Annotated in this window: 96 protein-coding genes, 3 tRNA genes, 1 pseudogene and 1 riboswitch; of the genes and pseudogenes, 67 read left to right on the top strand and 33 right to left on the bottom strand. The window is 71.9% G+C overall.

The window, feature by feature from the left end; genetic code table 11:
• The first annotated feature begins 121 nt into the window (after positions 1 to 121).
• The 5 genes from FFA01_RS06740 to FFA01_RS06760 all read left to right on the top strand — a co-directional run bounded on the left by FFA01_RS06740 (position 122) and on the right by FFA01_RS06760 (position 4,595).
• Positions 122 to 1,165 carry a glycosyltransferase family 2 protein gene (locus FFA01_RS06740; protein ID WP_146854291.1) on the top strand — a complete coding sequence of 348 codons (1,044 nt, stop codon included), beginning with the start codon at positions 122 to 124 and terminating at the stop codon, positions 1,163 to 1,165.
• Between the two features lie 8 nt (positions 1,166 to 1,173).
• The gene (locus FFA01_RS06745) at positions 1,174 to 1,980 is read left to right on the top strand and encodes a CDP-alcohol phosphatidyltransferase family protein (protein WP_146854293.1); all 807 of its coding nucleotides are present in this window, start codon (positions 1,174 to 1,176) and stop codon (positions 1,978 to 1,980) included.
• A 29-nt stretch (positions 1,981 to 2,009) separates the two neighbouring features.
• A complete protein-coding gene (locus tag FFA01_RS06750; RefSeq protein ID WP_244289730.1) occupies positions 2,010 to 2,855 on the top strand; it encodes a glycosyltransferase family 2 protein in 846 nt (281 codons plus the stop codon).
• A gap of 58 nt (positions 2,856 to 2,913) precedes the next feature.
• The gene (locus tag FFA01_RS06755; RefSeq protein WP_146854297.1) at positions 2,914 to 4,188 is read left to right on the top strand and encodes a CDP-glycerol glycerophosphotransferase family protein; all 1,275 of its coding nucleotides are present in this window, start codon (positions 2,914 to 2,916) and stop codon (positions 4,186 to 4,188) included.
• Between the two features lie 101 nt (positions 4,189 to 4,289).
• The gene (locus FFA01_RS06760; RefSeq protein WP_167627306.1) at positions 4,290 to 4,595 is read left to right on the top strand and encodes a helix-turn-helix domain-containing protein; all 306 of its coding nucleotides are present in this window, start codon (positions 4,290 to 4,292) and stop codon (positions 4,593 to 4,595) included.
• A 10-nt stretch (positions 4,596 to 4,605) separates the two neighbouring features.
• Here FFA01_RS06760 and FFA01_RS06765 read toward each other — a convergent pair whose 3' ends face one another.
• The 5 genes from FFA01_RS06765 to FFA01_RS06785 form a co-directional block, all read right to left on the bottom strand.
• Positions 4,606 to 4,887 carry a hypothetical protein gene (locus FFA01_RS06765; RefSeq protein ID WP_146854301.1) on the bottom strand — a complete coding sequence of 94 codons (282 nt, stop codon included), beginning with the start codon at positions 4,885 to 4,887 and terminating at the stop codon, positions 4,606 to 4,608.
• 101 nt (positions 4,888 to 4,988) lie between these two features.
• Positions 4,989 to 5,765, bottom strand: a complete 777-nt coding sequence (locus tag FFA01_RS06770) for a hypothetical protein (RefSeq protein ID WP_244289731.1) — start codon at positions 5,763 to 5,765, stop codon at positions 4,989 to 4,991.
• A gap of 9 nt (positions 5,766 to 5,774) precedes the next feature.
• Positions 5,775 to 6,551 (bottom strand): ABC transporter ATP-binding protein, encoded by a 777-nt coding sequence (locus tag FFA01_RS06775; RefSeq protein WP_146854303.1) that lies wholly within the window; start codon positions 6,549 to 6,551, stop codon positions 5,775 to 5,777.
• A 2-nt stretch (positions 6,552 to 6,553) separates the two neighbouring features.
• Positions 6,554 to 7,351 (bottom strand): ABC transporter permease, encoded by a 798-nt coding sequence (locus tag FFA01_RS06780; RefSeq protein WP_244289732.1) that lies wholly within the window; start codon positions 7,349 to 7,351, stop codon positions 6,554 to 6,556.
• 47 nt (positions 7,352 to 7,398) lie between these two features.
• Positions 7,399 to 8,112: a phosphocholine cytidylyltransferase family protein gene (locus FFA01_RS06785; protein ID WP_244289733.1), complete on the bottom strand. Its 714-nt coding sequence runs from the start codon at positions 8,110 to 8,112 to the stop codon at positions 7,399 to 7,401.
• A gap of 257 nt (positions 8,113 to 8,369) precedes the next feature.
• Between FFA01_RS06785 and FFA01_RS16250 the strand changes: the two genes are divergently transcribed.
• The 3 genes from FFA01_RS16250 to FFA01_RS06800 all read left to right on the top strand — a co-directional run bounded on the left by FFA01_RS16250 (position 8,370) and on the right by FFA01_RS06800 (position 11,828).
• The gene (locus FFA01_RS16250; RefSeq protein WP_244289734.1) at positions 8,370 to 9,959 is read left to right on the top strand and encodes an ABC transporter ATP-binding protein; all 1,590 of its coding nucleotides are present in this window, start codon (positions 8,370 to 8,372) and stop codon (positions 9,957 to 9,959) included.
• A complete protein-coding gene (locus FFA01_RS06795) occupies positions 9,935 to 11,500 on the top strand; it encodes a hypothetical protein (protein ID WP_146854305.1) in 1,566 nt (521 codons plus the stop codon). The genes FFA01_RS16250 and FFA01_RS06795 overlap by 25 nt, the downstream gene beginning before the upstream one ends.
• Positions 11,501 to 11,567: 67 nt before the next feature.
• Positions 11,568 to 11,828 carry a DUF3039 domain-containing protein gene (locus tag FFA01_RS06800; RefSeq protein ID WP_146854307.1) on the top strand — a complete coding sequence of 87 codons (261 nt, stop codon included), beginning with the start codon at positions 11,568 to 11,570 and terminating at the stop codon, positions 11,826 to 11,828.
• Between the two features lie 7 nt (positions 11,829 to 11,835).
• Here the strand turns inward: FFA01_RS06800 and FFA01_RS06805 are convergent, their stop codons facing one another.
• On the bottom strand, positions 11,836 to 13,125 hold the full coding sequence (locus FFA01_RS06805) for a nicotinate phosphoribosyltransferase (RefSeq protein WP_146854309.1): 1,290 nt from the start codon (positions 13,123 to 13,125) through the stop codon (positions 11,836 to 11,838).
• A gap of 111 nt (positions 13,126 to 13,236) precedes the next feature.
• Here FFA01_RS06805 and murI point away from each other — a divergent pair, with 111 nt between their 5' ends.
• From murI to FFA01_RS06820, 3 genes are all read left to right on the top strand, one after another.
• Positions 13,237 to 14,088 carry a glutamate racemase gene (gene murI, locus FFA01_RS06810; RefSeq protein WP_146854311.1) on the top strand — a complete coding sequence of 284 codons (852 nt, stop codon included), beginning with the start codon at positions 13,237 to 13,239 and terminating at the stop codon, positions 14,086 to 14,088.
• Between the two features lie 123 nt (positions 14,089 to 14,211).
• Positions 14,212 to 14,964 carry a ribonuclease PH gene (gene rph / locus FFA01_RS06815; protein WP_146854313.1) on the top strand — a complete coding sequence of 251 codons (753 nt, stop codon included), beginning with the start codon at positions 14,212 to 14,214 and terminating at the stop codon, positions 14,962 to 14,964.
• Positions 14,961 to 15,587: a non-canonical purine NTP pyrophosphatase gene (locus tag FFA01_RS06820; RefSeq protein WP_146854315.1), complete on the top strand. Its 627-nt coding sequence runs from the start codon at positions 14,961 to 14,963 to the stop codon at positions 15,585 to 15,587. The genes rph and FFA01_RS06820 overlap by 4 nt, the downstream gene beginning before the upstream one ends.
• Before the next feature lie 31 nt (positions 15,588 to 15,618).
• Here FFA01_RS06820 and FFA01_RS06825 read toward each other — a convergent pair whose 3' ends face one another.
• From FFA01_RS06825 to FFA01_RS06835, 3 genes are all read right to left on the bottom strand, one after another.
• Complete coding sequence (locus tag FFA01_RS06825) at positions 15,619 to 16,326, bottom strand: DedA family protein (protein ID WP_146854317.1); 708 nt, start codon at positions 16,324 to 16,326, stop codon at positions 15,619 to 15,621.
• A 115-nt stretch (positions 16,327 to 16,441) separates the two neighbouring features.
• Positions 16,442 to 16,526, bottom strand: a tRNA-Leu gene (locus FFA01_RS06830).
• 49 nt (positions 16,527 to 16,575) lie between these two features.
• Positions 16,576 to 17,859: an MFS transporter gene (locus FFA01_RS06835; RefSeq protein ID WP_146854319.1), complete on the bottom strand. Its 1,284-nt coding sequence runs from the start codon at positions 17,857 to 17,859 to the stop codon at positions 16,576 to 16,578.
• A gap of 58 nt (positions 17,860 to 17,917) precedes the next feature.
• On the opposite strand from FFA01_RS06835, the gene mnmA reads away from it, so the two are divergent.
• The 3 genes from mnmA to FFA01_RS06850 all read left to right on the top strand — a co-directional run bounded on the left by mnmA (position 17,918) and on the right by FFA01_RS06850 (position 22,920).
• On the top strand, positions 17,918 to 19,048 hold the full coding sequence (gene mnmA / locus FFA01_RS06840) for a tRNA 2-thiouridine(34) synthase MnmA (RefSeq protein WP_146854321.1): 1,131 nt from the start codon (positions 17,918 to 17,920) through the stop codon (positions 19,046 to 19,048).
• A gap of 10 nt (positions 19,049 to 19,058) precedes the next feature.
• A complete protein-coding gene (ligA, locus tag FFA01_RS06845; RefSeq protein ID WP_146854323.1) occupies positions 19,059 to 21,413 on the top strand; it encodes an NAD-dependent DNA ligase LigA in 2,355 nt (784 codons plus the stop codon).
• Between the two features lie 106 nt (positions 21,414 to 21,519).
• Positions 21,520 to 22,920, top strand: coding sequence for an alpha/beta hydrolase (locus tag FFA01_RS06850; RefSeq protein WP_146854325.1), 1,401 nt, complete (start codon positions 21,520 to 21,522; stop codon positions 22,918 to 22,920).
• Between the two features lie 39 nt (positions 22,921 to 22,959).
• Here the strand turns inward: FFA01_RS06850 and FFA01_RS06855 are convergent, their stop codons facing one another.
• Positions 22,960 to 23,943 (bottom strand): ArsR/SmtB family transcription factor, encoded by a 984-nt coding sequence (locus FFA01_RS06855; protein ID WP_146854327.1) that lies wholly within the window; start codon positions 23,941 to 23,943, stop codon positions 22,960 to 22,962.
• Between the two features lie 55 nt (positions 23,944 to 23,998).
• On the opposite strand from FFA01_RS06855, the gene FFA01_RS06860 reads away from it, so the two are divergent.
• The 8 genes from FFA01_RS06860 (at position 23,999) to FFA01_RS06895 (ending at position 31,535) form a co-directional block, all read left to right on the top strand.
• A complete protein-coding gene (locus tag FFA01_RS06860; RefSeq protein WP_146854329.1) occupies positions 23,999 to 25,243 on the top strand; it encodes an MFS transporter in 1,245 nt (414 codons plus the stop codon).
• Positions 25,244 to 25,297: 54 nt separating this feature from the next.
• Positions 25,298 to 25,597 carry an Asp-tRNA(Asn)/Glu-tRNA(Gln) amidotransferase subunit GatC gene (gene gatC, locus FFA01_RS06865; protein ID WP_146854331.1) on the top strand — a complete coding sequence of 100 codons (300 nt, stop codon included), beginning with the start codon at positions 25,298 to 25,300 and terminating at the stop codon, positions 25,595 to 25,597.
• A gap of 2 nt (positions 25,598 to 25,599) precedes the next feature.
• Positions 25,600 to 27,150 (top strand): Asp-tRNA(Asn)/Glu-tRNA(Gln) amidotransferase subunit GatA, encoded by a 1,551-nt coding sequence (gene gatA, locus FFA01_RS06870; protein WP_146854333.1) that lies wholly within the window; start codon positions 25,600 to 25,602, stop codon positions 27,148 to 27,150.
• On the top strand, positions 27,150 to 28,649 hold the full coding sequence (gene gatB, locus FFA01_RS06875) for an Asp-tRNA(Asn)/Glu-tRNA(Gln) amidotransferase subunit GatB (protein ID WP_146854335.1): 1,500 nt from the start codon (positions 27,150 to 27,152) through the stop codon (positions 28,647 to 28,649). Before gatA ends, gatB begins: the two co-directional genes overlap by 1 nt.
• Positions 28,650 to 28,701: 52 nt before the next feature.
• Complete coding sequence (locus FFA01_RS16110) at positions 28,702 to 29,505, top strand: hypothetical protein (protein ID WP_146854337.1); 804 nt, start codon at positions 28,702 to 28,704, stop codon at positions 29,503 to 29,505.
• A complete protein-coding gene (locus tag FFA01_RS06885) occupies positions 29,498 to 30,334 on the top strand; it encodes a DUF3097 domain-containing protein (RefSeq protein WP_146854339.1) in 837 nt (278 codons plus the stop codon). Before FFA01_RS16110 ends, FFA01_RS06885 begins: the two co-directional genes overlap by 8 nt.
• Before the next feature lie 134 nt (positions 30,335 to 30,468).
• A complete protein-coding gene (locus tag FFA01_RS06890; RefSeq protein WP_146854341.1) occupies positions 30,469 to 31,113 on the top strand; it encodes a spermidine/putrescine ABC transporter substrate-binding protein in 645 nt (214 codons plus the stop codon).
• A 26-nt stretch (positions 31,114 to 31,139) separates the two neighbouring features.
• Positions 31,140 to 31,535 carry a DUF3054 domain-containing protein gene (locus tag FFA01_RS06895; protein WP_146854343.1) on the top strand — a complete coding sequence of 132 codons (396 nt, stop codon included), beginning with the start codon at positions 31,140 to 31,142 and terminating at the stop codon, positions 31,533 to 31,535.
• 24 nt (positions 31,536 to 31,559) lie between these two features.
• Here the strand turns inward: FFA01_RS06895 and FFA01_RS06900 are convergent, their stop codons facing one another.
• A complete protein-coding gene (locus tag FFA01_RS06900; RefSeq protein WP_146854345.1) occupies positions 31,560 to 31,886 on the bottom strand; it encodes a DUF7882 family protein in 327 nt (108 codons plus the stop codon).
• 207 nt (positions 31,887 to 32,093) lie between these two features.
• On the opposite strand from FFA01_RS06900, the gene FFA01_RS06905 reads away from it, so the two are divergent.
• The 5 genes from FFA01_RS06905 to FFA01_RS06925 all read left to right on the top strand — a co-directional run bounded on the left by FFA01_RS06905 (position 32,094) and on the right by FFA01_RS06925 (position 36,658).
• Positions 32,094 to 32,795, top strand: a complete 702-nt coding sequence (locus FFA01_RS06905) for a DedA family protein (protein WP_146854347.1) — start codon at positions 32,094 to 32,096, stop codon at positions 32,793 to 32,795.
• 103 nt (positions 32,796 to 32,898) lie between these two features.
• Positions 32,899 to 33,615, top strand: coding sequence for a hypothetical protein (locus FFA01_RS06910; RefSeq protein WP_146854349.1), 717 nt, complete (start codon positions 32,899 to 32,901; stop codon positions 33,613 to 33,615).
• A gap of 126 nt (positions 33,616 to 33,741) precedes the next feature.
• On the top strand, positions 33,742 to 34,749 hold the full coding sequence (locus tag FFA01_RS06915) for an SDR family oxidoreductase (RefSeq protein WP_146854351.1): 1,008 nt from the start codon (positions 33,742 to 33,744) through the stop codon (positions 34,747 to 34,749).
• A complete protein-coding gene (locus FFA01_RS06920; protein ID WP_146854353.1) occupies positions 34,746 to 36,212 on the top strand; it encodes a phytoene desaturase family protein in 1,467 nt (488 codons plus the stop codon). The genes FFA01_RS06915 and FFA01_RS06920 overlap by 4 nt, the downstream gene beginning before the upstream one ends.
• Positions 36,209 to 36,658, top strand: coding sequence for an SRPBCC family protein (locus tag FFA01_RS06925; RefSeq protein ID WP_146854355.1), 450 nt, complete (start codon positions 36,209 to 36,211; stop codon positions 36,656 to 36,658). Before FFA01_RS06920 ends, FFA01_RS06925 begins: the two co-directional genes overlap by 4 nt.
• Before the next feature lie 59 nt (positions 36,659 to 36,717).
• On the opposite strand, the gene FFA01_RS06930 is transcribed toward FFA01_RS06925, so the two are convergent.
• Positions 36,718 to 38,400 carry a long-chain-fatty-acid--CoA ligase gene (locus FFA01_RS06930; RefSeq protein WP_146854357.1) on the bottom strand — a complete coding sequence of 561 codons (1,683 nt, stop codon included), beginning with the start codon at positions 38,398 to 38,400 and terminating at the stop codon, positions 36,718 to 36,720.
• A gap of 137 nt (positions 38,401 to 38,537) precedes the next feature.
• Between FFA01_RS06930 and FFA01_RS06935 the strand changes: the two genes are divergently transcribed.
• The 3 genes from FFA01_RS06935 (at position 38,538) to lepB (ending at position 41,023) form a co-directional block, all read left to right on the top strand.
• Positions 38,538 to 39,356 (top strand): SDR family oxidoreductase, encoded by an 819-nt coding sequence (locus FFA01_RS06935; RefSeq protein ID WP_146854359.1) that lies wholly within the window; start codon positions 38,538 to 38,540, stop codon positions 39,354 to 39,356.
• 131 nt (positions 39,357 to 39,487) lie between these two features.
• Complete coding sequence (locus FFA01_RS06940; RefSeq protein WP_146854361.1) at positions 39,488 to 40,405, top strand: oxygenase MpaB family protein; 918 nt, start codon at positions 39,488 to 39,490, stop codon at positions 40,403 to 40,405.
• Between the two features lie 30 nt (positions 40,406 to 40,435).
• Positions 40,436 to 41,023, top strand: coding sequence for a signal peptidase I (gene lepB / locus FFA01_RS06945; protein ID WP_146854363.1), 588 nt, complete (start codon positions 40,436 to 40,438; stop codon positions 41,021 to 41,023).
• A 4-nt stretch (positions 41,024 to 41,027) separates the two neighbouring features.
• Here lepB and FFA01_RS06950 read toward each other — a convergent pair whose 3' ends face one another.
• A complete protein-coding gene (locus tag FFA01_RS06950) occupies positions 41,028 to 42,722 on the bottom strand; it encodes a long-chain-fatty-acid--CoA ligase (RefSeq protein ID WP_146854365.1) in 1,695 nt (564 codons plus the stop codon).
• A gap of 52 nt (positions 42,723 to 42,774) precedes the next feature.
• The gene (locus FFA01_RS06955) at positions 42,775 to 43,332 is read right to left on the bottom strand and encodes a TIGR03086 family metal-binding protein (protein WP_146854367.1); all 558 of its coding nucleotides are present in this window, start codon (positions 43,330 to 43,332) and stop codon (positions 42,775 to 42,777) included.
• A gap of 99 nt (positions 43,333 to 43,431) precedes the next feature.
• On the opposite strand from FFA01_RS06955, the gene FFA01_RS06960 reads away from it, so the two are divergent.
• The gene (locus tag FFA01_RS06960) at positions 43,432 to 43,728 is read left to right on the top strand and encodes a DUF6412 domain-containing protein (RefSeq protein WP_146854369.1); all 297 of its coding nucleotides are present in this window, start codon (positions 43,432 to 43,434) and stop codon (positions 43,726 to 43,728) included.
• A 90-nt stretch (positions 43,729 to 43,818) separates the two neighbouring features.
• Complete coding sequence (gene yidC, locus FFA01_RS06965) at positions 43,819 to 44,565, top strand: membrane protein insertase YidC (protein WP_146854371.1); 747 nt, start codon at positions 43,819 to 43,821, stop codon at positions 44,563 to 44,565.
• A gap of 79 nt (positions 44,566 to 44,644) precedes the next feature.
• On the opposite strand, the gene FFA01_RS06970 is transcribed toward yidC, so the two are convergent.
• The gene (locus FFA01_RS06970; protein ID WP_146854373.1) at positions 44,645 to 45,196 is read right to left on the bottom strand and encodes a YceI family protein; all 552 of its coding nucleotides are present in this window, start codon (positions 45,194 to 45,196) and stop codon (positions 44,645 to 44,647) included.
• Positions 45,197 to 45,307: 111 nt separating this feature from the next.
• Positions 45,308 to 46,312, bottom strand: a complete 1,005-nt coding sequence (locus FFA01_RS06975) for an aldo/keto reductase family protein (protein ID WP_146854375.1) — start codon at positions 46,310 to 46,312, stop codon at positions 45,308 to 45,310.
• A gap of 173 nt (positions 46,313 to 46,485) precedes the next feature.
• Here FFA01_RS06975 and FFA01_RS06980 point away from each other — a divergent pair, with 173 nt between their 5' ends.
• The 7 genes from FFA01_RS06980 (at position 46,486) to FFA01_RS07010 (ending at position 54,370) form a co-directional block, all read left to right on the top strand.
• Entirely contained in the window at positions 46,486 to 46,998 is a 513-nt protein-coding gene (locus FFA01_RS06980; RefSeq protein ID WP_146854377.1) for a GtrA family protein, read from the top strand.
• 71 nt (positions 46,999 to 47,069) lie between these two features.
• Positions 47,070 to 48,602, top strand: a complete 1,533-nt coding sequence (locus tag FFA01_RS06985; protein ID WP_244289735.1) for a glycosyltransferase — start codon at positions 47,070 to 47,072, stop codon at positions 48,600 to 48,602.
• On the top strand, positions 48,599 to 50,596 hold the full coding sequence (locus FFA01_RS06990; protein WP_146854380.1) for a glycosyltransferase family 39 protein: 1,998 nt from the start codon (positions 48,599 to 48,601) through the stop codon (positions 50,594 to 50,596). Before FFA01_RS06985 ends, FFA01_RS06990 begins: the two co-directional genes overlap by 4 nt.
• Positions 50,597 to 50,689: 93 nt before the next feature.
• Complete coding sequence (locus tag FFA01_RS06995; RefSeq protein WP_146854382.1) at positions 50,690 to 51,556, top strand: DUF4397 domain-containing protein; 867 nt, start codon at positions 50,690 to 50,692, stop codon at positions 51,554 to 51,556.
• 100 nt (positions 51,557 to 51,656) lie between these two features.
• Positions 51,657 to 52,826, top strand: coding sequence for a glycosyl hydrolase family 8 (locus tag FFA01_RS07000; protein WP_146854384.1), 1,170 nt, complete (start codon positions 51,657 to 51,659; stop codon positions 52,824 to 52,826).
• A 1-nt stretch (position 52,827) separates the two neighbouring features.
• Positions 52,828 to 53,505: a class F sortase gene (locus FFA01_RS07005; RefSeq protein ID WP_146854386.1), complete on the top strand. Its 678-nt coding sequence runs from the start codon at positions 52,828 to 52,830 to the stop codon at positions 53,503 to 53,505.
• A 61-nt stretch (positions 53,506 to 53,566) separates the two neighbouring features.
• A complete protein-coding gene (locus tag FFA01_RS07010) occupies positions 53,567 to 54,370 on the top strand; it encodes a polyprenol monophosphomannose synthase (protein WP_244289736.1) in 804 nt (267 codons plus the stop codon).
• Positions 54,371 to 54,437: 67 nt separating this feature from the next.
• Here the strand turns inward: FFA01_RS07010 and treZ are convergent, their stop codons facing one another.
• The 3 genes from treZ to glgX all read right to left on the bottom strand — a co-directional run bounded on the left by treZ (position 54,438) and on the right by glgX (position 60,964).
• Complete coding sequence (gene treZ / locus FFA01_RS07015; RefSeq protein WP_146854388.1) at positions 54,438 to 56,210, bottom strand: malto-oligosyltrehalose trehalohydrolase; 1,773 nt, start codon at positions 56,208 to 56,210, stop codon at positions 54,438 to 54,440.
• A 135-nt stretch (positions 56,211 to 56,345) separates the two neighbouring features.
• On the bottom strand, positions 56,346 to 58,769 hold the full coding sequence (gene treY, locus FFA01_RS07020; RefSeq protein ID WP_146854390.1) for a malto-oligosyltrehalose synthase: 2,424 nt from the start codon (positions 58,767 to 58,769) through the stop codon (positions 56,346 to 56,348).
• Entirely contained in the window at positions 58,766 to 60,964 is a 2,199-nt protein-coding gene (gene glgX, locus FFA01_RS07025; protein WP_146854392.1) for a glycogen debranching protein GlgX, read from the bottom strand. The genes treY and glgX overlap by 4 nt, the downstream gene beginning before the upstream one ends.
• 155 nt (positions 60,965 to 61,119) lie before the next feature.
• On the opposite strand from glgX, the gene FFA01_RS07030 reads away from it, so the two are divergent.
• The gene (locus FFA01_RS07030) at positions 61,120 to 62,079 is read left to right on the top strand and encodes an NAD-dependent epimerase/dehydratase family protein (RefSeq protein ID WP_146854393.1); all 960 of its coding nucleotides are present in this window, start codon (positions 61,120 to 61,122) and stop codon (positions 62,077 to 62,079) included.
• On the opposite strand, the gene FFA01_RS07035 is transcribed toward FFA01_RS07030, so the two are convergent.
• Positions 62,066 to 62,953, bottom strand: coding sequence for a serine hydrolase domain-containing protein (locus tag FFA01_RS07035; RefSeq protein ID WP_146854395.1), 888 nt, complete (start codon positions 62,951 to 62,953; stop codon positions 62,066 to 62,068). The two genes, FFA01_RS07030 and FFA01_RS07035, sit on opposite strands and share 14 nt — an antisense overlap.
• A gap of 145 nt (positions 62,954 to 63,098) precedes the next feature.
• On the opposite strand from FFA01_RS07035, the gene FFA01_RS07040 reads away from it, so the two are divergent.
• The gene (locus FFA01_RS07040; protein WP_146854397.1) at positions 63,099 to 63,542 is read left to right on the top strand and encodes a hypothetical protein; all 444 of its coding nucleotides are present in this window, start codon (positions 63,099 to 63,101) and stop codon (positions 63,540 to 63,542) included.
• A 21-nt stretch (positions 63,543 to 63,563) separates the two neighbouring features.
• Here FFA01_RS07040 and FFA01_RS07045 read toward each other — a convergent pair whose 3' ends face one another.
• Positions 63,564 to 65,144 carry a S8 family serine peptidase gene (locus tag FFA01_RS07045; RefSeq protein ID WP_146854399.1) on the bottom strand — a complete coding sequence of 527 codons (1,581 nt, stop codon included), beginning with the start codon at positions 65,142 to 65,144 and terminating at the stop codon, positions 63,564 to 63,566.
• Positions 65,145 to 65,383: 239 nt separating this feature from the next.
• On the opposite strand from FFA01_RS07045, the gene FFA01_RS07050 reads away from it, so the two are divergent.
• The 7 genes from FFA01_RS07050 to FFA01_RS07080 all read left to right on the top strand — a co-directional run bounded on the left by FFA01_RS07050 (position 65,384) and on the right by FFA01_RS07080 (position 73,901).
• Positions 65,384 to 66,943 (top strand): SGNH hydrolase domain-containing protein, encoded by a 1,560-nt coding sequence (locus FFA01_RS07050; protein WP_146854401.1) that lies wholly within the window; start codon positions 65,384 to 65,386, stop codon positions 66,941 to 66,943.
• A complete protein-coding gene (locus tag FFA01_RS07055; protein ID WP_146854403.1) occupies positions 66,940 to 68,466 on the top strand; it encodes an SGNH hydrolase domain-containing protein in 1,527 nt (508 codons plus the stop codon). The genes FFA01_RS07050 and FFA01_RS07055 overlap by 4 nt, the downstream gene beginning before the upstream one ends.
• A gap of 27 nt (positions 68,467 to 68,493) precedes the next feature.
• Positions 68,494 to 68,602: riboswitch (TPP riboswitch) on the top strand.
• Positions 68,598 to 69,263 carry an ECF transporter S component gene (locus FFA01_RS07060; RefSeq protein WP_146854405.1) on the top strand — a complete coding sequence of 222 codons (666 nt, stop codon included), beginning with the start codon at positions 68,598 to 68,600 and terminating at the stop codon, positions 69,261 to 69,263. Its footprint overlaps the riboswitch before it by 5 nt.
• Positions 69,264 to 69,275: 12 nt before the next feature.
• Positions 69,276 to 70,832, top strand: a complete 1,557-nt coding sequence (locus tag FFA01_RS07065; RefSeq protein ID WP_146854407.1) for an ABC transporter ATP-binding protein — start codon at positions 69,276 to 69,278, stop codon at positions 70,830 to 70,832.
• On the top strand, positions 70,829 to 71,623 hold the full coding sequence (locus tag FFA01_RS07070; protein WP_146854409.1) for an energy-coupling factor transporter transmembrane component T family protein: 795 nt from the start codon (positions 70,829 to 70,831) through the stop codon (positions 71,621 to 71,623). Before FFA01_RS07065 ends, FFA01_RS07070 begins: the two co-directional genes overlap by 4 nt.
• Positions 71,616 to 72,191: a nucleoside/nucleotide kinase family protein gene (locus FFA01_RS07075; protein ID WP_220478242.1), complete on the top strand. Its 576-nt coding sequence runs from the start codon at positions 71,616 to 71,618 to the stop codon at positions 72,189 to 72,191. Before FFA01_RS07070 ends, FFA01_RS07075 begins: the two co-directional genes overlap by 8 nt.
• 135 nt (positions 72,192 to 72,326) lie before the next feature.
• On the top strand, positions 72,327 to 73,901 hold the full coding sequence (locus FFA01_RS07080) for a glycosyl hydrolase family 28-related protein (RefSeq protein WP_167627307.1): 1,575 nt from the start codon (positions 72,327 to 72,329) through the stop codon (positions 73,899 to 73,901).
• A gap of 95 nt (positions 73,902 to 73,996) precedes the next feature.
• On the opposite strand, the gene FFA01_RS07085 is transcribed toward FFA01_RS07080, so the two are convergent.
• The 5 genes from FFA01_RS07085 to FFA01_RS07105 all read right to left on the bottom strand — a co-directional run bounded on the left by FFA01_RS07085 (position 73,997) and on the right by FFA01_RS07105 (position 77,025).
• Entirely contained in the window at positions 73,997 to 74,314 is a 318-nt protein-coding gene (locus tag FFA01_RS07085; protein WP_146854479.1) for a metallopeptidase family protein, read from the bottom strand.
• Between the two features lie 276 nt (positions 74,315 to 74,590).
• Positions 74,591 to 74,663, bottom strand: a tRNA-His gene (locus FFA01_RS07090).
• A 40-nt stretch (positions 74,664 to 74,703) separates the two neighbouring features.
• Entirely contained in the window at positions 74,704 to 75,324 is a 621-nt protein-coding gene (gene orn / locus FFA01_RS07095; RefSeq protein WP_146854413.1) for an oligoribonuclease, read from the bottom strand.
• Positions 75,325 to 75,355: 31 nt separating this feature from the next.
• Positions 75,356 to 76,591, bottom strand: coding sequence for an MFS transporter (locus FFA01_RS07100; RefSeq protein WP_146854415.1), 1,236 nt, complete (start codon positions 76,589 to 76,591; stop codon positions 75,356 to 75,358).
• Positions 76,588 to 77,025: a MarR family winged helix-turn-helix transcriptional regulator gene (locus FFA01_RS07105; RefSeq protein WP_146854417.1), complete on the bottom strand. Its 438-nt coding sequence runs from the start codon at positions 77,023 to 77,025 to the stop codon at positions 76,588 to 76,590. The genes FFA01_RS07100 and FFA01_RS07105 overlap by 4 nt, the downstream gene beginning before the upstream one ends.
• Before the next feature lie 118 nt (positions 77,026 to 77,143).
• On the opposite strand from FFA01_RS07105, the gene FFA01_RS07110 reads away from it, so the two are divergent.
• The 5 genes from FFA01_RS07110 to FFA01_RS07130 all read left to right on the top strand — a co-directional run bounded on the left by FFA01_RS07110 (position 77,144) and on the right by FFA01_RS07130 (position 81,627).
• A complete protein-coding gene (locus tag FFA01_RS07110; RefSeq protein ID WP_146854419.1) occupies positions 77,144 to 77,428 on the top strand; it encodes an oligoribonuclease in 285 nt (94 codons plus the stop codon).
• 81 nt (positions 77,429 to 77,509) lie between these two features.
• Complete coding sequence (locus FFA01_RS07115; RefSeq protein WP_146854421.1) at positions 77,510 to 77,770, top strand: thioredoxin domain-containing protein; 261 nt, start codon at positions 77,510 to 77,512, stop codon at positions 77,768 to 77,770.
• 137 nt (positions 77,771 to 77,907) lie between these two features.
• Positions 77,908 to 79,263 carry a bifunctional glycosyltransferase family 2/GtrA family protein gene (locus tag FFA01_RS07120; RefSeq protein ID WP_146854423.1) on the top strand — a complete coding sequence of 452 codons (1,356 nt, stop codon included), beginning with the start codon at positions 77,908 to 77,910 and terminating at the stop codon, positions 79,261 to 79,263.
• Positions 79,260 to 81,404, top strand: a complete 2,145-nt coding sequence (locus FFA01_RS07125; RefSeq protein WP_146854425.1) for an ArnT family glycosyltransferase — start codon at positions 79,260 to 79,262, stop codon at positions 81,402 to 81,404. Before FFA01_RS07120 ends, FFA01_RS07125 begins: the two co-directional genes overlap by 4 nt.
• A gap of 150 nt (positions 81,405 to 81,554) precedes the next feature.
• Positions 81,555 to 81,627: transfer RNA gene (locus tag FFA01_RS07130), tRNA-Arg, on the top strand.
• A 249-nt stretch (positions 81,628 to 81,876) separates the two neighbouring features.
• Here FFA01_RS07130 and FFA01_RS07135 read toward each other — a convergent pair.
• From FFA01_RS07135 to FFA01_RS07145, 3 genes are all read right to left on the bottom strand, one after another.
• Entirely contained in the window at positions 81,877 to 82,905 is a 1,029-nt protein-coding gene (locus tag FFA01_RS07135; RefSeq protein WP_146854427.1) for a hypothetical protein, read from the bottom strand.
• Between the two features lie 114 nt (positions 82,906 to 83,019).
• A complete protein-coding gene (locus FFA01_RS07140; protein ID WP_244289738.1) occupies positions 83,020 to 83,310 on the bottom strand; it encodes a hypothetical protein in 291 nt (96 codons plus the stop codon).
• A 106-nt stretch (positions 83,311 to 83,416) separates the two neighbouring features.
• The gene (locus tag FFA01_RS07145) at positions 83,417 to 84,436 is read right to left on the bottom strand and encodes an aldo/keto reductase (RefSeq protein WP_146854429.1); all 1,020 of its coding nucleotides are present in this window, start codon (positions 84,434 to 84,436) and stop codon (positions 83,417 to 83,419) included.
• Positions 84,437 to 84,578: 142 nt separating this feature from the next.
• Here FFA01_RS07145 and msrA point away from each other — a divergent pair, with 142 nt between their 5' ends.
• The 6 genes from msrA (at position 84,579) to FFA01_RS07175 (ending at position 88,903) form a co-directional block, all read left to right on the top strand.
• Positions 84,579 to 85,106, top strand: a complete 528-nt coding sequence (gene msrA, locus FFA01_RS07150; RefSeq protein WP_146854431.1) for a peptide-methionine (S)-S-oxide reductase MsrA — start codon at positions 84,579 to 84,581, stop codon at positions 85,104 to 85,106.
• 51 nt (positions 85,107 to 85,157) lie between these two features.
• The gene (locus FFA01_RS07155) at positions 85,158 to 85,370 is read left to right on the top strand and encodes a methyltransferase (RefSeq protein WP_146854433.1); all 213 of its coding nucleotides are present in this window, start codon (positions 85,158 to 85,160) and stop codon (positions 85,368 to 85,370) included.
• Between the two features lie 98 nt (positions 85,371 to 85,468).
• Complete coding sequence (locus FFA01_RS07160) at positions 85,469 to 86,098, top strand: single-stranded DNA-binding protein (protein WP_146854435.1); 630 nt, start codon at positions 85,469 to 85,471, stop codon at positions 86,096 to 86,098.
• A gap of 86 nt (positions 86,099 to 86,184) precedes the next feature.
• Positions 86,185 to 86,643 carry a DUF6993 domain-containing protein gene (locus FFA01_RS07165; RefSeq protein ID WP_244289739.1) on the top strand — a complete coding sequence of 153 codons (459 nt, stop codon included), beginning with the start codon at positions 86,185 to 86,187 and terminating at the stop codon, positions 86,641 to 86,643.
• 84 nt (positions 86,644 to 86,727) lie between these two features.
• Positions 86,728 to 88,413, top strand: coding sequence for an energy-dependent translational throttle protein EttA (ettA, locus tag FFA01_RS07170; protein ID WP_146854439.1), 1,686 nt, complete (start codon positions 86,728 to 86,730; stop codon positions 88,411 to 88,413).
• 16 nt (positions 88,414 to 88,429) lie between these two features.
• The gene (locus tag FFA01_RS07175) at positions 88,430 to 88,903 is read left to right on the top strand and encodes an acyl-CoA thioesterase (RefSeq protein WP_146854441.1); all 474 of its coding nucleotides are present in this window, start codon (positions 88,430 to 88,432) and stop codon (positions 88,901 to 88,903) included.
• A gap of 3 nt (positions 88,904 to 88,906) precedes the next feature.
• On the opposite strand, the gene FFA01_RS07180 is transcribed toward FFA01_RS07175, so the two are convergent.
• Positions 88,907 to 89,776: an acyl-CoA thioesterase gene (locus FFA01_RS07180; RefSeq protein ID WP_146854442.1), complete on the bottom strand. Its 870-nt coding sequence runs from the start codon at positions 89,774 to 89,776 to the stop codon at positions 88,907 to 88,909.
• 21 nt (positions 89,777 to 89,797) lie between these two features.
• On the opposite strand from FFA01_RS07180, the gene FFA01_RS07185 reads away from it, so the two are divergent.
• Complete coding sequence (locus FFA01_RS07185; protein WP_146854444.1) at positions 89,798 to 90,475, top strand: DUF8185 domain-containing protein; 678 nt, start codon at positions 89,798 to 89,800, stop codon at positions 90,473 to 90,475.
• A gap of 6 nt (positions 90,476 to 90,481) precedes the next feature.
• Here FFA01_RS07185 and FFA01_RS07190 read toward each other — a convergent pair whose 3' ends face one another.
• From FFA01_RS07190 to pepN, 3 genes are all read right to left on the bottom strand, one after another.
• Positions 90,482 to 90,976, bottom strand: a complete 495-nt coding sequence (locus FFA01_RS07190) for a globin (RefSeq protein ID WP_146854446.1) — start codon at positions 90,974 to 90,976, stop codon at positions 90,482 to 90,484.
• The gene (locus FFA01_RS07195; RefSeq protein ID WP_244289740.1) at positions 90,973 to 91,989 is read right to left on the bottom strand and encodes a mechanosensitive ion channel family protein; all 1,017 of its coding nucleotides are present in this window, start codon (positions 91,987 to 91,989) and stop codon (positions 90,973 to 90,975) included. Before FFA01_RS07195 ends, FFA01_RS07190 begins: the two co-directional genes overlap by 4 nt.
• 133 nt (positions 91,990 to 92,122) lie before the next feature.
• A complete protein-coding gene (gene pepN / locus FFA01_RS07200; RefSeq protein ID WP_146854448.1) occupies positions 92,123 to 94,663 on the bottom strand; it encodes an aminopeptidase N in 2,541 nt (846 codons plus the stop codon).
• Positions 94,664 to 94,754: 91 nt separating this feature from the next.
• Here pepN and FFA01_RS07205 point away from each other — a divergent pair, with 91 nt between their 5' ends.
• The 7 genes and pseudogenes from FFA01_RS07205 to FFA01_RS07235 all read left to right on the top strand — a co-directional run.
• Complete coding sequence (locus FFA01_RS07205; RefSeq protein WP_146854450.1) at positions 94,755 to 95,399, top strand: mycothiol-dependent nitroreductase Rv2466c family protein; 645 nt, start codon at positions 94,755 to 94,757, stop codon at positions 95,397 to 95,399.
• Between the two features lie 92 nt (positions 95,400 to 95,491).
• Entirely contained in the window at positions 95,492 to 95,977 is a 486-nt protein-coding gene (locus tag FFA01_RS07210; RefSeq protein ID WP_146854452.1) for a ribose-5-phosphate isomerase, read from the top strand.
• A 100-nt stretch (positions 95,978 to 96,077) separates the two neighbouring features.
• Positions 96,078 to 97,052 carry an Fpg/Nei family DNA glycosylase gene (locus FFA01_RS07215; RefSeq protein WP_146854454.1) on the top strand — a complete coding sequence of 325 codons (975 nt, stop codon included), beginning with the start codon at positions 96,078 to 96,080 and terminating at the stop codon, positions 97,050 to 97,052.
• 68 nt (positions 97,053 to 97,120) lie between these two features.
• Positions 97,121 to 97,741 carry an FMN-binding negative transcriptional regulator gene (locus FFA01_RS07220; protein ID WP_146854456.1) on the top strand — a complete coding sequence of 207 codons (621 nt, stop codon included), beginning with the start codon at positions 97,121 to 97,123 and terminating at the stop codon, positions 97,739 to 97,741.
• Positions 97,738 to 99,258 carry an amidohydrolase gene (locus FFA01_RS07225; RefSeq protein ID WP_146854459.1) on the top strand — a complete coding sequence of 507 codons (1,521 nt, stop codon included), beginning with the start codon at positions 97,738 to 97,740 and terminating at the stop codon, positions 99,256 to 99,258. The genes FFA01_RS07220 and FFA01_RS07225 overlap by 4 nt, the downstream gene beginning before the upstream one ends.
• Positions 99,259 to 99,451: 193 nt before the next feature.
• Complete coding sequence (locus FFA01_RS07230) at positions 99,452 to 101,047, top strand: peptide ABC transporter substrate-binding protein (protein ID WP_146854461.1); 1,596 nt, start codon at positions 99,452 to 99,454, stop codon at positions 101,045 to 101,047.
• Positions 101,044 to 101,278, top strand: a pseudogene (locus tag FFA01_RS07235) (M14 family zinc carboxypeptidase); the annotation flags it as partial. The gene FFA01_RS07230 and the pseudogene FFA01_RS07235, both read left to right, overlap by 4 nt.

The raw sequence follows: 101,278 nt of genomic DNA on the forward strand, positions 1-101,278 counted from the left end.
GGTCGGGGCGCACGTCGCCCCGACCCGCCCGCCGCTGTTGATAGGCTCGCCTCGATCGTCGGCTGACCCGACACGTCCCCACCGCGCCCCGTGCGCCGCGAGAACCCGAGGCCCGACCGACATGGCACCGTTCGACACTCCGCTTCCGGGTGTCTCGTACGTCATGCCCGTGCTGAACGAGGAGCGCGAGATCCGTTCGGCCGTCGAGAGCCTGGTCGCGCAGGACTACGAGGGCCCGTTCGAGATCCTGCTCGCCCTCGGACCGAGCGTCGACCGCACCAACGACGTCGTCGCCGAGATGTCCGCAGCCGACCCGCGCATCCGCAGCCTGCCGAATCCGGTGGGCTCGACCCCGGCGGGGCTGAACGTCGCGATCCGGGCGTCCGAGCACCCCATCACGGTCCGTGTCGACGCGCACTCCGTGCTGCCGCCCGAGTACACGCGGCTCGCCGTCGACGCCCTCCGACGGAGCGGCGCGGACAACGTCGGCGGCATCATGTCGGCCGAGGGGCGGACGCCCTTCGAGAAGGCCGTCGCCCGCGCGTACGGCAGCCGAGTCGGCCTGGGAGGCACGCCCCACCACGTCGGCGGAGCCGAGGGCCCGACGGAGACCGCCTACCTCGGGGTCTTCCTGCGCTCGCGCCTGCTCGAGGTCGGCCTCTTCGACGAGGGCATCAAGCGGGGTCAGGACTGGGAGCTCAACCGCCGCCTCCGGGCCACCGGAGGCACGGTCTGGTTCACGCCCGATCTCGTCGTCACGTACCGGCCGCGACCGAGCCTGCGCACCCTGGCGCGGCAGTTCGTCGCGACCGGCCTCTGGCGGGGCGAGCTGGCCCGGCGGTTCCCGCGGGCGAACACGCTGCGGTACCTCGTCCCTCCGGCGATGGTGGTCGGGGTCGTCCTCGGTCTCGTCCTGGGCCTCGTGGGCGTGGCCGCGGCCCTGGTCGGGAGCCCGCTCGCGTGGGCCTCGCTCGGGTTCGTCGTCCCGGCGGTGTACCTGCTGTTCGTCGTGGCGTCCGCCCTGCTCGCCGCCCGCGGCGAGAGCGTCCGCACGCGGTTGTGGTTTCTCGTAGTCTTGCCTTCCATCCACTTCGGCTGGGGGTTCGGGTTCGTCTTCGGCTTCCTCAACCTGACGAAGAACATCACCGCACACACCGGGAGGTAGTCGATCCGATGACCGCGCTGCCCACGAGACCCACGTCGATCGCCGAACTCCGCCGCGTCGCCCAACCCCCCGAGGTGCGGAGCCGGGCGAACGCCGAGCACTGGACCGCCTCCCTCTACCTCCGTGATCTGTCGCCCTACCTGACCTGGATGCTGCTCAAGACGAGCGTCACCGCCAACGGCGTGACGGGTCTGATGATCCTGACCGGCTGGGCGACCGCGGCCGCGCTCCTGGTGCCCGGGGTGGGCGGCGCCATGCTCGCCCTCGTCCTCGGTCAGCTGCAGATGCTGGTGGACTGCTGCGACGGCGAGGTCGCCCGCTGGCGCGGCACGAGCTCGCCCGCCGGCGTGTTCCTCGACAAGGTCGGGCACTACTCGACCGAGGCGCTCATCCCCGTCGTCCTCGGCATCCGGGCCGCGGGATACCCCTTCGACGCGCCGGCCGACTTCGTCTGGACGACCCTCGGTTTCGCCTTGGCGCTCATCATCGTGCTGAACAAGGCCCTCAACGACATGGTCCACGTCGCGAGGGCTCATGCGGGTCTGAACCGGCTCGAAGACAAACGGGGCGGTGCCTCGGCGCCGAGCAGCCGGTTGCTGTCGCGCCTGCGCGACATCGCCCGGTTCGTCCCGTTCCATCGTCTCTACCACTCGGTCGAGCTCACCATCCTCGTCGTGCTGACCTCGTTCGTCGGGCTCGTCGTCGGGCAGCCCCTCGCCGACCGCGTGCTGCTCGGCCTGCTCGTCCCCCTCGCGCTCCTCGCGCTGGTCGGGCACTTCGTCGCGATCCTCGCCTCGAAGCGGGTCCGGTCCTGAACGGGGTCGACCGACCGCGGATCGGTGTCGTGAGCCTGACCCAGGGGCGTCGACCGGACGATCTGGCCGCAGGGCTCGCTAGCCTGCTCGCGCAGGTCGACGTCGACCTCGATATCGTCTGCGTGGGCAACGGCAGCGGTCCGGGCGTCGTGCCCGACGGCGTCCGCGTGCTCGAGCTGCCCGAGAACGTCGGGATCCCCGCAGGGCGCAATCGGGGCGCCGAGCTCGTCGGAGGCGACTACGTGTTCTTCCTCGACGACGACGCTCGGCTGCCGTCGTCGAGGTTCCTGGCCGACGCCGTCGCCGTGCTCGACCGCCTCGGCGACGTCGGCCTGCTGCAGCCCCGGGTCGTGGACCCCGACGGGGCGGAGAACCCCCGTCGCTGGATCCCGCGACTGCGCAAGGGAGACGCCCGAACGTCGAGCGACGTGTTCTCGGTCTGGGAGGGCGCCACGCTCCTGCCGCGCCCGGTGTTCGACGCGTGCGACGGGTGGGGCGAACCCTACTTCTACGCGCACGAGGGAATCGAGCTCGCCTGGCGGGTCTGGGCTCAGGGTCTCCGGGTCCGCTACGACGGGGAGCTCGTCGCGCATCATCCTGCGATCGATCCGGCTCGGCACGCCGAGTACTACCGGCTGAACGCCCGCAACCGCGTCTGGCTCGCCAAGCGCAACCTCCCGTGGCCGCTCGTCCCCGTCTACGTCGCGTCCTGGACCGCCGTGCAGCTGCTGCGCTGGGCACGGAGCCCGGCCAAGCTCCGTCCGTGGTTCGCGGGGTGGGCCGAGGGCTGGCGGACGACGCCGGGTGGCCGACGGTCCATCGGTTGGGTAACGGTCTGGCGCATGGCGAGGGCCGGCCGGCCTCCCGTCATCTAGCCTGGAACGGTCCGGGCGCGCTGCGCGCCCAGCCCCGAACCGAGCGGAGAACGACGCTGTGCCACTGACCCGCGATCTCTCGCTCGCCTGGGGCCTCGCCGGTCGGCTCGTGAAGTCGCGCCGCAGTCGCCGTGCCCTCGAGAGATCGGACCTCGCGCGTCGGGTGCCCGCCGACGGGACGGTCCGCGTCGCGGTCTACTTCGCCGACGCGAACGTCAACATGTACCAGATCCGTCAGTGGTACGGGCCGCTCGCGCACCTGAACGAGAGGTTCCCGGTCGCGATCATCGCGCGGTCGCCGGGCGCCATGGTCGAGCTGCTGGCCGAGTCTCCCGTCCCCGTGGTCTACGCGCGTCAGGTCGTCGACCTCGAGGCGTTCGTCGAGTCCCAGCCGCTCGCGGTGACGCTGTACGTCAATCAGAACGCCAAGAACTTCCAGATGATGCGGTACGGCCGCATGTGGCACGTCTTCGTCAATCACGGCGAGAGCGACAAGATGTACATGACCACCAACCAGTTCAAGGCGTACGACTACGCGTTCGTCGCGGGCGACGCGGCACGGGCGCGGCTCGAGTCCAAGCTGTGGGACTACGACCTCGACAAGCGGGCGGTGCCGATCGGCAGACCGCAGGCCGATCACGTGGCAGGCACGGTCCCCTTCGCCGACGACGGGCGGACGGTCGTGCTCTACGCGCCCACCTGGGAGGGCGACCGATCGTCGGCCGCGTACGGGTCGATCACCACGCACGGCGTGGCGCTCGTCTCCGCGCTGCTCGCCACGGGGCGGCACCGTGTCGTCTATCGGCCCCACCCGCGAAGCGGCGTCGTCGACCGCGATTACCGCCGGGCGCACGAGGCCATCGTCCGCTCGATCGACGAGGCCAACGCGGCGGACGCCACCGCGCACCACGTCTACGACTCCGGTTCCGAGCTCGGTTGGCAGCTCGTCGTGGCCGACGTGGCGGTGACCGACATCTCCGCGATGGTCTACGACCGGCTCGCCACGGGCAAGCCCCTCGTGGTCACCCGGCCGGCATCACCCGAGGCCGACGTCGATGAGACCGGATACCTCGGTGCCGCGGAGTGGTTGACGGCAGACGGCGCTCCCGACGTCGTGGCGGTGATCGATCGGGTGCAGGCCGACCCCGAGGCGCTCGACCGTCTCGGGCACTGGGTCCGGCACCACTTCGGCGACACGACGCCCGGTGCGGCGACGACCCGCTTCGAGGACGCCGTCGCGAGACTCGTGGCGCTCCGCGACGACTACGCCGCCGCGATGCCGCTCTCGGGCCCGTCCGCGGGCATCGAGCACGAGGACGACGGCGACGACTGATCGCCGCTCGTCGGACCCCGTCGTGCATTCGTCACTCATGTCTCCGTGAGCGAGTGATACGGCATCTGGAATCCGAACACTCCATGGCGTATTCATGGGGTATGCCTGAGCCGTCGTCTGCCGCCGCCCGACTCTTCGGAGACCGAGTCCGCGAGGAGAGGCAGCGCCTCGGTCTCAGCCAGGACGAAGTCGCCCACCTCGCCGGAATGAACGTCTCGAACTACGGCAAGATCGAGCGCGGCGTCGGCAACCCCGTGCTGCACACCATCATCCGACTCGCCGTGGTCGTCGGCGTGGACCCCGCCGTGCTCGTGACGGGGATGTCCGGCGAGCACCTGCCACCCGTGCTCGAGACGTTCACGGCCGCCGACTACGTCAAGGAGCGCAAGGCGCGCCGGACGAGCTGACCCCGGCTCCTCAGAAGCTGAATCGCCAGAGGTACTCCTCTCGCGAGGGGCGGAACCAGCGGACGACGGCGATCGCGTTCTGCGTGAGCTCCGACGCGATGACGCTGATCGAGAGGGCCTCGCCCGGCTCGAGTCGGTCCGTCGCGACCGGGACGAGCAGGCCGCACCCGAGCAGCGTCACGCGGATGGCGTGCACCGGCTCGTCGCCGACGTTGACGAGGCGGTGGACGCGGGGTGCCCGCGAGCGGTCGAGACGGAACGGGACGGCGTAGGCGATCGCAGTGCTGGTCATGCCGCGACCCTAGAGATCGCCCCCGACGTCCCGTCCTCGACGCCTGTGGACGAGGTGGCCTGGTGGAGGAGAGCCGTCCGTCGCCCGGGGGAGAGGCCGGGTCAGCCGTTCAGCTCGGCGACGAAGACGGCCGGAGGCGGTCCGAAGGCCGTCCGTGCGCTGGTCACGACCTTCCGACCGAGGAGATGGTTGCCCGTCCCGCCGACGACGGCTCCGATCCCGAAGGGCACGGCGCGCCCGATGATGGTCGCCGTCTGCGACGTGGCGAAGCGACGCACGAACGAGCGACGGACGGAGTCCGTCAGGCCCCCGATGGCCGCCTTGGGGAGCTTCTGCGTCACGAGCTCGCCCCAGAATGCGGAACGTGCCGGGGCGGTGCCCAGGGCCTCGCCCGCGAACTGGCGCACGAGGGTCGCCCCGGGCGCTCCGAGCATCATGGCCATGACCAGGGCGCGAGCGCGATCGGGTTCGGTGACCGAGATCCCGTGGACCTCGGTGACGGACTGCGCGAAGAGCGCGCTGGCCTCGAGGAACCCGGCGGTCTCGACGCCCGAGAGGGCGAGCGAGATGCCCCACCCGACGCCGGGGACGACGGCGCTCGCGCCGACGGCCGCTCCGCCTGTCGTGACGGCGGTCAGGTACTCGCGTTCGAGGATCCGGATCAGCTTCTCGGGGGTGGCCTTCTTGTGGCGCCGTCGGAGGGCCCGGACATGCCGCACGACGACCGGACGTTGCACGGAGAGCAGACGGTCGAGTCGACGCAACCAGGGGGATTCGGCGAAGACCTCGTGCGAACCGGAGGCGACGGGACTGATGTCGTGATCGTCATCTCGGGGGACGGGGCCGACGGGGGACGAGGAGTCGTACTGCTGGGGCATCGCCCGACCCTACGCCGCGGTCCGGGGAGGATGATCCGAGTCGTAGCGTGCGAGAGCCTCGTCGAGGGGGCCGTCGAACACGAGGGCGCCCTTGTCGAGGTAGAGGCCTCGACTGCAGAAGCGCTTGAGGTCGCGTTCGTTGTGCGAGACGAGGAACAGCGTCCGGCCCGCGGCCAGCATCTCCTCGATGCGTCCGTAGCACTTCTCGCGGAAGGCCTTGTCGCCGACGGCGAGCACCTCGTCGACGAGGATCACCGGCTCCTCGAGGCGGGAGATGACGGCGAACGCGATCCTGACCTTCATCCCGCTCGACAGGTGCTTGTAGGGGGTGTCGACGAAGGCGGCTATCTCGGCGAAGTCGATGATCTCGTCGAAGCGCGCGTCGATCTCCGCCTTCGTCATGCCGTGCAGCCCCGCCGTGAGGTAGACGTTGTCCCGGACGGTGAGATCGGCGACGAAACCGCCCGTGATCTCGATGAGGGGTGCGACGCCGCCGGCGACGTGCACCGAGCCCGTGTCCGGGAGGATCACCTCGGCGACGAGCTTGAGCAGCGTGGACTTCCCCTGCCCGTTCCGGCCGACCACTCCGATGGCCTCGCCTGCGCGCACGTCGAACGAGACGTCGTGCAGCGCCCAGAACTCGCCGGGTCGTGACCTGCGGCTGCTGCCGGCGAACAGGTCCTTGAAGGACCGGCGGCCGCGGCGATTGCGGCGGAAGCGGATGCCGACTCCGGCGACCCGGATGACCGGAGCCGAGAGAGGGTCGGTCGCGCTGCTGGCGGCCATGGCTAGATCTCCTTCAGGACGGCGCGCTCGCTCGAACGGAAGACGAGGAGTCCGACGACGAGCACGAGGAGGCTCATCCCCGCTCCGATCATCACCTCGAGCAGATCGAACTGGTCGGGGAAGAACGCGGAACGGTAGAGCCCGAAGATGCCGCTCAGGGGGTTGAAGGCCGCCAGCAGGTGCAGGCTCTCGGGGAGGTTCTGGGTGCCGTAGATGATGGGCGACGCATAGAAGAGGAACCGCAACGCGAGCTTCGTCGCACGCTCCAGGTCGCGGAAGAAGACGACGAGCGGGGCGACGATGAGGCCCACGCCGGTCACGAGGATCGCCTGCATGACGATCGCCAGAGGGAAGAACACCACCTGCCAGTGGAGCTCGGCTCCGGCGACGACGGCGAACAGCGCGAGGACCGGCAGGCTGAGGAGGAACTCGATCCCCTTGGAGGCGACGAGCCGGTTGACCCAGATGGTGCGGGGGATCTTGGTCGACCGGACGAGCTTCGACTCGCGGATGAACGCCCGCGTGCTGTCCGACACCGCTCCGTTGAACCACATCCAGGCCAGCAGCCCGCTGAGCAGGAACACGATGTAGGGGTCCTCGCCGACCGAGCGGTCGAAGACGACCGAGAAGACGAAGTAGTAGATGCCCGCCATGACGAGCGGGTCGAGGATCGACCACAGGTAGCCGAGGGCGGAGGTCGAGTAGCGGACCCGCAGATCACGGGCGGTCAGCAGCCACAGCGTCTGCCGGTAGCGCGCGAAGGCGGTGCGCCGGGGGCGTTCGGCCAGGGCTGTGCTCACGAGTGTCCTCTGTCGTACGGGACATCCGGTCGGCGGGAGCGCGTCGGTCAGACGAACAGGTTCGCGCGCTCCAGGTCTTCGGCGAAGTCGACCTCGACGGCGTAGAGGTCGGAGATGTCCACGGGCTCAAAGAGTAGCCCGTTCTGCTCGATCGCCAGTTCGATGCCACGCTCGAAGTAGTCCTGGTTGTCGACCTTGTTGAGCTGGCGCATCAGGACGGCCTTGTCGGCCTTGGAGACGTGGTTGATGCCCACGGCCTCGCCGAGTCCGCCGACGACCTGCTTCGAGAGCTGCGCGATGTAGCCCTCGGCGTTGGTCGTGTACTTGACCTCTTCGTCGGAGACCTTCGAGGTGTTGACGGCGACGAACGACTGGTCGTCCCGCACGAGGCGTGCGGCGCGGCGGAGCGCCTCGGGGTCGAAGACGACGTCGCCGTTCATCCAGACGACGCCCCCGGAGGTGCTGGCGCGCAGGGCGCGCAGGAGGCTCTTGGACGTGTTGGTCTGGTCGTACTGCTCGTTGTAGACGAACGACGCCGAGGGGAAGGCCTCGACGATGTGCTCGAACTTGTAGCCGACGACGACGGTGATGCGGGCGTCCGGACCGAAGGCCTCGTGGATGTTGTCGAACTGCTGGCGCATGATGGTGCGTCCGTCGCTGAGTTCGGTCAGCGCCTTGGGCAGCGAACGACCCAGTCGGCTGCCGAGGCCGGCGGCCAGGATCACGATCTGTTGCGGCGCGGTCGCGTCGGTTCTGCTCACGTCTTGTCTCCTCACAGGGGCGAGGCCGGTCGGAACCGGCTCTCTCGGGGGCTCGGCGGGAACCGGCCTTCTCTGGCGGGATCCGTCTCGTGTTCGAACGGTGTTCACCGCGGAGCCTCGATATGGACACGTCGTTGTGCGTCGCGAGTCTATCGCGGCGCTCGTTCAGGGGGTAGGGTCCGCGTCCTGTTCGTATCCGTTTCGTGATGCGTCATCATCCGGCCTCGGGTCGTCGTGGGCGTTGGTACGGTTGTCCGATGGCTGCGACGACCGACGACGAACAGGGTGCCGCGCACCCCGATCTCGCTGCGCGCGGGGCGGACTCCGGCGGACACACCGCCGAGGCGGCCACAGGTCACGAGCTCGACACGGCACTGCAGGGGGATGACATGGGCGACGACGCCGGCCGGACGGTCGACGAGACGACCGCTGACGACGAGACGACCGCCGACGACGAGACGGCCGACCGGACGACGTCGGCGAGACCGGCGGCGGCGTCGACGCCGCGTCCGCCCAGGTCGAAGAACGACGCGGCACGGCGGCCCGCCGCCACGAGGACGGCGGCCGACCGGTCTGCCGCCGCGAAGAAGGCCGCCGCCACCCGTGCGGCGAACGCACGAGCGCGCGCCGCGGCCGCGGCGGCCGAGGCCGCCGCGACGGCGGCTGCTGCGCGTGCCGCGGAGGAGGAAGCGGCCGCTCGCGCCGTCGCCGAGGAAGCGGCCGCGCAGTCGCCCGCCCCGGAGATCCCCGACGACGTCGCCCTCGCGATCGAGCCGGACGACGCGGCCTCGACCGACGGATCGTCGACCGGGGACGGCGAGGCCGAGGCTGCGGCCGACGAGGCCTCCTCGGGCGAGCTCGACGACGCGATGGACGACGAGGTCGACGGGTCGACCGATGACGCCGACGAGCAGCCCACCGGGCCGGCAGCCGACGCCGACTCCGTCGACGAGCCGATCGACGCGTCGGAGGGCACCCCCGCCGTCGCCGAGACCGGCACCGCGACCGTGTCCGATGCGGCTGCGACGACGGACGACGAGGTCGTCGTGTCCGAGTCCGCCCGCGCCTCCTCGGAGTCCGACGAGCCTCCCGTGGTCCTCTCCATCTCGGGGCTCGTGAAGCGCTACGGCGCCACGACCGCCGTCGACGGGATCGACCTGGAGGTGCGCGCCGGTTCGTTCTACGGCATCGTCGGCCCGAACGGCGCCGGCAAGACCACGACGCTGTCGATCGTCACGGGTCTGCTCCGTCCCGACGAGGGCAGCGTGAGCGTCCTCGGCTCGGACGTGTGGAGCGACCCCGCCGCCGCGAAGCGCGCCCTCGGCGTCCTGCCCGACCGCCTCCGACTGTTCGACCGGCTCACGGGCGCCCAGCTGCTCTACTACTCGGCGACCCTCCGCGGCCTCGACGGCGCTACCGCCCGCAAGCGGTCGTCCGACCTGGCCACCGCCTTCGGCCTGCACGACGCCCTCGGGCGCCTCGTCAGCGACTACTCCGTCGGCATGACGAAGAAGATCGCCCTCGCGGCCGCCATCATCCACTCGCCGCGGGTGCTCGTGCTCGATGAGCCCTTCGAGTCGGTCGACCCGGTCTCGGCGCAGACCGTGACGGACGTCCTGCAGCGCTACGTCGCCGGCGGCGGCACGGTGCTGCTCTCGAGCCACAGCATGGACCTGGTCGAGCGGATCTGCGACAGCGTCGCGGTGATCGTCGACGGGCACGTGCTCGCGAGCGGCACGGTCGACGAGGTCCGCGCCGGGCGCTCGCTCGAGCAGACGTTCGTCGAGCTGGCCGGCGGGCGAGCCGTCACGGAGGGCATGGAATGGTTGCAGAGCTTCTCCGACTGAGGCTCCAGACGATCGCCAACACCGTGCGCTTCGGGCCCCGCGCCCTGCTCACGGCGGTCGTCTCGGTCCTCCTCGTGCTGCTCGCCTCCTCCGCGGTGTCGGCTCTCGCCGGCGGGCTGCGGGGGGCGGCGCTCGACGACGTCCGCGCCCTCGTGGTGGGTGCGGGCTCGCTGATCCTCGTGGGGTACTTCGTCCTGCCGTTCGCCACCGTCCGGCCCCCGTGGGCCGATCCCCGGCGCCTCGCGGTGCTCGGGGCGTCCGAGTCGACCGCCGCGATCGGGCTGGCGGTGGGCGCCCTCGTCGGGCTGCCCGCCCTCGCGCTCGTCGTGCTGTCGCCCGGCTACGTGCGTTCGTGGGATCAGGGCCCCGGCATCGCCGCCGTCGCCGTGCTGGCGGCGATCGTCGCCGGACTCACGGCGTTCCTCCTGTCGCTGGTCGCCTCGACCCTGAACGCCGTCATGCTGACCTCACGCCGGTCGAGGCAGTTCCTGCTGGCCGGCGGCGTCGTCGTCGCCCTGCTCGTGATCCCCCTCGTCGTCGACCTGGTCCGCACGACCTGGGCGGGTGCGGCCCGGACGGGCGTCGTGGCCGACGCCCTCGCCTGGACCCCCTTCGGAGCGGCCCTCGCGCTGCCCGGGCACGCCGCCGGCGGCGACACGGGCCGCGTGGTGGCCGACGCCGTCGTCGCGACCCTCACGCTCGTCGGTCTGTGGCTCGCGTGGCGGGCGCTGGTCGCGCGGTCGTTCGTCGACCGGCCGGAGCCGGACCTGTCCGACGACCCCACCGGCCTCGGCTGGTTCGAGTTCGTCAGCGCGACGCCGGCGGGCGCCGTCGCCGGCCGCAGCCTCACCTACTGGATGCGCGACGCGCGGTACCGGATGTCGCTGGTCATCATCCCGATCCTCCCGCTCCTGGTCGTCCCGCTCGGCATCGCCGGGGTGAGCTGGCACTGGCTGGCGCTCGTGCCCGTGCCGCTCATGTGCCTCATCGTCGGATTCCTGCCGCACAACGACGTCGCCTACGACAGCACGGCGCTCTGGCTCCACGTGGCGACCGACACCCGGGGGCTGGCCGACCGGATCGGCCGGCTCGCGCCTCCTCTGCTGATCGGCGTCCCGCTGGTCGTCGTCGGGTCGACCGTCGCGGTCTGGGCGTTCGGCGACTGGCGCGCGCTCTGGTCCGAGGTCGGCATCAGCGCCGCCCTGCTGCTGAGCGGGCTGGGGCTGTCGAGCGTCATGTCCGCCGCGATGCCCTACGCGACCGTCCGTCCGCACGACGACCCGTTCCAGCAGCCGCAGTCGAACGGCTCGTCGGCCGTCGTCGCGCAGACCGTGATGATCGGCGGGGCGCTCGTGGCCGCGGTCCCGGCGCTGTACTTCGCCGGACGGGATCTGCTCGGCGGCGACACGGCGGCCGGACCGTGGTCGGCGATCAGCGGCGTCGCGGTCGGCCTGATCGTGCTCGTCGTGGGCGTGGTGGTCGGTTCGCGCGTCTTCGCGCGACGCGCGCCGGAGCTGCTCGCCTTCACGCTGCGGAGCTGACGCGGGACCCTGCGCAGCTGACGCGATGCTCCGCCGATCGGGCGCGACACGTCGTACCATGGTCGCCATGAGCAACACGGAAACCGGCGGTGGCCTCGACGTCCTGGATCGCGAGCTCGAGAAGCTCCTCAACGAGGAGAACATCGACCCCGGCGATCACGAGCGCTTCTCGCATTACGTCAAGAAGGACAAGATCATGGAGTCCGCCCTGAGCGGCAAGGCGGTCAAGGCTCTGTGCGGCAAGAAGTGGACTCCGGGTCGCGACCCCGAGAAGTTCCCCGTGTGCCCGACCTGCAAGGACATCTACGAGAAGATGAAATCCGAGTAGACGCCGCTCAGCGGTAGACCGTCGGGATGACCGGCTCGCCGCGTCCGAGGCGGAACGCCCCGGCCGGGAGCTCGGCCACCGCCTCGATCCGGTGGGCGCGGGCACGGGCGACGCCCTCGTGTCCGAGGAAGCGCTCGTCGACGCCGCCGCCGCGGACCAGGGGCACCAGCAGCGGCCGCTCGTGCTCAGCCGCCTGCTCGTCGCCGACGCGGATCAGCTCCGTCGTCGCGACTCCGTCGGAGAGCACCCGGACGGGCGCCTTGCGACCGCCCACGCTCGCCTTGTCGGCCGACTTCTTCGCCACCGAGACCCATTCGCCGGCGTCGTCGCGTCGGGCGACCAGCTTGAAGACCATGCCGGCGGCGGGGTGCCCCGACCCCGAGACGACCGAGGTGCCGACGCCGTAGCTGTCGACCGGCGCCGCGCGGAGGGCCGCGATCGTGTACTCGTCGAGGTCGTTGGTGACGGTGATGCGCGTCCCGGTGGCCCCGAGGTCGTCGAGCTGACGTCGGACCTGGCCGACGAGCGAGGGGAGGTCGCCGCTGTCGATGCGGACCGCGCCGAGGCCCGTGCCCGCCACCTCGACGGCGGTGCGCACGGCCGTCGGGATGTCGTACGTGTCGACCAGCAGCGTGGTGCCCGGCCCGAGGGTCGCGACCTGCGCGCGGAAGGCGTCCTCCTCGCTGTCGTGCAGCAGGGTGAACGCGTGGGCCGCCGTGCCCATCGTGGGGACGCCCCAGGTGCGTCCGGCCTCGAGGTTGCTCGTCGCGTCGAAGCCGGCGATGTAGGCCGCGCGGGCGGCCGCCACGGCGCTGCGCTCGCCCGTCCGGCGGGAACCCATCTCGGCGAGCGGGCGTCCGTCGGCGGCGGACACCATGCGGGCCGCCGCGCCGGCGACGGCGGAGTCGTAGTTGAAGACGCTGAGCGCGAGGGTCTCGAGCAGCACGCCCTCGGCGAAGGACGACTCGACGACCAGCAGCGGCGAGCCGGGCAGGTAGACCTCGCCCTCGGCGTAGCCGCTCACGTCGCCCGAGAACCGGTAGTCGGCGAGCCAGTCGATCGTCGCCGCGTCCACGATGCGCTCGTCGCTGAGCCACGCGAGCTCGGCGTCGCCGAATCGGAACCGCGACAGCTCGGCGAGGAACCGCCCGGTGCCGGCGACGATGCCGTACCGCCGCCCCTCGGGCAGCCGTCGGGCGAACACCTCGAAGACGCTGTCGCGGTGGGCGGTGCCCGCGCGGAGCGCGGCCTCGACCATCGTGAGCTCGTAGCGGTCGGTCAGCAGCGCACTGGTCACGGCACCACCCTAGGCCGCACGGCGCCGCGCTGCATGCGAGGTGGTCGGAGGGGCGACGGGTGCCGCGGGCCCCGGAGCCGGGGAGGCACGGGCCGGGTAGGATCGACGACCGTGACGGACGCACCCATCGGAGTCTTCGACAGCGGGGTCGGAGGGCTCACCGTGTCGCGGGCCATCATCGACCAGCTGCCTCGCGAGTCCATCCTCTACGTCGGCGACACCGTCCACTCGCCCTACGGGCCGAAGCCGATCGCGTCGGTGCGCGAGTACGCGCTGGCGGTGATGGACGACCTCGTCGAGCAGGGGGTCAAGCTCCTCGTCATCGCCTGCAACACGGCCTCCGCCGCGGTCCTGCGCGACGCCCGCGAGCGGTACACCATCGGTCGGGGGATCCCGGTGGTCGAGGTCATCCAGCCCGCGGTGCGTTCGGCGGTCAAGCAGACCCGGGCCAAGCGGATCGGGGTGATCGGCACCGAGGGGACGATCAACTCGCGGGCCTACGAGGACGCCTTCGCGGCGGCCGCCGACCTCGAGCTGTTCACGCGGGCGTGCCCCCGGTTCGTCGAGTTCGTCGAGGCCGGCGACACCTCGAGCCCGGAGCTCCGAGCCGTCGCCGAGGGGTACCTGGCCCCGCTGCGCGACGCCCGGGTCGACACGCTCGTGCTCGGCTGCACGCACTACCCGCTGATGTCCGCGGCGATCCAGTACGTGATGGGGCCCGACGTCCGTCTCGTCTCGAGCGCGGACGAGACGGCCGCCGACGTCTACCGCACCCTCGTCGACCACGACCTCGAGGCGCCGGCGGGCAGCAGGCCGCGCTACGAGTTCGAGGCGACCGGCGACGACCAGCTGTCGTTCCTCCGTCTGGCGAAGCGGTTCCTCGGCCCCGAGATCTCCCGCGTCGGCCACCTCGAGACGGGTGCGATCGAGCTTCCCGGCGGGTCGCGACCGACCCGCGGCTGACCGCCTCCTCCGACGGCGCGCCGACCCGCGCCTCCTGAACCATCGCCCGGCCACGGGCACGACCGCACCGCACGACGACCACGAACGAACGACCACGGCCGGCCACCGGCCCGAGGAGACACCATGAGCGAGAGCACCAGCACCAGCAGCACAGTCCGAGCCGACGGGCGACGTGTCGACGACCTGCGGAGGGTCACGATCGAGAAGGGCTGGAGCTCGCAGGCCGAGGGCAGCGCCCTCGTCTCGTTCGGCGACACGAAGGTGCTCTGCACGGCGTCGTTCACCAACGGCGTGCCGCGCTGGCTGACCGGCAAGGGCAAGGGCTGGGTCACGGCCGAGTACTCGATGCTGCCCCGTGCGACCAACTCGCGGAACGACCGCGAGAGCGTCAAGGGCAGGATCGGTGGACGCACCCACGAGATCTCGCGCCTGATCGGGCGCAGCCTCCGCGCCGTCGTCGACACCAAGGCGCTGGGCGAGAACACGATCGTGCTCGACTGCGACGTGCTGCAGGCCGACGGGGGGACCCGCACCGCGGCGATCACGGGCGCCTACGTCGCGCTCGCGCAGGCGATCGAGTGGGGTCGCGAGAGGAAGTTCATCGCCCAGAAGGCCGCGCCCCTGCTCGACAGCGTGTCGGCGGTGTCCGTCGGCATCATCGACGGCGAGCCGATGCTCGACCTGGCCTACGTGGAGGACGTCCGAGCCGAGACCGACATGAACGTCGTGGTCACGGGCCGGGGTCTCTTCGTCGAGGTGCAGGGCACCGCCGAGGGCGCCCCGTTCGACCGACGCGAGCTCGGCGACCTGCTCGATCTCGCCGTCGCCGGCGCCGCCGACCTGACCCGGATCCAGACCGAGGTCCTCGGCTCGTGACGCGCGTCGTCATCGCCACGCACAACCAGGGCAAGGTGGCCGAGCTGCGGCGGATCCTCGCCGAGACGGCTCCGGGCGTGGAGCTCGTCGCCTACGACGGACCCGAGCCCGTCGAGGACGGCGACAGCTTCGCGGCCAACGCGCTGATCAAGGCGCGCGCCGCGGCGCGGCACACCGGCCTGCCGGCGCTCGCCGACGACAGCGGCATCTCGGCGGCGGCCCTCGGGGGAGCGCCGGGTATCCACTCGGCCCGGTACGCCGGAACGCGCGACGACGACGACAACATCGACAAGCTGCTCGCCGAGCTGGCCGGGGCGGACGACCGCTCGGCGTGGTTCTCGTGCGCCGCGGCGCTCGTGGTTCCGCCGGCGGCCGGCACGGCGAGGCCGGACGGGCCCGCCTCGGCCGGCGAGTGGAGCGAGCACGTCGAGTACGGCGAGTGGCACGGAACCGTGCTGGAGGCGCGGGTCGGGTCGAACGGACACGGCTACGACCCGGTCTTCCGCCCCGAGGGCGGGACGCGCAGCTCGGCCGAGCTGACGGCCGACGAGAAGAACGCGGTGAGCCACCGCTCTCGGGCGTTCCGCGCGATCGCGCCCTACGTGGCGGCGCTCGCCGGCTGAGCCGGCCGGCGGCGCATCCCCCGCGGGCGGCTCAGGCGTCGTGCGGAGCGGCGCTCACGTCGGGTCTCTCGGCGCCCGGCCCCTGCTCGGCCTTCTTCGCCTGGTGGACGCCGTGGAGGTAGTGGATGGCGATCGGGATGACGGTCGCCAGCACCGCGGCCAGCAGGATGAGGTCGATGTACGAGCTGACGAAGTCGGCGATCGGCGGGATGTGCCCGATGCCGAAGCCGAGCAGGGTGATGCCCATTCCCCAGACCAGGGCGCCGATGGCGTTGAACAGCGAGTAGCGGCGGTAGCTCATGTGGCCCACGCCGGCCATGATGGGCGCGAAGGTGCGGATCACGGGGACGAACCGCGCGATGATGACCGCCATCGGTCCGAAGCGCTCGAAGAAGGCGTTCGTGCGGTTGACGTTCGCGACGCTGAACAGCCCGCTCTCCCGGCGCTCGAAGATGCGCGGACCGACCTTGTGACCGATCAGGTAGCCGAGCTCGCCGCCGGCGAAGGCCGCGACGCTGATGAGGATCGCGATCAACCAGATGGGGAGTCCGAGCGCTCCGGGGTTGGTGGCCGCGAGGATGCCCGTGATGATCAGCAGGGTGTCGCCGGGGAACAGGAACCCGACGAGGAGGCCCGTCTCGGCGAACACGAGCAGGCAGACGCCGAGGACGGCCCAGGGGCCGAACGCCGAGAGGAGGTACTCGGGGTCGAGCCAGGGGATGGAGACGAGGGGCAGCATCGGGTGGTTCTCCGGTCGTGATAGCCGGACGTGCCGGACGCAGTCAGATTAGTGGAGAGAACCTCGACGTCAGCCTGAACATCCGCTGTGCCGATGCTGCGTGCTGCGTGCTGCGTGGTGCGGGAGAAGGGACTTGAACCCTCACGCTCGAAAGCACAGGAACCTAAATCCTGCGTGTCTGCCAATTCCACCACTCCCGCGGCAGCACGAGTGTACCGAGGCGCGAGGTCCCGGTCGATCAGGAGGCGGTCATCGCTCCGAGCGCGGGACGTGCGGTGAATAGCGGGGCACGTACCGGACCAGGATGACGGCCCCGACGAGTCCGAGGACGCCCATCACGCCGCTGGCCACCGAGATCGACACGAGCGCCGTCACGCCCGAGATGAGGAGGGGCGCCCCGGCGCTGCCGGCGTCGCCCGTGAATCGCCAGGCGCCGAGGAACGGCGCGGGATCGCTCTTGTCGGCGAGGTCGGCCCCGAGGGTCATGAGGATGCCGCTCCCGATGCCGTTGGCCAACGACATGAACACGGCCACGGCGATGAACCAGCCGACCCGCGCGTCGAGGTCGTGGGTGACCGAGAGGGCGAGGTACGCGATGCCGAGGCCGACCATGCACGGGACCGCGCTCCACAGGCGGCCGAAGCGGTCCATGATCTGTCCGCTCGTGTAGAAGAGCGCGAAGTCGACCGCCCCGGCGACCCCGATGATGATCGCGGTCTCGGAGGCCCCGAGGCCGATGCTGACCGCCCAGAGAGGGAGCATCACCTGACGGCCCGAGCGCATGGCTCCGATCAGGGCGGCCCCGCTGCCGAGCTTCACGAGCACGCCGCGGTGCCGCCAGAGCGTGGCGAAGAGGCCCTGCGCCTGGACCGCGACGAGACCCTCGGCCTCGTCGACGATCTCACCGCCGTCGTCGGCTCGTCGGCGTCGGCGCTCCGCGGGGCGCTGGCCGAAGGCGGCCGCGGGGTCGCGGAGCACCAGGAGGGAGACGGCGGCCCCCAGGCATCCCGCGATGTGCACGAAGAACGCGGACTGGACCGAGCCGGTCAGCTCGATGACGCCCGCCGAGAGGAACGGACCCACGAAGTAGCCGAGGCGGAACACCCCGCCGAGACTCGACAGGGCGCGCGCGCGGATCTCGACGGGCACGAAGCTCGTCATGAAGGCGTGCCGAGCCAGGGCGAACACGGCCGTCGCGAGACCGATCACGAGCACGCCGACGGCGAGCACGATCTCGTTGGGGGCGAGCAGGCAGGTGACGAGACCGGCGATGCTCACGAGGGACGCCCCGATCATGCTCGTCCGCTCGCCGATGCGCGACACGAGCCACCCGCTCGGGATGTCGCCGATCAGCTCGCCGACCAGGATGAGCGCGGCGACGAAGGCCGCGAACGGCAGCGAGGCTCCGAGCCCGCTCGCCACGACGGGGATGATCGGGATGATCGCGCCCTCGCCGATGGCGAAGAGCGCGGCCGGGAGGAACGCCGCGAGGGCCACCGACCGCATGCTGAAGGCGGGGGAGGAGGAGGTCATGACGGTGCCAGACTATGCCCGCCTCGGCTCGGGGCCCGCGCCTGCGTACACTTGTCGGATGAAGGTCTTGGCAGCGATGAGTGGCGGCGTCGACTCGGCGGTCGCCGCGGCGAGGGCGGTCGAGGCGGGCCACGACGTGGTGGGCGTGCACCTGGCCCTGAGTCGCATGCCCGGCACGCTGCGGACGGGCAGTCGCGGCTGCTGCACCATCGAGGACTCGATGGACGCCCAGCGCGCCGCCAACAAGATCGGCATCCCGTACTACGTGTGGGACTTCTCCGAGCGTTTCAAGCTCGACGTCGTCGACGACTTCGTGGCCGAGTACACCGCGGGCCGCACACCCAACCCCTGCATGCGCTGCAACGAGCGCATCAAGTTCGCCGCCCTGCTCGAGAAGGCCCTGGCCCTCGGCTTCGACGCCGTCTGCACCGGGCACTACGCGACCATCCTCACCGACGACCAGGGCAACCGCGAGCTGCACCGCGCCTCCGCGTGGGCCAAAGACCAGTCGTACGTCCTGGGCGTGCTCACCGCCGAGCAGCTCGCGCACTCGATGTTCCCGCTCGGGGCGACGCCCTCCAAGGCCGAGGTGCGGGCCGAGGCGGCCGAGCGCGGCTTCAGCGTGGCGTCGAAGCCCGACAGCCACGACATCTGCTTCATCCCCGACGGCGACACCCGCGGGTGGCTCGCCGAACGCGTCGGTGCCGAGACGGGCGAGATCCTCGACCGCAGCGGCGCCGTCGTCGGCTCGCACGAGGGCGCGCACGCCTTCACGGTCGGCCAGCGCAAGGGCCTCAACATCGGGTTCCCCTCGGACGACGGCAAGCCGCGCTTCGTGCTCGAGGTGCGGCCGGTCGACAACACGGTGGTCGTCGGCCCGAAGGAGGCTCTCGACATCGCCGAGATCGCCGGCGGCTCGTACACCTGGGCCGGGCTCGCCCCGGTCGACCCGACGGTCGCGTTCGACTGCGACGTGCAGATCCGTGCCCACGCCGACCCCGTCCCCGCCGTCGCGCGGGTGTCGGTGGTCGAGGGTAAGAAAGAACTCGTGATCACACCTCGCGAACCCCTCAACGGCGTCGCCCCCGGGCAGACCGCCGTCGTCTACGTCGGCACCCGCGTCCTCGGGCAGTGCACCATCGACCGCACGGTCAGCGCCGTGCCGGTCCCCGCCGCCGCGACCGTCTGACCCGACGACGATGAGCGACACCCACGCCGCCTCTCCGCCCGAGTCGCCGACGACGCAGGCCCCGGATGACGTCCCGACCGACCAGGCCGAGGCCCGCGACGAGGCCGAGCACCTCACCACCCGCATCCTCGAGCTGCGAGACCAGTACTACGAGGGCAACGGCTCGACGGTCGCCGACGCCGACTACGACGCCCTCGTGCGTCGGCTCGACGCGATCGAGCGGACCCACCCCGAGCTGCAGAAGGCCGACAGCCCGACGCAGACGGTCGGGGGTCGCGCCGAGACGACGCAGTTCGCCCCGGTGGAGCACGCCGAACGCATGCTCAGCCTCGACAACGTCTTCAGCGACGACGAGCTCGCCGAGTGGGCGGGCAAGGTGCAGCGCGACGCCGGGTCCGAGCGCGTGCGGTTCCTCAGCGAGCTCAAGATCGACGGGCTGGCGATCAACCTCCGTTACGAGAACGGTCTGCTCGTCACGGCGGCCACCCGAGGAGACGGGGTCGTCGGCGAAGACGTCACGGGCAACGTGCTCGCCATGGGCACGATCCCCGAGCGGCTGACGGGCAGCGGCCATCCGCCCCTCGTCGAGGTCCGGGGCGAGATCTTCTTCCCGGTCAGCGAGTTCGACGAGCTCAACGCCCAGCAGCGGGAGGCGGGCGAGCGCGTCTTCGCGAACCCGCGCAACGCCGCGGCCGGCTCTCTGCGTCAGAAGGAGGAGGGCAAGAGCCCCGCCAAGCGCGATCTGATGCACGCCCGCCTCCGTCGTCTCCGCATGCTGGTGCACGGCATCGGCGCCTGGCCGGTGCGCGAGCTCGAACGGGCGACCGAGGTCCGGGCGCAGTCCGAGGTCTACGACCTGCTGGGCTCGTGGGGGCTGCCGATCTCGACCCACTACCGCGTGTTCGACACCGTCGGCGAGGTCGAGGCGTTCATCCACGACTACGGCGTGCGTCGGGCGTCGGTGGAGCACCAGATCGACGGCATCGTCGTCAAGGTCGACGACCTCGCCCTGCACGAGGAGCTGGGCTCGACCAGCCGCGCCCCTCGTTGGGCGACCGCCTTCAAGTACCCGCCGGAAGAGGTCAACACGACCCTGCTCGACATCGTGGTCAGCGTGGGGCGGACCGGTCGGGCGACCCCCTTCGCCGTCATGGAGAAGGTCGAGGTGGCCGGCAGCGAGGTGCGTCAGGCCACTCTCCACAACCAGCAGGTGGTGAAGGCCAAGGGCGTCCTGATCGGCGACACCGTCGTGCTGCGCAAGGCCGGCGACGTCATCCCCGAGGTGCTCGGCCCGGTGATCGAGCTCCGCGACGGCAGCGAGCGGGAGTTCGTCATGCCGAGCGACTGCCCCGAGTGCGGCACTCCGCTCAAGCCCGCGAAAGAGGGCGACATCGACCTGCGCTGTCCCAACGCCGAGAGCTGCCCGGCCCAGGTGCGCGGGCGCGTCGAGCACATCGCCTCGCGCGGATCGCTCGACGTCGAGGGCCTCGGCGAGGTCGCGGCGGCCGCGCTGACCCAACCCGTCGAACCGGCCACGCCCCCGCTGCAGACCGAGGCGGGGCTCTTCAGCCTGACCATGGCCGACATCTTCCCCGTTCGCGTGGTCGTCCGCGACTCCGAGACCGGCATGGAGCGACTCGAGGCCGACGGCGAGCCCAAGCTCGTCACGCCGTTCCGTCGCCGGCGAGCCAAGCGGGACGGCCCCTTCGATCCCGATGCGGCCGAGTTCACCGGCGACGAGAGCTCCGTGCCCTCGAAGACCGCCCTCGAGATGCTGGCGAACCTCGAGAAGGCCAAGACGAGCCCGCTCTGGCGGATCCTCGTCGGTCTGAGCATCCGTCACGTCGGGCCGGTCGCGGCCCGGGCGCTCGCGAACCACTTCGGATCCCTCGACGCGATCCGGGCCGCGACCCGCGACGACCTGGCGGCCGTCGACGGGGTCGGCGGCATCATCGCCGATGCGCTGCTGGCCTGGTTCGAGGTCGACTGGCACATCGACATCATCGACCGGTGGACGGCCGCCGGCGTGCAGTTCAGCACCCCCGGCCACCCCGGCCCCGGCGCGGCCGCCGAGGTCGGCGGTGTCCTGGCGGGTCTCACGGTGGTGGCCACCGGGAGCCTCGAGGGCTTCAGCCGGGAAGGCGCCCAGGAGGCGATCATCGCCGCGGGCGGCAAGGCCGGGAACTCGGTCAGCAAGAAGACCGACTTCGTCGCGGCCGGGCCGGGCGCCGGCTCGAAGCTGACCAAGGCGGAGGCTCTCGGGGTACGGATCATCGATGCGGCCGAATTCCACGTCCTCCTTAAGGAGGGCCCGGCGGGGCTCGCGTCCCCCAATCCGGGGGACGATCCCGCCGTCGAGGCCTGATTCCCCTGGTGACGCGTCGACGGTCGCCCCTACGATGACAGCACGCACCGTGTTCGGGCTGTAGGGGGCTCGGGGTACAGGTGCGTGCCGAGAGGGAAGACCCGACGTGCTGTTCCTCGCCGCAGCGATCCTGTCTGCATCGGTCCACCTCTCCGGTGTGATCGAGGTCCCCGGCGTGCCGGTCGAGGCCACGGGATCCACCGTCCTCACGTCGGAGATCGCCGACTCCCGGCCCGCCGCGGACGACGCCCTCACCGCGTGCTCGGTCGATGCGGACGGCGCCCTCGACGGGGCGCGCTGCCTCGGCCAGCTGACCCGTGCCTCCTCGGCGTCGATCGCGGCGTTCGGCGCCGGTCTCGATCCGACCGGCGGCGACGTCGGCGTGGTGTCCGCCGCGGTGACGGCCGACGTCGACGCCGACATCGTGGCCGACTGGTGGGGATCGCTCGACCGGTCGCGGCAGCGCGAACTCGCGGCGACGGTCCCCGGGCTGGTCGGCAACCTCGAGGGGGTGCCCTACGGCGTGCGGGACCACGCGAACCGCGCCTTCCTGAGCGAGGCGATCGAGGCCGTCGACGCCCGTCTCGCGAGCGACCGGGCCCAGCCCGACGACGTCGGTCGGGCGGCGATGCTCCGGGCCGTCGGCGAGGCCCTCGACGACCGCACGAGCGGTGCCGCGGAACGTCGGCTCCTCGCGCTCGACACGGTGGTGCCGGGGCGCGCCGCGATCTCGATCGGGGACCTCGACACGGCCGACGACGTCAGCGTGCTCGTGCCGGGCATGTTCTTCACCGTGAGCGGTCAGATCGTCGACTGGTCGGACACGGCCGGCGACCTCTACGACGAGCAGTCGACCTGGGCCGCCCTCGTCCCCGGGGCGGGCTCCGTCGACGCGCCCTCCACGGCGGTCGTGGCGTGGATGGGCTACCGGACCCCCGACCTGACCAACGTCTACAGCCTCGACCTCGCCCGGACCGGTGCCGTGCACCTGGAGGACGCGATCGCCGGGCTCGATGCCGTCCGCGCGGCGGACCCGGCCCGGGTGACGGTCGTCGCGCACTCGTACGGCTCGACCACGGCCACCCTCGCGCTGTCGTCGGGGCGGGTGACCGTCGACTCGCTCGTGCTGCTCGGATCGCCCGGGAGCGTCGTCGACACCGCGACGCAGCTCGCGGTCCACGGCAGCGAGGTCTACGCCGCTGCGGGCAGCTTCGATCCCGTCGCCGGCAGCGCGGTCTTCGGCGTCGACCCCGGGTCATCCGCCTTCGGCGCGGTGCTCATGCACACCGGGGGAGGAGCGGACGGCGTGACCGGGCAGACCCTGTCGGCGGCCCTCGGTCACAACGACTACCTGCGCGCCGGCACCGAGTCGCTCCGCAGCATCGCGCTGATCGGCCTCGGGCGAGGCGACCTCGTCGCCGCCGACGACCGCACCCCCGGCCCCGGGGGGCCTGAGATGCCCGACATCACGCTGGTGCGACCCCAGGACCTCTACGCCCGGGACTGACCGCTGACCGTCGACCGTCGACCGCCGACCGCCGGGCCGTCAGCCCGGCGCCGTGAGGGCCGCCTGCGACACGAGGGCGTCGCCGAGGTCGGTCCGTTCGTATAGCACGCTCCGCCCGGCCCTGCTCGACGTGAGCAGGCCCGCCTCGCGGAGGGCGCGCAGGTGCTGCCCGGCGGCCGAGGCGGTGACACCCGAGCGGCGCGCCAGCCCCGTCGTGGAGTCGGGCTCGTCGAGGGCGAGCAGCACGGCGGTCCGCGCCGATCCGATCAGCTCGACCAGGGCGCGGGGCGACGCCGGGCGCGCGCGTCCCCAGAGGGCGCCGACCCCGCGGCACGGGTACATGATCATCGGCGGGGCGTCGTCCTCGATCGGCACCGAGCCGCCCTTGGTGAAGAACGACGGCACCATGGTCAGACCGGCGCCGCGGGTCTCGATCCGGCGGTCGGTCGTGGCGGCGGTCAGCCTCACGGTCACCACCGACCCCTCCAGGCGGATCCTGTCGCTGATCCCCGCGAACATGCCCGCCAGGCCCGACGTCGACATCTCCCGCGCACGGTGGACCACGTCCGCCTCGAGGCGCTCGCGCATCCGCGGCCAGAAGGGGGCGAAGCAGAGGTCCCAGTAGCCGGTCAGCGCGGCCACGATGCGATCGCGTGCCGCGCCGGGGTCGCCGGTCAGGGCCTCCGGCGGGTGATCGCCGTGCAGGGCGGCGATGTCGCGGGCGACGATCGCGGCGTCGAGCGAGCGCAGCGCCCCGAGCTCCCGGCCGATGTCGCCGACCGGCGAGGTGGGCGTCGGCGAGAGGAAGTCGAGCGTCCACAGGCGGGCGTCGACGCAGGCTCGGAGCGCCTCCTCGTCGAGCCGCGAGCGGACCGAGGCGGTGTGGCGCAGCCACGGCAGGTGGAACGGGAACCGTCCCGGGTCGACGAACGAGCGCAGGCTCAGGGTCATCTCGACCAACGGGCTGATCCCGAACCGGATGTACGACAGGTCCGTCTCATCGAGCACGTAGCGCAGGGGCATGTAGCAGAACGCTACATCGTGGGAGGTGCGGGTCGATGTCCGGCAGGGTCGTCCCGTGACCACGACCCGCTTCCTCACCCGACCGGCGCAGCGTCTGCGCGAGACCGACCCGATCCTCCGCGGCCTGCTGGCGTCCACCCTCGTGGGGACGGTCGGGCGCGGTCTCTTCTTCACCCTGTCGGTCATCTACTTCACGCGGGTCGTCGGGATCGACGCGCTGACGGTCGGCCTCGGGCTCACCGTCGCCGGCGGCGTCGGGGTGGTCGCGTCGTTCGCCGGGGGATACCTGGCCGACGCGATCGGGGCCAGGCGGCTCCTCGTCGCGGGGACGGTCGTGATGGGACTCGGGCTGGTCGGCTACGCGTTCGTCGGGACCGTCGCCTGGTACGTCGGGGTCGCCTGCATCGTGGTGGGCAGTCAGAACGCGGCGAGCTCGGCTCGGTCGGCGCTCCTCGCGCGCGCGTTCGTCGGCCCGGCCCGGGTCTCGGCACGGGCGACCATGCGGGTCGTGACGAACGTCGGCATCGCGCTCGGCACGGCGGTCGGAGGCGTGGCCCTGCTGGTCGACTCGGGTCCGTTCTACCGAGGCGCGCTGATCGTCGGCGGTCTGCTCTATCTGAGCAGCGTGATCGCCCTTCTGCGCCTGCCCTACGTCGACCCGCCACGCGCGCCGCGGCGGCGAGGCGAGGTCGTGCCGGGGCGCTCGCCGCTGCGCGACCGGCGCTATCTCGCGGTGACGGTGCTCGGCGCCGTGACGACGATGCAGTTCGGGCTCTTCGAGGTCGGGGTGCCGGTCTGGGTGTCGCAGCGCACCGAGGCGCCCACGGCCGTGGTGTCCGTCCTGCTGCTGACGAACACGGCGATCGTGATCGCCCTGCAGATCCCGCTCTCGCGGGGCGCGAGGGACGTGGGAGGCGCGGGGAGGGCCAGCCTCGTCGGCGGCGGTCTGATGGTGGTCGCCTGCGCCCTCTGGGCCGCCGCCGCCGTCGGGACCCCGGTCGTCGCGGTGCTCGTGCTGCTCGCCGCCGCCGCGGCCCATTCGCTCGCCGAGGTGTACCTCGCGGCCGGCGGCTGGGGGCTCGGGTTCGAGCTGGCGGACCCCGAACGGGCGGGCGCGTACCAGGGGGTCTTCGGAACCGGCGGAGCCATCGGCGCGATGCTGGCGCCCCTCGTCGTGACCCAGACCGCCATCGGCCTCGGCACGCCGGGATGGGTGATCCTCGCCTCCCTGTTCGCCGCCTCGGGACTGGGGCTGTGGATCGTCGCCCGCCGCGCCTCCTCGATCGGTGCCGCCCCGTAGAATCGTCGGCGACCCCCATGCCGTACCCCCACACGATCCCTGTGACGGAGCACCATGTCTGACATCACGCGCGAGCAGGTCGAGCACCTCGCCGGTCTCGCCCGCATCGCCCTCACCCCCGACGAGATCGACACCATGACCCGCGAGCTCGGGCAGATCGTCGACAACGTGGCCAAGGTGGCCGAGGTCGCCACGGCCGACGTGCCGGCGACCAGCCACCCGATCCCGCTCCAGAACGTGTTCCGCCCCGACGTCGTCGGCGAGACGCTGACCGCCGAGCAGGCGTTGTCCGGCGCCCCCGACCACGACGGCTCGCGCTTCAAGGTGAGCGCCATCCTCGGAGAAGAGCAGTAGAGATGACCGACACCGCAGCCCTCATCCGCCTCAGCGCGGCCGACCTGTCCACGAAGCTCGCCTCGGGCGAGGTCTCGTCCGTCGAGGCGACGCAGGCGCACCTCGATCGCATCGCCGCCGTCGACGGAGACGTCCACGCGTTCCTCCACGTGAGCGACTCGGCTCTGGCCACCGCGGCCGACGTCGACCGTCGTCGGGCCGCCGGAGACGCGCTCGGCCCCCTGGCCGGCGTGCCGATCGCCGTCAAAGACGTCCTGTGCACCATCGACATGCCCTCGACGTCGGGCAGCCGCATCCTCGAGGGCTGGGTGCCGCCCTACGACGCCACCGTCGTCGCGAAGCTCCGCGCCGCCGACCTGATCCCGCTCGGCAAGACCAACATGGACGAGTTCGCCATGGGGTCGTCGACCGAGTTCTCGGCCTACGGCCCGACCCACAACCCCTGGTCGCTCGACCGCATCCCCGGCGGATCGGGCGGCGGGTCGGCCGCCGCCGTCGCGGCCTTCGAGGCCCCGCTGGCCCTGGGCAGCGACACCGGCGGATCGATCCGTCAGCCCGGTGCCGTGACGGGCACCGTCGGCGTCAAGCCCACCTACGGCTCGGTCAGCCGGTACGGCGCGATCGCGCTCGCCAGCTCGCTCGACCAGGTGGGTCCGGTCAGCCGCACGGTGCTCGACTCGGCCCTGCTGCACGACGTCATCAAGGGGCACGACCCCCGCGACTCCACGTCCTTGCGCGACGCCTGGCCCTCGTTCACCGAGGCGGCCCGCGCGGGTCTCGCCGGCGGCGCCCTCCAGGGCGTGCGCATCGGCGTCGTGAAGGAGCTCAACGGGGACGGGTTCCAGGGCGGAGTCAAGACGCGCTTCGCCGAGGCCCTCGAGCTGCTGTCGAACGCCGGCGCCGAGATCGTCGAGGTGTCCGCACCGAGCTTCGAGTACGCGATCAGCGCCTACTACCTGATCCTCCCCGCGGAGGCGTCGAGCAACCTCGCCAAGTTCGACTCGGTCCGATTCGGCATGCGCGTCGTCCCCGAGGGCGGCGGCACCGTCGAGGACGTGATGGCCGCGACCCGCGAGGCGGGCTTCGGTCCCGAGGTCAAGCGTCGGATCATCCTCGGCACCTATGCGCTCAGCGCCGGCTACTACGAGGCGTACTACGGCAGCGCGCAGAAGGTCCGGACCCTGGTGCAGCGCGACTTCGCGGCCGCGTTCGCCGACGTCGACGTGCTCGTCTCGCCGTCCGCCCCCACGACGGCGTTCCCGCTCGGATCGAAGATCGACGACCCGCTGGCGATGTACCTGAACGACATCACGACGATCCCGGCGAACCTCGCCGGCATCCCCGGCATCACGATCCCCATGGGCCTCGCCGACGAGGACGGCCTGCCGGTCGGCCTGCAGTTCATGGCGCCCGCCCGAGAGGACGCTCGCCTCTACACCTACGGCGCGGCTCTCGAGCAGCTGCTCGAGCAGAGCTGGGGTCGCACCCTCATCTCGCGCGCGCCCGATCTCAGCAGCACCGAACAGACCGCCGCCACCGAGGGAGTCATCTGATGGCCAAAGCAGACCTGATGGACTACGACGAGGCCCTCGAGCGGTTCGAGGTCGTGCTCGGCTTCGAGGTGCACGTCGAGCTCGCGACCAAGACCAAGATGTTCTCCGACGCCCCGAACTTCTTCGGCGGCGCCCCCAACACCAACGTCACCCCGGTCGACCTGGGCCTGCCCGGCTCGCTGCCCGTCGTCAACGAGCAGGCCGTGCGCTACTCGATCAGCCTGGGCCTGGCCCTCGGCTGCTCGATCGCCGAGAGCTCCCGGTTCGCCCGCAAGAACTACTTCTACCCCGACAACCCCAAGAACTACCAGGTCAGCCAGTTCGACGAGCCCATCGCGTTCGAGGGCGAGGTCGAGGTCGAGCTGCCCGACGGCACCGTCTTCCGGATCCCGATCGAGCGGGCCCACATGGAGGAGGACGCGGGCAAGCTGACGCACGTCGGCGGGTCCACCGGTCGCATCCAAGGGGCCGAGTACTCGCTCGTCGACTACAACCGCGCCGGCATCCCCCTCGTCGAGATCGTCACGAAGCCGATCATCGGCGCCGGAGCCCTCGGGCCGGAGCTGGGCGCGGCCTACGTGTCGACCATCCGCGACATCGTCCGGTCGCTCGGCGTCAGCGAGGCCCGCATGGAGCGCGGCAACCTCCGCTGCGACGCGAACGTGTCGCTGCGTCCGCACGGCCAGGAGAAGCTCGGCACGCGCACCGAGACCAAGAACGTCAACTCGTTCCGCTCGGTCGAGCGGGCCGTGCGCTACGAGATCCAGCGACAGGCCGCGATCCTCGCGGCCGGCGGCACGATCACGCAGGAGACCCGCCACTGGCATGAGGACACCGGTCGCACCTCGGCCGGCCGCCCGAAGAGCGACGCGGACGACTACCGCTACTTCCCCGAGCCCGACCTGCTGCCCGTCGTCCCGCCGCGCGAGCTGGTGGAGGAGCTCCGTCTCGCCCTGCCCGAGGCGCCGGTCGCCCTCCGCCGACGCCTCAAGGCCGAATGGGGCTTCGCCGACCTCGAGTTCCAGGACGTCGTGAACTCCGGTCTGCTCACCGAGCTGGTCGAGACGGTGCAGGCCGGAGCCGCGCCCCAGGCGGCGCGCAAGTGGTGGACGGGCGAGATCGCCCGCCTGGCCAACGCCCGCGGCGTCGAGCCGTCGAGCCTGGTCTCGCCGCTGCACGTCAGCGAGCTGATCGCGCTCGTCGAGAACGGCGACCTGACGGACCGGCTCGCCCGACAGGTGCTCGAAGGCGTCGTCGCCGGCGAGGGCAGCCCCGCCGAGGTCGTCGAGTCGCGGGGGCTGAAGGTCGTCTCCGACGACGGCGCCCTGATCGCGGCCATCGACGAGGCGCTCGCGGGCCAGCCCGACGTCCTCGCGAAGATCCGCGACGGCAAGGTGCAGGCGGCCGGTGCCGTGATCGGTGCCGTGATGAAGGCCATGAAGGGCCAGGCCGACGCGGCCCGGGTCCGCGAGCTCGTGCTCGAACGAGCACAGGCCTGACCGGCGTCGTCGTGAGCGACTCCGACGTCGAGCGCGAGGGCCACCCGGTCCGATGAGCATCCTCGGGTGGCTCCGGCCCGCCGCGCCCATGGGGGTGGCGGTCGTCGTGCTCGCGGGCGTCCTCGGCGCGGGCGGGCTGCTGCTGCCGTCGCGGGTCACCCTCGTGCACACGATCGACGGGGCGGGGGCGGTCTTCGCCAGCCGGTCCGACCTCCTGCTGGTCACGACCGTGCTGGCCCTCGTGATCGTCGTCGCGTACCTCGTGTCCGCGGCGGCCCTCGCCTGGACGCCGGTGCGCCACCTGTGGGTGCCGCGCCCCGCGTACTGGAAGACCCCCGCCCGCCGGCGGGAGCTCCGGCGGCGCCTCGCGACCTACCTGGCCCGGGGCACGGCGGCCGGGCTGCTCCTCCTCGCCGCGCTGGTCGTCGTGGCCCTGATCGCCCAGGACGGCGGCCCCGGCGCGCTCTGGTGGATACCCCTCGCCGTGTCCCTCGGCTACGTCGTGGCCATGATCGTCTGGCTGGTCTGGGTGGTCACGGCCGGGTTCGCCCCTGATCGCGCCGTCGAGGCCGCGTCCCCGATCTCCGCCGCCCGAGACGGCGCCCGCACCGGGGCGAGGCCCGGACGACCGGCCCCCGACCGCTCGAGCCCCCGAGGCGGCGACACCTGGACGGCGGGCGACGACGCCGGCCGTGCGGCGGCGACGCCGCGGACCGGGGCGGCGACGGCGCCCGCACCGCCCTCGGCCCGTCCGACCGCGGCGAAGCCGGGCGGCAGCGGCGACAGAGCGTCCACGAGCCCGCCCCGCCCCTACCAACCCCGACCCCCGCACCGAGGAGGCCCGCCCCGTGGATGACGACCGCTACGGTCACGACGTGTTGAGCGGCGACTGGAAGAAGTCCACGCGACCCGTCGCGACCCCCACCGACGCCGTCCGCGACCTCGTCGTCGAGGAGGTCGCGAGCGGCTTCACCGGCGCCGTCGTGCGGGTGTCCGCCGGTCTGGTCGAGCTCGAGGACTGGAAGGGCCGCGTCCGCGCGTTCCCTCTCGGCGGCTCGTTCCTGATCGACGGGTCGCCGGTCGCTCTGCGGGTGCCGCGCGCCGCGCCGGTCGGGCGCGCCCGGACGGCCTCCGGCTCGTTCGCGGTCGACGGAGCCCGCGCCCGGGTGGCCCGCGAGAGCCGGATCTTCGTCGAGGGCCGTCACGACGCCGAGCTGGTCGAGAAGGTCTGGGGCTCCGACCTGCGGATCGAGGGTGTCGTCGTCGAGTACCTCGAGGGCGTCGACCACCTCGCCGACGTGCTGGCCGAGTTCCGTCCGTCGGCCACCCGCCGCGTGGGCGTCCTCGTCGACCACCTGGTGGCCGGCTCGAAGGAGAGCCGGATCGCCGAGTCGATCGCCCGCGGCCCGGCCGGGCGGCACGTGCTCGTGGTCGGTCACCCGTTCGTCGACGTCTGGCAGTCGGTCAAGCCGGCCCGGCTCGGGCTCGCCGAGTGGCCCGCCGTCCCGCGGTCGATCGAGTGGAAGCACGGCATCTGCGACGCCCTCGGCTGGCCGCACGACGACCAGGCCGACATCGCCGCCGCCTGGCAGCGCATCCTCGCCCGGGTGCGCACCTTCGCCGACCTCGAGCCGGCCCTGCTGGGGCCCGTCGAGCGGCTGATCGACTTCGTGACGGTCGACTGAGCATCGCTCCGGAGCCGTCCGCGCTCGTCGTGGCGCGCGCCGCACACGTCCTCCCCACCGCCCCCCGCCGTCCGGGGCGGGGAATCGCCCGGGGGTGACGGGCGATCGACGCCCCCGGGCCCTAAGTTCGTGACATGGCCGATTCGATCGAAGGGCGCGTCCAGGGCGCCGTCGACGCGTGGCTCCGCTGGCTGCCGCGCTGGCGGATCGGCACGGCCCGGGGGCGGACCCGGGTCTGTCGACTCTGCCTCGGATCTCCGGTGGCGGCGGCCGCCGGATTCGACCACGACGTGCCGCATGCGGTGCAGCACGCCCTGCTCAACCGGCTCCGTCACATCGTCGACGACGAGGTCGACGTCTACACGACCCGCAATCTGCCTCTCGTGGACAGGGAGCTGCGGCGCGACGCCGCCGAGCCCGATCCGGCCGCCTACCGACCCGGCGAGGGCCTCGACCCGGAGTTCGAGGGCCTCGACGTCGACCCCGAGCCCGACCCGACCCAGCCGTTCCTGTTCACGCTGGCCGGACTCGCCGAGGAGGACGCGCCTCCCCGGGACCGCTCCTCGGGCGATCCGGTCGAGTACTCGGACGAGGCCAAGGAGGCGCTCCGCCGCGAGCTCGCCCTCGCCGACGACCAGGCGCAGGCCATCGGCACCACCGTCTGCTTCGCCCTGATCGCCCACCGCGACCGCATCGGCGACGCCGTCGAGCGGCTGGTGGACCCGCAGATCGACGAGCTGCTGTCCGAGCTGTCGCGCACCCTCGAACAGCCCAGCTGACCCCGCTCCCGCCCCGAAAGGCCGCCATGTCCGGTTCCGCCCCCGCTCGCCGCCGCGCCCCCTGGTGGGCGTTCGTCGCCGACGTCGCTCTCGTCGTCGCCTTCGTGCTCATCGGCCGGAGCAGTCATGCCGAGGCTCTCGATCCGACCGGAGCGGCGACCACGGCGTGGCCGTTCCTCGTCGGGCTGGTCGTGGGGTGGCTGAGCGTGCTCGGGGTGAGGTGGCCGCTGCCGGCCCTCACGTCGGGACTCGTCGTCTGGGTGGCCACGGTGGTGGTCGGCGTGCTGCTGCGGGTCGCCAGCGGTCAGGGCGTCCAGGTGAGCTTCGTCGTGGTCACCGTCATCGTGCTGGGGGTCTTCACGCTCGGCTGGCGCGCGCTCGCGGCGCTGATCGGGCGTCGGCGGCGATCCGCCCTCCGGTGACGCCCGCCCGTCGCGCCGTCGGGGTCAGCTCCGGCGCTTGACGCTGTTGTCGAGGCTGGGTTCGTCGGTGAGCACCAGGCCGGACGAGCTGTTCGACGAGGCCGTGAGCTCGGTCAGCCACTCGCGGCTGATCGACGGGACGCGGCCGCCCACGTACTTGAAGTAGAGGGGGATGCCGGGGTCGAGCCAGATGCTGCTGCGGCCGTCGCCGACCTTCTGCGTGTCGCGCCACGAGAAGAAGAACGACTCGCGACGACGCAGCTTGGTGGCGATGACGATCTGCAGGTGTTCGAGGGTGCGGTCCTCGAACTCGATCTCGATTCCCGAGGTGCCGTAGATGAGCGATCCCATGAGGTCCTGTTCCGTCGAGGAGTTACCGAGACGGACCCGGGTCGCGGGTGCGTGCTCGATGGTCAATCTACCCGGTCGGGAGCGGTTCCACGGGCTCGCCCCGACGAGTCGTCCGCGCGACCCGGGCGGTCGTCCAGCCTGGCCCGGCATACTCGAAGCGCCGATCCGAGCCCGACCCGAGCGGGCCCCGAACCGACCCAGGGATCCATGACCTCCATCGACGCCTCGAGCGCTGTCCTGTCCGCCTCCTCCGCCCCCGGCTCGCTGACCGAGAGCGGAGGCATCGTGGGCATCGCCTCGCGGGTGATCGACGCGCTCGGCGAGTGGGGCGTGGGGCTGCTCACCTTCATCGAGACGATCTTCCCGCCCATCCCCAGCGAGCTGATCCTCCCCCTGGCCGGAGCCCTCGCGGGCAGCGGCGACATGAACCTCGTGCTGCTCGTGGCCGTGACGACCCTGGGCGCGTACGTCGGGGCGCTCGTGCTGTACCTCCTCGGCGCCAAGCTGGGCCTCGAGCGCAGCATCCGCTGGCTGTCGAAGCTGCCGCTCGTCGATCGCGAGGACTTCGACAAGGCGGCGGGCTGGTTCCACCGGCACGGGCGCTCCGCCGTCTTCTTCGGCCGGTTCATCCCCGGCGTCCGCAGCCTCATCTCGCTCCCCGCCGGTGCCGACCGGATGCCCCTCGCGACGTTCTCGCTCTTCACCATCGTCGGCAGCGCGATCTGGAACACGCTCCTCATCGCCCTCGGCGCCGCCCTCGGCACGCAGTACGAGCTCATCGACGAGTACGCCAAGTACCTCGACTACGTCGTGTACGCGGCCATCGTCGGCGTGATCGTCTGGCTGATCGTCCGCGCCGTGCTGCGCCGCCGCCGTCGCGACGCCGCCGTCGACGACGTTCGCGGCTGATCCGCACCGCGCGCTCAGGCGCCGCGGGGCGGACGCCCGTACCGTCGGACACCCCGCCGGTGCCGCCGGCATCGGACCCGAACTCGAACGGAACGGAACGCTCATGGGATTCCTCGACAGGCTCCTCGGCCGAGACGACAGCACGCCGAGGCCGCGACAGCAGCAGACCGTCTACGACCAGCGGCCCTACGGCCAGCAGTCGTACGATCAGGCCCCTCCCTCCCGCCCGGCGGCCCCCGCCCCGGCCGCACCGCGCAGCGACGACGAGATCGCCGTCGAGCGCTACCGCTACCTGCTCCGCACGGCCCCTCCCGAGACGATCGAGCAGGTGCACGCCGAGGCCTTCCAGAAGCTCACGCCCGAGCAGCGGAGGCTCGTCTTCGACGAGCTGAGCGCGCAGTCGGCCTCGGGCGAGCAGCCGCGGGGCGACGACCCGCAGTCGCTGGCGCAGGCGGCGACGCGCTCCGAGCTCCGACAGCCCGGCACCCTCGAGCGGACGTTGGGCGGCGGCCGGCAGGGAGCAGCCGGCGCCCCGGGTCGCGGCGGTCCCGGCATCGGCTCGATGATCGGCGGATCCCTGCTCGGCACCGTGGCGGGCTTCGTGATCGGCTCGGCGCTGGTGAGCGCGTTCCTGCCCGACGCCGACGCGACGGCGGACGGCGGCGAGGGCGACGGCGGTGACGCGGGTGCCGACTCCGGCGACGCGGGTGCCGACGCGACGACCGCCGACGCCGGCGGCGACGCGGGAGGCGACTTCGGCGGCGGCGACGCGTTCGGCGGGGGCGACTTCGGCGGCGGCTTCGGGGACTTCGACATCTGACCCGGGCGCACCCGCGCGACGCCGGGCACGACCGAGGAGGCGCGATCGGGCCGGGACGCGCCTCCTCGGCTCCGAGGCGACTACCGTCGGAGGTCCTGCGACCGCAGGCCGCATTCGAGGAGAGTCATGACAACCAGCAGGATCGCCGTCGTCACCGGAGGCAGCGCAGGCCTCGGCCGCGCCACCGTCCGTGAGCTCGCCGCGCGGGGCTGGGACGTCGCCGTCCTCGCCCGGGGACAGGACGGCCTCGACGGCGCCACCGCCGACATCCGGGCCGCCGGACGCCGGGCGCTCGGGATCCCGACCGACGTGGCCGACCGCGCTCAGGTCGAGGCGGCCGCCGATCGGGTCGAGGCCGAATGGGGCCCCATCGACCTCTGGGTGAACGACGCCATGGTCGGCGTCTTCGGCGAGTTCCTCGAGACCGATCCCGACGACTTCGAACGCGCCACGGCCGTCAACTACTTCGGCTTCGTGAACGGCACGCGAGCCGCGCTGTCGCGCATGGTGCCGCGTGACCACGGCCACGTCGTCCAGGTCGGATCGGCGCTGGCCCACCGGGGCATCCCCCTCCAGGCGGCGTACTGCGCGGCCAAGCACGCCGTGCAGGGGTTCACGGAGTCGGTGACCACCGAGCTGCTGCACAACAAGAGCGCGGTGCGGATCTCGACCGTGGACATGCCGGCGCTCAACACGATCCAGTTCAACTGGGTGCGGACCACCCTGCCCGACCACCCGCAGCCGGTCGCGCCGATCTTCGAGCCCGAGGTCGGGGCCCGGGCCATCGCCGACGTCGCCGACCGGCCGCGCCGCCGATCGTGGATCGGAGAGCCCACGCTCGGGACCGTGCTCGGCAACCGCTTCGTGGCCGGCTGGCTCGACGTCTTCATGGCGAAGACCGGCTACTCGGGGCAGCAGGCGCCCGACAAGTCCGAGCCCATGCTGCCCGACAACCTCTACGAGCCGACGGCCGGCGACCACGGGGCCCGCGGCATCTTCAGCGATCGCGCCCACAGCTCGAGCCCGCAGATCTGGTACACCCGGAACCGACGGCTGAGCTACGGACTGGCCGTCGCCGCGGCCCTCGGAGCCGGGGCGGCGACGGTCCGGGCGGTGGCCGGGAGGCGCGGATGAGTCGCGCCTTCGACGCGTCCGTCGTCGGAGCCGGGCCGAACGGCCTCGCCGCCGCGGTCGTCCTGGCCCGGGCCGGTCTGCGGGTCCAGGTGCTCGAACGGGCGGCGACCATCGGCGGAGGCACGCGGACGGCCGAGCTCACGCTCCCCGGCTTCCGGCACGACATCTGCTCGGCGGTGCACCCGATGGCCATGGCCTCGGGCTTCTTCCGCCGATGGGGTCTCGAGCAGCGGGTCGAGATGATCGTCCCCGAGGTCTCGTACGCGCACCCCGTCGACGGCGGGACCGCCGGCGTGGCCTACCGCGACCTCGACCGCACGGTCGAGGGGCTCGGCGTCGACGGAGCCACCTGGCGACGGATGTTCGGCCGCCTCGTCGAGCTCGAGGACGAGATCTCGCAGTTCACGCTCTCGCCGATCCTCCAGGTGCCGCGCCACCCCGGCGCCGTGGTCGAGTTCGGACTCCGGATCCTGGCGCAGGGCGGACCCTGGTGGGACGCCGGCCTCGAGACCCGCGAGGCGAGGGCGCTGCTCGCCGGGGTGATGGCGCACGCCATCCGGCCGATGCCGAGCCTGTCGGCGTCCGCCGCCGGCCTCACGCTGGCCGTCCACGGTCACGGCCGGGGTTGGGCGCTGCCCCGGGGCGGCAGCCAGTCGATCGCCGATGCGCTGGCGGCCGACCTGGTCGCACACGGGGGAGTCATCGAGACGGACAGCGAGGTGACCGATCTCGGTCAGCTCGACGCCGACGTGGCCCTGCTCGACGTGACTCCCCGTCAGCTGATCTCGATCGCCGGCGACCGGCTCCCCGCCGGGTACCGACGGCGACTCGAGCGGTTCCGGTACGGCGGGGGAGCCTCCAAGGTCGACTTCGCGCTCAGCGGCCCCGTCCCGTGGTCGGTGCAGGAGCTCGCCGCCTCGCCGACCGTGCACCTCGGCGGTGACCGGGCCGACGTGGCGCGCGCCGAGCACGACGTGGCCAGGGGACGGCACTCCGACGACCCGTTCGTGCTCGTCGTGCAGCCCAGCGTGGTCGACGACACCCGGGCACCCGCCGGACAGCACTCGCTCTGGGCCTACGCCCACGTGCCCTCGGGCAGCACCCGCGACATGACCGAGGTGATCACGGCCCAGATCGAGCGGTTCGCCCCCGGGTTCCGCGAGCTGGTGCTCGCCTCGCACTCGTTCTCCGCCGACGAGCTCGAGGAGCACGACCCGAACTACATCGGCGGCGACATCGCGTCGGGAGCGCCGAGCCTCACGCAGCTCGTGGCGCGTCCGGTGCTCTCCACCGACCCGTGGCGCACGCCGGCGAAGGGCGTCTACCTGGCGTCGTCGTCGGTGCCCCCCGGACCGAGCGTGCACGGCATGGGAGGCGCCTACGCGGCGCGCAGCGCCCTCCGCCACGAGTTCGGCATCACCACCCTGCCCGCACTGGGCCCCGACCGGAAGGCGACGGCATGAGCACCGACCAGCGTTTCATCGAGGCGTCGCCCGACGACGTCTTCGCCGTCTTCGCCGACGGCTGGTCGTTCCCCAGCTGGGTCGTCGGGTCGTCGCGGATCCGCGACGTCGACGAGTCGTGGCCGTCCCTCGAAGCCAGGATCAGCCACTCGTTCGGGGTCTGGCCCGCCGTCATCGACGACACCACGAGCATCGTCGAATGGGACCCTCCGCGTCGTGTCGTGCTCCTCGCGCGGGGATGGCCGATGGGGGAGGCGCGGGTCGCCTTCACCGTGCGGCCGCGCACGGGAGGATGCCACGTCACGATGGTCGAGGACGCCGTCTCCGGGCCGGGCGCCGTCGTGCCCCGCCCGCTGATGGACATCCCCCTCGGCATCCGCAACCGCGAGACGCTGCAGCGCCTGGCCTGGCTGGCCGAAGGACGCCGCGGCGACACCGTGGGGTGAGTCCGCACGAGAGGACGCCCCGCCCCGGACCGGGGCGGGGCGTCCTGTCGTGCGGGGCGTCAGTGACCGAGCAGCTCGTCGCGCACCTTGCGGCGCAGCACCTTGCCGATCAGCGACGTCGGGAGGGCGTCGACGACGACGATGCGACGCGGCACCTTGTAGGGCGTGAGGTTCTGCCGTGCGAAGGCGCGCAGCGCGGCGGTGTCGACCTCGACGCCGGGCGCCACGACGATGGCGGCCGCCACCTGCTCGCCGCCGGGGCTCGGCATCCCGACGACGGCCGCGTCGAGGACGCCCTCGAAGCGCGTGAGGACCTCCTCGACCTCGGACGGCGACACGTTGAACCCGCCCGTGATGATGAGCTCCTTGATGCGATCGACCACGCGGACGAACCCGTCGGGGTCGAGGGTGACGATGTCGCCGGTGCGGAACCAGTCGCCGTCGACGAACACCTCGCCGGTCGCCTGCGGCTTGCGGTAGTACCCGGTGAACACCTGCGGGCCGCGGACGATCAGCTCGCCCGGCTCGCCGGCGGGCACGTCGACGGTGGGGTCGTCGGGGTCGACCACCCTGACCTCGGTGCTCGGCAGGGGCAGACCGACGGTGCCGGCCCGACGGGTCGGCCCCACGGGGTTGGCCATCAGCACGGGCGAGCACTCGGAGAGCCCGTACCCCTCGACCAGCCAGCCGCCCGACTCGGCCTCCCACGGCTCGACGACGTCGGCCGAGAGCGGCATGGCGCCCGAGATCGCGACCTCGACGCCCTGCAGGGAGACGCCGGCCTCGTCGGCCGCCTTGCGCAGACGCGTGTAGATCGGCGGGACGGCGGGCAGGAAGGTCGGCGGACGCTTCTTCATGACCTTGAGCACGAGCGCCGGGTCGAAGGCGGGGAACAGCACGAGACGGGCGCCCATGCTCATCGCGAAGGTGAGGCACAGCGTCAGCCCGTAGGCGTGGAACATGGGCAGCACGGCGTAGACCGTGCAGGCGCCCTGCTCGATCGTGGGCACCCAGGCCCGCGACTGCGCCGCGTTCGACAGGAGGTTGCGGTGGGTCAGCTGGGCGCCCTTCGGCGTGCCCGTGGTGCCGCTGGTGTACTGGATGACGGCGAGGTCGTCGGTGTCCGGACGGGGGTGCTTGGCCCGGATCGGGCGCGAGGAGACGATGGACTCCCAGGGGGTGGTGCCGTGCACGGGAGCGAACAGGCGGTCACGGGACTGGCGAGCCTTGGGCACCGGCAGTCGGAGGGCCGCCCGGGTGGCGAAGGGCATCGCCCGCGTGACGTCGACCGAGACGACGTGGTCGACCGCGACGTCGGACGGGAACGCCTGGATGGTGTCGACGACCTTGTTCCAGGCGATGGCGACCTTGGCCCCGTGGTCCTCGAACTGGTGGCGGAGCTCGCGGGGAGTGTAGAGCGGGTTGTGCTCGACGACCACGGCGCCGAGGCGCAGCACCGCGTAGAACGCGACGACGTGCTGGGGTCCGTTCGGGAGCACGAGGGCGACCGTGTCGCCGTGCTCGACTCCGAGCCTGCGGAGGCCCTCGGCGGCACGGGCGATCTGCTCGACGAGCTCGCGGTACGTGGTCGTCGCGCCGAAGTACTCGAGGGCCACGGCCTTCGGGTAGCGCCGCGCGCTCTCGTCGACGAGGTCGAGGAGCGAGCCCGTCACGGGCTCGATGTCGTGGGGGACGTCGGGAGCGTACGAGTCAAGCCAGGGACGAGGGGTGTCGATGGTCACCCCCACACTCTAGGCGGATCGCGCGCGGCGCCCTGTCCGATTCGCGAACACTCGGCGGTCACGGTCCCCTCCTGGGAAGTCGCCCCCGGCGACGGGCGTTGGATCGGAGAGCATCGCACCCCGACGAGAGGAACACTGTGAGCAAGGTCTGGTTCATCACCGGAGCATCCAAGGGATTCGGCCGCGAGTGGGCGGAAGCCGCCCTCGAACGCGGCGACCGGGTCGCCGGCACCGCCCGGAAGCTCGACGACGTGGCGCCGCTCATCGAGCGGTACGGCGACGCCTTCCTGCCGATCCAGCTCGACGTCACCGATCGCGCCGCCGACATCGCCGCGGTCCAGGAGGCCGCCGAGACCTTCGGGCGCCTCGACGTCGTCGTCAACAACGCCGGCTACGGCCACTTCGGCATGGTGGAGGAGATCACCGAGGACGAGGCGCGCGGCCAGCTCGAGACGAACCTGTTCGGCGCGCTCTGGATCTCGCAGGCCGCGCTGCCCATCATGCGCGAGCAGGGTTCGGGTCACATCATCCAGGTCTCGAGCATCGGCGGCATCAGCGCCTTCCCGACCGTGGGCATCTACCACGCGTCGAAGTGGGCGCTCGAGGGATTCAGCCAGTCGCTCGCCCAGGAGGTCGCGGGCTTCGGCATCTCGGTCACCCTGGTCGAGCCCGGCGGGTTCAGCACCGACTGGTCCGGCCCGTCCGCCTCGCGCAGCGAGGAGATCGAGGCCTACGCCGACGTCCGCGAGGCCGCCTCGAAGCGTCCGTCGGCCGCCGACCCGGGCGACCCCACCGCCACGCGCGGGGCGATCCTGAAGGTCGTCGACGCCGACGAGCCGCCGCTGCGGATCTTCTTCGGCAAGGCGCCCCTCGAGATCGCCACGAAGGACTACGAGTCGCGCCTGAGGACCTGGAACGAGTGGCAGCCCGTCTCCATCGAGGCGCACGGGAACTGACGTCCGCGGTCCGTCCGACGCCGCGCCTCCTCGGGTGGATCCCCGGGAGGCGCGGCGTCGGTCCGTCTCCGCCGGACGCCCCCGCGGCGGCCCGGCCCGGGCGCTCAGCTGGCGAGGCGCATGATCGGGACATGGCCGCATTGACAGAACCGCTGCGCGCCCGGCTGCAGTACACCTTCAACGGGCAGTACACCGGGACCCCCCAATGGATCACCGACCTCGAGAAGGGCGACGACGAGGGGTTCTTCCTGCCGGGGTCGGCCGTCTGGGCCGTGCACGGCGCCATGTCGACCATCGCCGCCGGCGTCAGAGCCCTGCTCGTGCAGGCGCTGCACCCGGGCGCTCTCGCCGGGGTCCACGACCACTCCCGGTTCCGCGAGGACCCGCTCGGGCGACTCGCCGGCACCATCCGGTGGATCTACACCGTCACCTACGGCAGCCGGGACGCGGCGACCCAGGCGTCGAACTGGGTCTCCCGCCTGCACACCAGGGTCGTCGGGCAGTACGACGACCGGCACGGCGTCCGACACGACTACGCCGCGAACGATCCCGAGCTGCTCAGCTGGGTGCACATGGCCTTCGCGGACTCGTTCCTCGCCGCCTTCCAGGAGTGGGGCTCGGGGGAGATCCCCGGCGGTCCCGACGCCTACGTGCGCGAGTGGGCCGTCGCCGGCGAGCTCATGGGCGTGCCGAACCCGCCCCGGACGGCCGCCGAGATGCAGAGTCAGCTGATGGACTTCGACCGCCGTGGCATCCTCGAGCGCACCGACCGCACCGCCGACGTCGTGCGGTTCATCCGCCGCCCGCCGCTGTTCCCGGTGCTGCGGCTCGGATACCCGCTGCTGTTCAACGGCGCGGTCGCCACGCTCCAGCCGCGGTTCCGCGAGCTGCTCGACCTCCGTCCGCCGCACGTCGGGCCGGTGCCGCTGCCCGCGTCCGGGCCGGCCGGGGCCACCCTGCGGGGGATCGGCGCCGTCCTCGGGCCCCGACCCGTCGCCGAGAGCCACGCCCGCGCTCGACTCGAACGACTCGGATGGGCGTCGGTCTGATCGTCGGCCTCGGGCTGAGAGGATGAGGCCGTGACCGACACCGCGCCTCCTCGCCGCCACCGGCCGTTCCGCCTCCTGCGCGACGTCGTCGTGGTGGTGCTCATCGCCCTGCTCGTCTCGTGGGGCGTGCGCACGTACCTCGTGCGATCGTTCTACATCCCGTCGGCCTCGATGGAGACGACGCTGATGATCGGCGACCGGCTGGTCGTGAACGTGCTCGCGTCGAGCGTCATGCCGCTGCACCACGGCGACATCGTGGTCTTCAGCGACCCGGGCGGCTGGTTGCCGGGAGCGCCGGACCAGGACCTCGTGAAGCGCGTGATCGGGCTTCCGGGCGACACCGTCTCGTGCTGCGACGCCGAGGGACGCGTCCTGGTGAACGGCGAGCCGATCGACGAGCCCTACATCACGGTGCCCGACGGCGACCCGGCCTCGCTCACCCCGTTCGACGTCACCGTGCCGGAGGGCGCCCTGTGGGTGCTCGGGGACAACCGCGAGGACTCGGCCGACTCGAGGGCCCACCAGAGCGGGCCCTACGACGGGTTCGTGCCCGAGGACAACGTGATCGGCCGGGCGTTCGTGATCTTCTGGCCCTTCGACCGGATCCGCTGGCTCTAGCGGATCAGCCCGCGGCGATCAGCGCGTCGCGCACCTGGCGCCGCAGCACCTTGCCGATCAGCGACTTGGGCAGCTCGTCGACGACGACCACGCGGCGGGGCACCTTGTAGGCCGCCAGCCGTCCGCGGCACCAGTCGCGGACGGCGTCCTCGTCGAGCGCGGCGCCCCGCGCGAGCACCACGGCGGCCACGACGTCCTCGCCGCCCTCGGCCCGCGGGACGCCGACGACGGCGGCCTCGGCGATGCCGTCGGCGCCGAGCACGGCCTCCTCGACCTCCGACGGGGCGACGTTGAAGCCGCCCGTGACGATGAGCTCCTTGATGCGGTCGACGATCGTCACGTAGCCGTCGGCGCTCATGCTGACGATGTCGCCGGTGCGGAACCAGCCGCCCTCGAGGAACGCCTCGGCGGTCTCGTCCGGACGGTTCCAGTAGCCGCGGAACACCTGGGGACCCCGCAGCAGCAGTTCGCCGGCCGCCCCGGGAGGCACGGGCCGGGTCGGGTCGGGATCGTCGCGATCCACGACCATCGCCTCGGTCGACGGGAACGGCACGCCGACGGTGCCGACCCGCCTGGTCGGCCCGATGGGGTTGCCGAGCGCCACGGGCGACGTCTCGGTGAGGCCGAACCCCTCGACGAGCATGCCGCCCGTGACACCCTCCCAGGCGGAGACCACCGGGGTGGGCAGGTTCATCGCGCCCGAGATGGCGAACCGGGCGGCGGACAGGTCGACGCCGCGCTCGCGGGCCGCGTCGGCCAGGCGCTGGTAGATGGGAGGCACGGCCGGCAGGAAGGTCGGCGGGTGCTTCCTGGCCGCCTTGAGCACGAGGTCGACGTCGAACTTCGGGAACAGCACGAGCCGCGCCCCGATGCTCATCGCGAAGGTGAGGCAGAGGGTCAGCCCGTAGGCGTGGAAGAACGGCAGCACGCCGTAGACGGTCTCCTCGCCGTCGACGAGCCCGGGCACCCAGGCGCGCCCCTGGGCGGCGTTGCTGCGGAGATTGCGGTGCGTCAGGATCGCGCCCTTCGGCGAGCCGGTCGTGCCGCTGGTGTACTGCAGCAGGGCGACGTCGTCGACGTCGGGGCGCGGGTGCTTCCTCCGGATCGGCCTGTTCGCCAGGAGGTCCTCCCAGGTGGCGTCGCCGGTGGCGCCGTCGGTCAGGGCGGCCCGCGACGACTTCGCCGCCGGGACGGGGAGCTTGAGCGCGAGGCGGGTGCCGAGCGGCATGCCGCGGGTCACGTCGACCGAGACGATCGTGCGGAGCCCCAGGTCGGCGGGCAGGGCGCGGAGCCGGTCGACGAGCTTGTCCCAGGCGATCGCGATCGTCGCGGTGTGGTCCTCGAAGAGGTGGCGGAGCTCGCGGTCCGTGTAGAGCGGGTTGTGCTCGACCACGACGGCGCCGAGCCGCAGCACGGCGTAGAACGCGATCACGTGCTGCGGGCTGTTGGGGACGATCAGGGCGACGCGGTCGCCGGGGCCGACGCCGAGCCTCCTCAGGCCCTCCGCCGCGCGCGCGATCCGATCGCCCAGATCGCGGTAGCTGGTCTCGCGTCCGAAGAACTCGAGCGCCGGCCGGGTGCGGTACGCGGCGACGGCGTCGTCGATGAGGTCGACGAGACTGCCCGTGACGGGCTCGATGTCGGCGGGGACGTCGGGGGCGTAGCTGTGCAGCCAAGGGCGATCGATCGGGACGGTCATGCCATGAGCATGCCAGGGCAGGGTGATGAACCCCCGGGAGGCGCGGGTCGGCTCAGCGGGCGTCGCGACCGGTCAGCGCCAGCAGCCGGACGCGCAGGGGCGCGTCGTCGTCGACCGGCACCGGCGAGGCGAAGAGGCCCGAGGCCTCGAGAGCGTCCTTCTGGGGCTCGAACACGCCCCACACGGCCTCGACCAGCTCGTCGTCGAGCTCCTCGTCGGTGCCGACGGCGCGGGCGAGGTCCCAGGTGTGGATCGTGACGTCGGCGACCTGCTCGGCGAGGTACTCGGTGACCGAGACGACGTCGGCGCTCAGGCGGACCTCGGCGTCGGGGTCGGCCTCGCGCCAGGCCGCGGTCGCCGCGCCCGACCAGCGGTGCCAGGCCTCGAGGAGGTCGTCGCCGAGGGGCTCGATCGCGTTCTCGGCCTCGGCCGGGTCGCCGCCCTCGAGCAGGATCGGCACCCACTGCTGCTCGCGCGTGACGTGGCGGACGAGGTCGCGGACCTTCCACTCGGTGTCGGGGGTGGGGGCGTCCCAGTCCGCGACCGCCTCGACGCGGCGGGCGAACTCGTCGTGGGCGGTCTTCTGCAGCGTGATCCAGTCGACGGTCATGGGAGTCCTCTCGGGATGGGGCGGTGACACTCGGCGACAACCCCGACGGGACGCGCATTGTTCCTGAGGCTAGCGCGGCGGGTCGGCTAGGGTCGTGGCATGACCCTCGGCCTCGCTCCGCTGGCGCCCCTCGTGGCGTTCGTCGAGGCCGTGCTCGCGGGCGGCGGCGGGCCGCTCTCCGCGGTCGTGCTCGTCGGCCTCCTCGGCGCCGCCACGGCCCTCGTGGCGATCGGCGTCGCGCAGGTCGTGCTGACCCTCTGCGGGCTGGCCGGGGCGGTGCCCGAGGTGCCCCTCCGCGAAGAGGCCGGCACGCGCCTCCTCGTCTGGCGTCGCGACCCCGACGCACGCGGACACGTGCGCTCGCGGGCGCCGGGGCGGGCCCCCTCGGCCGCCTGAGCGATCCGGCCGACTCCGGCTCGCTCGCGTCGACCCGTCGGTCGACCGCGGCCAGAAGACACCCACCGTCTCTCTGACCGAGGAGTCCTCATGGACCTGTCCACCTTCCCGCCCATCGCCGTCGTGCTCGACGGCCTCTATTCGATCGTCACCGCGCTCGGCGAGCTCGTCTCGCCGTTCGCGGGGGAGGCCGGCGCCGCACTCGGCGTCGTGCTCTTCACCCTCCTCGTCCGGCTGGTGCTCGTGCCCGTCGGGGTGTCGCAGGTGCGTGCGGAGGTGGGTCGCCGTCGCCTCGCTCCCGCGATCGCCGACCTGAACCGACGCATCACCGACCCCCCGGCGCGCAGTCGGGCCCTGATGGCGCTCTACTCGTCCGAGAAGGTGTCGCCGCTCGCCGGGTGCCTGCCGACCCTGGCGCAGGCGCCCGTGCTGACGGCCGTCTACTCGCTGTTCGTCCACGCCGACATCGCCGGCCACGCCAACGCGTTGCTGACCCACACGCTCGGGGGAGCGGCTCTCGGCGCCAACCTCTTCGCGACGCTCGGCGCGGGGCTCGCCGCGGTCTGGCCGTACGCCGTGCTGCTGGTGCTGCTCGCGATCGTGGTCGAGCTCAGCCGACGCGCCACCCTGCGGTTCACCGGGCCGGCCGCCACGCCGGCCGCCGGCCCCGGAAAGGAGGCGCTGCCCGGCATGACGGGGCTGCTGCGCTGGCTGCCCTTCCTCAGCGTCGCCTTCGCGGCGTTCGCCCCGCTCGCCGCCGGTCTCTACCTCGTGACGAGCGCCGCCTGGACGCTCGGGGAGCGCGCGGTGCTGCGGCGGGTGCTCACGCGAGCCTGAGCGGGACGCCGGCGGCGGCCGGCACGACGGAGGGCCCGCACTCGACTGGCGAGTGCGGGCCCTCCGGGGGTGCTGCTGCTTACGCGGCGAGCGTGAACTGGATCTCGAGCGTGACGGTGACGTCGTTGCCGAGGGTGAAGCCGCCGGCCTCGAGGGCGGCGTTCCAGGTGACGCCGAACTCGGTGCGGTCGATCTTGGTCGTGGCCGAGAAGCCGAGCTTGGTCTGGCCGTAGCCGTCGACGACGAGGCCGCCGAACTCGCTCTTCAGGGTGACGGGCTTGGTGACGCCGCGCAGGGTCAGGTCGCCGTGCACGAGGAACGCGTCGTCGCCCTTCTCCTCGATGCTGGTCGACACGAAGGTCATCTTGGGGTGCTCGCCGGCGAGGAAGAAGTCGCCGCTCTGCAGGTGACCGTCGCGGTCCTTCTGGTTGGTGTTGACCGAGGCCACGTCGATCGACGCGGTGACCTTGGAGGCCGTGTGGTCCTCGGCGGTGACGAGCGAGGCGTCGAAGGACTCGAACGAGCCCTTGACCTTGCTGATGGCCAGGTGACGGACGCTGAACGAGACCTCGCTGTGCGTGGGGTCGAGGTTCCAGGTGCCGGCGGGGATCTTCTCTGCGGTGATGCTCATGGTGTTCTCCTGTCGTGAAGGTCAGAGGTTCGGTGACGTGTCACCGAAGGTGGTACGAGTATATGCAAGCGCATCCACCGATGGGTAATTCCCGTGACGGGATGTGACGGCTCAGGCGGGACGCTCGTCGGGCGAGACCGTCTTGGCCGGATCGGTCTCGGCGAGGTCGCCGAGGGCGTCGTCGATCGCCGTCATGACCTCGGCCGGCAGGCGGACGCCGGCGGCCTTGACGTTGTCGGCCACCTGCTCGGGACGCGAGGCGCCGATGATCGCCGACGAGACGTTGTCGTTCTGCAGCACCCACGCGATGGCGAGCTGGGCCATCGAGAGGCCGAGATCGGCCGCGATCGGCTCGAGCTTCGCGACGCCGGTGAGCACCTCGTCGGTGAGGAAGCGCTTGATCGTGCTCGCGCCTCCCTTGTCGTCCGTGGCGCGGCTGCCCGCGGGCAGCTCGGCGCCGGGCTTGTACTTGCCCGTCAGCACGCCCTGGGCGACCGGCGACCAGACGATCTGGCCGAGGCCGTGCTGCTTGCTGGTGGGGACGACCTCCTGCTCGATGACGCGCCAGAGCATGGAGTACTGGGGCTGGTTCGAGATCAGCTGGACGCCGTGCTTCACCGCGAGCTCGTGACCCGCGCGGATCTGATCGGCGTTCCACTCGCTGACGCCGATGTAGAGGGCCTTGCCCTGGCGGACGACGTCGGCGAAGGCCTGCATGGTCTCCTCCAGCGGCGTCTCGCTGTCGTAGCGGTGCGCCTGGTAGAGGTCGACGTAGTCGGTTCCGAGGCGCTGCAGCGACCCGTCGATCGACTCCAGGATGTGCTTGCGACTGAGCCCGACGTCGTTGTGGCCGCGGGGCCCGGTGGGCCAGTAGACCTTCGTGAAGATCTCGAGCGACTCGCGACGCTCACCCTTGAGCGCGTCGCCGAGCACCTGCTCCGCCGCCGTGTTGGCGTAGGCGTCGGCGGTGTCGAACGTCGAGATGCCGGCGTCGAGGGCGGCGCGGACGCACTGCGTCGCGACGTCGTTCTCGACCTGGGAGGCGTGGGTCAACCAGTTGCCGTAGGTGATCTCGGAGATCTTGAGGCCGCTGTTGCCGAGGTATCTGAATTCCATGTCGCCACGGTACGCGGTACGGCTTTCCGCCGTCTGTTCCGCCCGCGTCGCCGAGGTGAACGGATCCGGCCCCTGTTCGGGGGACGTTAACGGCAGATGACGGGAACCTGGCAATCGGAGAGAAACCGCGTACCCCGACCAAACCGCCCCCGCGTGTCCCCCGAACCGGTGCCATGCCCGACGTGAACACCCTCGAACGAGGGGTGGCCCCGACAGCCGTCCCCACCTCGACCCGACCCCGCCGTCCGACCCGATCCGTTCGGCTCGCCGCCCGCTTCCGCGAGCTCGCGACCTTCGGCATGGTCGGCGGCATCGCCTTCGTCGTCGACGTCGGCGTCTACAACCTGCTCCGTCTGACCCTGCTCGACGACAAGCCCATCGGCGCGAAGGTCGTCTCGGTGATCATCGCCACCGCCGTGGCCTGGGTCGGCAACCGCTACCTCACCTTCCGTGAGGACCGCAGCGGCGCCGTCGTGAAGGAGGCCGTGACCTTCGGCCTCGTGAACGTCGGGGGCCTGGCCATCGCCTCGCTCTGCCTGTTCGTCTCGCACTACCTGCTGGGCTTCACGACCCAGCTCGCCGACAACATCGCCGCGAACGTGGTGGGACTCGTGCTCGGCACGGCGTTCCGCTACGTCGCCTACCGCTGGTTCGTGTTCCGCCCCCAGGCCACGACGACCCCGTGACGCGGGCCACGGCCCGCACCCGTACGACGACCCGAACGATCAACCCGACCCTCCTGATAGGAGAGTGACCCGTGTCGACTGACCCGACGCCCATCACCCCGCACCTCTTCGCAGCCGGCGAACCCGCGCCACTGCTCACGCCCGAGGCCCCCGCCTCTCCCGAGACGTTCGTCCCCAACCGAGGAGGCGCGTCGACAGCCGGCGACGCCCTGTCCGGCTTCCAGCTCCCGGACTGGACTCCTCTGGAATGGATCGGCTACTCGTCGCTGATCGTCGTCTCGCTGCTGCTGACCGGCGTCGCGGTGTCCACCCTCTGGTGGATGCTGCACGCCTGGCGCTCGAAGGACAACCTCGAGGGCAGCCAGTTCAGCGAGAACCCGCTCGACGCCGCCCACTCCTTCACCCTCCTCGTCCCCGGCCGACACGAGGAGGAGGTGATGGGCCAGACCCTCGACCGTCTCGCCCTGCAGGACCACCCGGACTTCGAGATCATCGCCATCGTCGGCCACGACGACCCGGGCACCGAGCGCGTCGCCCGGGAGGCGGCGGCCCGTCACCCCGAGCTGATCCGCGTGATCGTCGACTCGAGCGTGCCGAAGAACAAGCCCAAGGCGCTGAACCTGGCGCTGCAGACGTCGAGGGGCGAGATCGTCGGCGTCTTCGACGCGGAGGACGAGGTCCACCCGCGCCTCCTGACGCTCGTCGACTCGCGCTTCAGCGAGACCGACGCCGACGTCGTGCAGGGCGGCGTCCAGCTGATGAACTTCCAGAGCAGCTGGTGGAGCCTGCGCAACGTGCTCGAGTACTACTTCTGGTTCCGCTCGCGTCTGCACTTCCACGCCAAGGAGAAGTTCATCCCGCTCGGCGGCAACACCGTCTTCGTGCGCAAGGAGTGGCTGGACTGGTCCGAGGGCTGGGACGCCGAGTGCCTCGCCGAGGACTGCGAGCTCGGGGTCCGCCTCTCGAGCGCCGGAGCCAAGGTCGTCGTCGCCTACAGCCCCGAGGTGGTCACCCGCGAGGAGACCCCGGGCACCTTCGTCTCGCTGCTGAAGCAGCGCACCCGCTGGAACCAGGGCTTCATGCAGGTCTACGGCAAGGGCGAGTGGAAGAAGCTGCCCCGGCTGCGTCAGCGCCTGATGGCGCGCTACCTGTTGACGATGCCGTTCATCCAGGCCGCGACGGGTCTGATGATCCCCATCTCGATCCTGCTGATCCTCACGGTCAAGGTGCCCACAGCGATCGCGCTCGTGTCATTCATCCCGCTGGCGCCGACCCTGGTTCTGCTGGCCGTCGAGTTCACGGGTCTGCGCGAGTTCGGCCGCACCTACGGGCAGAAGGTCCGCGCCCGCGACTACTTCCGTCTCGTCTGGGGCCTCCTGCCGTACCAGATCTTCCTCGCGCTGGCCGCCGTCCGCTCCGTCTGGCGTCAGCTCCGCAAGATGAACGCCTGGGAGAAGACCGAGCACACGGGCGCCCACCGCCCGGCCGAGGCCTCGCCCGTCGGAGCCTCTCAGCCCGCCCCGACGTCACCGCCCCTCGGTGCCGTCGCCCCCGCCGCCCGTTCCACCGACGACTACGCCCTGACGGGAGGTGGAGATCGATGACCAGCACGCTGAACCGACCGCGCGTGACGGACGCCGTCGCCCCCGACGCCCCCGTCCGCACCCCGCGGCAGGACCCGCCACGCGTCGCCCGCGCCTCCTGGCTGCGCCGTCACGGCGCGTCGCTCGCCTGGCTGCTGCCCGTGCTCGCCGTCGCCGCCGTGGTGCAGAGCCTCAACATGGCCGGCTCGCCGCAGCGGATCGACGACGAGGGGACCTACGTCGCCCAGGCCTGGGCCGTCCAGAACCTCGGCGAGCTCGCCCACTACACCTACTGGTACGACCACCCACCCGTGGGCTGGCTGCAGATCTCGGCGTACACGGCCCTGACCGGAGCCTTCTCGCGTTACTCGATCGCCGTCCTGGCCGGCCGTGAGGCCATGGTGTTCTTCACCGTCGTCGCCGTCGCCCTGCTCTGGATGCTGGCTCGCAAGGTCGGTCTCGGTCGCGTCGCCGCCTCGGCTGCCGCCCTGGTCTTCGCCGTCTCGCCGCTGGCGGTGCAGTTCCACCGCACCGTCTACCTCGACAACGTCGCGACCCCGTGGCTCCTCGCCGCGTTCCTCTTCGCCCTGAGCCGGCGCCACCAGCTGGCCGGCTACGCCGCGGCGTCCGCGTCGTTCGGCATCGCCGTGCTCTCGAAGGAGACGTACCTGCTGGCTCTGCCGTTCCTCGCCTGGACGATGTTCCGCGGGGCCGACAAGTCGACCCGTCGGTACACCCTGTCGATCGCCGCCAGCCTGCTCGTGCTCATCGGGCTCTCGTACGTGGCGCTCGCCGCGGTCAAGGGCGAGCTGCTGCCGGGCGCCGGCCGGGTGAGCCTGCTGGAGGGCATCACGTTCCAGCTCGGCACACGTGAGTCGAGCGGCTCGGTCTTCGACACGGGGAGCCTCTTCTTCGCGACGGTGTCGCAGTGGTGGCAGCTCGACCAGGTGCTCATCGTGCTCGGCGCCGCCGCCTCCGTCGTGGGGCTGTTCCTCAAGCGCGTGCGTCCGATCGCGGCGATGATGGTCTTCCTGATCGCCTTCATGTTCCGTCCCGGCGGCTACCTGCCGGTGCCCTACGTGATCATGCTGCTGCCGTTCGCCGCCCTGCTGGTGGCCGCGGTGTCCGAGTCCGCGGTGACGACCTGGCGGGCCCGGCACGCGTCCCGCGGCACCACCGCCGTGCGTCGCACCGGCTCGGTCGCCTGGATCGCCGTCTCGGTCGCCGCCGTGATCGCGATCGTGCCCCTCTGGAGCACGCAGCTGCGCGGGTTCTTCCTCTCCGACCTCGACGCCCCGATGCGCGACGCCCAGGGCTGGATCTCGGACAACGTGCCGAAGGACAGTCGACTGCTGGTCGACGACGCGATGTGGGTCGACCTGGTCGACGACGGGTTCGCCCGCGACAACGTCATCTGGTTCTACAAGCTCGACACCGACGGCGCCGTCCAGGCCCAGTCGCCCAACGGCTGGCGCGACAGCGACTTCATCGTCACGACCGAGTCGGTGCGCACCTCGGGAGGCAGCTCGGCGGGAATCCAGTCGGCGCTCGACAACTCGTCGGTCGTCGCGTCGTTCGGCACCGGCGACCAGACGGTCGACATCCGACGGATCGACTCCGACGGCGCCGCCCAGGCCGCGACCGACGCGGACACGGCGGCAGCGGCCCGATCGCAGGTCGGCGCCGAGCTCGCGCAGAACCCGTCGCTGCAGGTCTCCGGCGTGTTCCGCCAGGCCCTCGAGGACGGCCGGATCGACCCGCGGGCCGTGATCGTGCTCGGCCAGCTCGCCTCGACCGGTGCCGTCACCGTCGCCGACCCGCAGGCTCTGCCCGGCGAGTCCGAGGGCCTGTTCCGCCAGCTGGTCGTGACCCCCGCCGACGGTCAGACCGTCGACGGGCTCGCGGCCTGGATCGAGGGCCTCGGGGCCACGTACGCCCCCGAGAGCGTCACCCCCGTGGACGACGGTCTGCTCGTCACCTTCTCCGCCCTGCCGCCCGACGGCATCCTCGGCTGATCGCCACGGCGGTGCGCGCCCACCCGACGCGCACCGCCCCTCCTCCCCGCCGGCTCCCCACGAGCCGGATCCCGACCGGAAAGGAACCACCCCATGGCACCCGCCATCAGCACCACCCGCACCACCGCCCTCGGACGTCGCCGACTGACCACCGTGCTCGCGCTCGGCCTCGCCACGGCGGCCGCCGTCGCCGCGGCCGTCGTCGGAGCCTCGCCCGCCCAGGCCGCCGACGGCGACGGCTGGGTCCGGGTCGGACACCTGTCGCCCGACACGAAGTCGGTCGACGTGACCCTGACCTCGCTCAAGGGCGGCCAGGTCGTCATGGATCTCGACGACGTCACCTACGGCCAGGTCAGCCCCTACGAGGCCCTGCCCGCCGGCACCTACGTCGTGTCGATGACCGCCGCCGACGCCCCCGCGGCCGACGCCGAGCCCGTGATCAGCACCAACGTCACGGTCGAGAGCGGTCAGCCGATCACGGCCGTCGCCTACGGACCGAGCGACGACCTCGAGACCCAGGTCTTCACGGACGACCTGACGGCGCCCGAGGCCGGCCAGGCCAAGCTCCGTCTCGTGCAGGCCGCGAACGTCACCGACACGGTCGACGTCTCCACCAGCACCGGCACGACCATCGCGGAGAACGCCGCCTTCGGCAGCGCCAGCGGCTACGCGAGCGTCGCCGCCGGACCCTGGGAGCTCGACCTCGCCGGCGACGGCGTCGACGGCACCGCGGAGGTCGACCTCGCCGCGGGCAGCGTCAACACGCTGTTCGTGCTCGACAACTCGTCGGGCGGCCTCACGGTCGTCCCCGTCGTGGACAGCGCCGCCACGGCCGAGACGCCGACCGGCGGCGTGCAGACGGGCGGCGGATACCTCGCCGGACGCGACGCCGACGCGGCCCCGGCCGACCGGGAGGGCGGCTTCTGGGCCGGCCTGCTCGGCTTCCTCGGGATCTCCTGACCCCGAGGCTCGAGAGTCCACCAGTCGAGGAGGCGCGGGTCGCCACCTGCGCGCACCGCGCCTCCTCGGCACCGGCACCACCCCACAGCAAGGGAACGACATGACGAAGAAGACGACACTGCTGCTCGCAGCGGTGGTCGTGGTGGCCGTGGCCGTCACGGCCGGCATCGCCTCCCTCGTGGTCGGCCCGTTCGGCGGCACGTCGGACGAGGCGGACGGGCGGACGGGCGCGACGAGCGACCCCGGCATCACCCCCGCACCGGCGTCCGAGCGGACGCCCGACCAGATCGGCCAGGCGTTCCTCGACGACTGGGTCGACTCCGACGGCCGGGTCGTGCGACGCGACCAGGGCGACGACACCGTCAGCGAGGGCCAGGCCTACGGGCTGCTCGTCGCGGTCGGCGTCGGCGACGAGGACGCGTTCGACACCATCTGGGGCTGGACCACCGACAATCTGGTGCGCGAGGACGGCCTCCTCGCCTGGCAGTGGGCCGACGGCGCCGTGGTCGACGACGGACCCGCCAGCGACGCCGACGTGGACGCCGCCCGCGCCCTCGTGCTCGCGGGCGACGCCTTCGACCGACCCGATCTCACCGCCGCGGGCGTCGAGCTCGGCGACGTCGTTCTCGACGCGATGACGGCCTCGACCGACGTCGGACGCATCCTGCTTCCGGGCCTCTGGGCCCAGGGCGACGCCCCGTGGTCGTACAACCCCTCCTACGCCTCGCCCGCGACGTTCCAGGAGCTCGGCGACGCCAGCGGCGACCCCCGCTGGGACGAGCTCGTCATCGGATCGCGCGCGGTCACCGCGAGCATCCTCGACCAGACCGCCCTGCCGAGCAACTGGGCGCAGGTCGCGGCCGACGGCACGGTCGTCCCGCTGCCGAGCGCCGACGGCTCGAGCGGCACCGTCGAGTACAGCTACGACGCCGCCCGCCTCCCGCTGCGCTACGCCGAGTCGTGCGATCCCGCCGACGTCGAGCTCGCCGCCCGCATGGCCCCCGTGCTGCAGCGCTACGACGACCTGCCCATGCAGCTCGACCTCGGCGGGCAGTCCACCGGCGCCGATCAGAGCCCCCTGGCGTACGCCGCGCGTGCCGCGGCCGAGGCGGCGGCCGGCGACGCGCAGTCGGCGAGCGACGACCTCCGTCGAGCCGACGAGCTCTCCGTCTCGACACCGACCTACTACGGCACGGCCTGGGCGGCGCTCGCCGCCCTGCAGCTCGACGGATCGTCGATCGGCCCGTGCTCGCCCCTGGAGGCGAACTGACATGCCCCTCTCGACCTGGATCCGGACGCACAGCAAGGCCGCTCTGGCCGTGGGCGCCCTCGTCGCGGTCGCCGTCGGCGGCGTGACGGTGGCCGCGGTCGCCGCACGACCCGACGACGCGGCGTCGCGAGCGTCGTCGAGCGCAGCCACGAAGGCGCCGGTCGCGTCGTCCCCGTCCGTCTCGACCGAGGGGTTCCAGGACCCGGCTGCGCAGTCGTACACCGCGCCTCCTGCCGGATCCGTGCCCGTCCGGGTCGAGATCCCCTCGATCGGCGTCGACTCCGGCCTCGAGGACCTCGGGCTCGGGGTCGCCGGCGAGCTCGACGCCCCGGTCGAGTGGATGTCGGCCGGCTGGTACGAGGACGGCGTGGTGCCCGGAGGCGTCGGCCCCGCGATCATCGCCGGTCACGTCGACTCGTCGACGGGACCCGCCGTGTTCGTCGACCTGCCGAGGCTGACCACCGGCGACGAGGTGACGGTCACCCTCTCGACGGGAGACGTGCACACCTTCCGGGTCACCGGCAGCGAGACCGCGCCCAAGGCGAACTTCCCGACCTCCGACGTCTACGGCAGCACGCCGACGCCGTCGCTGCGGCTCATCACCTGCGACGGGCGCTTCGACTCGTCGACGGGCCACTACGAGGACAACCTGATCGTCTTCGCCGACCTCGTGTCGTGACGCCCGGCCGCGCCCGGCCCCACCAGAAGAACCCGACTGCCGCCCGGGAAAGGACAGCACCGTGAACGACACGCTCGTGATCATCCCCACCTACGACGAGAAGGACAACCTCGACTGGATCGTCGGTCGGACCCTCGACTCGGGAGCCGCGGTCGACGTGCTGGTCGTCGACGACGGCTCGCCGGACGGCACCGGCGCGCTCGCCGACGCCTACGCCGCCCGCGACCCCCGGGTGCACGTGATGCACCGCACCGAGAAGGCCGGGCTCGGCGCCGCCTACCTGGCCGGGTTCTCCTGGGGGCTCGAGCGCGGCTACGACGCACTGGTCGAGATGGACGCCGACGGCTCGCACCACCCCGAGTACCTGCCGGGCATGCTCGAGCTGCTGAGCGACAACGATCTCGTGCTCGGCTCGCGCTGGGTGCCCGGCGGCGAGGTCGAGAACTGGCCGCTGCGCCGCGAGCTGCTCAGCCGCGGCGGCAGCTGGTACACGCGCGGGGCCCTCGGCATCCGCGTGGCCGACACGACCGGCGGGTTCCGGGTGTTCCGGTCGTCGGCTCTCCGACGCATCGACCTGGACCGGGTCGAGTCGCGCGGCTACTGCTTCCAGGTCGACCTGCTCTGGCGCGCGCTGCAAGCGGGCCTGCGGGTCGTGGAGACTCCGATCACGTTCACCGAGCGCGTCCACGGCGCCTCGAAGATGAGCGGCTCGATCGTCAGGGAGTCGCTGACCAAGGTGACCCTGTGGGGTCTCCGTCGACGGTCGCGCGCCGTCGTCGAGCTGGTCGTGCGACACCGCCGTCTGCCGAGCGTCCGCGCGACGTCGCATCGGGTGGGCCCGGTACGCCGGGTGCAGCCGCACTGATCGGCGGTCGGCACGAGGGCGCGCGCCCGGGGTGGTCAGCCCCGGGCGCGCGCCCGCGCTCGTCTCGTCAGCGGACGATCGCGACCGAGTGCGCCGGCAGCAGCAGGCTGGAGCCGGGCTCGATCGAGGCGTCGCTGGCGAAGAGCACCGAGGTGCTGGGAACGGCGATCCGCGCCTCCTGATCGGCGAGGTTCACCGCGATGCGCAGGTCTCCGCGCGAGAGCACGAGCCAGCGCGCGTCGGCGTCGTAGTCGACCGCGAGGGTGTCGAAGCGCGGGTCGGTCAGGGCGGGCTCGCTGCGGCGCAGGGCGCCGAGACGACGGTAGGCGTCGAGCACGACGGCGTGACGCCCCGACTCGAGCTCCGACCAGTCGAGCTTGCTGTTCTCGAAGGTGGAGGGCTCCTGCGGGTCGGGCACGGACGACTCGTCCCAGCCCATCTTGGCGAACTCGGCGATGCGGCCCTTCGCGGTGGCCTCGCCGAGGTCGTGCTCGGGGTGCGACGTGAAGAACTGCCACGGCGTCGAGGCGGCGAACTCCTCGCCCATGAACAGCATGGGCGTGTACGGCCCGGCGAGCGTCAGCGTCGCGGCGATGATCAGCTGGCCGTCGTCGAGGGTCGCGGCGAGACGGTCGCCGATCGCGCGGTTGCCGATCTGGTCGTGGTTCTGGTTCGCGACGACGAGGCGCCAGGTCGGCATGTGCTCGGTGTCGACCGGGTGGCCGTGGTCGGCCTCGCGGAACGACGACCAGGTGCCGTCGTGGAAGAAGCCCTTCGTCAGCACCTTCGCCAGGGCGCCGAGCGGCTCGAAGTCGGCGTAGTAGCCGGTGGTCTCGCCGGTCAGGGCGACGTGCACGGCGTGGTGGAAGTCGTCGCTCCACTGCGCATCGAGCCCGTAGCCCTGGCGGCGGTCGGGGCCGAAGCCGCCGCCGTCCCGCGGGGTGATCAGGCGCGGGTCGTTGAGGTCGCTCTCGGCGATCAGCGACAGCGGCCGACGCAGGTGGCTGCTGAGGGCAGAGGTGCGCTCGGCGAGCTCCTGCAGCAGGTGGACCTCGCTGTCGTCCTTCAGGGCGTGCACGGCGTCGAGGCGCAGACCGTCGACGTGATAGTCGCCCAACCACATCGCCGTGTTGTCGAGGATGAACTCGCGCACCTCGTGGGCGCCGTCGTCGTCGAGGTTGACGTTGTCGCCCCAGGTGTTGGCGTGCTTGCCCGAGAGGTAGGGCCCGAAGAGCGGCAGGTAGTTGCCGGAGGGGCCGAGGTGGTTGTAGACGACGTCCTGGACGACGCCGAGACCGGCCCCGTGCGCGGCGTCGACGAAGCGCTGGTAGGCCTCGGGCCCGCCGTAGTTGTCGGTGACGGTGAACCAGTCGACGCCGTCGTAGCCCCAGTTCCACCGGCCGTTGACGCCGTTGACCGGCAGCAGCTCGACCAGGTCGACGCCGAGCTCGACCAGGTACGGCAGCTTCCCGATCGCCGAGTCGAGCGTGCCCTCGGGGGTGAAGGTGCCGATGTGCAGCTCGTAGACGACCGATCCGGCCAGCTGGCGACCCGTCCACGCGTCGTCGGTCCAGGCGAAGGCGCTCGGATCGTACGTCTCGCTGAGACCGTGCACGCCGTCGGGCTGACGGCGCGAGCGCGGGTCGGGCAGGGGGGTCTCGCCCTCGGGGGAGTCGCCGCCGTCGAGCACGAAGCCGTAGCGGTGTCCCGGGCCCCGGTCGAGGTCGGCCGGGGCGCGCCACCAGCCGGTCTCGGGCTCGGCGGTGAGCGGCAGGAGCTCGCCGTCGAGGTGCAGGTGCACGGTGGTGGCGGTCGGGGCCCAGACGTCGTAGACGCTCATCGGTCTCCTCGGGTTCGGAAAGGGGCGGGAAAGAGGCCGGGAAGCCGCGACATGCCGCTCACATGGGTACGTGAGCGGCATGTCGTGACGCCTGGCTGAGGACGACGGTAGTCGGGCCGGGCGACCCGCGACCCGCTAGTCCTCTGTGGGGATCAGCAGGGCGACGGGGTACGTCTCGAGGACCTCGGCGAGGCGGAGGCGACCACCCTGGTGCCGGCGGCCGGTGAGCACGTCGCGATACGCGCCTCCTGCGGTCAGCACGACCGTGTCGTCCCAGCCGCCCGCCTGCTCGAGCGACACCGGGAGGCGCGTGGCGATCGCGATCGCGCCCCCGCGGTCGACCGCGACGGCCGACGACGCCTGCTCGCCGAACACCGGCAGCCCGGCGTACCGGTTGAACAGGTCGGGGCGGTCGCGACGGAGCGTGAGAGCGCGGTGCGTGACGAGCAGCTTCGCGGCGCCGGTGTCGTCGACCGGGGGAGTGGCCCCCGAGCGGATGGCCTCGAGGTAGAGGCGGCGCAGGTCGAAGTCGACCTCGCGACGGTTGTCGGGGTCGACGAGCGAGAAGTCCCACAGCTCGCCGCCCTGGTAGACGTCGGGGCTCCCGGGGCCGATCAGCTGCATCAGCGTGACGCCGAGCGAGTTGCTGTACCCGGGGGCGCGGAGCACGTCGACGATGCGCTCGACCTCGTGCCGCACCTCCTCGCGGTCGAAGACGGCGTCGACGGCGGCGTGCATGCGCTCCTCGAAGGCGTCGGCCTCCTCGGCGCGGTCGGTCCAGGTGGTCGAGGTGCTCGCCTCGCGCGAGGCCTTCTCGGCGTAGGCGTGCAGGCGCTCGCGGGAGGCCGGCCACGAGCCGACGACCGTCTGCCAGAGGATGTTCTCGAACGGTCCGTCGCCCATCGGGGCGAGGTCGCGCAGCCGCTCGAGCGTCGCCGCCCACTCGGACGCCACCTCGGCGAGGACCGACACGCGGGCCCGCACATCGGCGCTGCGCTTCGTGTCGTGCGTCGACAGGGTCGTCATGCCGAACGGGCGCTCGGCGAGGCGGGCCTGCTGACGGGCGTGGAACCCGGCCGGCGACAGGGCGAACTCGCTGGGGTCGGCCCCCACCTCGGTCAGCGTGGCGAGTCGGCTGTAGCGGTAGAACGCGGTGTCCTCGACGCCCTTCGCCATGACCATGCCGCTCGTCTGCTGGAACCGCACCGACGCCGGGTGCGTCTCGTCGCGCAGCACCACGGCCACGCGCTCGAGGGCGTCGGCGAGGTCGGGGCGGTGCCGGGTCGCGACCTCGACCGCCTCGGTGAGCTGGTCGGCTCCCTGGGGCAGGTAGCTGCGGTAGACCGGGAACGCCGCGGCCAGCTCGGCCAGCGCGTCGACGACCGCCGCCTCGGCGGGACCGCCCTCGGCGATCAGCCGCGCGAGGCGGTTGATCTCGCTGCCGAGGATGCCGTCGGCGATGCCGCGCTTCGTGCCGAGGATCATCTCGTGCCAGTCGACGGCCTCGTCGCCCGTCGTCTGATCGGCTCCAGCCGACGCCTCGTCGTGGCTCGCGGCGTCGTCCCCGGCGTCGTCCGCCGACGTGCGGTCGCGGCGCAGGCGGGCGTCGAGACCGTCGAGCGCGACGGCCCCGTTCGGGTCGACGAACAGGCGGTCGAGGTCGGCGAGGGTGTCGTACCCGGTGGTCCCGGCCGTCGCCCAGTCCTCCGGGAGGCGCTCGTCGCCCTCGAGGATCTTCTCGACGAGCACGTGCGCGCGCCCGGTCAGCTCGGACAGGCGGTCGAGGTAGCCCTTCGGGTCGGCGAGGCCGTCCGGGTGATCGACCCGCAGCCCGTCGACCAGGCCGTCGCGGAACCAGCGGCCGATCTCGGCGTGCGACTCGTCGAAGACCCAGCCCTCTTCGACCCGGATGCCGGCGAGGGTGTTGACCGCGAAGAAGCGGCGGTAGTTGAGGTCGCCGTCGGCGCGCTTCCAGTGGACCAGCTCGTAGCTCTGGCGGGCGTGGACGGCGGCCGCGTCGTCGTCGTCGCCGCGGGTGCCCGGGGCGATCGGATAGACGTTGTCGTAGTAGTGCAGCTCCTCGCCGACGACGCTGAGGCCGTCGATGGAGCCGTCCGCGGCGGCGGGTTCGCCCAGCACGGGCAGCAGCACCTTGCCGCCGCCGGCCGCCCAGTCGACGTCGAAGGCGTCGGCGTAGCGCGAGTCGCGGCCGTGGGTCAGGAGGTCCCACCACCAGACGCTGGCCTTGGGGGTGGCGACGCCGACGTGGTTCGGCACGATGTCGACGAGCACACCGAGCCCGTGCACGTGGGCGCGGTCGGACAGCGTGTGCAGCCCCACCTCGCCGCCGCGTGCCGGATCGACCCGGCTGTGGTCGACCACGTCGTAGCCGTGGTCGCTGCCCGGCTCGGCCTCGAGCACGGGCGAGAGGTAGACCCAGTCCGCGCCGAGGTCGCGGAGGTAGGGCACCACGTCGGCGGCCGCGAACAGATCGAAGGAGGCGCGGATCTGCAGGCGGTACGTCGAACGCGGGTGGCGGGTCGAGTCGTTTCGGGTCACTGGTCGTCCTCGGCCGTGGCTCGGAGGACGACGAGCGAGCGACCCACCACGGGGAGTCGATCGCCGGCCCGCAGCGCCGTGGGGGCCTGCGGTGTGGACGGGGGCTGGGGGGTGGTGGCGGCCCGGGTGGCCGTCGGGGTGCGGGGCGCGGTGCCCGCCGGGGGCAGGGGCGCGGCGACGGTGCTGTCGACCACGACCTCCCAGCCCTGGGCGTACTCGTCGGGCGGCAGGACGAACGTGACCGTGTCGGCGCTGGCGTTGAAGTAGAGGACGAAGTTCACATCGGTGATCCGGCCACCGCGGGCGTCGCGCCCGCGGATGCCGTTGCCGTTGAGGAACATGCCGATCGCCTTCGCGTACGACTCGTTCCACTCGCCCTCCTGCATGGCGTCGCCCTCGGTCGTCAGCCAGACGATGTCGGGCAGCGGCTCGCCCTCGCCCCGCGTGACGGGACGGCCGTTGAAGTACCGCTGACGACGGAACGTCGGGTGGTCGTGGCGCAGCTTGATGACCTCGGCGACGAACTCGATCAGGTCGCGGTCGGCGTCCTGCCAGTCGATCCAGCTCAGCTCGTTGTCCTGCGCGTACGTGTTGTTGTTGCCTCGCTGCGTGCGTCCGAGCTCGTCGCCGTGCAGCAGCATCGGCACGCCCTGGCTCAGCAGCAGGGTGGCGAGGAAGCTCCGCTGGCGCTGCTCGCGGAGGGCCCGGATCGACGCGTCGTCCGTCTCGCCCTCGACGCCGGAGTTCCACGACCGGTTGTGGCTCTCGCCGTCGTTCCCGTCCTCGCCGTTGGCGTCGTTCTGCTTGTCGTTGTAGCTGACGAGGTCGCGCATCGTGAAGCCGTCGTGCGCGGTCACGAAGTTGATGCTCGCCACGGGGCGCCGACCGTCGCGCTCGTACAGGTCGGCGGAGCCGGTGATCCTGCTGGCGAACTCGCCGAGCGTCGAGGGCTCGCCCCGCCAGAAGTCGCGCACGGTGTCGCGGTACTTGCCGTTCCACTCGGTCCACTGGGGCGGGAAGTTGCCGACCTGGTACCCGCCGGGTCCGACGTCCCAGGGCTCGGCGATCAGCTTCACCTGCGACACGATCGGGTCCTGCTGGACGAGCTCGAAGAACGTCGACAGCCGGTCGACCTCGTAGAACTCGCGGGCGAGCGAGGCCGCGAGGTCGAAGCGGAAGCCGTCGACGTGCATCTCGGTGACCCAGTAGCGCAGGCTGTCCATGATCAGCTGCAGCGAGTGCGGGTGGCGGACGTTCAGGCTGTTGCCGGTGCCCGTGTAGTCCATGTAGTGCTTCTGGTCGCCGTCCATCAGACGGTAGTACGCCGCGTTGTCGATGCCCTTGAACGACAGCGTCGGGCCCAGGTGGTTGCCCTCGGCGGTGTGGTTGTAGACGACGTCGATGATGACCTCGATGCCGGCCTCGTGCAGCACCCGCACCATCGTCTTGAACTCCTGCACCTGCTGCCCGATGTCGCCGGTGGCCGAGTAGGCGGCGTGCGGGGCGAAGAAGCCGATGGTGTTGTAGCCCCAGTAGTTGCTGAGGCCCTTCTCGAGGAGGGTGTTGTCCTGCACGAACTGGTGCACCGGCATCAGCTCGAGCGTCGTGATGCCGAGCTTCTTGAGGTGGTCGATGATCGCCGGGTTGGCCACGCCGGCGTACGTGCCGCGCTCCTCCTCGGGGATGTCGGGGTGGGTCTCGGTGAGTCCCTTGACGTGCGCCTCGTAGATGACGGTCTCGTCGTAGCTGTACTTCGGCGCGCGGTCGCCCTGCCAGTCGAAGAACGGGTTGATGACCACGCCGAGCATCATGTGCGGGCCGCTGTCGGCGTCGTTCCGCGAGTCGGGGTCGCCGAAGTCGTAGGCGAACAGGGCCTCGTCCCAGTCGATGTCGCCGCAGGTGGCCTTCGCGTAGGGGTCGAGCAGCAGCTTGTTCGGGTTCGCGCGCGCTCCCTTCGAAGGGTCGTACTCGCCGTGCACGCGGTAGCCGTATCGCTGACCGGGTTGGACGGTCGGCAGATAGGCGTGCCAGACGTAGGCGTCGACCTCGCGGAGCTCGACCCTCGTCTCGGTGCCCGCCTCGTCGAAGAGACACAGCTCGACCTTGGAGGCGGCTTCGCTGAAGATCGCGAAATTGGTGCCGCTGCCGTCGTAGGTCGCGCCGAGTGGGTAGGGATTGCCGGGCCAGGTGTGCATCGAACCTCCGATTGGGACGCGCTCAGCCTAGAGGCGAACGGCCCGGCCGTCCGGCGGGGATGCCCGGGTACGGTGGCGACCATGTCGAACACCGCCGTTCTCCGGGTCCATCCGCACCGCGCCTCCTCGTCTCCCGTCGCGCCGGAGGTGCTCTCGTGAAGGTCGTCGTCATCGGGTCGACCGGCCACGTCGGAGGGTTCCTCGTCCCGCGTCTGGTCGAGGCCGGCCACGAGGTGGTCGCGGTCAGCCGCGGCGCCTCGGAGCCGTACCGACCGCACGCCGCCTGGTCGCAGGTGACGCGCCTCCTGCTCGATCGCGACGCGGGCGACGCCGACGGCACGTTCGCGCCGGCCATCGCGGCGCTCGAGGCCGACGTCGTCGTCGACCTGATCTGCTTCACGCCCGACTCCGCACGTCTGATGGTCGATGCGCTCCGCGGCAGCGGCACCGTGCTGGTGCACTGCGGCACGATCTGGGTGCACGGCCCGTCGGCCGAGGTGCCGGTCACCGAGGAGGCGCGGCGCACCCCGTCCGGCGAGTACGGCACGCAGAAGGCCGAGATCGAGCGGATGCTCCTGGCCGAGTCCCGGCGTCCCGGGGGAGTGCGGAGCGTCGTGCTGCACCCGGGCCACATCACCGGGCCGGGCTGGCCGATGATCAACGCCGTCGGCAACCTCGACCTCTCCGTGTGGGAGGCGCTCGCCGCGGGGCGCGAGATCGCGATGCCGGGCCTCGGCCTCGAGACGGTGCACCACGTGCACGCCGACGACGTGGCGCAGGCGTTCCAGCTCGCGGTCGAGCGGCACGCGCAGGCGGCGGGCGAGTCGTTCCACGTCGTCAGCGAGAGGGCGATCACGCTCCGGGGTCTCGCCCAGGCGATCGCGCGGCACTACGGGCAGGAGGCGCGGCTCCGATTCGTGTCGTGGCCCGAGTTCCGCGAGCAGACCACCGCCGAGTTCGGCGACGCGTCGTGGGAGCACGCCTCGCGCAGTCATTCCATGAGCATCGACAAGGCCCGCCGCGTGCTCGGCTACGCGCCGCGCTACACCACGGTGCAGGCCGTCGTGGAGGGACTCGACTGGCTCGAGCGGGAGGGGCGGCTCACGATCGCGTGAGCGGGGGAGAGCAGCGTAAGACCGCCTCGGCGACGAAGGCGGCGATGGCGTCGGCGCCCGCGTGGTCGTCGGCCGTGATGGTCACCACGGCGTCACCCGAGAAGATCACCAGCTGCCCGTGGGCGCCGTGCAGGCGCCAGGCCGTGCCCGGGCCGTCCCATCCGGCGAGGGCGTAGCGGGAGTATCCGGGGTTGACGCCCGAGGTCACCCACCCGGAGTGCATGCCGTCCGTCCACTCGGGCGAGACGATCCGGGCGCCCCGCCAGTCGCCGCGGTCGCGGATGAGCCGCCCGATGCGGGCCAGCTCGTCGGTGCGGAGGAACAGTCCGCCGCCCGCGACGATGTGTCCCTCGGGGCAGCGCGACCACTCCACGTCGCCGAGACCGAGCGGCGTGAAGAGCCGGGGTCCGAGATAGCCGGCGACGTCGCCGACCCGCGTCGCCAGGACGCGCATCGCCGTGTAGGTGCTCGCGTTCGAGTACTGGAACACCCGCCCGCGCGACGGTCGGCGGAGGAACTCGAGGGCGAGATCCGGCCAGTCGGTCATCATCGTCTCGGACCAGGGCAGATCGACGCCGCTCGACATCGTCAGCAGATGCCGCAGGGTGACCCGGTCGACGCCCGTGCCGAGCTCGACGTCGGGCAGATACGTCGAGACGGGCGCGTCCACGTCGACGAGGCCCTCGTCGGACGCGATGCCCACCGCCAGCACGCAGACGCCCTTCGCGGCCGAGTGCACGTCCTCGCGGACGTCGGGCGTCCAGCGGTGCCCGGCCGTGTCGTCGCCCGCGAGCACGTGGAGGCCGTGCGCCGTGAACCCCGTGCGCTCCACCTCGTGGACGATGCGGTCGCGGATGTCGTCGGCACGGGTCATGGGGGACAGTCTGCCGTCCGGGCGGCGGGCGTCGCCAGCGGTCCCGGGCCCGGTGTTGTGACGAGGGCCGCACGCTGTCACGATGGGGCCGATCGCCGTCCCGATCGGGCCGGCGACCGACCCGTCGATGCGAGGAGATCACGAGATGGCGACCGACCAGGACTTCAGCAAAGAGGAACGCGCGGCGATGAAGCAGCGCGCGGCCGAGCTCCGTGCCGAGGCCAAGGCGCAGAAGTCGGCCGACAAGGCCGCCGCCGACGAGCGGAACGCCCTCGACGCGATCGCGGACATGACCGACGTCGAGCGACCGATCGCCCAGATGCTGCACTCGGTGGTGGCCGAGCACGCCCCCGGGCTGAAGCCGAAGACCTGGTACGGATTCCCCGCCTACGCGAAGGAGGACGGCAAGGCCGTCGTGTTCTTCCAGCCCGGGAAGAAGTTCGGGACCCGCTACTCGACGATCGGCTTCCAGGACGGCGCCCAGCTCGACGACGGGACCCTCTGGCCCACGTCGTACGCGGTCGTAGCGGCGGACGACGAGACCCGGGCCGCCGTCGCCGCCCTGGTCCGACGCGCGGCGGGCCTCTGAGAGCCCGCCGCGCCTCCTCGGCTAGCGGTGCCGGACCGTGCTGACGGCCGCGAGGGCGTCCACGATGCCCTGGCCGAACCAGCCGTTGTCGGCCGCGGTGCCGGTGCAGGTGCTCGTCCCGGTCGGGCAGGGGGTGTCGACGGCCTGCTTCTCGAGCAGGCGGGTCAGCTCGGCGCCCTTGGCCTTCGGGTGCGTGGACTTCAGCAGCGCCAGGACGCCCGCGACGTGCGGTGAGGCCATCGAGGTGCCCGACTTGGTGCCGTAGCCGCCTCCGGTGACCGTCGACAGGATCGCCGAACCGGGTGCGGCGACGTCGACGACGCCCTCGCCGAAGTTCGAGAAGCTCGACTTCGCGCCGGCGGAGGTGGTCGACGACACGGTGACGACGCCGTCGAGCTCGGTCGGGATGTCCTCGCACCCCGCGTCGATCTGGCGCACCGTGGGAGTCGTGTCGTTCGGGCTGGCGTCGTCGACGGTCTTGTTCGCCAGGTCGATCGCCGAGTTGCCGGCGGCGGCGACGTTCACGACGCCCTTCCTGTCCTGCGTGTACTGGACGGCACGGTCGACGGCCGTCTTGACGGCGAGCTGGTCGGCGTCCGAGTCGCACCAGAACTGCCACGGGTCGACGTAGTAGCTGTTGTTGGTGATCGACGCCCCGGTCGAGGCGGCGTACATGAAGCCGCAGATCGCGGCCTCGGGGTAGATGAACCCGTCGTCGCTCACGACCTTGACCGACGAGAGCCGGACGCCGGGGGCGACGCCGACGATGCCGACGCCGTTGCGGGCGGCGGCGATCGTGCCGGCCACGTGGGTGCCGTGGTCGCTCGTGGTGGGCTGCCAGGCGGCGTAGTCGCGGTCGGGCGTGCCGGCGAGGCAGCCCGCCGAGGCGCGGGTGTCGATGTTGGCCTGCAGGTCGGGGTGGTCCCCTTGGATGCCCGAGTCGAGCACCGCCACGAGCACCTTCCTGCTGCCGTCGGTGACCTGGTGGGCCTGGTCGGCCTTGATCGCGGTCATGTCCCACTGCTGGGCCTCGAGCGGATCGGCCACGACGGCGGTGGCCGCCTCGAGCCGCTTCTCGGGCGAGGCGTGGCCGGGCTCGCCCGGCTTGCCCGGCTTGCCCGGCTTGCCCGGCTTGCCCGGCTTGCCCGGCTTGCCGTGACCGTGACCGGGGGCCGTCGCGCCGACGCCGTAGGTCGGGTCGGTCTCGGCGACCGGGGCGGTGCGGGTCGCGCCGACGGAGGCGACGCCGCGCTCCGCCCGCAGCGACGCCGCGAAGTTCACGTTGTCGGACTGGGCGACGACGACGCCGATCTCGTCGTACGCGGCGATCACCGCGCCTCCCGAGGTCGTCACGGCCTTCTCGACCCGGTCGACCTGTCGACGGTCGACCTTCTCGACGTTGATGGCGTAGTTCATCGTCGGGCCGTCGACGATCGGAAGCGCCGGGGACGACGGCGCGGGCCTTCCGGCAGGCGAGGACGCGGGAGGCGCGGCGAGGGCGGCTCCGGAGCCCACGGCCGTGAGGCCGAGGGCCAGCGACGCGGTGAGGCAGGTGGCGAGCGCACGGCGGCGTGCGCCCGGGGTGATGGTCGGGAAGGGCATCGGTCTCCTCGTCGGGTGCCGGCGGGTCGGCACACCTCTCACAGGAGAATCTAAGGAGAACGGCAGGCTCGCGCAGTGGGCACTTGGCGGGACCCGGAGCGTCCCCCGTTCGGGGGCGGGCCCCCGGACGGGCGGGGGTCGTGCTTTGCCGAACGGGTCCGAGCGGTTAGTCTCCGTGGAGCCCTCTGACGCGACCACGTCGGGCCGGATCAGGCCGGCGGGGTGAACAGGGGAATCGCATGCAGAGTGTCCGATCGCGCCGTCCGGCGTTCCGTCTCGTCGCCGCGGCCGTGGTCGCCGTCGGCGCCCTCACCGTGTCGCTCCTGCCGTCCGGCAGCGCATCGGCCGCGCCCCGCACGACACCCGTCATCTCGATGACGACCAGCACGACCTCGCTCGCCTACGGCAAGCAGCTCACGGTCCAGGGGGCCGTGCAGAACGCGGGCAAGCCCCTCGCCGGCGCCCGGGTGAAGGTCGTCGGGAAGAACGCGGGCACGGGCCTCTGGGAGCAGTTCGGCGCCGTGCAGACGGCCGGGAACGGCTCGTGGTCGTTCGCGTTCACCCCGCGCTCGGGCTACCGGATCAAGGCGGAGATGGCCAGCACCGCGACGACCAACGCCGCGGCCAGCGCGTCGAGCGACCTGGCCGTCCAGCCCCAGCTCTACGGCGTCTCGCCGGGGCCCTCGTCGCTCGCCGTCGTCGACCGCGACAAGATCGTCTCGGGCTCGGTGCAGGCGCAGCTCTCGGGCAAGCGCGTCAAGCTCGCCCGCGCGGACGGCCGCGTCTGGACCGACGTCGCCACGGCTCGGTTCGACGCCACCGGCCACTTCGACCTGAAATTCCGCACGATGAAGGAGGGGTCGCCCGTCTACCGGGTGATCATCCCCTCGCAGGCGGGTCTCGTCATGAAGATGGGCGCCAACCTCACCTTCGACACCAAGCCCTCGCTGCTCGCGCTGCAGCAGTCGGGCACGGCCTGCTACGGCGTCGCGGCCGCGGTCGACCGCGGATGCGTCAACCCCGCCCTGACCGGGCTGATCACGCCGACGACCGACGCCGCGCGGCTGCGCGGCGACACCGGCGGCGCCTACGACCCCAACTGCTGGCAGTCGCAGCCCGAGACCCTGCTGACGAAGTGCAGCTACGGCTCGACGGACCCCTCGGCCCTCCGCATCGCCCTCGTCGGCGACTCCCACGCCGCGGGATACGGCATCTCGCTGCGGGGGCAGCTCGTGCCGAACAAGTGGAAGCTCGACACCTACCTCGGCGTCTCGTGCCGTTGGATGGTCTTCCCCTCGGGGCACGGCTGCGAGGCCCGCGCCCGCGATGTCGACACGAAGCTGAAGAAGGGGGACTACGACGTCATCATCGACACCGGTCTGCGCCAGGCGGCGAGCGACACCCCCGAGAACGCCTCGGCCGTCGCCCGTCAGCGCGAGCAGGCCTGGGCTCCGCTGATCGCACAGGGCGTGAAGATCGTCGCGATCGCCGACCACCCCTACCTGCCCTCGGTCGACACCCTCTCCTGCGTGTCGACCGCGACGGGCACGGACGCCCTGGGCTGCTCCGCCCCGCAGGCCGCGTCGTACAAGGGCATCGACCCGCTGTTCGAGGCCGTCCGCGACACCCCGGGCGCGGTCCTGGTCGACCCGACCCGCTACATGTGCTGGGACGGCACCTGCCCGCTCGTCGTGGGCAACGTCGTGGTCTACCGCGATCGCCACCACCTGTCGGGCACCTTCGCCCAGGCCCTCGGCCCCTACATCGCGTACGACATCAAGAAGGCGATCGCCCGATGACGACCTCCCGCACGGGCCTCACCTCCCGCCCGCGCCTCCTGGCCGTCGTCCTCGCGGCGGTCGTCGTGCTGGGTGGACTCCTGCCGGCGGCCCCGGCGCAGGCCCTGTCCGCCGTCACCCTCACGGCGACGGTGTCGCCCGGAACCGTGGCCTACGGCAAGCCGGTCACCGTCACGGGCACGGCGACCTCGGCCGGGCGTCCGCTCGCCGGAGCCCGGGTCAAGGTCGTCCAGTACACCTCCGGTGGCGGATGGGTGCTCGTGGACGCGGTCACGTCGAACGCCTCCGGCGCCTACAGCTACTCGTTCACGCCGACCTGGGGTCGCACGATCCGCACCGAGCTGGCGCGCACGGCGACGCACGTCGCGGCGGCCAGCACGAGCACCCCGGTGTACGTCCAGCCGCAGATCTACGGGTCGGCGGTCAGCGGCGACGGCTCGGCGAAGCCGGGCGCCGTCCGCCAGTTCACGGGCTCCGTGCACGGCGGCCTCGCCGGCAAGCGGATCAAGGTGGAGCGCTTCGATCCGTCGGGCTGGGTGCTCGCGGCGCAGGCCTACGTGCAGCCAGGAGGCGCGTTCTCCGTCCCGGTGACGACGGCGCGTTTCGGGAATCAGGGCTACCGCGTCGTCATGCCGTCGCAGGCCGGACTCATCACGAAGCAGCTCGGCGTCGTCGACGTCGGGTCGTACGGCGGCACCGTCGCCCGCTACGCGGACTCGCGGGCCTGCTATGGGGCGTCCGCGCTGCCGGGGCCGTGCACGAACAACGCGCTCGGGGTGACCCCCTCGATCTCCGGAAAGGCCTACGAGGGCGACACGCAGGGCGCCTTCAGCTGCTACTCCTCGGACGTCACGGCGGCCGTGCCCTCCTGCTCGTACGGCTCGACGCGCGGCGACGCCCTCCGGGTCGCCCTGACCGGCGACTCGCACGCGGCCATGCTCTCGACCGGTCTCCTCCAGCGCCTGACCGATCTGAACTGGCGTCTCGACACCTATCTCGGCCGCGGCTGCGTGCTGAGCGCGCCGATCCGCGGCGACACCTGCGAGACGCGTTCGAAGGCCCTCGCCGCGTCGCTCGGCACGGGGACGTACGACCTCGTGCTCGTGACGGCGGTCCGCGACACCAACAAGGCCGCGCCGGAGGCCGACCCCAAGATCGCCGGCTACGCCGCAGCCTGGAAGCCGATCATCGCCAAGGGGACGACCGTCGCCGCGGTCTCCGACAACCCGACGCTGCCTCAGGCGGTCCTCGACTGCGTCGACCGCGCGACGAACTACACGCAGGCGTCGAAGTGCCAGACGTCCCGCTCGACCGCGTTCACCCTCAGCGACCCGCTGGCCGCCACGGTGGCGGCGGTGCCGGGCTCGGTGTCGGTCGATCTGAGCGACAAGCAGTGCACGGCGACCGCGTGCGGCGCTCTCGTCGGTCACGTCATGGCCTACCGGGACAAGCACCACCTGACGGCGACCTTCGAGAAGAGCCTCGCGCCCCATCTCGTCGAGCGTCTGGCGCCCGCGCTGTAGAGGGCGCCGACGGGCGGTATGCTCGTCGCACAACACACGGGAGTCCGGTGAGCCGGGCTGAGAGGAAGCGAACCACGCTTCGACCGTCGAACCTGATCCGGATCATGCCGGCGCAGGGAGGAGAGCATCCGATGTCCACGTCCACGCCCGAGAACCGCGGCACCGCGACCAGCGAGACCACGACCGGCTTCACACCCACGGGCCGTTCGAAGCCCACCCGACGCTGGCGCGTCGTCGACATCGTCGTCGCCAGCGTCATCGGCGTCGCCGCCGGCGTCGTGTTCTGGGCCTGGGGGCTCGCCTACACGCCGATCGACAGCGTGCTGAGCTTCTCGGGAGGCTTCGAGGGCCTGATGAACGGCGGCTGGCTGTTCGCCGGCGTGCTGGGCGGCATCGTGATCCGCAAGCCCGGAGCGGCCCTGTACACCGAGGTCCTCGCCGCCGTCGTGTCGATGCTCATCGGCACCCAGTGGGGCTTCTCCGTCCTGATCTGGGGCATCGTGCAGGGTCTCGGCGCCGAGATCGTGCTCGCGCTGTTCCTCTACAAGTCCTGGCGGCTCGGCATCGTCCTGCTCGCCGGCGCGGTCGCCGGTCTCGCGGTCGGACTGATGGACACCACGTTCGCGAGCGGACCCGCCGCGTACGCCGCCGCGTCGAAGACGATCTACATCGTCACCTCGATCGTCTCGGGCACCGTCATCGCCGGTCTGCTGTCCTGGCTCGCCGCGCGGGGACTGGCCCGCACCGGGGCGCTCGACCGGTTCGCCTCGGGGCGCTCGGCGGGCACCCGGGTCTAGGCGCGCCTCCCCGTGTCCCATCCGTCCGACGCCGCACCTCAGGCCGGCGGGGCTCGTGTCTCCGCCCGCGGCTGGGGTTGGCGTCACGCCGGTCGCCGCCTGCCCGCGGTGTCTCAGCTCGATCTCGAGATCGCCCCGGGCGAGCGGGTGCTCCTGCTCGGCGCCTCGGGTGCGGGCAAGTCGACCCTGCTCGCGGGCCTCGCCGGCGTGCTCGGCGGCGACGACGAGGGCGACGAGGCCGGCGACCTGCTGGTCGACGGTCGCACGCCGGCCGAGCAGCGCGGTCGCGTCGGGCTCGTGCTGCAGGATCCCGACTCGCAGGTCGTGCTCGCCCGCGTCGGCGACGACGTCGCGTTCGGCTGCGAGAACCTCGGCGTGCCTCGCGACGAGATCTGGCGCCGGGTGGGCCACGCCCTCGACGCCGTCGGGCTCGACCTGCCCCTGTCGGCGTCGACCTCCGAACTGAGCGGCGGCCAGAAGCAGCGCCTCGCGCTGGCCGGCGCCCTGGCCATGCGGCCCGGCCTGCTCCTGCTCGACGAGCCCACCGCGAACCTCGACCCCGGCGGGGTCGTCGAGGTGCGCGACGCCGTCGCCCGGGTGGCCGCCGACACCGGGGCCACGCTCGTCGTCGTCGAGCATCGGGTCTCGGTCTGGCTGCCGGTCGTCGACCGCGTCGTCGTCCTCGCGGCCGGCGGCGGGGTGCTCGCCGACGGCCGCCCGGAGGACGTGCTGCGGGCCGAACGCGACCGCCTCGTCGACGCGGGCGTCTGGGTGCCCGGCGCCGCGCCTCCCGCCCCCGACCGCTCCCGCGTCTCGGGCGACCTGCTGCTCTCGGCGTCCGGGCTCGGCGTCGGCCACCGAGGTGCCACGGGGCGCGCCGTCGCGGTCGGCATCGACCTGAGCGTGCGGGCGGGCCGCGCCCTCGCCGTGACGGGGGCGAACGGGGCGGGCAAGTCCACGCTCGCCCTCACCCTCGCCGGCCTGCTGGCGCCCGCGTCGGGCTCGCTCGAGGCCGCACCGCGCTTCGCCGACGGCGCCGGGGCCTCGCCGATCCGCTGGAGGCCCCGGCAGCTGCTGACGCGCATCGGCACGGTCTTCCAGGACCCCGAGCACCAGTTCCTGACCGCGACCGTGCGGAAGGAGCTCGCGGTGGGTCCGGAGGCGCTGGGCGCGTCGCCGACGGAGGTCGCCTCCCGCGTCGACCGCCTCCTCGACCGCCTGCGTCTCGACCATCTCGCGGGGGCGAACCCGTTCACGCTCTCGGGCGGCGAGAAGCGTCGGCTGTCGGTCGCCACGGTCCTCGCGTCGCGCCCGTCGCTGCTGGTGCTCGACGAGCCGACCTTCGGACAGGACGCCCGGACCTGGCGCGAGCTCGTCGCCCTGCTCGCCGAGCTGCTCGACGAGGGGCGCGCGGTCGTCGCCGTGACCCACGACGCGGAGTTCGTCGCCGCCCTGGCCGACGACGTGCACGACCTGACGCCGAACGCCCGCCGGGTGCACGGGGATCCCGCCGCCCTCGGGGCCGCGGACGGCGCGTCGACCGCCGCCCGCCGGAGGACCCGCTCGTGAGCGTGCTGACCCCGATCGTCGCGTCCGGGGCGGTGGGGCGCGTCAACCCGGTCGCGAAGCTGCTGGCCGCGGTCGTGCTCGCCGTCGCGCTGCTGCTCTCGATCGACTGGGTCTCGGCCGGCACGGCCCTCGTGCTCGAGGCGCTGCTGCTGCCGTTCGCCGGGTTGTCGGCCCGCCAGCTGCTGACCCGCACGGCCCCGCTCTGGATCGCGGCCCCCACCTCCGTCGTCGCGGTCGCGCTCTACGGGCGGGACGGCGGTGCGACGCTCCTGCAGCTCGGCTTCGTGTCGGTCACCGACGGATCGCTCGCCCTGGCCGGAGCGATCGGGCTGCGCATCCTCGCCGTCGGCATCCCGGGGATCGTCCTCTTCGCGACGACCGATCCGACCGACCTGGCCGACGGCCTCGGTCAGGTGCTGCGGCTGCCGTCGCGATTCGTGCTGGGCGGGCTCGCCGGGCTGCGCCTGGTCGGCCTGTTCATGGACGACTGGCGCCAGCTCGCCCTCGCCCGCCGGGCCCGCGGCGTCGCCGACTCCGGCGGCCCGATCGGGGCGCTGAGGCGGTTCGGGCAGCAGGCCTTCGCGCTGCTCGTCCTGTCGGTCCGCCGGGGCAGCAAGCTGGCGACGGCGATGGAGGCCAAGGGCTTCGGGTCGGATCGTCCCCGCACCTGGGCGCGCCCGTCGACGTTCGGGGCGCGCGACGCGGCCCTCGTCGGGATCGGCGTCGTCGTGGCCGCGGCCGCCGTCACCGCGGCCGTCCTGGCCGGCACCTGGGCCTTCGTCCTTGGCTGACGATCTCGACCCGGTCGTGACCCGGGTCCTCCAGTGCACCGAGGAGGCGCGGGTCGGCGACGCCCGGGTCGTCGTCCTCGTCGACGGGCGGTCGGGTTCGGGCAAGACCACGCTCGGGCGTCGCCTGGTCGCGGCCTGGCCCGCGCACCTCGGGCGTGTGCAGCTCGTCCATCTCGACGACGTCTATCCCGGCTGGCACGGTCTCGCGGCGGCGTCCCGGGCGGTGGAGTCGACGATCCTCGACGGGGCGGCGCCGGGGTGGACGCGGTGGGACTGGGAGCGGGACGCCCCGGGCGGGTGGGCGGGTCTGGACCCGGCCGTCTCGCTGATCGTGGAGGGCGCCGGGTCGGTGACCCGCGCCTCCTCGGCCCGTGCCACCACGACGGTCTGGCTGGAGCTCGACGCGGGGGAGCGCCGGCGGCGGGCCCTCGCGCGTGACGGGGCGACCTACGAACCCTGGTGGGACGTCTGGGCGGCGCAGGAGGACGAGCACGTCGCAGCCGACGAGCCCCGTGCCCTCGCCGACCTCGTGGTCGAGCTGCGCGCCGAGCCCGACGCCTCTCGCTGACGCGGCGGCCGGTGAGGCGGCCGGTGACGCCGCGGTCGCGAGGTGGAGGTCGTCAGGTGGCGCGATCACCTCACGAGCGTTAGCCTGTCTTGGCTGAGGGTATTAATGCCCTGGGTGTATGAAAGAGGGTGCCATGTGAGTGTATCGGATTCCAGTGGACGGAACGGCAGTCGACGGATGTTCCTCGCGGCGGGGGCGGTCGCGGCGGCCGCCGCGCTGGCGGTCCACGACGAGGTGCCCGCTGCGGCCGCCACCGCCGACGGCGACGACCCGCACGTCGCCGTCGACGTCAAGCGGATCGGTGCCAAGGGCGACGGCAGGACCGACGACACCGTCGCGTTCCAACGCGCGCTCGACCTGGCGGCGGCCGTGCGCGGGCGCGTGGTCGTGCCGGCCGGGGCGTATCTGATCGACTCGGTCTCGGTGCCCATGCTCGTCAAGGTGCAGGGGCTCGGCTCGGACATCAGTCGCTACGGCTCGGGCACGAGCGGTGGCGTCAACCTGCGGCACGTGCCGACGTCGGCGGCGCCGATGATGATCGTGTCCGGTCCGGGCACGACCCTCGAGGGGCTGACGCTGCAGGGCAACGGATCGGCGGCGCCGCTGCTGCGGGTGGACAACGGCTTCGAGTCCCGTCTCGACCGCGTGCACCTGGCCAACGTGGCCGGGACGGCCCTGCTCGCCCAGCGGGTCAACAACGCCTTCTGGTCGGACGTCTTCATCAACAACTGCGGCACCGAGAGCGATGCGGCGATGGTGGTCAAGTCGCCGCCGCCCGAGATGTCGATGACGAACTCGAACACGTTCACCTGCGTCGACCTGACCATCGAGGGCAGCCCCGGCCCGGCGCTCGACCTCGGCTGGGGTGCGGCGAGCGAGTACTTCGTCGAGTTCGTCCGGCTGGTCGCGTTGCACGTCGAGGCGCTGCAGACCGGGGCGTCGCCCGAGGCCGTGGTCCGCATCGGCAACGTGCGTCAGGTCGAGTTCGTCAGCCCGTTCGTCTACGGGGGAGGCGGGCCGCTGATCGAGCACCGGCAGGCGCGACCGCGCGGTGTCGTCCTCGAGGGGGGAGTCCGCGTGATCGGCGGCGCCCTGCTGGGCGTCGACCCCGCCAAGGCCACCGCGAACGACTGCCTCGTGCGCCTCTCGGCGGGCGACGACTTCGCCCTCGTCGGAACACGCCTGGGTCGGTTCACGGGCGCCGCGGTGTCCGTCGAGCAGAGCTACGGCGCGAACGTGATGATCGATCCGACGGTGCGCGTGCAGCTGCCGAAGGGCGGTGTGGCGCTGCGCGACGCCCGACCGGCGCGCACCCTGCCGGTCTGGCGCTGGCCGGGCGGGGTCACCACGGCCTCGGCCGTCGAGGTGGGCGGGCACCTCGTCGCCGGGCGCATCGCCGCGCCGTCGGCCGCGCCCCTGGCCGCGGCGGCCATGGGTTCGGCGAGGGTCGTCGTCGACGGCAGCGACATGGCGGGCTCGGTGCGGTTCACGCCCGGCTCGGCGGCGAAGGCCGGACCGCAGGTGCGGCTGACGTTCGCGACGGCGTTCGCGGTGCCGCCGACGGTGGTGCTGACGGCGCTGTCCGCCGCGGCCGCCCGGTGCCGCCCGTACGTCTCGGTGACGAAGGATCACGTCGACGTCTGCGTGGTCGAGCCGCTCGCCGCCGATCAGAGGGGCGAGATCGTCTTCGGATACCAGATCGTGGGCTGACGGTCGCCTCCGGCGTCGGCCCGGCGTCGGTCCGGTGTCGGTCCGGCGTCGATCCGTCTCGGCCGGCTCGGTGTCGCGGCGCCTGAGCCGCGGGCTCAGGCCCAGCCGAGCTCGTGGAGTTGGTCGTCGTCGATGCCGTAGAAGTGCGCGATCTCGTGCACGAGGGTCACGTGGATCTCGTCGGCGAGCTGCTCGACGTCGTCGACGGCGGCGAGGTGCGGTTCGCGGTAGAGGATGATCCGGTCGGGGAGCTCGCCGAAGCCGTACTGGCCCCGGTCGGTGAGGGCGACGCCGTCGTAGAGGCCGAGGAGGTCGAGGGAGCCGTCCTCGGGGCGGTCGTCCGTGACGAAGACGAGGTTGTCGAGGCCGTCGACCATGTCGTCGGGCAGCAGGTCGAGCTGGTCGACCACCATCCGCTCGAACCGCTCGGCATCGATCTCGGCCGGGTCGATGCCCGCCGGCTGATCGTCGTCGGCGTCGTGCTGCTGGGGTCCGTCCACGCCCCTACTCTCGCACGCCACGCGGATCGCCCCCTGGGCGCTTCGCCCCACCAGGGCGGCGGAGCGAAACGCGACGAGCGCAGCGATGTCTGGTCCCACGACGTCGTCGATGCGCTCGCGCATCGACGACCAGAAGGCGCCAGAGCCCAAAAAATCCCCTGCCCATTGGAGGGCAGGGGATTTCATTTGGGTGAGTAACGGGGCTTGAACCCGCGGCCTCCTAGACCACAACCAGGCGCTCTACCAGCTGAGCTATACCCACCATGCGCGGCCGCCGAAGCGATCGCAACGAGAAGACTCTACTACAGCCTGGAGGCCCATTCGTCCACGACGGCCTTCGAGATGGCCTGGACGTCGTCGGTGGTGGGTCCGGGCTCGGCGACGAAGCCGGCTCGGCGGTAGTACTCGAGCTCGCGGATGGACTCGAGGATGTCGGCGAGGGCCCGGTGGCCGCCGTTCTTCTGTGGTGCGTTGAAGTACACCCGGGGGAACCAGCGGCGGGCGAGCTCCTTGATCGACGAGACGTCGATGCTGCGGTAGTGCAGGTGTCCGTCGACGCGCGGCATGTACTTGGCGAGGAACGCCCGGTCGGTGCCGATGGTGTTGCCGGCGAGCGGCGCGTGCTGCTCGGTCGGCACGTACTTCAGGATGTATTCGAGCACCTCGAACTCGGCCTCGGCCAGGCTGACGCCGTTCGGGATCTCGTCGATCAGGCCCGAGGAGGTGTGCATCTCGGTGACGAAGTCGCCCATGTTGTCGAGCGCCGACTGGTCGGGCTTGATGACGATGGTGAACCCGGGGTGGACGGGGGTGAGGTCGAAGTCGGTGACCACGACGGCGACTTCGACCAGTTCGTCGACGCTGAGGTCGAGCCCGGTCATCTCGCAGTCGATCCAGACCAGTCGGTCGTTCGCTGAAGCCATGGGGGGAGTCTAGCGGCGTGGGTCGCCGGCCTCAGGCCAGGTCGCCGGCCCCGATCGCCTCGGCTTCCACCTGGGCGGATTCGGGTCCGTCGTCGACGCGGCGCAGGGCCCGTCCGGCGGCGAGCACGACGACGAACGCGACGGCGACGCTCGCGGCGGCGAAGACGTAGGCCGCGCTCGGCGCGATGGTGTCGGCCAGCAGGGTCGCCACGGGCGGCGCGACCGCACCGCCGAGGAACCGGACGCCCGAGTAGGCGCTCGACGCCACCGATCGGGGCAGGTCGGTGGCCTCCATGACCGACTCGGTCAGCACGGTGTTCAGCACGCCGAGCACGAGTCCGCCGACGACCACGCAGACCACGAGGGCGGCGGGGGTCCCGACGACGATCGCCGCGGCGACGAGGTCGAGGGCGAGCAGCGGCAGGGCGATCTTGAGCACGGTGGTGCGCTTCATCCGAGCGGTGAGCAGCGGTGCGACCCAGACCGAGGTGACGGCGAGGCCGACACCCCAGCCGAAGAAGGTGAAGCCGATGCCGAGCGCGCCGAAGCCGAGCGGGTACGGGGTGTAGGCGAGGAGCACGAAGAAGCCGATGTTGTAGAACAGGGCGGTCGCGGCGAGGGCGCCGAGCGCCGGGCGGGCCAGGGCCCGGAACGGAGCCGAGAGAGGCGTCGGCGTGGGCTTCTCCATCGCGCCGCCCTTGAGGAACAGCACGATGGCGATGAATGCGATGGCCATGAGGGTCGTGACGCCGAAGAACGGCCCGCGCCAGCTGACCGAGCCGAGCAGGCCGCCGATCAGCGGGCCGATCGCGATGCCGAGGCCGAGGGCGGCCTCGTACAGGATGATCGCGGAGGCGGTGCCGCCGCTGGCGGCGCCGACGATCGTCGCGAGGGCGGTCGAGATGAACAGGGCGTTGCCGAGACCCCAGCCGGCGCGGAAGCCGATGATCGACCAGACGTCGCCGCTCGTCGCGGCGAGGAGGGCGAAGACGACGATCAGCGCGAGCCCGATCAGGAGGGTCTTCTTCGCACCGAGCCTGCTCGAGACCCAGCTGGTGAAGAACATCGCGACGCCCGTGACGGCGAGGTAGCTGGTGAAGAGCAGCTCGGTCTGGGTCGGGCTCGCCTTGAGCGACTCGGCGATGGCGGGCAGGATCGGGTCGACCAGGCCGATGCCCATGAAGGCGACGACGCAGGCGAATGCGATCGCCCAGACGGCGGTCGGCTGGTGCAGGATGCTGGGCTTCGTGCTCGTGGCGGCGCTCATGCGGGCACCGCCTCGGTGCTGACGCGGGTGGCGAGCAGTTGGGCGGCGTGGTCGAGCACGCCCCACTCGGCCTCGTCGAGGTCGGAGAACAGGGCGCCGAGGGCGTCGGCGAGCTGTGCCCTCCACTCGACGAGAGCGCGGGTGCCCTTGTCGCTGATCGCGATGAGCCAGGCGCGGGAGTCGTCGACGTCGGCGATGCGGTAGACGAGTTCGTCGTCGATGAGTCCGCGGAGCAGTTTGGTCATGGTCGGTTGGCTGACGCGGCTCGCCTTGGCGAGGTCGCCCACCCGCAGGCTGCCGTCGGTCGTGAGGATCGACAGCGTGCGCCAGACGGCGGGGGAGGTGGTGCGGCCGGTCTCCTGCGCGGCGATCCGCGTCAGGCGATGGGTCGACGTCAGGAGGGATTCCAGGATGTCGGTCGGCTGTGAAGTCATGAGGGACAGTCTATAGCCAAGCTATATAGCTTGGCTATTCTTTTCTCCGATCCACCGGGCCTCGCCGACCGCGGGGCAACCTGGACACCGACTCCGTGCCTCCTGGTAGACCTGGGGCATGACAGACAGCAAGCCCACCGTGGCCGAGGGTTCCGAGTACGTCGTCTTCTTCGAAGGCGGCCCCAGCGACGGAGCCACCGACACCCGCATCAGCACCGACGGCAGCTACGACGACGAGATCACCGACTTCGTGCTCGTCGACGGCATGGAGACCGGCATCGTCTACACGGCCACCGAGGCCAAGATGGTCGGCGAGCAGCTTCAGGTGCACTACTCCGTCGACACGAAGGACAGCGACCCGGTCGACGACCCCGAGGACCGCAACGACGACCGCGACAACTGAGCCGGGCGGCTGCGGCCGCTCCGGAGTCGATCGCAGGAGGCGCGAGGGAACATTCCCTCGCGCCTCCTCGTTGTGCCCGGCATGAAGCTCGAGCTCTACACGTCCGCGTTCTGCGGCCCCTGCCACGCCGCTCGCGCCGTCGTGGCCGACGCCCGAGCCCTCGTCCCCGCGCTCGAGGTCGACGAAGCAGACGTCGCCGCTCGCCCCGATCAGGCCGAGGCGCGCGACATCCGCAGCACCCCGACCATCGTCGTCACGCGCGACGACGGCGAGGTCGTCTTCCGGGCCGCGGGCGTCCCGTCGCTCGACAAGCTGCTCGGAGCGATGGCCCTGGCGGTCTGAACCGCGTCGGCGGGTGCGGGCGGACGGGGCGACTCCGAGGAGGCGCGGGTCGGCTCATCGGGTCCTCATAAGCTCTCCGCGGCCCCGCCATCGGATCGTGCGAGGCCCCCGATAGCCGGACGATCGACTGTGGACGCATGCCTGACAACGACCACAGCCCACGACCCGACGGCCTGCGCCTCGACATCGTCGTCCCCGTGTACGACGAGGCGGCGACCCTCGAGGCCAGCATCGCGAGCCTTCACGACCACCTGACCCGACACGTCGCCGACCGCTGGCGCGTGACCATCGCCGACAACGCGAGCACCGACGGCACCGCCGAGCTCGCGGACCGTCTCGCCGCCCGCCTGCCGGGGGTGATCGCCGTGCACCTGTCCGAGAAGGGGCGGGGCCGTGCGCTCAAGCAGGTCTGGGCGGCCTCGCCGGCCGATGTGCTGGTGTACCTCGACGAGGATCTCTCGACCGACCTCTCGGCCCTCGGGCCGTTGGTCGCCCCGCTGCTCTCGGGACACTCCGACCTCGCCATCGGCACGCGGCTGAGCCGGTCGTCCCGCGTGGTGCGAGGCGGCAAGCGCGAGTTCATCTCGCGCAGCTACAACCTCCTCCTGCGGCGCACGATGGGCGTGGGGTTCAGTGACGCCCAGTGCGGGTTCAAGGCGATCCGCCGCGAGGCCGCCGAGCGCCTGCTGCCCCTGGTGGAGGACACCGGCTGGTTCTTCGACACCGAGCTGCTGATCCTGGCCGAGCGCTCGGGTCTGCGCATCCACGAGGTCCCCGTCGACTGGGTCGACGACCCCGACAGCTCGGTCGACATCGTGTCGACCGCGGTGGCCGACCTCAAGGGCATGGTCCGCGTCGGGACGGGGATCGCCCGCGGCACGATCCCGGTCCAGGCCGTGTACGAGGCCATCGGGAGGCGTCCGTTCGATCCGCCCGCGCCTCCCACCTTCTTCTCCCAGGTCGTCCGGTTCGGCGTGGTCGGCGTGGCGTCGACCGCGGCGTACGCCCTGCTCTATCTGGTGATGCTGCACCTGATGCCGCCCCAGGCGGCGAACTTCGTGGCGCTGCTGGTGACGGCCGTGTTCAACACGGCCGCCAACCGCCGGTTCACCTTCGGCGTGCGAGGCTCGTCGGGAGTGGCCCGGCATCAGCTGCAGGGCCTGATGGTCTTCGGGCTGGCGTGGCTGCTGACCTCCGGGTCGCTCGTCGTGCTGCACACCGCAGCGCCGTCGGCCGGAGCGCACGCCGAGCTGGCGGTGCTGACGGCGGCGAACCTCGTCGCGACCGTGCTGCGGTTCGCGCTGCTGCGCGTCTGGGTGTTCCGCTCGCAGGCGACGCACGTGACGACCGGACCGGCGGACGAGCGGGCGTCGGCTTCGGCTTCCCCTCCGGCTTCCCGGGCTTCGGCGGCGCATCCCGCTCCCGTCTCCGACCTGACCGTGCGCTTCGCCGCGGTCGCGGACGACGACGACGTCTCGGCGGCCCAGCGATGACCGCCGGTGCGAGCGGCCTGCCGGTGACCGACCGACGTCCGTCGGGGCGCTCGGTCGGCCCGCGTCTCCGTTCCCTCGGACGTCGCCTGGTGCTCGGTCGAGAGGGTGCGGCCCGCTGGGAGCGCCCGGCGTTCCTCGCCCTGCTCGTCGCGACCGCGGGCTTCTACCTGTTCGACCTGTCGGCGAACGGCTGGGCGAACTCGTTCTACTCGGCCGCGGTGCAGGCCGGATCGCAGAGCTGGGAGGCGTTCTTCTACGGGTCGTCGGACGCGGCGAACTCGATCACGGTCGACAAGCCGCCCGCCAGCCTGTGGTTCATGGCGTTGTCGGTCCGGCTGTTCGGCCTGTCGTCGTTCAGCATCCTGCTGCCCGAGGCCCTCATGGGCGTCGCGACCGTCGGGCTCGTCTGGGCCACGGTGCGTCGGCACTTCTCGGCCGCAGCCGCGTTCGTCGCCGGGGGAGTGCTCGCGCTCACGCCGGTGGCGGTGCTCATGTTCCGCTTCAACAATCCCGACGCGCTGCTGGTGCTCCTGCTGACCCTCGCGACGTACCTCACGGTGCGGGGCGTGGAGTCGGGCAGGATCCGCTGGGTCGTCTGGGCCGGCGTCGCGATCGGCTTCGGGTTCCTGACGAAGCAGCTGCAGGCGTTCGTGATCCTGCCGGTGCTCGCGGGGGTCTACCTCGTGGCGGCGCCGATCGTGCTGCGGAAGCGGGTGCTGCATCTGCTCGCGGCGCTCGGAGCGGTGATCGTCTCGGCCGGCTGGTGGGTCGCGATCGTCGAACTGGTGCCCGCGAGCATGAGGCCCTACATCGGCGGGTCGCAGGACGACTCGTTCCTCGAGCTGACCTTCGGCTACAACGGCCTCGGACGGCTGACCGGCGACGAGACGGGCAGCGTGACCGGGGGAGGGACCGCGACCGGCGCCGCGACCACCGGCATGTGGGGCGAGACGGGCATCACCCGACTCTTCACGGGCGAGTTCGGCGGCCAGATCACCTGGCTGCTGCCCGCCGCCCTCCTGATCGGAGTCGCCGCCCTCGTGCTGCTCGGCTGGCGGCACCGCACCTCGGCTCGGCGCGCGACCCTGCTGCTGTTCGGCGGCTGGATGGTGCTGACGGCCCTCGTGTTCAGCTTCATGTCGGGCATCTTCCACGCCTACTACACGGTGGCGCTCGCACCGGCGATCGCCGTGACCCTCGGGGCCGCGGCCGACGTCCTCTGGAGCCGCCGCCGACGCCTGTGGGTGCGGGTCGTGCTCGCCGCCGCCGCACTGCTGACCGGAGGCTGGGCCTGGGTGCTGTTGGGCCGGTCAGCCGACTGGCAGCCGTGGATCCGGTACGTCGTGGTCGCGCTCGCCGTGGTCGGTGCGGTGCTCGTGCTGCTGCCCCGGAGGGGTCGCGCGCTCGCCGCGACGACCCTCGCCGTCCTGGTCGCCGGCGGTCTGCTGGCCCCGGCCGCGTACTCGGTCGAGACGGTGTCGACCGCGCACACCGGCTCCATCGTGACGGCAGGGCCGACCGTGTCGAGCGGCACGGGCGGATTCGGCGGTGGCGGTGGCGGTGGCGGCATGGGCGGCGGGCCCGGTGGCGGCACCGGCGGCGCTCCCGGCGGCACGGGCGGACCCGCGGGTACGGGCGGTGGAGGCACGCCCCCGCAACTGCCCGGCGGCACGACCGGTGGTGGAACAGCCGGAGGCGGAACGGGGACCGGAACCGGGACCGCAGGAGGAACGGGCACCGCCACCAGGACCGGCCCCGGTGGCGGGGGCGGAGCCGGCTCGCTGCTCGGCGCGGGTTCGATCAGCGACGAGCTCGCCGCCGCCGTGGGCGCGGACGCCGACCAGTACACCTGGGTCGCGGCGGCCGTCGGATCGAACAGCGCGGCGGGCTACCAACTCGCGACGGGCGACCCCGTGATGGCGGTCGGCGGCTTCAACGGCAGCGACCCGTCCCCGACGCTCGAGCAGTTCGAGCAGTACGTGGCCGACGGCGAGATCCACTACTTCGTCGGGGGCTCCGTCGGCCAGTCGAACGGCGGCAGCTCGGAGTCGAGTGACATCTCGGCCTGGGTCGAGGCGAACTTCACGCCGGTCGAGGTGGACGGGGTGACGCTCTACGACCTGACCAGCCCCACCGGGTGACCGGTCGGGCCGGCTGAGCCGCGCCTCCTCGTCGGCGCTTCGCACCGCGTTCCGTGCACCGCACCTCGACTAGCAGAGGTGCGATGCACGAAACGCGGTGCGGAGCCGCGCGGGGCCCCGCCGGGGCGGCACGGTATCGTTGACGGGTCCGCCCCCGTAGCTCAGCGGATAGAGCAGGAGCCTTCTAATCTCTTGGTCGCAGGTTCGATTCCTGCCGGGGGCACAGGAGCGGGAGCAGATCTCGCGGTGCTTCTCATCTCTTGGTCGCAGGTTCGCGGTCGTGAGGACACAGCCTGCCGGGGGCACCGAAGCGGGAGCGGCTCTCGCGGTGCTTCTCATCTCTTGGTCGCAGGTTCGCGGTCGTGAGGACACAGCCTGCCGGGGGCACCACCCTCCGACCGAGGTCCAGCCCGAGACGACGAACGCCCCGAACCCGCATCAGCGGTTCGGGGCGTTCGTCGGGGGCGACCGGTCAGTCGTCGCGCGGGTCGGGGCTGGTCCGACGGCGCACCTGGTGAGCGCTGACCGGCTCGCCGTAGCGCGCCTCGTCGGGGTCGAGGTCGGACTCGGCGTCGGCCGGGCGCCCGGCCTCGGCTGCCGGAGCGGGAGCGGCCGCGGGCTGCTCCACCGCCGGCGCGATCGGCTCGGCTGCGCCGCCGTGAGCGGACTCGGTCTCGGCGCCGGGGCCCGACTCGCCGTCCGCGACGGTCGCGGGTGCGCTCGTCGCCTCGGGGCGAGAGCCGGTTCCCGACGCGGCTGCGACGACCGGCGACGGCTGGGCGACGATCGGCGGACGCGCGTACGCCGCTGCTGCCGCCGGCACCGAGACGGTGGTCTGCTCTGCTGCGCCCGGAGCGGTGGACGACACGAACGCCGCGGTGGGAGCCGAGCTCGGAATCGTCGCGGGTGTGGGCATCGGCGCAGGGCGCGAGTCGCTCGCCGCCGTGGCGGCCTGCTCGGCGTCCCACGCGCGCTGACGGGCGTCGAGGTTCTTGTCGACGTCGGTCTCCTCGTACTTCCAGCGTTCGAGGTCGTAGCGGAACAGCTTCTTGGCCTTCTTGGGGCGGGCCTGCCATTCGACGAGCCGATCGCGGAAGTCCGCCAACGACTGCTCGGCCTGGAAGCTGAAGGTGGCCGAGTTGCGCTTGATGTCGACGAGCTCGTGCTCGGCCCAGCTGGCTGCGCTGCGAGCGCCGGACACCGGCAGGAGGCGCAGACGGACCTCGCTCTCGTGGGCGAGGTGGTCGGAGTAGGCGCGCTCCTCGGGGCCCAGCGAGCTCCAGATCGCGGCCTTGCGTGCGGCCGTCACGATGCCCGCGACGGCGGCGGCCTTGGCGTCGTCGTCGTGGAGGGTGATCGCACGTCGGATGGCGGCCCGACCGATCAGGGCCGCGATGACGCCGGCGACGACGATCGACACGAACGGGATGATCGCACCCGACACGATCCGCCATCCGTCGTCGGACGAGATCCATTCCACGAGACTGTTCCACCACTGCATGGCCCGGACACTACAACGGGGGACGTCGGCGGCCGGGGTGCGACAGGCGCTTCGCCTCGATCGGGGCCCCGACGACGACGGGCGGCGGCCGATCCATCGTGTCGTGTGCGGCGCTCAGGCGAAGCGGAAGCAGTCGGTCGCGTCGGCGCGGCTCCAGAACTCGCCGATCTCGACGAAGCGCCGCTGTCGAGCGACGAACCTCTTGGCCCGGTACTTCTCGCCCTGGGGATCGTCGAACCGCTCGACGTAGCCGAGCACCTCGCCCCCGGCCCGGGTGACCCGGGCGAGGTCGTCGCGCACCTGGACCAGGCGGAGACCGCCGCGGGTCTCGTCGAGCGCGAGACGCGGCTCGGAGTGCGTGTGGGGCTGCGAGTGGGCGAGGGTGAGGGGGTGGACGGTGGTCATGAGTGCTCCTGAGGGTCATCCGGCCGATGCTGTCGAGAACACCCCCGACGCTAGGGCCGACCACCGACATCGCCGGTGGTCGGCCCGGGCAGGACGAGCCCCCGAGTCAGAGCCCGGTGCCGTCGACCGCGAGAGGCTCGATCGCAGCGAGCTCGTCGTCGCTCAGCGCCGCGCCGTGCAGCGCATCGAGGCTGTCGTCGAGCTGGGCCACCGAGGAGGCGCCGATCAGCGCGCTCGTGACGGCCGGCTGCCGGAGCACCCAGGTCAGCGCCAGCTGCGCGAGGGACTGCCCCCGCGCCTCCGCGATGTCGTTGAGACCGCGCACGCGCTCGAGGTAGGTCTCGCTGAGCGCCTCCTCGGTGAACCAGCGACCCTCGGCCATGCGCGATCCCGCGGGGGCCTTGCCCGACAGGTAGCGCCCGGTGAGCAGCCCGCCGGCCAGCGGCGAGAAGACGATCGATCCGACGCCGCGCTCGAGCAGGGTGTCGAAGAGCCCGGCCTCGGGCTTCCGGTCGAACATGTTGTACCGCGGCTGGTGGATCAGCAGCGGGACGCCCTCGGCGGCGAGGGCGTCGGCCGCCGCCGCCGTCTGCTCGGGCGAGTAGTTCGAGATGCCGGCGTAGAGCGCCTTGCCCTGGCGGACGGCCGTGGCGAGGGCGCCCATGGTCTCGTCGATCGGCGTCTCGGGGTCGGGGCGGTGCGAGTAGAAGACGTCGACGTAGTCGAGACCGAGGCGGTCGAGGCTGGCGTCGAGCGACGAGAGGAGGTACTTGCGCGAGCCGCCGTCGCCGTAGGGGCCGGGCCGCATGTCGTAGCCGGCCTTCGACGACACGACGAGCTCGTCGCGGTACGGACGGAGGTTCGCCGCGACGATGCGGCCGAACTGCTCCTCGGCCGAGCCGTAGGGCGGCCCGTAGTTGTTGGCGAGGTCGAAGTGGGTGACTCCGCGGTCGAAGGCCCGCAGCACGATGTCGCGCTGCGTCTCGAGCACCCGGTCGGTGCCGAAGTTGTTCCAGAGGCCGAGCGAGATGCGCGGCAGTCTCAGACCGCTCCGGCCCGTGCGGACGTAGTCGAGCTTCGAGTACCGTGCGTCGTCGGCGACGTAGGGGGTGAAGGGGGATCTCATGAGCCCACCCTAGGGCTCGGTCGGACCCGGCTGCGGGGCCGGCGCCGCGCCTCCTGATCCCGGGAACCGTCCGGCGCGATCATGGGCGGTTCCCAGCGGCGTTCCAGGCGGGCCGCCCCGGCGCGGGAGTAGGTTGCCGATCATGACGACGTTCGTTCTCGCAGGCGGCTGCTTCTGGTGTCTCGACGCGGTCTACCGCACGCTCGAGGGCGTGAGCGACGTCGTGTCCGGGTACACGGGCGGCGAGACCGACGCGCCCGACTACGAGTCGGTCTGCACGGGTCGAACGGGGCACGCCGAGGCGGTGAAGGTGACGTTCGACCCCGCCGTCATCCCCGCCGACGTGGTGCTCGACGTCTTCTTCACGTTGCACGACCCGCGTCAGCTCAACCGGCAGGGCAACGACGTCGGCACCCAGTACCGCTCGGCTATGTACTACGCCGACGACGAGCAGCGGGCGCTGTTCGAGACGGCCCGCGACCGCGCCGCCGAGGCCTGGGACGGCGGGGTCGTCACCACCGTCGAACCGCTGCCCACCTGGTTCGACGCCGAGGAGTACCACCAGGACTTCTTCGCGAAGAACCCCGGCCAGGGCTACTGCCTCGCCGTGGCGCTGCCGAAGGTCAACAAGATCCGCAGGTCGTACGCGAGGTACGTGCTCGCGACCTGACCGTCGACACGCGACCGCGTGCCGACACCCTCGAGAGAAAGGCGCTCGACGATGAGCGACCAGACGACGACGCGACAGACCTGGGTGGCCATCGGACCCTCCGGAACGGTCGGGTCCATCCACCGCACGCACGAGGGCTTCGTCGTGCGCATGCCCTCCCGTGACGCGACGGGGGGCGAGTACCCGACGCTGGCCGTCGCCAAGAGCGCGCTCTTCGCCGCGCTCGGTCCCGGCGCCGAGTACCCGGAGTTCCACGAGCACTGACCCGGTCCTCTCCTCCCCGGTCGGATCGACGCCGGAGCCCTCCACAAGGAGGCGCGGCGCGGTCCGACCGGTCACCTCCCGGTCACGAGACTCGCCCCATGAACGACACCATCACCCTCACCGGAACCATCGCCACCGACCCCCGCGCCGTCACGACCGAGGCCGGTCTCGACATCGCCAGCTTCCGGCTGGCCAGCACCCATCGCAAGTTCGACCGTGGCGCGAACGCCTGGGTGGACGGCGAGACCAACTGGTACACCGTCACGGTCTTCCGGACCCTGGCCGCCAACGTGCGCGAGAGCGTCCACAAGGGCGACCGCGTGCTCGTGACCGGCCGGCTGCGGATCCGCCCGTGGCAGAACGGCGAGCGATCGGGCACCACGGTCGAGATCGACGCCGAGACGATCGGGCACGACCTCCGCTGGGGGCGCTCGACGTACGCGCGCTCCACGACCACCATCACCTCGGGAGGCACCGCGGGTGACTCCGCGCAGCCGACGTCGCCCGACGATCACCCCGCGTCCGACGACCTCCCCGCCTCCGACGAGGGTGCCGGAGCATCCGCCGCCTGGTCGACGGCGCCGCTGGGCGCCGACGAGACGACCGGACCGAGCGCGACGGCTCCCGTCCCCGAGGTCGGGTCCGCGTCCGTCGGAGCCGAGGCGGCTCGCGCCGGCGAGCCGCCGAGGATCCTCGTGCCGTCGGCCGAGCTCGAGGCCCCCTTCTGAGCTCCCGGGCGGTCGTCCGGGCGGGCCCTAGAATCGTCACGGCCCCGGTGACCGGGCGCCGCTCCGCTCGACCAGGAAGGCACGCCGTGCTCCGATCGCGTACCGCCGCGGCCGCCGTCATGCTCATGGGCCTCTCCGTCGGGGTGGTCGCCTGCACCTCGACGACGCCCACGCCGGCGCCCTCGACCTCCGCGCCGGCGGCGACGAGCACCGCCGCGCCCGCACTCCGCGACGACTCGCCGACGGACGAGGCCTTCACCGTGTTCGACCAGGCCAACCGCGCGTTCCTCGACGGGGGCGGCGCGACGGACGGTCGTTCGCTGGTCGACAACCTTGTCGCCGCCGGGTTCGACAAGGCCGACATGCAGGTCACGAGCGACACGACGTCGATCGGCCGCGAGGTCGACTCCGTGCAGTTCTCCGTCCTCTGGGGCTCGGACTGCCTCGTGGGGCAGGCGGGCTCGACGGGGTACGCGAGTCAGATCGCCCCGGTCCTCGGCACCGGACTCTGCCTGATCGGCACCACGCGCACGATCGACTGGTGACGGGCGCGACGCCCGCCGCGGCCCCGTCGACCGATTCCCCTTCGCCCACCGGGGCCCGCCGCCCCGCCCGATAGACTGGATCCCATGGCCGAATACATTTACTCGATGGTGCGCGCCCGCAAGGCGGTCGGCGACAAGTTGATCCTCGACGACGTCACCATGTCGTTCATCCCCGGGGCGAAGATCGGCGTGGTGGGGCCGAACGGCGCCGGCAAGTCGACGATCCTCAAGATCATGGCCGGGCTCGACACCCCCAGCAACGGCGAGGCGAAGCTCAGCCCCGGCTACACCGTCGGCATCCTCATGCAGGAGCCCGAGCTCGACGAGACCAAGACCGTGCTCGAGAACGTGCAGGAGGGCGTCGGCCCGATCAAGCAGAAGCTCGACCGCTTCAACGAGGTCTCGGCCGCGATGGCCGAGCCGGACGCCGACTTCGACGCCCTGCTCGCCGAGATGGGCACCCTGCAGGAGGAGATCGACGCCGCCGACGCCTGGGACCTCGACTCCCAGCTGGAGCAGGCCATGTCCGCCCTCCGCACGCCGCCCGGCGACGCCGAGGTCGCCAACCTCTCCGGCGGTGAGAAGCGCCGTGTCGCCCTCTGCAAGCTCCTGCTGCAGAAGCCCGACCTGCTGCTGCTCGACGAGCCCACCAACCACCTCGACGCCGAGAGCGTGCTCTGGCTCGAGCAGCACCTCAGCAAGTACCCCGGCGCCGTCCTCGCCGTGACCCACGACCGGTACTTCCTCGACCACGTGGCCGAGTGGATCGCCGAGGTCGACCGCGGACGCCTCTACCCGTACGAGGGCAACTACTCGACCTACCTCGAGAAGAAGGGCGAGCGCCTGCAGGTGCAGGGCAAGAAGGACGCCAAGCTCGCCAAGCGGCTCGCGTCCGAGCTCGAATGGGTCCGCAGCAACGCCAAGGGCCGTCAAGCCAAGTCCAAGGCCCGACTCGCCCGCTACGAGGAGATGGCGAACGAGGCCGAGCGCACGCGCACCCTGGACTTCGAGGAGATCGTGATCCCGGTCGGGCCGCGTCTCGGCTCGCAGGTCATCGACGCGAAGAAGCTGCACAAGGCGTTCGGCGACCGCGTCCTGATCGACGACCTCTCGTTCACGCTGCCCCGCAACGGCATCGTGGGCGTCATCGGCCCGAACGGCGTCGGCAAGACGACCCTCTTCAAGACGGTCGTCGGTCTCGAGCCCCTCGACGGCGGCGAGCTGAAGGTCGGCGAGACGGTCGACATCTCCTACGTCGATCAGAGCCGCGGCGGCATCGACCCGAACAAGAACCTCTGGGAGGTCGTCTCCGAAGGGCACGACTACATCCAGGTCGGCAAGACCGAGATCCCGTCGCGCGCCTACGTGTCGCAGTTCGGCTTCAAGGGCCCCGACCAGCAGAAGAAGGCCGGGGTGCTCTCCGGTGGTGAGCGGAACCGCCTCAACCTGGCGCTGACCCTCAAGCAGGGCGGCAACCTGCTGCTGCTCGACGAGCCTACCAACGACCTCGACGTCGAGACGCTCGGCAGCCTCGAGAACGCGTTGCTCGAGTTCCCCGGCTGCGCCGTGGTCATCACCCACGACCGGTGGTTCCTCGACCGCATCGCGACGCACATCCTGTCGTGGGAGGGCCTGAACGACGACGGCACCCCCAACTGGTACTGGTTCGAGGGCAACTTCGAGGCCTACGAGGAGAACAAGGTCGAGCGCCTGGGCGCCGACGCGGCCAAGCCCAGCTCGGCCACGTACCGCAAGCTGACGCGCGACTGACCCGTCCGTCACCGTCATGGCCCGCCTGCACGTCCCGACCAGAGTCCGCTGGAGCGATCTCGACGGGTATCGGCATGTGAACAACGCGTCGATGCTGCGCCTCCTCGAGGAGGCGCGCATCGACGCGTTCTGGTCGTCCGACGAGACCCTCGACCGGTCGACGTCGGCCGCCGTGCTCGACGGCAGCCCGGGTGCCGACACGATGACCCTCATCGCCCGGCAGGAGCTCGAGTACCTCGTGCCGATCCCGTACCTCAGGGCGCCGCTCGACGTGCAGATCTGGATCGGCCGTCTCGGCGGCGCGAGCCTCGAGGTCTGCTACGAGGTGTGGTCGCCGATCGGCGTCGAGCCGGCGCAGCTGTTCACCAAGGCGGCGACGACCATCGTGCTCGTCGAGACCGCGACCGATCGACCCCGGCGCATCTCCCAGCGGGAGCGCTCGGCCTGGGAGCCCTACGTCGACGAGCCGTTGACGTTCCGTCGACGCTGAGGGTCAGCCGCGCGGGACCCGGATCATGCCCTCCTGCGCGACGCTGGCGATCAGCCGACCCGACCGGTCGTAGATGCGCCCGAGCGCGAGTCCGCGACCGCCGGTCGCATTGGGGCTCTCCTGGACGTAGAGCAGCCACTCGTCGACACGGGCCGGCCGGTGCCACCACATCGCGTGGTCGAGGCTCGCGACCTTCAGCCCGGGGCTGATCATCGGGATGCCGTGCCGCCGGTAGATGGTCTCGAGCAGCGTGTAGTCGCTGGCGTACAGCAGTGCCGCCCGGTGGAGGTCGGCGTCGTCGGGCAGGGGAGCGGTGGCCCGGAGCCAGACCGCCTGGTGGGCGACCCGGGCGCCCTCGATCTCGAAGTAGACCGGCGAGGGCACATGACGCATGTCGAACGGGCGGACGGCCCAGGCGCGGGCGACCGGGTGGTCGACCGCCGAGAGCACCTCGGAGTCGCTGGGGACGTCGTCCGGGTCGGGGAGCCCGCGGGGCATGTCGACCTGGTGGTCGAGACCGTCGTCGGTCGTCTGGAACGAGGCGATCATCGACAGGATGGGCACCCCGTCCTGGGAGGCCTGCGTGCGCCGCGTGGCGAACGACCGACCGTCGTGGATCCGATCGACGGTGAAGGTGATCGGGATGCTGAGGTCGCCGGGACGCAGGAAGTACGCGTGCAGCGAGTGCACGGACCTCTCGTCGCCGATGGTGCGCTGCGCCGCCACGAGCGACTGCGCCATCACCTGGCCGCCGAAGACGCGCCCCATCGGCTCCCATTGCGAGGTGCCGGTGAAGACGTCCTGCCCGCCGACGTTGCCCGCCGGGGCGAGATCGAGGGTGGAGAGCAGGCTCTGCAGCGGATCGTCGGTCATCCGATGTAGTTTAGGGGGCCGATGAGCACGTCATTCACCCTCCCCGATTCCCTGTCTTTCAGCGACCTCGCGACCTACCTGGGGCGGGCCGGCCGGGTCGAAGACGGCTCGGTGCGCCTCATCGCCGGTTCCGGCGTCCTCGCCGTCTACGTCGCCGCCTTCTACCCTCTGGGGCTGCTCGACGAGAGCCCCACCGTCCTGGGCCTGCGGACCTTCCGTCTCGACGATTCGCCCACCTTCGACGCGGTCGTGCCGGTCCGGTCGATGAAGGAGCGCCTCGTCCGACTCCAGAACGACGTGACCGATCCGACGGCGCCCGTCGTCGTCTCGCTGCCCGTGCAGGTGAACACCGTCACCTGGGCCGCCATCTCGCCGCCGCGGGGCGGCTGGTCGCCGCTGCCCGAGGCGGACGAGTCCGTCCTGCGGACGACGGCCACGGCCGGCATCGACGAGATCGCCGCCGCGCTGCCCGAGAACGCCGGCGAGCAGATCGTGCACCGCGTCCGCTCCGAGGTGTGGTCGCGATCCGTGCCCGGCCTCGAGCACGTCCCCGCCGGCGCGGCCTTCGCCGGCCTCAGCCTCGGGTTCCTCGTCGAGGGCGACGAGGTGGCCGTCTTCGAGACCGGTCCGTGGACCCGCCTGACGACCAGCCGGGGGCACGTGCTCGTGAAGCGCCGCGCCTCCCTGCTGGGGGGCTGACCGGGCTCAGGCCGAGTGCGCGTTCACCATCGCGTGAGCGGCGCGCTCGAGGTATCCCCACAGCGTCGCATCGTCCAAGGGGGACAGCTCGAGCTCGTCGACGGCGGCCCGCATGTGCAGCAGCCAGCGGTCGCGCGCCTCGGGCGTCACCGTGAAGGGCGCATGCCGCATGCGGAGTCGAGGATGACCGCGCTCCTGGCTGTAGGCGGTGGGCCCGCCCCAGTACTGCTCGAGGAACCCGGTCAGGCGCTGGATCGCGCCCTCCAGGTCGTGCTCCGGGTACATCGGCCAGAGGATCTCGTCGGTCTGGACGCCGTCGTAGAAGAGGCGCACGAGCCGCTCGAACGTCGGCCGCCCGCCGATCTGCTGCCAGAAGTTTCCCTGGGCGGCGTCCTGGCCGAGACCGGCGCGGAGCGTGATCGGCTGCGCCGCGCCTCCGGCTGCGGGCGGGCCCACGGGTAGACCCGAGGACGACGGGGGAGTCGGGGGGAGGTCGGTCATCGGCGCTTCGCTTTCGGGACGTGGGGCGTCGGCACGGTCCGCGGGGCGCGCGCGCCCTGGACCGAGGAGGCGCCGTCGAAGCCGGTCAGGACGACGCTCGTCAGAGAGGGCAGCACGATGTCCATGCCGTCCAGCGTCTTCTTCAGCCGGGACCGCAGCTCACGGTCGACGTTGTCGCGGTCGGACGAGCGGGTCTTGACGACGATGCGGATGACGATGTGCTCGTCGGCGATGGACTGGATGCCCCAGACCTCGGGCTGATCGAGGACGGCGCGCTTCCACTTCGGGATGGCGGCGAGCTCGTTCGCGGTGTTCAGCATGGCGTCCTGGACCTGGTCGACGTCGGCCGAGTAGGGCACGGCGAGGTCGATCACCACGCGTGTCCAGCCCTGCGACATGTTGCCCACCCGCAGGATCTCGCCGTTGCGCACGAACCACAGCACGCCGTTGACGTCGCGGATCTGCGTGACGCGGATGCCCACCGCCTCGACCACCCCGGTCGCCGGTCCGACGTCGACCACGTCGCCGACGCCGAGCTGGTCCTCGGCGACCATGAAGATGCCGTTCAGCATGTCCTTGACGACGTTCTGGGCGCCGAACGCGAGACCGGCGCCGACCACCCCGGCGGCACCCAGGATGGCGACCACCTGGACGCCGAGCTGATCGAGGATCATCACCAGGGCGAGAGCCGCGATGACGACCGTGACGAAGTTGTTGAGCACGCTGCCGAGCGTGCGGGTCCGCTGGACGACGCGGACGGCCTGCAGGGGAGAGGCCATGAGGGCCTGGGTGTCGTCGACGTTCTGCTTGCGCTTGATCCCGTTGACGACCTGGTCGACGACCCGGCGGATGACGAAGTGCAGAGCGATGCGCACGCCGATCGCGATGAGGACGATGATCGCGATGGTGATCGGCACGCCCCACATCTCCCAGAACGAGGCCGCCGTCGCCGCGACGGCGTCGGTCGGGGTGGGCGAGGGGGTGGTGCCGCTGGCGAGGAGGAGTGATGTCATCGCCGACAAGTCAAGCACGCCTCGACGAGCCCCTGCGGTGAGCCGGCTGGACGCCGGGACGGCGGGCCCTGTGAGGGGGCCCGCCGTCCGGGGTGATGCCGCTGCGCGTCGTCGACTATGGCGCGTCGTCGACTTACCGCGCGTCGACCGCCTGCACGCGCAGAGCACGCTCGACGCCCGCGACGCTCTCGCTGACGATGCGGCGCAGCGCCGGCGTCTCGGGGTTGGCCTCGAGCCACGCGTAGCTCGCGTCGACGAGCGCCTGGTCGGCGAGGCCGGCCGGGTACAGGCCCGAGACGAGCGTGTCGGCGATGTGGTAGCTGCGCGACTCCCAGATGCCCGTCAGCGACGAGAAGTAGCGCTCGACGAGCGGCTGCAGGATCGCCGGGTCGTTCGTGTGCTGGAATCCCATCGCCGTCGAGCGCACGATGGCGTTCGGCTGCTCGGAGCTGTCGACGATCGAGGCGAAGGCGGCGAGCTTGCCCTCGGTCGTGGGGATCGTCGCCCGGGCCCGGGCCGCGGCCTGGGCGCCGTTCGCGGTGTTGTCGTCCGCCAGCGCCGCGTCGATCTCGGCCTCGCCGGCCCCGCCGACGAGCACGAGCCCCTCGAGCAGCTGCCAGCGGAGGTCGGTGTCGACGGTGAGCCCCTCGAGAGCGAGCGAGCCGTCGAGCAGACCGGCCAGCGCCTCCGCGTGCGCCTCGGTCGACGCGATGGCCGCGAAGAAGGTGACGAACTGGAACTGCGCGTCGGATCCGGCCTCGGCGCCCTGGGCCAGAGCCCAGAGGCCGTCGCCGACCTCGGTGACCGTGGAGGCGCGGCGTGCGGGCGCGACGTAGCTGCGGGCGGCCTGCAGCAGCTGCGACAGCGTGGTGCGGATCGTCGTCGACTCGGTCTCGGTCGCGATGTTCTCGAGCACGAGATGCACGTAGTCGGACGCGGAGGTCTCGGCGTCGCGCGTGGCGTCCCAGACCGAGCCCCAGACCAGGGCGCGGGCGAGCGGGTTCGAGATCTTCGACAGGTGGGCGATCGCCGTGGCGAGCGAGACCTCGTCGAGACGGATCTTCGCGTAGGCGAGGTCGTCGTCGTTGATCAGCACCAGGTCGCCGCGGTTCAGGCCGACCAGCTCGGGCACCTCGGTGCGGGTGCCGTCGACGTCGATCTCGACGCGGTCGGTGCGCACCAGCGCGTCGCCCTGCAGGGCGTACAGGCCGATGGCGAGACGGTGCGGACGGATGGTCGGGTGGTCGGCCGCCGCCTCCTGCAGCACGGCGAACGACGTGATGGCGCCGTCGCCGTCGACCTCGAGCTCGGGGCGAAGCGTGTTGACGCCCGCGGTCTCGAGCCAGAGCTTCGACCAGCTGGTCAGCTCGCGGCCCGAGGTCGCCTCGAGCTCGACGAGCAGATCGCTCAGCTCGGTGTTCGAGTGGTGGTGCTTCTTGAAGTACGCCGCGACCCCGGCGTAGAACGCGTCGATGCCGACCCAGGCGACGAGCTGCTTGAGCACCGACCCGCCCTTGGCGTAGGTGATGCCGTCGAAGTTGACCTGGACGTCCTCGAGGTCGTTGATGGTCGCGACGACGGGGTGCGTCGAGGGGAGCTGGTCCTGGCGGTAGGCCCAGCTCTTCTCCATGGCCTGGAAGGTGGTCCAGGCCTCGGTCCACTCGGTGGCCTCGGCCGTCGAGATGGTCGACGCCCACTCGGCGAACGACTCGTTCAGCCAGAGGTCGTTCCACCACTTCATGGTGACGAGGTCGCCGAACCACATGTGGGCGAGCTCGTGCAGGATCGTGACGACGCGGCGCTCCTTGATGGCGTCGGTCACCTTGCTGCGGAACACGTACGTCTCGACGAAGGTGACGGCGCCCGCGTTCTCCATGGCGCCGGCGTTGAACTCCGGCACGAAGAGCTGGTCGTACTTCTCGAAGGGGTAGGCGTAGTCGAACTTCTCCTCGTAGTACGCGAAGCCCTGGCGGGTCTTCTCGAAGATGTAGTCGGCGTCGAGGTACTCGGTCAGCGAGCGGCGGGTGAAGATGCCGAGCGGGATGGTGCGGCCGTCGGCGCTCGTCAGGTCGCTGCGCACGACGTCGTACGGGCCGGCGATGATCGCCGTGATGTAGCTCGAGAGCACGGGCGTCGGCGTGAAGGACCAGGTGCCGACCTCGCCGTCGACGACGGGCTCGGGCGTCGTCTGGTTGCTGACGACCTCCCAGCGGGCCGGAGCGGTGACCGTGAACTGGAACGTGGCCTTGAGGTCGGGCTGCTCGAACACGGCGAAGACGCGGCGGCTGTCGGGCACCTCGAACTGCGAGTAGAGGTAGACCTCGCCGTCGACCGGGTCGACGAAGCGGTGCAGGCCCTCGCCGGTGTTGGTGTACTCGGCGTCGGCGACGACCTCGAGCACGTTCGACTCGGCCAGGTCGGCGAGCTGGATGCGCACCCCGTCGTTCACGGCCGCGACGTCGAGCGCCGTGCCGTTCAGGGTGACCGAGTGCACCGTCCGGGTCAGGGCGTCGATGAAGGTCGAGGCGCCGGGGGTGGCGGTGAAGCGCACGGTGGTCGAGCTGCCGAACACCTCGTCGCCGCGGGTCAGGTCGAGGGCGATCTCGTACGACTGCGCGTCGACGACGCTCTTGCGCTCCTGCGCTTCGACACGGGTGAGGTTCTCTCCGGGCACGCTGGCTCCATCCGTCTAGGGGGTGAGGGGGGACTCGTGGTCCGCTGAGAGCCTAGACCGGCTGTACGAGACCGGGGTGTTGACTGGGCGCATGACCGACACCTCCGCGCCCGCCGACGGGCCCGCCCCCGCACCCCGCACCTCCGTCGACTTCTGGTTCGACCCCTCGTGCCCCTGGGCCTGGATGACCAGCCGCTGGGTCGACGAGGTCGCGAAGCACCGCGACCTCGACGTCACGTTCCGCATCATGAGCCTCGCCGTGCTCAACGAGGACAACGACGTCAGCGACGAGTACAAGGCGAACTTCGCCCGCATGCTCCGCTACACCCGTCTCGTCACCGCGGCGGGCGAGCTGCACGGCCAGGCCGTCGTCAAGCCTCTCTACGACGCCCTCGGCACGCGCATCCACCCCGGTGGCGAGACCGACGCCGACGTGGTGATCCCGGCGGCGCTCGCCGAGGTCGGCCTGCCCGCCGACTTCATCCGCTACGCCGACGGCGACGAGTACGACGAGCAGATGCGCGCCAGCCACTTCGACGGCATCGGCCGCGTCGGCCAGGACGTCGGCACCCCGGTGATCGCGGTGAACGGCACGGCCTTCTTCGGCCCGGTCATCTCGCCGGCGCCGAAGGGCGAGGAGGCCGTCCGCCTGTGGGACGGCGTCGTCGCCGTGGCCTCGTACCCCGGCTTCTTCGAGATCAAGCGCACGCGAACGACGGGGCCGGTCTTCGACTGACGACCCGCGCCTCCTCGGCCCCGCCGACGACCCCGAGCCGAGGAGGCGCGGGTCGTCCGGCGGGGCCGGGGCCCGGTTCTAAGATGGTCCCCATGCGCATCCACGTCGCGACCGATCACGCCGGTCTCGAGTTCAGCCAGACCGTCATCCAGCACCTGTCCGACGCGGGTCACGACGTCACCGATCACGGTCCGACCAGCTACGAGCCGCTCGACGACTATCCGTCGTTCTGCATCGCCGCCGCCCGAGCGGTGGTGCGCGATCAGCGCGAGGGCCAGGAGGCCCTCGGCGTCGTCTTCGGCGGCTCGGGCAACGGCGAGCAGATCGCGGCGAACAAGGTCGAGGGCGTCCGGGCCGCTCTGGTCTGGAACGACTCGACCGCGAAGCTCGCCCGACAGCACAACGACGCCAACGTGATCGCGATCGGCGCCCGCCAGCACACCGAGGCCGAGGCGCTGGCCTTCATCGACGCCTTCGTCGCCGAGCCGTTCAGCCACGACGAGCGGCACGTGCGTCGTATCGCCCAGGTCGGCGAGTACGAGACCACGGGCGCCATCGCCGGGCACCCGGTCGACTGACGACGTAACGTCGGAGGCGGCGGGATCGACTGACGATCCCGCCGCTTCGTCGTCCCGGCCGCCGTGTCGGGTCACGAGCCGGAACGAGAGAGGAACCGCCGTGCCCGAGGGCCATTCCGTCCATCGCATCGCCAACCAGTTCGAGCAGACCTTCGTCGCTCACCGCGTCGCGGTGAGCTCGCCCCAGGGCCGGTTCGCCGCCGGGGCCGCCAAGCTCGACGGCGCGACGATGGTCGACTCCAAGGCCGTGGGCAAGCAGATGTTCCTCGAATTCGACAACGGGCTCTGGCTGCATGTTCACCTGGGGCTCTACGGCGCGTGGGACTTCGCCGGCGACATCGCGACGGGTCACTCGATGGCCGAGTCGCGGACCCGTCGAGCGGCGACGCGCAAGGCCGAGAACGCCCCCGACGACGACGGCGAGCACTCGATGGCGAGCATCGGCGCGCCGCGCCGGACGCGCGTGCGCATGGCCGAGCAGGAGAAGGCCGAGGACGACATCGAGTCGTTCCCTCCCGATCCGGTCGGTCAGGTGCGCGTGCGTCTGCTGAGCGACACCGCCGTGGGCGACCTGCGGGGGCCCACGAAGTGCGAGGTGCTCGATGCCGCCGGCGTCGACCTCGCGATCTCGAAGCTCGGGCCCGACCCGCTGGTCGACACGCCGAAGAAGGGCCGCGAGCGGTTCGTCACGACGGTCCGGAAGAAGCGCACGCCGATCGGCCTGCTGCTGATGGACCAGAGCGTGGTCAGCGGCATCGGCAACATCTACCGCGCCGAGCTGCTGTTCCGCGCGCGCCTCGACCCGCACACGCCCGGCAACCAGGTGCCCGAGGACGTCCTCGAGGCCCTCTACAAGGACTGGACCAAGCTGCTGAAGAGCGGGGTCGAGCTCGGTCAGATGATGACCATGGACGGCCTCACGAAGGCCCAGCACGCGAAGGCGCTCCGCAGCCGGGCCGACCGGCACTGGGTCTACCACCGCGAGGGGCTGCCCTGCCGGGTCTGCGGCACGAACGTCGTCATGGAGATGGCGGCGGGTCGCAAGCTCTACTGGTGCCCCACCGATCAGGTCTGACGAGGGGGACGTGTTACGTCCGTGTCACGTCTTTCAAGCAGGGCTGAAACCTGTGCCAGGGTGACACCATGCGGCACACACCCACGTTCGTCCTGTCCGACGCCGACGAGGTCAAGCGGTTGATCCGCGAGAACCCCTGGGCGACCATCGTGTCGCACACCGACGAGGGCATCGTCGCCTCGCACTACCCTGTGGTGCTCGAGGCGAGCGACGACCCGGACGCGATCGTGCTCGTCAGCCACGTCGGCCGCCCCGACGAGCGCGCGCACGAGCTCGGCGACCACGAGGTGATGGTGATCATCCAGGGGCCGCACGGCTACATCTCGCCCGGCTGGTATCCCGCCGAGCAGATCATCCCGACCTGGAACCATGTCACGGCGCACCTCTGGGGAACCCCCGAGATCCTCTCCGACGACGAGAACTTCCGGGTGCTGGGCGAGCTCGTCGACCACTTCGAGAACGAGATGCCCGAGCCGTCGACCCTGACCCTCGACGAGCAGGGCTCCCGCCGGGTCGCCAAGGGCACGGTCGGCATCCGCCTGCGGGTCACCCGGTTCGACGCGCGTCTCAAGCTCAGCCAGAACAAGGCGCCCGAGGTCGTCGACCGGATCATCGACGAGCTGGAGCATGGCGAGCACTACGCCCAGCCGGCGTTGGCCGCCGAGATGCGACGGGTGCGCGACCGATGAGCCTCGTCGACGCCCCCACGGGCGGAACCGAGGAGGCACGGGGCCTGCTCCTGACGAACGCCCGGCCGACGGGGCGCGACGGCTCCCTCGTCGACGTCCTGATCGAGTCCGGCGAGGTCTCGGCGATGGCTCCCGACATCACGCCGGCATCCGGCGTCGACGTCGTGGACCTCGACGGCCGGTGGCTGGGTCCGGGGCTCTGGGACTCGCACGTGCACATGGATCAGTGGGCCCTCGTCCGACAGCGCCTCGACCTGTCGTCCGCGCGATCCGCCGCCGAGGCGGCGTCGCTCGTCGGCGAGCGCCTGCGCGGTCAGCCGCCCGCGGCCGGCCGCCCGCTGATCGGCTACGGCTTCCAGGACGCGCTCTGGCCCGACACGCCCACCCGGGCGCTGCTCGACTCGGTCAGCGGCGACGTGCCGGTGGTGCTCGTCAGCAAGGACCTGCACGCCGTCTGGCTCGACTCCCGCGCGCTCGAGCAGCACGGGCACGGTGGTCACCCGACGGGCCTGCTGCGCGAGCAGGCGGCCTTCGACGTCAACACGGCCGTCAGCGCCGTGAGCGAGGAGCTGCTCGACGACTGGGTCGCCGAGGCCGTCGAGGCCGCGTCGGCGCGCGGCGTGGTCGGCGTCGTCGACCTCGAGATGACCCTCTCGATCGACCGCTGGGCGCGTCGGGTCGCCGGCGGCGTCCGGGGCCTGCGGGTCCAGGCCGGCGTCTACCCGCAGGACCTCGACGGCGTGATCGCCCGGGGCCTGCGCACCGGGGACGTCGTCGAGGGCACCGAGGGCCTCGTGACGATGGGGCCGTTCAAGATCATCACGGACGGCTCGTTGAACACCCGCACGGCCTACTGCCACGACCCGTACCCCGGGCTCGAGGGCGACCCCGCGGCGCGGGGGCTGCCCACCTACGAGGCGGACGAGCTCGTCGGCTGGCTGCGCCGCGCCTCCTCGGCGGGCCTGGTGCCCGCGGTCCACGCCATCGGCGACGCGGCGAACGCCCTGGCCCTCGACGCGCTCGAGGAGGTCGGCTGCGGCGGCAGCATCGAGCACGCCCAGCTGCTCGACGTGCGGGACGTCGACCGGTTCGCCCGGCTCGGCATCGTGGCCAGTGTGCAGCCCGAGCACGCCATGGACGACCGCGACGTCGCCGACCGCTACTGGGCCGGCCGTACCGGGCGGGCCTTCGCGTTCGAGACGCTCGTCGCGGCCGGTGTGACGGTCCGGCTCGGATCCGACGCGCCGGTGGCCCCGCTCGATCCGTGGGTGTCGATGGCGGCGGCCGTGTCGCGGGCCCGCGACGGGCGCGCGTCATGGCACCCCGAGCAGCGTCTCGTCTCGTCCGTCGCGCTCGCCGCGTCCGCTCGCGGACGCAGCGCGGTCGAGACGGGGTCGGCCGCCGACCTGGTCGTCACCGAGGCGGATCCGCTGGCGGCGACCGACGCCGAGCTCCGGTCGTTCGACGTCGCGGCGACGCTGCTCGGAGGCCGGTTCACCCACGTCGCGCTCGGCTGAGATCGGGACGACGGCGGCGCGGATCGTGTTTCGACGACGTTTCCCGGTCATGAAGGTTTCAAAAAGCAATGAAACTTTTGAGCCGAGACTCTTCCGCTCGACGGGTCGCCCTCTCTAGCGTGTCGATACGCCGTCTCGTCACGGCATCGGAGTGCACCACCCGACCCGCCCCGACCCGGGCGCAGGAGGACACATGAGAGCCACCCGCACGACCCTCGTCACCGCAGCCGTCACGATCGCGGCCCTCTCTCTCGGCGGGTGCGCCGCCGGCGGAGACTCGGCCGAGGGCGGGTCCGGAGGGACCCTCGTCTACGCGACCGGCGAGCCCGACCACCTCACGCCGGGCAGGCAGACGGTCGCCTTCACGCAGGTCATGAGCCTGTTCGCCCCGCTCGTCTCGGTCGACGAGGACAACGCCATCACCTACGTCCAGGCGGAGTCCGTCGAGTCCGACGACAACGTCACGTGGACCATCACCCTCCGGGACGGCTGGACCTTCCAGGACGGCACCCCGGTCACGGCCCAGAGCTACGTCGACGCCTGGAACCACACCGCCGACGCCGCGAACGCGTTCGAGAACAGCGGCCAGCTGGCGGGCATCGTCGGCTACACCGACCTGAACCCCGCCGAGGGCGAGCCGACCGCGAGCGAGATGAGCGGCCTCACGGTCGTCGACGACACGACCTTCACGGTCGAGCTGTCGCATGCCGACAGCCAGTTCCCCCTCCAGCTCAGCCAGGCGCAGACCGGCTTCTACCCGATGCCCGAGTCGGCGTACGACGACATGGACGCCTACGACCGCGAGCCGATCGGCAACGGCCCGTTCGAGATGACCGAGCCGTGGGAGGACGACGCCGAGTTCACCGTCGAGAAGTACGCCGACTACCAGGGCGACGACGCCGCCCAGGTGGACAGCATCACCTACCGGAGCTACAGCGACCAGAACACGGCCTACACCGACGTGCTCGCGGGCAACGCCGACGTGCTGTTCCTCCCCGCATCGAAGATGACCTCGGCCGAGGCCGACTTCGGCGACCGCCTGTACTCGTTCGACGCCCCCGGCATCGACTACCTGGGCTTCCCGCTGACCGACGAGCGCTACTCCGACGTCCGGGTGCGACAGGCCATCTCGATGTCGATCGACCGCGACGCCGTCAACAACGCCATCTACGGCGGGCTCTACGAGCCGGCGACCGCGTTCACCCCGTCCGCGATGGACGGCACGCCCGAGGGGCTCTGCGGCGAGTACTGCGAGTTCGACCCCGAGGCCGCCAAGGCCCTGCTCGCCGAGGCCGGCGGGTTCGACGGCACGATGGAGATCGTCTACCCGGGCGGCAGCGGAGTCGACTCGCTGTTCGAGGCCTACGCGAACCAGATCCGCCAGAACCTCGGCGTCGACGACGTCGTGGCCACGCCGAGCACCGACTGGGCCGAGTACTACCAGGGGCTCGTCGACCGGACCACGGCCGGTCCGCACTTCGGTCACTGGGGCGCGCTCTACGTCAGCCAGCAGAACACGCTCCGCTCGCTGTTCACCGAGGCCGGCGGCTGCTACGACTGCACCTGGTACAGCTCGCCCGACGTCGATGCGCTCCTCGACGAGGCCGACCAGGCCGCGACGCCCGAGGCGGCGACCGACGCGTACCGCGCCGTGCAGGAGAGAGTGCTCGAGGACTTCCCGGTCGCTCCGACCTTCTCGGACAAGTACTCGTACGTGACCAGCGAGAAGATCGCCACGCTGCCGCAGGCGGCGGGCAGCCCGATCGTGCAGGGGATCACCCTGAAGTGACGATCCACGACGGCACCACCCGCACCTCCGCCGCCGCCGTCGGCTCGACGGACGACCTCGTCCGCCGGGCCGGCGCGGTGCCCCCGCTCGACGGGTTCCCCACCCTCGACGTGCTCTGGCGACGCTTCGCCCGCATCGAGCGCGAGAACCCCGGTCTCGTCTCGAGCCGGCGGGTGGCGACCAGCCGTCTCGGCGAGCCGATCCTGATGTACACCGTCGGCAGCGGCTCCC

Source organism: Frigoribacterium faeni (assembly GCF_007988805.1).
GTDB lineage: Bacteria > Actinomycetota > Actinomycetes > Actinomycetales > Microbacteriaceae > Frigoribacterium > Frigoribacterium faeni.

What these genes read in the sequence shown, in the direction of transcription:
- FFA01_RS07180 (WP_146854442.1), bottom strand. Translation starts at nt 89,776, where the DNA reads ATGACCGACGATCCGCTGCAGAGCCTGCTCTCCACCCTCGATCTCGCC.
- FFA01_RS06795 (WP_146854305.1), top strand. Translation starts at nt 9,935, where the DNA reads ATGGTTGCAGAGCTTCTCCGACTGAGGCTCCAGACGATCGCCAACACC.
- glgX (WP_146854392.1), bottom strand. Translation starts at nt 60,964, where the DNA reads ATGCACACCTGGCCCGGCAATCCCTACCCACTCGGCGCGACCTACGAC.
- gatA (WP_146854333.1), top strand. Translation starts at nt 25,600, where the DNA reads ATGACCGACACCGCAGCCCTCATCCGCCTCAGCGCGGCCGACCTGTCC.
- FFA01_RS06855 (WP_146854327.1), bottom strand. Translation starts at nt 23,943, where the DNA reads ATGCCCCTGCGCTACGTGCTCGATGAGACGGACCTGTCGTACATCCGG.
- FFA01_RS06915 (WP_146854351.1), top strand. Translation starts at nt 33,742, where the DNA reads ATGACAACCAGCAGGATCGCCGTCGTCACCGGAGGCAGCGCAGGCCTC.
- FFA01_RS06975 (WP_146854375.1), bottom strand. Translation starts at nt 46,312, where the DNA reads ATGGAATTCAGATACCTCGGCAACAGCGGCCTCAAGATCTCCGAGATC.
- FFA01_RS16110 (WP_146854337.1), top strand. Translation starts at nt 28,702, where the DNA reads ATGAGCATCCTCGGGTGGCTCCGGCCCGCCGCGCCCATGGGGGTGGCG.
- FFA01_RS06900 (WP_146854345.1), bottom strand. Translation starts at nt 31,886, where the DNA reads ATGGGATCGCTCATCTACGGCACCTCGGGAATCGAGATCGAGTTCGAG.
- FFA01_RS07230 (WP_146854461.1), top strand. Translation starts at nt 99,452, where the DNA reads ATGAGAGCCACCCGCACGACCCTCGTCACCGCAGCCGTCACGATCGCG.
- FFA01_RS07100 (WP_146854415.1), bottom strand. Translation starts at nt 76,591, where the DNA reads ATGAGCGCCGCCACGAGCACGAAGCCCAGCATCCTGCACCAGCCGACC.
- FFA01_RS16250 (WP_244289734.1), top strand. Translation starts at nt 8,370, where the DNA reads ATGGCTGCGACGACCGACGACGAACAGGGTGCCGCGCACCCCGATCTC.
- FFA01_RS06770 (WP_244289731.1), bottom strand. Translation starts at nt 5,765, where the DNA reads ATGCCCCAGCAGTACGACTCCTCGTCCCCCGTCGGCCCCGTCCCCCGA.
- FFA01_RS07040 (WP_146854397.1), top strand. Translation starts at nt 63,099, where the DNA reads ATGGCGACCGACCAGGACTTCAGCAAAGAGGAACGCGCGGCGATGAAG.
- FFA01_RS06835 (WP_146854319.1), bottom strand. Translation starts at nt 17,859, where the DNA reads ATGACCTCCTCCTCCCCCGCCTTCAGCATGCGGTCGGTGGCCCTCGCG.
- FFA01_RS06775 (WP_146854303.1), bottom strand. Translation starts at nt 6,551, where the DNA reads ATGGCCGCCAGCAGCGCGACCGACCCTCTCTCGGCTCCGGTCATCCGG.
- FFA01_RS06905 (WP_146854347.1), top strand. Translation starts at nt 32,094, where the DNA reads ATGACCTCCATCGACGCCTCGAGCGCTGTCCTGTCCGCCTCCTCCGCC.
- FFA01_RS06990 (WP_146854380.1), top strand. Translation starts at nt 48,599, where the DNA reads ATGACCAGCACGCTGAACCGACCGCGCGTGACGGACGCCGTCGCCCCC.
- FFA01_RS06995 (WP_146854382.1), top strand. Translation starts at nt 50,690, where the DNA reads ATGGCACCCGCCATCAGCACCACCCGCACCACCGCCCTCGGACGTCGC.
- yidC (WP_146854371.1), top strand. Translation starts at nt 43,819, where the DNA reads ATGGACCTGTCCACCTTCCCGCCCATCGCCGTCGTGCTCGACGGCCTC.
- mnmA (WP_146854321.1), top strand. Translation starts at nt 17,918, where the DNA reads ATGAAGGTCTTGGCAGCGATGAGTGGCGGCGTCGACTCGGCGGTCGCC.
- FFA01_RS06890 (WP_146854341.1), top strand. Translation starts at nt 30,469, where the DNA reads ATGGCCGATTCGATCGAAGGGCGCGTCCAGGGCGCCGTCGACGCGTGG.
- FFA01_RS07125 (WP_146854425.1), top strand. Translation starts at nt 79,260, where the DNA reads ATGACCGCCGGTGCGAGCGGCCTGCCGGTGACCGACCGACGTCCGTCG.
- FFA01_RS07140 (WP_244289738.1), bottom strand. Translation starts at nt 83,310, where the DNA reads ATGACCACCGTCCACCCCCTCACCCTCGCCCACTCGCAGCCCCACACG.
- FFA01_RS06925 (WP_146854355.1), top strand. Translation starts at nt 36,209, where the DNA reads ATGAGCACCGACCAGCGTTTCATCGAGGCGTCGCCCGACGACGTCTTC.
- FFA01_RS06825 (WP_146854317.1), bottom strand. Translation starts at nt 16,326, where the DNA reads ATGCTGCCCCTCGTCTCCATCCCCTGGCTCGACCCCGAGTACCTCCTC.
- FFA01_RS06950 (WP_146854365.1), bottom strand. Translation starts at nt 42,722, where the DNA reads ATGACCGTCCCGATCGATCGCCCTTGGCTGCACAGCTACGCCCCCGAC.
- FFA01_RS07145 (WP_146854429.1), bottom strand. Translation starts at nt 84,436, where the DNA reads ATGAGATCCCCCTTCACCCCCTACGTCGCCGACGACGCACGGTACTCG.
- FFA01_RS06940 (WP_146854361.1), top strand. Translation starts at nt 39,488, where the DNA reads ATGGCCGCATTGACAGAACCGCTGCGCGCCCGGCTGCAGTACACCTTC.
- FFA01_RS07110 (WP_146854419.1), top strand. Translation starts at nt 77,144, where the DNA reads ATGACAGACAGCAAGCCCACCGTGGCCGAGGGTTCCGAGTACGTCGTC.
- ettA (WP_146854439.1), top strand. Translation starts at nt 86,728, where the DNA reads ATGGCCGAATACATTTACTCGATGGTGCGCGCCCGCAAGGCGGTCGGC.
- treZ (WP_146854388.1), bottom strand. Translation starts at nt 56,210, where the DNA reads ATGAGCGTCTACGACGTCTGGGCCCCGACCGCCACCACCGTGCACCTG.
- rph (WP_146854313.1), top strand. Translation starts at nt 14,212, where the DNA reads ATGAGCGAGAGCACCAGCACCAGCAGCACAGTCCGAGCCGACGGGCGA.
- FFA01_RS06895 (WP_146854343.1), top strand. Translation starts at nt 31,140, where the DNA reads ATGTCCGGTTCCGCCCCCGCTCGCCGCCGCGCCCCCTGGTGGGCGTTC.
- gatB (WP_146854335.1), top strand. Translation starts at nt 27,150, where the DNA reads ATGGCCAAAGCAGACCTGATGGACTACGACGAGGCCCTCGAGCGGTTC.
- FFA01_RS07115 (WP_146854421.1), top strand. Translation starts at nt 77,510, where the DNA reads ATGAAGCTCGAGCTCTACACGTCCGCGTTCTGCGGCCCCTGCCACGCC.
- gatC (WP_146854331.1), top strand. Translation starts at nt 25,298, where the DNA reads ATGTCTGACATCACGCGCGAGCAGGTCGAGCACCTCGCCGGTCTCGCC.
- FFA01_RS07060 (WP_146854405.1), top strand. Translation starts at nt 68,598, where the DNA reads ATGTCCACGTCCACGCCCGAGAACCGCGGCACCGCGACCAGCGAGACC.
- FFA01_RS06970 (WP_146854373.1), bottom strand. Translation starts at nt 45,196, where the DNA reads ATGAGCATCACCGCAGAGAAGATCCCCGCCGGCACCTGGAACCTCGAC.
- FFA01_RS06960 (WP_146854369.1), top strand. Translation starts at nt 43,432, where the DNA reads ATGACCCTCGGCCTCGCTCCGCTGGCGCCCCTCGTGGCGTTCGTCGAG.
- FFA01_RS07105 (WP_146854417.1), bottom strand. Translation starts at nt 77,025, where the DNA reads ATGACTTCACAGCCGACCGACATCCTGGAATCCCTCCTGACGTCGACC.
- FFA01_RS07225 (WP_146854459.1), top strand. Translation starts at nt 97,738, where the DNA reads ATGAGCCTCGTCGACGCCCCCACGGGCGGAACCGAGGAGGCACGGGGC.
- FFA01_RS07185 (WP_146854444.1), top strand. Translation starts at nt 89,798, where the DNA reads ATGAGCACGTCATTCACCCTCCCCGATTCCCTGTCTTTCAGCGACCTC.
- FFA01_RS07160 (WP_146854435.1), top strand. Translation starts at nt 85,469, where the DNA reads ATGAACGACACCATCACCCTCACCGGAACCATCGCCACCGACCCCCGC.
- FFA01_RS07175 (WP_146854441.1), top strand. Translation starts at nt 88,430, where the DNA reads ATGGCCCGCCTGCACGTCCCGACCAGAGTCCGCTGGAGCGATCTCGAC.
- FFA01_RS06910 (WP_146854349.1), top strand. Translation starts at nt 32,899, where the DNA reads ATGGGATTCCTCGACAGGCTCCTCGGCCGAGACGACAGCACGCCGAGG.
- FFA01_RS07035 (WP_146854395.1), bottom strand. Translation starts at nt 62,953, where the DNA reads ATGACCCGTGCCGACGACATCCGCGACCGCATCGTCCACGAGGTGGAG.
- FFA01_RS07135 (WP_146854427.1), bottom strand. Translation starts at nt 82,905, where the DNA reads ATGCAGTGGTGGAACAGTCTCGTGGAATGGATCTCGTCCGACGACGGA.
- FFA01_RS06740 (WP_146854291.1), top strand. Translation starts at nt 122, where the DNA reads ATGGCACCGTTCGACACTCCGCTTCCGGGTGTCTCGTACGTCATGCCC.
- FFA01_RS06745 (WP_146854293.1), top strand. Translation starts at nt 1,174, where the DNA reads ATGACCGCGCTGCCCACGAGACCCACGTCGATCGCCGAACTCCGCCGC.
- orn (WP_146854413.1), bottom strand. Translation starts at nt 75,324, where the DNA reads ATGGCTTCAGCGAACGACCGACTGGTCTGGATCGACTGCGAGATGACC.
- FFA01_RS06980 (WP_146854377.1), top strand. Translation starts at nt 46,486, where the DNA reads ATGCCCGACGTGAACACCCTCGAACGAGGGGTGGCCCCGACAGCCGTC.
- FFA01_RS06760 (WP_167627306.1), top strand. Translation starts at nt 4,290, where the DNA reads ATGCCTGAGCCGTCGTCTGCCGCCGCCCGACTCTTCGGAGACCGAGTC.
- FFA01_RS07050 (WP_146854401.1), top strand. Translation starts at nt 65,384, where the DNA reads ATGCAGAGTGTCCGATCGCGCCGTCCGGCGTTCCGTCTCGTCGCCGCG.
- FFA01_RS07205 (WP_146854450.1), top strand. Translation starts at nt 94,755, where the DNA reads ATGACCGACACCTCCGCGCCCGCCGACGGGCCCGCCCCCGCACCCCGC.
- FFA01_RS07220 (WP_146854456.1), top strand. Translation starts at nt 97,121, where the DNA reads ATGCGGCACACACCCACGTTCGTCCTGTCCGACGCCGACGAGGTCAAG.
- FFA01_RS06765 (WP_146854301.1), bottom strand. Translation starts at nt 4,887, where the DNA reads ATGACCAGCACTGCGATCGCCTACGCCGTCCCGTTCCGTCTCGACCGC.
- FFA01_RS06920 (WP_146854353.1), top strand. Translation starts at nt 34,746, where the DNA reads ATGAGTCGCGCCTTCGACGCGTCCGTCGTCGGAGCCGGGCCGAACGGC.
- ligA (WP_146854323.1), top strand. Translation starts at nt 19,059, where the DNA reads ATGAGCGACACCCACGCCGCCTCTCCGCCCGAGTCGCCGACGACGCAG.
- FFA01_RS07045 (WP_146854399.1), bottom strand. Translation starts at nt 65,144, where the DNA reads ATGCCCTTCCCGACCATCACCCCGGGCGCACGCCGCCGTGCGCTCGCC.
- FFA01_RS07210 (WP_146854452.1), top strand. Translation starts at nt 95,492, where the DNA reads ATGCGCATCCACGTCGCGACCGATCACGCCGGTCTCGAGTTCAGCCAG.
- FFA01_RS07190 (WP_146854446.1), bottom strand. Translation starts at nt 90,976, where the DNA reads ATGACCGACCTCCCCCCGACTCCCCCGTCGTCCTCGGGTCTACCCGTG.
- FFA01_RS07155 (WP_146854433.1), top strand. Translation starts at nt 85,158, where the DNA reads ATGAGCGACCAGACGACGACGCGACAGACCTGGGTGGCCATCGGACCC.
- msrA (WP_146854431.1), top strand. Translation starts at nt 84,579, where the DNA reads ATGACGACGTTCGTTCTCGCAGGCGGCTGCTTCTGGTGTCTCGACGCG.
- FFA01_RS06800 (WP_146854307.1), top strand. Translation starts at nt 11,568, where the DNA reads ATGAGCAACACGGAAACCGGCGGTGGCCTCGACGTCCTGGATCGCGAG.
- FFA01_RS07055 (WP_146854403.1), top strand. Translation starts at nt 66,940, where the DNA reads ATGACGACCTCCCGCACGGGCCTCACCTCCCGCCCGCGCCTCCTGGCC.
- FFA01_RS07195 (WP_244289740.1), bottom strand. Translation starts at nt 91,989, where the DNA reads ATGACATCACTCCTCCTCGCCAGCGGCACCACCCCCTCGCCCACCCCG.
- FFA01_RS07120 (WP_146854423.1), top strand. Translation starts at nt 77,908, where the DNA reads ATGCCTGACAACGACCACAGCCCACGACCCGACGGCCTGCGCCTCGAC.
- FFA01_RS07000 (WP_146854384.1), top strand. Translation starts at nt 51,657, where the DNA reads ATGACGAAGAAGACGACACTGCTGCTCGCAGCGGTGGTCGTGGTGGCC.
- FFA01_RS06955 (WP_146854367.1), bottom strand. Translation starts at nt 43,332, where the DNA reads ATGACCGTCGACTGGATCACGCTGCAGAAGACCGCCCACGACGAGTTC.
- FFA01_RS07005 (WP_146854386.1), top strand. Translation starts at nt 52,828, where the DNA reads ATGCCCCTCTCGACCTGGATCCGGACGCACAGCAAGGCCGCTCTGGCC.
- FFA01_RS07085 (WP_146854479.1), bottom strand. Translation starts at nt 74,314, where the DNA reads ATGGTGGTCGACCAGCTCGACCTGCTGCCCGACGACATGGTCGACGGC.